This window comes from Pseudomonas sp. Root401 (assembly GCF_001425105.1).
Classification (GTDB): domain Bacteria; phylum Pseudomonadota; class Gammaproteobacteria; order Pseudomonadales; family Pseudomonadaceae; genus Aquipseudomonas; species Aquipseudomonas brassicacearum.
The window spans coordinates 9,610-123,818 of the sequence record NZ_LMDO01000005.1 but is presented as its reverse complement, the minus strand read 5'-3'; the positions used below and the strand labels follow the sequence as shown (position 1 = coordinate 123,818).

The window sequence follows — 114,209 nt, the reverse complement described above, 5'->3', positions numbered from 1 at the left end:
GTTGGCTGGCAGCAAAGGTACCCTGGCGAGCAATGGCACATTGAGCGTCAAGGCCCGCGAGGTGGTGGTCGATGATGGCCTGACCCAAGGCCAACAGATCACGCTCGACACCACGACCCTGTCCAACCAGCGCGGACGCATTCTCCAGACCGGCGCGCAGCCCTTGCAGGTCACCGCCCGTGAACGCTTCGACAATCAGGCCGGGCAAGTCAGCAGTCCCGGCGCGGTGAACGTGAAGGTCGGAACGTTGAACAACCAGGACGGCAAAGTCCTCGCCACCGATAACGGTGCGTTGACCGTCACGGCCGACAAAGAGGTCAATAACGACGGCGGGACGCTGGCCGCCAGCGGGACGACAAAGGTCAGCGGCGAGGCGCTGGATAACACCCAAGGCACCGTGAGTGCCGGCGGTGAGCTGTACGCGACGTTCGACCGCTTGAACAATATCGGCGGCACGCTCGCCGCCACCCAGCGCATGGAAATCATCGCCGGGCAGTTGAACAACACCAACGGCGTGCTGGGCTCGGTGAAGTCCGGCTTGCTGGTCAGTGTCTCGGCCGATGCATTGAACAACAGCGGCGGGCGTCTTGAAGCGCTGGGCGATATCGATCTGTCGGCCCAGGGCCTGAATAACCAGGGCGGGGTGATCAGTGGCCAGGCCCTGGACCTGGACAGCCACGGCCTGCTGATGGACAACAGCCAGGGCACGCTGAATGCCGGTGCGACCCTCGACCTGCGCAGCGGTGAACTGCGCAACGCGGCGGGCCTGATCCAGGCCAAGGGCAAGCTGTTCATCGACACCGACAGCCAGGCGCTGAACAACCTTCAGGCTGGCACCACCCAAGGCATCAGCGGCCAGGGTGCGGTGGAAATCCACAGCGCCCATTTCAACAACAGTGGCGGCTTCCTCGGCGCCAAAGGCGCGCTGGTCCTCAAGGCCACCGACCTTACCAACGGCAGCGGCGGCCAGATCATTGGCGAGAAAACCGTACGGGTCGAAGGTGCCCGGGTGGATAACCGCGGCGGTCAATTGCAAGGCCTCGGCGATGTCCAGTTGGTGCTGGGGGATACGCTCAACAACCAGGGCGGACTGGTGCGCAGCGCGGGAACGCTGGGCGTGATTGCCGGCGTGCTCGACAACAGCGCCACCCAAGGTGCCAACCAGGGCCTTGAAGGGCGTGCCATGAGCCTGGCGCTCGACACCTTCGGCAACCAGGCCGGCGCCGTGCGCGCCGACCAAGGATTGTCCATCGGCGTCAGCCAAACGCTGGATAACCAGGGCGGCCTGATTTCCGCGGGGGCCGGCCTGACCATCACTGATCGCGATCCAGTGCAACGTCGTCAGTCGGTGCACAACCTCGACGGGACCTTGCTCGCTGGCAGCCTGTTGTCCCTTAACGCGGCCTATTACGCAGGCTCCGGTCGCGCCCTGAGCCTGGGCGACCTGACGTTCAGCCTGCAAAGTGGCCTGGACCTGAGTGGACAGATCCAGGCCAATAACAAGCTCGACCTGAGCACCGAGGGCGCTTTCAACAACAGCGGAAAACTGTTGGCAGGCAATCTCCTGCTGGTGCGCTCGCAGACGCTGGACAACACCGCCAGCGGCGAGATCAGCGCCGGCCAGGTGCGCCTGAGCATAAACGACAGCCTGACCAACCGTGGCCTGATCGACGGCCAGCAAGTGCGTGTGCAAGCGCTGTCGCTCAACAACCTGGGCACCGGACGTCTGTACGGTGATCGACTGGCGATCGCCACCTCGGCGCTGAGCAACCGCGATGAGAACAGTGTCGCCGCGACCATCGCCGCCCGCGAGTCGCTGGACATCGGCACCGGCACCCTGGATAACCGCGAACAGGCAATGATCTTCAGTGCCGGGGACCTTGCCATCGGTGGTGCGCTGAGCGCGACTGACAAGGCCCAGGACCGGGCCCAACTGCTGACCAACGCCAGTGCGACCATCGAAGCCCTCGGCAACCTGTCGCTCGATGTGCAAAGCGTGCGCAACACCAACGAACATTTCAGCACCCAGCAAGTGGAAGTCAGCCGCACCGCCTTGCAGGAATTCCAGCTCAGCGGTTCGCCGAACCGCTACCAGGGCGACCAGATCTCCGTGAACAACGACGAGGTCCTTCACCTGACCACCCCAGAGGGTCGCAAAGACAACTGGAACCGCTACGACTACACCCGCGTGGTGCAGGAGACCCAGATCGCCACCTCGGCACCGGCGCAGATCCTGTCTGGTGGGACGATGCAGATCAACGCAGGGGATGTGCTCAACGACAAGAGCCGCATCATTGCCGGTGGGTTGTTGCAGGCCAACATTACCAGCCTGACCAACACTGAACTGACCGGCCAGCGCACCACCACCGACAGCGGCACCGTCAGCAATTTCTATCGCATCCAGCGTAAGGGCCGGGACCGGCAGGGAACGGCCGTCACGGCCTACAGGCCTGCCCCCTTGATCCAGGACATCACCCTGCAGCCGACCGTGTTCGCCCAGAACGCCGCCGGCAATGGTACCGGCACCCAGATCAGCGCCCGCGCCACACAGGGCGTCAGCGAGCAGGTAGCCGCCACGGGCACGGTCAGCGCCCCGGTCGGCAGAACCTATCAAGTGGCGCCTATCGTTCAGGTCGCGGCCCAGACCACCCTCAACAACAAGGGCGTGGCCGAGCAGATTCGCAGTGGCGGGCCATCCCTGGCCTTGCCGAACAACAGCCTGTTCAGCACCAATCCGCAGAACACCAGCAGCTACCTGATCGAAACCGACCCGCGTTTTGCCAGCTATCGCACCTGGCTGTCGTCGGACTACATGTTGCAGCGCTTGCAAGTCGACCCAGCCCTGACGCAACAACGTCTGGGCGACGGCTTCTACGAACAGAAATTGATTCGTGAACAGATCGCGCAACTCACCGGCCGACGTTTCCTCGACGGCTACGCCAATGACGAAGCGCAATATCGTGCCCTGATCGACAACGCCGTGACCGTCGCCAGCCAATGGCAACTGGTGCCCGGCGTGGCCCTGACCTCCGAGCAGATGGCCCAGTTGACCAGTGACATCGTCTGGCTGGTGCAGAAGCAAGTCACCCTCGCCAACGGTGACACCCGCAACGTGCTGGTGCCGCAGGTGTACGTACGGGTCCAGGAAGGCGACCTCAACGGCTCCGGTGCCTTGATTGCCGGGCAGCAGTTGAACCTGAACATCGCCGGCGACCTGGTCAACAGTGGCAGCCTGGCCGGGCGCAGTGTCATGGCGATCACCGCGCAGAACATCGAGAACCTCGGTGGGCGCATCCAGGCCGACAAGGTATCGCTCGCCGCGCGGGAAAACCTCAACAACCTCGGCGGCCTGATCGGCGCCGTGGACAGCCTGTCGGTCAAGGCCGGGCAGGACATCAACGTCATCTCCAGCAGCCGGGGCAGCAGCAGCGCCCAAGGCACCCGCACCAACCTGTCGCGGGTGGCCGGGCTGTTCGTCAGCGGTGCCCAGGGCACGATGGGCGTGAGCGCCGGCAACGACCTCAACCTCACCGGGGCTCAGGTGGTCAATGCCGGCAAGGGCGGCAGTACGTTGCTGGAGGCGGGCAAGAACATCAACCTGGCCACGGTCGGCGAAGCCCACGAGCAAGCGCTGACCTGGAACAGCAGCAACTGGCGCAAGGACGCCAGCCAGACCGAAGTCGGCTCACAGGTCCAAGGGCAGGGCGACGTGCGCTTGAGCGCCGGCCAGGACCTCAACGCCCGCGCCGCCCATGTCACCAGCGAGCAAGGCGCGGTGTTTGCCGAGGCCAGGCGCGACGTCAACCTGACCGCCGGCCAGAACTACCAGTTCGCCGATGAAGCCCACAAGGTCAAGGGCAGCAACGGGATGTTCTCCAGCAAGACCACCACCACCCGCGACACCATCAGCCAGACCTCGGTCGAAGGCTCCACCCTGAGCGGCGAGCAGACCTATGTGCAGGCCGGTCGCGACATCAACCTCAAGGGCAGCAACGTGGTGTCCACGACCCAGACGGTGCTGGTGGCGGACAACAACGTCAACATCGAAGCCGACACCGCCAGCAGCAGCGAACGCCATGACAAGTTCGTGAAGAAAAGCGGCCTGTTCAGCGGCGGTGGCATTGCCGTCACCCTGGGCAGCCAGCAACAGAGCGTCAAGGACCTCACCACCGAGCACACGGCCGTGGCCAGCACCGTCGGCTCGACCGCTGGCGATGTGCTGATCGAAGCCGGCAAGGGCTACCGTCAGGTGGGCAGCCAGGTGTCGGCGCCACAAGGCAACATCGATGTCACGGCGCAGACCATCGATGTCGTCGAGGCGCGCAACACCCGCGAGCGCGAGCGGGAAACCCTGTTCAAGCAGACCGGGTTCACCCTCACCGTGACCAACCCGGTAATCAGTGCGATCCAGACGTCCCAGCAAATGAAACGGGCGTCGGAGAAAACCGACGACGGGCGCATGAAGGCCCTGGCTGCCGCCACTGCCGTGCTGGCGGCCAACAATGCCGCCACTGCCGTGGCGATGGACCCGGGCGCGGTGGGCGGGATCAACATCAGCCTGTCGCTGGGCACCAAGAAGAACGAAAGCACCACCACCTACACCAGCGACAGCGCGGCCGGCTCGACCATGACCGCCGGCAACGACGTTCGCCTGCGCGCCACGGGAGCTGGCGCCGCGAGCGACATCAATGTGCAAGGCAGCGATATCAAGGCCGGCCGCAACGCCAGCCTGCTGGCGGACGGCGATATCAACCTGCTCGCCGCGCGCAATATCGACAAGCAGGAAACCGACAGCAAAGGCAGCAGCGCGAGCATCGGCATCGGTTTTTCCCTCGGTGCACGCAACGGCTTCACCCTGGACCTGGGTGCCTCCGGCAGCCGTGGCCAGGCGGATGGCGATGGCCTCACCCACACCAATACCCATGTCCAGGCGGGCAACCAGTTGTTGCTGTCCTCGGGCGGTGACACCAACCTCAAAGGCGCGGTGGCGAGCGGCAAACAGGTGTTGGCCGATATCGGCGGCGACCTGAACATCGAAAGCCTGCAAGACACCAACACCTACGTGGTCGATGAGAAGAGCCTGGGCGTTGGCATCAGCCTGTGCATTCCGCCGTTCTGCTTAGGCATGAGTTCGGTCAGCGGTGCCAGCGGCAGCTTCGGTGCCACCGATATCGATTCCAACTACGCCAGCGTGACCGAGCAATCGGGCATCAAGGCCGGGGACGACGGGTTCGACATTCGCGTGGGCGGCAACACCGATCTGGTCGGCGCTGTCATCGCCAGCAGCGACAAGGCCGTGCAGGACGGTAAAAATCGTCTGGTCACCGCCAGCCTCACCAGTCGCGACATCAAGAACAAGGCCGAGTACGACGCCAGCACCGTCAGCGTCGGCGGCGGCTATCGCGAAGTCGGCAAGGACCAGCAGGGCAACGCCACCAGCGGCGGCACGCAAACCCCTGGCACCGACCTGCCGAAGAACGACAACGACCTCAGCGCCACGATGCCGATCGCCATCAGTGCCAGCGACGATGCCAGCAGCGTCACCCGCAGTGGCATCAGTGGCGGCACCATCGTCATCAGCAACGACGCCGAGCAACAGAAGCGCACCGGCAAGAACGGCGAGCAAACTATCGCCAGCCTCAACCGCGATGTCTCCAGCGATCGCGACACCACCAACACCCTCAAGCCGATCTTCGATGAAGACGAAATCCGTGCCGGTTTCGAGATCGTCGGGGCGTTCGCCAACGAAGCCAGCACCTTGCTCGCCAACAAGGCCAAGGAAGTCGACCTCAAGCGCAAACAGGCCGAGGCGGCCCAGAACGCGGCCCTGGACCCCAACGCCAAACTCACCGACAGCGAACGCTTGGCCCTGCTCGGCAGCGCTCAGCGCCTGAACGCCGAAGCCAGCGGCATCGCCGACAAGTGGGGCGCGGGCGGTACCTACCGGCAGATCACCACCGCCCTGGTGGGCGCGGCCAGCGGCAACATCAGCGGCGGCAACAGTGCGTTCGTTCAAGGGCTGGTGGTCAATTACGTGCAGCAGCAAGGTGCCGGCTACATCGGCGACCTGGTGGCGGACGGCAAACTCACCGAAGGCTCGCCGCTGCACGCCGCCCTGCACGGCATCGTCGCCTGCGCCGGTGCCGCCGCCAGCAGCCAGAGCTGTGGCAGCGGTGCTGCGGGCGCGGCGGCGTCGAGCCTGCTCACCGGTCTGTTCTCCGAAGCCAGCCCCGATGAAAGCGAAGCCCAGCGCGAGGCCAAGCGCAACCTGATTGTCAGCATCGTCACCGGGCTGGCCGCCACCAGTTCCTCGCTCGACCCGGCCACCGCCACCAGCGCGGCGGGCGCTGCGGTGGACAACAACTGGCTGGCGACTCAGCAACTGGTCCAGGCGGAGAAGGAGTACAGCGAGGCTGACCTGGTGGGCAAAGCTAAGGTGGTTGCCAAGTGGGGGTACATTTACCAAAAACAAGAAGTACTGACCCGATTCGGTATCGGCAAGGGCTTGGCGCAGGCGGGTTGGAGCGACGTCGAAGGGCTGGCGCAATTCCTCCTTAATCCGGTTGAAGGGATCAAAGGCATCAAAGCCTTGATCGAGGATCCCGAGGCACGCCAGAGATTAGGCAACGCCATGGTCGATGACGCCAAAGCCAAAATCGCACGTATCGAAGACGCCCTGGAACACGGCGGCGACGAACGTGCCGTGCAACTGGGCGAGGATATTGGCGAACTGGTCTGGCAAGTCGGCACCATCGCCACGGGCGTGGGCACGGCGGCCAAGGGCGGCGTGGCGCTGGCGAAAACCGGGATCAAGGTGGGTGCCAAAGAGCTTGAAAAAATGGCCGATATGGCCAACATTGCCAAAGCTGAAGCCGCTGCTGGTAAGCCGATGCAGTGGAGCAGCGTGGAGGGGGCGTATAGCAAGAAGCTTGAGGGGGGGTATGGCCCTGGCACGACGACGGTTAATGGGAAGGTTGTCGAGAATGCGGGGGAGTACAATGTCGGTGCCAAAGGGGCAGGTACCACGCTGGAAACAACCAATCCGGTTGCTGTGAGTGGTAGCCGGGCCATCGATAAGGCACAGAGTTACGAAAGTGGTGTGCGTGGGATGTATGGGGATACTGCATTTGCTGAACGTAAATACACGGCAATTGTCGATGGGCAACGTGTCAACGGTGTCGCTGATGAAGTGGCAGTGATCGGCGGGAAACCCACAGCTATTGAAGCAAAATTTGTCGATGACTGGGCTAGTTCTATTCGGAACCCAGAAAGCCTGGCTGGCTCGAAGCCGTGGTCAGTAGCTGAACAGACGAAAATGGTAGATCAGGCGAAGAAATACTCATCTGCTTTCGATGGCGGTGTTATTTATCATACGAACAGCCGAGAGCTAGCTAGTTATTATTCGAAGGTATTTACCGGTGCCGGCGTCACAAACTTTAAATTTGTAATTACCCCGGCAACAAAGTGAGGTGTGAGATGAGTAGTGATCGGGAAACGTTAGAAAAAGTTCTGGGTGGGAAAATTGAGCAGTCGAACGCTCGAAATGTACCTGGTGTTACGGTTGTGGACGGGCAGCAAGTTGTTTATTTTTCGGACGATGGAAAAAACAAACTACGGAAACAATTTAATAACATTACCTGCTTTTCTGAGCCTCCGAATGCTGTTCGTGGAGGGGTAAATGATCGCGGGTGCAGAGTCACACCGCCCGAGGGACCTATTTTTCATGCGATTTCCTATCATGGTGATCTTGACGGTTGGAGAAAAGATATTGAGGCAGGCGCAATTGGCCTTGGTCTATTACTCGCCCAAATCAAAGGTGATCAATTGGTTATTTCCGATGGCCGCTCAATCCCTTTGTCAGATTGCAAAATAGAGTTTTCTTGATCATTGCTGATCCACAATACCGGCCTTGCGCCGGTGTTGTTTTATCGGTGTTAGCTTTTCTTTTCAATAAGGCAGGAGATTTGGTTTGCCGGGGGACAGAGACGGAATACAAAATTCTAGATAATATCGCTGACCAGTTGGGGGGAATACCTCCGTCAGAGGGGCCGTGAATATTTTTACGGAGAAAGCGGCTGGTACAAGCTGTCTAAATGTAGCTGAGCAGTTCAAGGCGAAGTACCCCAGTATCACCGTTAATATTCTGGATAATCAGGGTGTTATGCTGCGCCCACCGAGGAAAACGCCGTAATGGAAGAGAGAGTAATTTATGGTGAGATTCGGGCTTGGTTTCTGGGTAGTTATTATAACTATTGCAGAGTCAAGCTCAGCCACCAATACCCATGGATTGAAGGTGAAAGTGAAGTAGGCTATGCCTATAGTGAGCTTGAAAACTCCTTTGATTTGCCTATTGAAAAATTAATGCTGAAGGTCCTGTCTCTTATTCTTTCGGCAGGCCGATCCTCGGAGAAAGTTCAGAAATATCATCAGGATGCTATCTCTGAATTGCTAAGGAAGATTGATCTTTCTTCTGTTTTGGAGGAGCTGCCTCCTGATGAAGCTGCAGAGCTTGTAGGTGATCTTAGAGTGTTAGGTTTTTATTGATAGGGAAGAACCGCAAAAAAAGGGAGTGGTTTATTTAATTGCTCGGCTCTTAAGTTTATCTGCCCCTTTTCTCCCAGGAGGCGTTAAAGGATCAAGGGTATCCTAACGGCATTCCTTTAAGATTATGGGTTTTTCTCGGGAAAAGTAATGGAAGAAAAAGATATTGTTTCAGTCTTGAGTGAGCAGGGCTGGGTTTGTAGCAAGGATGAAGTTGGTGATTATTTTTGTGTCACTGATGTCGGAGGAGCCCAACTTCAGATTATCCCATCTGTGGGTAAGCGCTCGGACCATTTTCGGGTTTCGCTTATGTCCTCCATTTCGTCCAAAGAGTTTTCGGAGGCTGTTTCTATCATATTGGGTGATGGCGGTGATAATGCTCCGATTATAGTTAGAAATGAAGCTCCGGAGAAACTGTCTAGTTTTTCTAGTGATGATGTTATTAGGCTGTCTGAGAAGGCTATATCTTGGGCTCGCTCTCAGAATATTGACGAGGGGTTGACGGTTTATAGGAAACTGCCAACTGAAGCTAAAGGTGCAATGCCTATCCGACATTTGGCGGCTCTAGCAATAGCAGGTGATATTGGGCGCTTAGAAGAATATAAAAAGAGTTTTGAGAAGGGCGACAGGCTCGGATTTGTGCCTTACATTACTTTCGATATGATTGAGCGAGCACTCATGATAGCTAAAGAAAGTAAATAATCAGAACCCCATGAATGCAGCAGATATAGAGCTATGGTTTTATGCATGTCCTGACAGAACTTTATCTATAAAACAGCGGCATGCTGAAGTGATGGATAGGATGTCTCGGATTGGTGCTCCTTTAGGGTTCGCAGGTCTTGAGCTTCCGGCCGCCCCGAGTTGCGGCGACGGGTTGATTGCTACCTATACAGTTAAACTTCCCCTCAGAGGGCTTCGGTTTGTGGGGGACTATGCGTATCGTGGTGATCGATACCTATATGAGGATATGGCCTCCTATGACGAGCACTTGCGTTTTGGATTTAAAATATCAAACAAGGCTGTTGATTATAAGCTTGTTGTGAATGAGTGTTTGCCAAAAGTGATTGAGGCGTTTAAGGGGTATAAGGCTCATGTGTCCTATGATTTGTATGGTCTGTATTATCAAGGAGGGTTGAATGATGATAACTTGGCTTACAATCGGTTGCGTGAGGATAAAACTATAGATGTTGATGGGCACAACAATATTTATACGCTATTTCCTGCCCAGTTCTGGGATGCAGCCCTTTGTCAGCGTGCTCTAGGCTATGGCCCTGATGAAGTCATTGCACGACTGCAAGGCAAGTGTCGTATGGCGGTTCGGCTGATGGATGGGGTTTATTTGGTTCTCAATGATGACCCGGGCATGTCCTATGAAACCTTTGTGGAAATGAATGAACAGATCAAGCCGATCTTGGGGTTGGTCTAGCGGGCAGATATTGAAGAAAAGTAGAGAGATTATTTGGGGCAGCCGGGGGCAATGTACCGGCATCATTAAGCCATTGTCCAGGGTTAAGCAATGATCATGCGTTTAGAGGAGGTGGAGAAAGGCCTTGTAGAAAAGCTGAAAGTAGCCAGTGAAAAACAGCGACGAAGTGCGGTAAAGGTAGCCTGTGAGCTTGCTTTTCAGGCCTGCCCAGTAGACGGGGCTATTGTTGCCGAGTCCCTTAAACAACTATGTCTTGGTAGTAAGCTCACGGCCGAGCAGGTTTCTGGGCTAGATGATTTGGCTGCGCAGTTAGATGAGCAGTATTTTGACTTGCAAGACAGCCAGAATGAGGGGCAGAACTTAGATGCAGAAGTCCTTCGGTTGTTTAGCCAGGCGCGTGTTGTATCGGCACTGTCGTTAGCCGGCGGAGAGGATTCGCTTATGACAGCAGCCGAAGCAATATATGAGGCATCATCAGCTGTTGATGATAGAATTTATATTTTTAAATCCGTACTCTTGGTTTTGCCAGAGTCTTGATGGGGAAAGGGGGTGTTTAACTATTCGGTGTTTAAATAAAGCTGTCTTCTTTTTATGGAGGGTTTTGTAATGATGTTGAAAATTGATTTCCCCCAAAATTTGATTACGGATGAGCTGCTCCGACAGGAGCGGATTCCTTGTGTATGCAAGATAGCCAAAGAGTTTGAGGTTTTTTTTGCGGAAACTATTCCTGAATCGTCTGGAGTGGTGTTGGAGTGGGATCGGAAAGAGTTGGAGTTGAGAGCTGTCGCTGGGGCGGGCGGTCAGTACACACATCATGCTTCTGGTTTGATTACCCTGAAAGGCGCTGGGAATGGAGTTTATGAAATAATTGATCTTGAGATGTTTTATAGGAGTTTTGGTTGGTGTGCGATCTTGAAAAATAGTGAATATGCACCGCCAGGGGACTTTTGGGATGAAGCGTGAAAGCTATGGCTGCGCAGACTTATTGCTGTCTCTGTCAAAGGATGGAAAAAATTAGGCATGAACTCTTTATTGTCGGAATGGTGTGCCTACTGTGAAGGCAAGGCATTTTTTGATAAGGCTCATTTTCTAGGTTTGTTGAAGGTACACAGTAGCGCGGAGGAGCTTAAGCGTATATTTAGCTACTTTCCTTTTTCGGAAGAATTGGTCGATAGAGCTGGGCGCGTTCTGGCCGCTGGAGAGATGGAAAGCTCTCTTTATCTCTTGCCCAAATGTAGGGTGGAGAAAAGCCAGCTGATTCGGTTGGGTGGGGAGTGGTTGAAGGAGCAAGAAAGGGCATGTGGTGTGCTTGGCAATTTGGAGATTTTCGAGCTTTGCCATAACGCTCAAATATTTTTTGTTGATGCGCAATATATGGAGGGTGTGCTTCAGCAAGATATTCCTCATTACTGGTTGTTTGATGAGGTCGGCGATGCAATCAGGGGAAGTAGGGTTTCTGAGATTGAGCAGGTTTATGCATTGTTTGAGGCGCTTTATGGATTGGCTGCAGACTATTACCTTGCTTGGTATATTGGGCGGTCATTGTTTAAGTTCGATATTGATTTAGAACCCTATTTTAGATTCTGGCGGGCTGGAGGAAGGTGCGCTCTCACTGAGAGTGGGTTCTTAGTGGCTACCCAGGAACAAGGTAGCCGGGTCAGTAAATAAAACTTGGTGTTGAACTACGAGGGGGCACACGGTGCGAGACGAAGATTTTGAGTGCTTCATTGGTGTAATGGGTGAGGCTACATCACATCGACCAGTGCTTGACTCCCAGGTTGCGAAATATTGGGGGCTACTGCCGGACGCGTTGCTCACCTATTGGCAGAAAGAGGGTTGGTGTGGGTATGCCAATGGACTTTTTTGGACAGTGGATCCAGACGATTACAAACACCTGCTCGATATGTGGTTAGCCGGTACTGAGTTTTCGCAGATAGATAATTACCACGTTATTGCCCGGAGTGCCTTTGGAGCGCTGTATGCTTGGGGCGAGAAATACAATCAGAAAATTGTTGTTTCATGTCCGACAGGGTCTATCGTCGCGTTGATGAATAAGCTGAAAGTACCTAATAAAGATCCGGATCTGGCCATTCAGACATTTTTCGCTATGTCTGATAAGGAACGTTATGATCTGGAGGACGCTCAAGGTGAGTTTTTATTTGATCGAGCGCTAGAGAAGTTGGGTGCGCTTGATGAGCGTGAGGTCTACGGCTTTGAGCCGGCATTGTTTGTTGGAGGGACGGCTTCGTTGGAACATTTGGTTAAGTGCGATTTAGATGTTCATTTAACGATCCTTCGACAGATGCGTTCATGAGTGAGGACGGTAAGCGGAAGGTCGTTGTATTGGCGTAAAAGGAGCATGTCGAAATGGATGAAATCAACGTCCGGCTCCATCAGCACCGGCGCTGGCTGTCGCAGTCGGAAGGCCTGACGGCTCAAGAGCTTGACTATATCGATGAGGACCTTGCCAGCGACTCATTAAACGGATTGGACAATGTGGCTGACTCGCTGGGGATGCTGGCGACTTATTACGGTATTCGGGGCGAAGTCGCGATCAGTGACGGAGAGGCTACTGGCTGGGAACAGGTCTCGCGCTCGATGATGTACCGTTATTGGGCGCTGATGCTCAAGGCCAAGGCTTTCTCCAAAACGAGTTTTCTTCAAGGCATCCAAACCGTCCCCAATCTGACTAACCAGTTGAGTATTGCTGGGTGCTTGCTGGCCGGGTTGATAGCGATTGATCGTCGTGATCTGGCTGCATTCGTGGCCGATGTGCTTGCCGGAATGCTGTCCGTCAAAGGCGCCGTCGATTCGAGCTATCTTGAACGGCGTCGATTTGAACCTTTCATGCTCTGGCTTTATTCAGTCTATTCGCAAGGTGCTGCGCTTCCGGAGATCAAGTCGATGGATCTGGGGATTTATCAAAACGTGATAGACGAATGGACAAATGAGCAAGGGCTAGCTGATGCGCTGGAAGCGCTTTGTCGATATCACTTATCCAACGCTGAAGACAACGGTGGGGCCTGGGATCCTGAGTTCAAGCATGCGCCTTTCGATCTGTTGCCTTTAGAGATCCACGCGATTTTCCAGGTCCGACAGCAACTGGGTTTGACTGCTCCAGTGGTGTCGAGTCCGTTGTTGTCCGCAGAGACGGCTGCGCTAGAAAACCTGGTCATCGTTCCTGATCAGCTTGCTATTCGAGTTGAGGCGGCCTACGAGCGTTTCTTCGGGCTTTAGACGCAGGCGCGACCCTTTTTTCAGTTAAGCAATGACATGCGGTGGAACACTGTAACAACTGGCTCTTTATAGATCCCCCTTCTAATACATGGAGCCGTGTACCTACGCCCTTGAGGTACGTGAGGAAGGTGTGAGTCTGGATTTCTCCTTGGCTGGTTATGCCTCTGTGCCGGTCCTGAGCGAAAAAGCCAGGACTGCATTGCATTGATCGTTAGCGAGGAGGTGAAGCTTCGGCTGGAGCGAGCGGGGTTCACAGGGATGCTATTTGAGGGTGTGAATGGCGAGGGTGAAGTTATCTGCTGATCGTGGCGAGGGAGCTTGCTCCCGCTCGGGTGCGCAGCAGCCGCCAAACAAACAGGTCCGCTGCGCGGCCCAGCGGGAGCAAGCTCCCTCGCCACGGGTGTTCAGCCAGTCGTCTGCGCTCGGTTTCTCCCACACCTTCCCCTTAACGGAACGCCATCTCCTGCCGATAACCCGATGAGCCCGGTTGTCTCCTGCGTTTTGGCTCGCAATGTGCGTCACGACCCAGCCAGGCCAAGCGGTTGCTGAAAACCCTTGAACGTTGCTGGCTGGTGGCTATCATCTGCGCGCCTCGGGGGTGTGACACGGCGTTTCGTTGTTATGCCATTGGGTTATTTTCTTACTTGCCTGGACATCCTCGATGCTGGCGTACCACCAAAAAAGTTTTCTGATCGTCGATGATTTCTCGGATTTCCGCAGTTCGATCCGCTCCATGCTGCGTGAGCTGGGCGTCAAGGACGTGGACACCGCCGATACTGGTGAAGTGGCGCTGCGCATGTGCTCGCAGAAGCGCTATGACTTCATCTTGCAGGATTATCACCTGGGCGACGGGCGCAAGAATGGCCAGCAGGTGCTGGAAGACCTGATGGTCGAAAAGCTGATCAGCCATGAAAGTGTTTTCCTCATGGTGACCGCCGAGACCAGCCAGGCGATGGTGCTCAGTGCCCTGGAGCATGAGCCCGATGCGTACCTGACCAAACCGTTCAACCGCTCCGGCCTGGCCCAGCGGCTGGAGCGGCTCGAGCAGCGCAAGACCTTGCTCAAGCCGATCCTGCAAGCCCTCGATCGTGGCAAGCCGATGGAAGTGCTCAATGCCTGCATCGCCCTGTGCAAACAGGATCCGCGCTACGGGCCGTTGTGCCTGCGTTATCGGGCCGATGCGTTGCGTGACCTGAATCAGAACGAGGCTCTTGAACGACTGTACAACTCCATCATCGCGGATCGCCCGTTGCCGTGGGCCTACGCGGGGCTGGGCAAGTTGATGTTCAAGCGCGGCCAGGTGGGGCAGGCCAAGGCCGTTTATGAAAAAGCCCTGAAAGTCTTTCCGATGATGCCGGCCTTGTACGACGGCATGGCCGACGTGCTGGTGGCCGAAGGTGACACCAAGCAGGCGCAGCATGTGCTGGAAGAGGCGGTGCGCCTGTCGCCGCTGGCCGTGCGCCGCCAGTCGTTGTTGGGCAAGCTGGCGATGACCAACGAAGACTTCGACACGGCTTCCCGGGCCTATCGCCAGGCGGTAGGGCAGGGCGCGCAGTCGCGCTTCAAGGACCCGGAAAGCAACCTCGGCCTGGCCCATGCGCTGATCAGCAAGGGCAGCGAAAAAGGCCTCGACACCCGCACCCGGCTGGAGATCAACACGACTCTCAGCGCCGTGGCGAAGGAGAACCTCAACGACCCGGGGCTGCAGGTTCGGGCGCGGCTGATGAAGGCCACCAGCCTGTTGCTCAACGATGCCGAAACCGCCGAAAAGCTCACCGAACAGGCTTTGCAGCGCCTCGATGGCATGGAGCAATTCATGAGCGCCGAAGCCGCGTTGCTGGTGGCCAAGCAGTTGCAAATGCTTGGCCAGACCAGCGCCGGCGAGTCGATGCTCAAGAACTGCGCGGAAATCTACGGCGATGACCCGACGGTGATGCAAGGCATCGCCAAGCTGACCGACGACCCGACCATCCTCAACCAGGGCAATGCCGCCGCCGAGCTGAACCGCGAAGGCGTGCGGGTCTACAAGACCGGCGCGTTGCCGCAGGCGCGGGAGCTGTTCCGCCGCGCCCTGAAGATGCAACCGAAGAACATCAGTATTGCCCTGAACATGGCGCAATCGCTGCTGCATGGCACCGACACCAGCGTGGAGTCGGAACTGCTGCAGGAGTGCCGCGCCTGCCTGAAACTGGTGGGCATGATGCCCGACACCGATGCGCGTTTTGCGCGTTATCAAAAACTGCGAAGCAAGGCATTTGGCGATGAATGACAGCGAACAGGCCCTCGATTTTTCCACGGTGATCGCGTCTACCGTGCACGACATGAAGAACTCCCTGACCTTGCTCATGCAGACGCATACGCAATGGCTCGAGCGCTTGCCCGACGCCGAGCGCCAGACCTCGGAGCAAGGCGTCATCGAGTTCGAGTTCGCCCATCTCAATGGTTTGCTGGTGCAACTGCTGGGGCTGTACAAGCTCGGTGTCAACCAGTTGCCGCTGCACCCGGCCTACCATGAGCTGGATGACTTCATCGAGGCGCAACTGGCCGGCCATCAGGACGTGTTCCGCAGTCGCGGGATCATGGTCACCTATGAAGTCGACCCGCTCAGCCCCTTGGGCTTTTTCGACCGTGAGCTGGTGGCGTCGGTGCTCGACAATTGCATCAACAACGCCATTCGCCATGCGCGCCAGGCATTGCTGATCAGTGTCAGCGACGAGGCCGGGCAACTGGTGCTGACCATCAATGACGACGGCGAAGGTTACCCGCCAGAGATGATCGAGCGTCAGGCCGAGTATGTGCAGGGCATCAACCACAGCAGCGGCAGCACCGGACTGGGCTTGTACTTCGCCGCGCGGATCGCCGGGCTGCACCAGCGCGGCGGCGTGAGCGGGCGTACCGAGATTGCCAATGGCGGTGTGTTGGGTGGTGGGGTGTTCCGGCTTTACCTGCCCTGAGCATGCCCTTCATAAAGATCCCTGGCACCACAAATTCCCTGTGGGAGCGAGCCTGCTCGCGATGGCGTCGGCTCAGCCAATATTGAGTTGACTGATACATCGCCATCGCGAGCAGGCTCGCTCCCACAATGTATTCCAAGGCTTGTAGTTTATTTTTGTGGGTGCTTGATATTCCGAACAGCCGAAGCCTATTTTGTACGGGTTGCCGTTCGCGGCTCGCACATAACAAGGATTGCGTCATGACGACCGATGGCCAGCGTTCACTCGCGCAGCGACTGACGGGCATTGATGAGATTGAATGTGTCACGCCGGATTTGAATGGCGTGCCGCGGGGCAAGGTAATGACCGCTGAGGGGTTCCTCGAAGGCCGGCGGTTGCAGTTGGCGCGGGGCGTGCTGCTGCAATGCATCATGGGCGGTTATCCGCCGTCGCGTTTCTACGGCAGCGACGACGGCGACCTGGCGCTGGTGGCCGATCCGAAACAGATTCATCGCCTGCCCTGGAGCCAACAGCCCCGTGCCCTGGCGATCTGCGATGCCGACGAGTTGACCGGTGAAAGCTCCCAGCTCTCGACGCGCGGCCAGCTCAAGGCCGTTGTCGCTCGCTATGCAGCCCTGGGCCTGGCGCCGGTGGTGGCGACCGAGCTGGAATTCTTCGTGTTCGCTCCCAACCCGGACCCGACCCAGCCGTTCCAGCCGCCGATGGGCCTGGACGGACGTCGCGAAGACGGTCATTCGGCGTTCAGCATCAGTTCCAACAATGGCCTGCGTCCGTTCTTCAGTGAAGTCTATGCGTGCATGGCGGCGCTGGGCCTGCCTCGCGACACCTTCATGCATGAAATGGGCGTGAGCCAGTTCGAGATCAATCTGCTGCACGGCGACCCGCTGTTGCTGGCCGACCAGACTTTCCTGTTCAAGCACCTGCTCAAGGAAGTGGCGCTCAAGCACGGCCTGACCGTGGTCTGTATGGCCAAGCCCCTGGCCCACACGCCGGGCAGTTCGATGCATATCCACCAGAGCGTCGTCGAGGCGGACAGCGGTCGCAACGTTTTCAGCGACGAAGCGGGCGAAGCGACGGCGACTTTCCGGCATTTCATCGGTGGGCAACAGGCGTGCCTGGCGGACTTCACTGCGTTGTTCGCGCCGAACGTGAATTCCTACCAGCGCCTGTGCCACCCGTTCGCCTCGCCGAACAATGCCTGTTGGTCCCATGACAACCGTTCGGCCGGGCTGCGGATTCCTGCCAGTTCGCCGGTGGCCCGGCGGGTCGAGAACCGCTTGCCGGGGGCCGATGCCAACCCCTACCTGGCGATTGCCGCCAGCCTGGCCGCCGGGCTGTATGGGATTGAGCATCGGCTGGAGCCGAGCGCGGCGATCCAGGGCGAATTCGAAGTGCCGGATAATCTGTCGTTGCCATGTACCTTGCATGCCGCCCTGGAGCGTCTGAAGCGTAGTCATCTGGCGAAGGAACTGTTCGGTACGGAGTTCATCGAAGGCTACATCGCCTCCAAGACCCTGGAGCTGACCAGCTTCTTCGATGAAATCACGCCCTGGGAGCGGCGTGTCCTAGCGGCCCAGGCATAACGAACCGTCGCATTCGGGCTATCTTCAACAGGTAGCCCTTACTCACCTCAAGGAGCCGCTCGGAACGCCGATGCGCCAAATCTGGAAACCTTTTCGAGCGCTTTATTTCGCCTCGCTGATGATGTTGATCGGCTCGGGCCTCTTGAGTACTTACCTGGCCTTGCGCCTGGCCGCCGACCATGTGGACAGCCTCTGGGTCGGTGCGCTGATGGCCGCCAACTATTTCGGCCTGGTGCTGGGTGGCAAGATCGGCCACCGGCTGATCGCCCGTGTCGGCCACATCCGCGCCTATTCGGCCTGCGCCGGGATTGTCGGGGCGGCAGTGCTGGGCCATGGCCTGGTGAACTGGCTGCCGGCCTGGATCGTGTTGCGGATGATTGTCGGCCTCGGGATGATGTGCCAGTACATGGTCATCGAGAGCTGGCTCAACGAGCAAGCCGATGCCAAGCAGCGTGGCGTGGTGTTCAGCGGCTACATGATTGCCTCGTACCTGGGGCTGGTGCTGGGCCAGTTGATCCTGGTCATGCACCCGGCCCTGGGGCCTGAGCTGTTGATGCTGGTGGCGCTGTGCTTCGCCTTGTGCCTGGTGCCGGTGACACTGACCCGGCGAATTCACCCGGCGGCGCTGCATCCGGCGCCCATGGAGCCGCGCTTCTTCATCAAGCGTGTGCCGCAGTCATTGAGTACGGTGCTGGGCTCCGGGTTGATCGTCGGCTCGTTCTATGGCCTGGCGCCCCTGTATGCCTCTCAGCAGGGCCTGTCGACCGAGCAGGTCGGTCTGTTCATGGGTAGCTGTATCTTCGCCGGACTGCTGGTGCAGTGGCCGCTGGGGTGGCTGTCTGATCGATATGACCGGGCGCTGCTGATCCGCTGCTTTGCGCTGGTCCTGACGATCTGTGCGCTGCCGTTGGCCATTCTTCCGACGGTGCCGCTGGAGGTGCTGTTCGTCGCGGGGTTCTTCTGTTCGCTGGTGCAGTTCTGCCTGTATCCGCTGGCGGTAGCGTTTTCCAACGACCACGTCGAAGCTGATCGAAGGGTGTCCCTGACCGCGATGCTGCTGGTGACATACGGCGTGGGGGCCAGTATCGGGCCGCTGGTGGCCGGCGTGCTGATGAAGATGTTCGGCAGCCAGATGCTCTACGGCTTTTTCGCTTTCTTCGCCTTGGTGCTGGTGTGGCGGATCCGGCCGAAAGCGGTGACCAACCTGCATCAGGTCGATGACGCACCGCTGCATCACGTGGCGATGCCGGACAGCATGTCGAGTTCGCCTTTGGTGGCGTGTCTTGATCCGCGGGTGGACGAGCAGGTGGTGCAGGAGCAGATGCAGGCGCCGGCCAATCCGGACATGGAGCCTGAGCCGGCCACTGAGACCGAGGCCGAGACTGGGCCTGAGGAGCCTGAGACACCGAGTTTTACCCAGGCCAGGCCTTGAAGCAGGCATAAAAAAACGGGCAGTCGCCGCAAGGGACTGCCCGTTTTTTATGCCTCGAAAATCAGAGGTCGTCTTTATCGAAGCGCCGGGCTTCTCGTTGGAGCTGGTAGACGAACCGCTCGACCTGCCGTTGCACCAGGCCACTGATGTTGTGGAAGCGTACGCCGGCGAACGTGGTGTTGATCCTTTCTTCGAAATGCAGGTAGCGCAGTTCGACTGGCGCGGTCATGTTGCCAAAAGGCAGGGCCGCGATGAAGCGCTCGTACACCTGGCCCAATTGCAGACGCTCCGTGATGTCGCCGTCGAAGCGCAACTTGCAGCCGGTGGCGGAGATGTCCAGCAGCTTGCCGTCCACCGGGGACTTGAGCTTGTCACCGCCCAGTTCAACGCTCACCAGTTGTGCCAGTTTCAGGGCGGCGCGGAAGGCGTTGCGACGTTGGTGGTAGACCACTTCGTCGGGCAGGGCGCCGCGATAGCAGCGACCGTCGCTGGATTCATCGATGGTCAGTGGGCCCTTGCCATCCCATGCGATACGCACGCCGTCATGGAAGCCCTCGACACGAAAAGGCTCGCCCGCCAGCAGGAAACGCTCGCCGTCCCGGGGAATCATTTCATCCAGGGCGATGGAGTTGGTCTCGCGATCGACGTTGACCAGGTAGCTCTGGAAACGCTGGCTACGTTCGTGGAAGGTGATGATCAGTGGGTCGTGGCTCTCTTGCAGCATCCGTAGGTTGCCGGAGATTTCCAGGGGCGTGGTGAGGACCTTGGGTGGCTGCGGAGCATCATCCGCGTTTGAGGCATTGAACACGGTGAGTCAATCTCCAGGCAAAATACGACTACGAATGGCCGGCATTTTGCCAGCATGTATCGCGCGTTGATAGAGCGAAGGCATTGTTCGTTTCATGCCTGGCTGAGCGGGCGATGCTTGACCATTCTGGCCGTTGAACCGCTAGCGTCATACAGCGTAGGGATCTCGCCACCGTTGAGGATGCGCAACTGATTGGCGGTGGCGGCCTGCTGCATCAGAATCGATTGGCCGTTGCGAGTGTTGGTTGCCTGGCATTGGGCGAGCAGGTCGTTGAGTACTTTGCTCTGGGAGCGCAACTGATCGCCGATCGTCGACTGGCTGGCCAGTTGCTCGAGGCCTTCATGGCTGGCGGGCAGGTTGAGGCTGGCGAGGATCTCGCTGCGTTTGCGGCCATGCTGGTCAAGCAAGATGATCAAGGCCTGTTTCTGCGCCAGGATATTCTCCAGCAGAGGCATGTCACGACCGTGCAATGCCACGGATTCGGCCTGCAACAATTCCAGTAGCTGTTGCGCTGGAACAAAGTCGTCGATGATCAATTGCAACAAATGAGTGTCGTGCATGGCTGGCCTTGGGTCTTAGCGTCCAAAAGCCTGGCGCAGGCGGCGGCCTAGCGCTGGGCTTCGAAGTTGAGCAGTTTGCTGGCTACGCGGTTGCTGTCGACTTTGTAGCTGCCATCGGCGATTGCTGCTTTCAACTCGGCCACGCGGGCGTTGTCGACGACAGGTTGATCGCGCAGCTTGTCAGTGACCTTCTGCAACTGCTGAGCCTCATTGCTGAGGTGTACCGACTCCCCGTTGCTGACCTGTTCGGCTGGTGTAGGCAGCGGCGCGGATTTGCCGGCTTCGGCGGTTTCCTTGGTGGCGCTGGTACGCGTAGTGCCTGGCAGCGGTGAAGAGCTGTTTAAACGATTGAAATCGATGACCATGGTAAAAAACCTCTGGGTATTTGGACGCTTGCCATGTTTTCGGCCATCCCCAAAAAAACTTTAGGCTCATTTATGAAATGAACGTGCGCACGTCTGCGCTTGCCTTTGCGTAAGGCACAGTCTAGGGAACACCGGGATCAAGCGCCAGCTTTCTACCTCCTCGACCAGGTCATTACATCGCCACTTCCACTTGGCCTGGGGCCACCACTTGTGCCTTGATGACGCGCTGGGAATTAAGGTTTTTCACCCGTATCTGTTCGCGCATGCCGCCGTTGGACAGGGCTTCGCCGGGCATCCGCACGGCCATGGAGCCGCTGCGGGCGGTGATGACCACCTGGTCGCCCTTGCGGACCACCTCGGCCTGTTCCAGATGCACCAGCGTCACGATCTGATCGGCGACCATTGGTCGGACAAGTTTCTGCCCGATGGCCTGGTCGACGGAGGTCAGGAAGCCCTGGTTGATCTGGCTGATGTCCCGTTCACGCAACATCACGTCTTGGGGCTCGACGATCCCGGCCCGCTTGAGCGGACGAGTGGTGGTGACAATTTCCCGAAACAGGCGCACTTGAGCGGGCACGAACACCGTCCAGGGCGCGGCACTGTCGCAACGAACCTTCACCGTGACGCGGCCCAGGGGCCGGGCAGGGCTCTCCAGCGAAGCAGTCAATTCCTTGTCGCACATCGGCATGCGCAGACGGGGGTCGAGTTGGTTGACTTCGATTTCGTAGCGACCTTCCGTTTGACTGGTAGCCAGATAGTCTTCTACGGTGAATTCAAGAAAGCCCTGAGTGACGCCGATAAGGAGATCAGGCAAGGTAACCGGAACAGCAGCAAGGGCAGGACCGCCCGAAGTGAACAGGCAGACAGCCAGCAGTGCACCGAGCCAGTGGCGGCAGTGAGTGGTCAGGCGTCGAGAAAATGTCGTTTGTGCGTTCATGCCGGTTCAATAGCAAGCCCCGTGCCGTTTAGTGATGAATGCGCGTCGGACACATTAGCGTTAGGTAGGAGTCAGGGCATGGCGGGAGTAATGGATTCGGTAAACCAGCGCACTCAGCTGGTCGGTCAGAATCGCCTGGAGCTGTTGTTGTTCCGTCTCGACGGCCAACAAATGTATGGGATCAACGTATTCAAGGTCCGCGAGGTGCTGCAATGCCCCAAGCTGACCCTGATGCCCAAATCCAGCCCCGTCGTGTGCGGTGTGGCCAATATCCGGGGAGCGACCATCCCGATTCTCGACCTGGCAATGGCGACCGGTTCCGGCCGGCTGCTGGACCAGAGCAATCCGTTTGTGATCATCACCGAGTACAACACCAAGACCCAGGGGTTCCTGGTTCGCTCGGTGGAGCGCATCGTCAACATGAACTGGGAAGAGATCCATCCACCGCCCAAGGGCACCGGCCGCGATCACTACCTCACGGCAGTGACCCGGGTCGATAACCAGTTGGTGGAAATCATCGACGTGGAGAAGATCCTCGCCGAAGTAGCGCCCACGCCGGAAGCGATCTCCGCAGGGGTGGTGGATGCCGAAACCCAGCACAAGGCGATTTCGCTGCGGGTGTTGACCGTCGATGACTCTTCGGTGGCCCGCAAGCAGGTGACCCGTTGCCTGCAAACGGTCGGTGTCGAGGTGGTGGCGTTGAACGACGGGCGACAGGCGCTGGATTACCTGCGCAAGCTGGTCGACGAGGGCAAGAAGCCCGAGGAAGAGTTCCTGATGATGATCTCCGACATTGAAATGCCGGAGATGGATGGGTACACCCTGACGTCGGAAATCCGCAGCGACCCGCGCATGCAAAAGCTGCACATCATCTTGCATACTTCGTTGTCCGGGGTTTTCAACCAGGCGATGGTCAAGAAGGTCGGCGCTGACGATTTCCTCGCGAAATTCCGTCCAGATGACCTGGCTTCCCGGGTCGTCGAGCGGATCAAGGCAGCAGAATAAAAGGTCGGGCGCGTTGTGCGCCCGGCAAGTCAACACGATGAAAGAGGCGGTATCTTGTCTACGGGTAATTTGGATTTCGAACAGTTCCGGGTCTTCCTGGAAAAAGCCTGTGGCATCTTGCTTGGTGAAAACAAGCAATACCTGGTGTCGAGCCGTCTCAATAAATTGATGGAGCAGCAGGGCCTCAAGTCATTGGGCGAACTGGTGCAGCGTATCCAGACCCAACCGCGCAGTGGCTTGCGCGAGATGGTGGTGGACGCGATGACCACCAACGAAACCCTGTGGTTTCGTGACACCTATCCGTTCGAGGTGTTGAAGAACAAAGTGCTGCCGGCGGCCATCAAGGCCAGCCCGGGCCAGCGTCTGCGGATCTGGTCGGCGGCCTGTTCGTCGGGGCAGGAACCCTATTCGCTGTCGATGTCCATCGATGAGTTCGAGCGGTCCAACCTCGGCCAGTTGAAAGGCGGCGTGCAGATTGTCGCCACCGACCTGTCCGGGACCATGCTCAATAACTGCAAGACCGGCGAGTACGACAGCCTGGCCATCGGCCGGGGCCTGTCGCCGGATCGTCTGCAACGTTACTTCGATCCGAAAGGGCCGGGTAAATGGGTGGTCAAGGCGCCGATCAAGAGCCGGGTGGAGTTCCGCTCGTTCAACCTGCTGGACAGCTATGCCAGCCTGGGCAAGTTCGACATCGTGTTCTGCCGCAACGTACTGATCTACTTCTCCGCCGAAGTGAAGAAAGACATCCTGCTGCGCATCCACAGCACGCTCAAGCCGGGCGGCTACCTGTTCCTCGGCGCCTCCGAGGCGTTGAACGGTTTGCCGGATCATTACCAGATGGTCCAGTGCAGCCCGGGGATCATCTACCAGGCGAAGTGATTGGCCTGAGCTGTCAAAAAACGGGAGTCCTCACGGGGCTCCCGTTTTTTTTGCCTGCCGGTTTCTTCCAGTCCACAACTGCTTCCTGTGGGAGCGAGCCTGCTCGCGATGCGGTACTCCTGGCGACATCAATGTGGACTGACACACCGCTATCGCGAGCAGGCTCGCTCCCACAATGAAACGCATTTGTCCTGCAGAAGCGGCAGAAAAGCGGCAGCCTGCGGAAGCCAGTTGCCGCTTTTCTGGCATTGCCGCTTTGCCGATACCCGCAAAGCCCCGGTTTATGGGCTTTTCCAAAGTGGCACGGCGCTTGCTAAGTTCATCGCACGTACATTCTGGTCACCCAAAGGTTTCCGACATGAGCATCAGCTTCGATAAAGCGCTCGGTATCCACGAACAGGCCCTGAGCTTCCGCGCCCAGCGTGCCGAAGTCCTGGCCAACAACATCGCCAACGCCGACACCCCGAACTACAAGGCGCGCGACCTGGACTTCTCCAAAGTGCTCGCCGAGCAGAACGAGAAGACCAAGAACGGCCACTTCGCCTTGAACATGACCAACAGCCGTCATATCGAAGCCGAAGGCCTGGGCAATGGCGACGAATCGCTGATGTATCGCACGCCGATGCAACCATCGATCGACCAGAACACCGTGGACGCTCAACTGGAACAGTCCAACTACGCGGAAAACTCCGTGAACTTCCAGGCCAGCTTCACCCTGCTCAACAGCAAGTTCAAAGGGCTGGTATCGGCCCTGCGCGGAGAGTAAGCCATGTCGATTGCTAGCGTATTCAACATTGCCGGCAGTGCCATGAGTGCCCAGACCACTCGCCTGAACACCGTCGCCAGTAACATTGCCAACGCCGAGACCGTTTCGTCGAGCATCGACCAGACCTACCGCGCTCGCCACCCGGTATTCGCCACCATGTTCCAGGGCGGCCAGTCCGGCGGCAGCGACTCGCTGTTCCAGGAGCAGGACGCGGCCGGGCAGGGCGTGCAGGTGCTTGGCGTGGTCGAAGACCAGAGCAACCTCGAAGCACGTTATGAGCCAAACCATCCGGCGGCAGATGCCAAGGGTTATGTCTATTACCCGAACGTCAACGTCGTCGAAGAAATGGCCGACATGATTTCCGCCAGTCGTTCGTTCCAGACCAACGCCGAAATGATGAACACCGCCAAAACCATGATGCAGAAGGTCCTGACCCTCGGTCAGTGATAAGGGGCGATTCACATGAGCGTTACCAGTACAACAAGTGGTTTGAGCCTTAACGAGATTCTGGCCAACTCCTCGGTCAAGACCAGCACCAAGACCGATGGCCTGGGCGCGGCGACCAGTGCAGCGACCGGCAAGAAGGAATTGGGCAAGGATGCGTTCCTGCAGTTGCTGGTCACCCAGCTGAAAAACCAGAACCCGCTGGAGCCACAGGATAACGGCGAGTTCGTTGCCCAACTGGCACAGTTCAGCAGCCTGGAGGGCATCACCACCCTCAACGAGACCGTGAGCGGCATCGCCGGCAACTACAACTCGTCCCAGGCCCTGCAAGCCTCGTCGCTGGTCGGTCGCTCGGTCATTGCCCCGGGTGACAAGGCCGTGGTCGATACCTCCAAGAGCCTCAACGGCACGGTGGTGGTACCAACATCGGTGCCCTCCGTCGCGGTCAAGATCGTGGACAAGGACGGCAAGACTGTTCGCACCATCGACTTGGGCAGCCAGAGCGCCGGTAATTCCGCCTTCATCTGGGACGGCAAGAACGATGCGGGCACGGTCGTTGAGTCGGGCACTTACACCTTCGCGGCCTCGACCACCATCGACGGCAAGGCCACGTCGCTGATCACCAACCTGCCGGCCACGGTCAGCAGCGTGACGATCAGCCAGACGGGCGGTGAGCTGATGCTCAACCTGGCCGGGCTGGGCAGCATTGCCCTGTCCAAAGTACAAACTATTGGTATGTAGAGCCGACTAACCGGCAAAAGGAGTCAACATGTCTTTCAACATCGGCCTTAGCGGTCTCTATGCAGCCAACAAACAGCTGGACGTGACCGGCAACAACATCGCCAACGTGGCGACCACCGGTTTCAAGTCGTCCCGCGCAGAATTCGAAGACGTCTACTCGGCCACCAAGCTGGGCTCGGGCAGCAAGACCGTCGGTAACGGCGTGCGCCTGGCCAACGTTTCCCAGCAGTTCGGCCAGGGTGACGTGAACAACACCGGCAACGTGCTGGACATGGGCATCCAGGGCCAGGGCTTCTTTGTCCTGAGCAACGACGGTTCGCTGAGCTACACCCGTGCCGGTACCTTCAAGACCGACAAGGAAGGCTATATCACCAACAGCGATGGTACTGCGCGCCTGCAGGGCTATGGCGTGGATGCCAACGGCAAGATCCAGAACGGCATCCTGACCGACCTGCGCATCGACACCTCCAATTTGCCGCCGAATGCCACCACGCTGGTTTCGTCGACGATCAACCTGAACTCGACGGCGACGGCGATCACTGCGGCGTTCAATCCAAGCGACACCGCGACGTTCACCAAGCAATTCACCACGCCGGTCTATGACACCCAGGGCAACCAGCATTCCATGGACCAGTACATGGTCAAGACTGCCGGCAACACCTGGAACGTATACACCTTGATCGATGGTCGTAACCTGAACGGCAGCTTGCCGACCACGACCGGTGCGAACGCTCCTATCCCTTCGACCATGACTTTTGATTCGTCCGGCAAGTTGACTCAGGTCAGTACTCCAGCTACGCCTGTGACTGTTCCGCCGGCGGCGCCGATCATCAGCAACGACCTGAAGCTCACTGGCTGGATTCCTGGCACCGTGACCAATGGCGTATGGACTGCCAACGGCGCAGCCGGCGCGTCGCCTATTACAATTTCCATGTCCAACACCACCCAATTCAACGCCGACACCGCCCGGTCGATTCCGGCCCAGGACGGTTACGCCACCGGCCAGATCACCAACCTGACCATCGACGGCAGCGGTGTATTGCTGGCCAACTTCAGCAACAACCAGACCAAGCCGATCGGCCAGCTCGCGCTCGCCAGCTTCACCAACGAGCAAGGTTTGCAGCCAGTAGGCGGCACCAGCTGGAAAGAAACCTTCGCGTCGGGCATCCCGGGCTACGATGCCCCGGAAACCGGCACTTTGGGTTCGATCGTCTCCAACTCCCTGGAAGAGTCCAACGTCAACCTGACCAACGAACTGGTCGAGCTGATCAAGGCGCAAAGCAACTACCAGGCGAACGCGAAGACTATCTCCACCCAGAGCACCATCATGCAGACCATCATTCAGATGACCTGATAGCGGGCTGCTTCAAAAAAACCGACGTCCTGAGACGTCGGTTTTTTTTGCATGAAATTCTTTGGGTGATTATTACCGTTTGTCGGATGACTGGTGCGGAACTTGCACTTCAGTCCTAATCGCTCAACGAGCGTCAAGTTTCCATACGACTGTCATCGAGTCTGTATTGACTGACGACAGGGATGTCACGAAAACCAAGGGACGGATACCAGTTGAAACCCCATAACGCTATCAGTGCGCCTATCGTCGCGCCTTCATTGAAATCGGTACTGCGTCGGGGGCTGCTGGGCGCTGCGCTGTTCTCCGGTGTGATCAATATTCTGGCGCTGATCGGCCCGGTGTTCATGCTGGAAGTCTACGACCGGGTCATTCCCAGCCAGAGCGTCCCTACCTTGGTCGCCTTGGGGCTATTGGCGCTGGGGGTTTATGCGCTTTCCGGCCTGCTGGATATCATTCGCTCCCGAGTCATGGTGCGAATTGCCTCCTCGCTGGACCTGGCGCTGTCCGCCAAAGTCTTCAATGTCATTGCCGGTGCGTCGCTGAAGACACCCATTACCGGCGATGCCCTGAAACCAGCCCAGGAATTGGACCAGATTCGCGGTTTTATTGGCGGACCGGGCCTGGTGGCTTTTTTCGATTTGCCTTGGATGCCGGTTTACCTCGCGGTCTGCTTTTACATTCATCCGTTGTTCGGTCTTTTGGCCGCCGGCCTGATGATCATCCTCATCGCTCTGACCCTGATCACTGACCGGCAAACCCGCAAACTGATGCAGGCGTCAGCCGAGGCGTTGAACAAGCGCAATCACTTGGGTCAGCAAGCTCACCAGAACGCCGAAGCGCTGATGGCCATGGGCATGTTGGCCAACACATCGAATATCTGGCAGAACAATCACAGCACCTTCATCACCCTGCAGCGACGCTCGATCGACATCGGCGGCTTTTACGGTGGCATTTCCAAAACCCTGCGCCAGGTCGTTCAATCGGCGGCCCTGGCCCTGGGGGCGTGGTTGGTGATCCAGGGCGACTTGAGCGGCGGCACGATGATCGCCGCCTCGATTATTGTGGCGCGGACCCTGGCACCGGCGGAGCAGGTCATTGCCACGTGGCGCAGCCTGTTGGGCGCCCAGATCGCCTGGAAGAAGCTGCTGGAAGTGTTCTCTTTGTTCCCGGATGCCCAGAGCAAGACCGAGCTGCCCACTGCCCATCGCAGTTTGCAGGTCGAAAGTGTGTTTGCCGCGCCGCCCGGCGCGCAGCGCCTGACCTTGCAAAATATCAACTTCATGGTCGCCGCGGGTACTGCTGTAGGTGTGGTGGGACCGAGCGCATCGGGCAAGTCGTCATTGGCGCGGGTGCTGGTCAACGCCTGGGCACCGGCTCGCGGGCATGTCCGGCTCGATGGCGCGCCGCTGGGTCTGCTGACCGAGCAGGCCCGAGGCAAGTTGATCGGTTATCTGCCGCAAAGCGTTGGTTTGTTCACTGGAACCGTCGCCCAGAACATCGCCCGGCTAGACCCTTCGGCACCGGACAGCGCGGTTGTCAGCGCTGCGCAACTGGCCGGGGTTCATGAGCTGATCCTGCAGTTGCCCCAAGGCTATGAAACCCAAGTAGGCGAGGGCGGGGTCAACCTCTCGGCCGGCCAACGGCAGCGGGTGGCCCTGGCCAGGGCATTGTTTGGTGATCCATTCCTGGTGGTGTTGGACGAGCCGAATTCAAACCTCGATGCCGAGGGCGAACAGGCGCTGGCCAAGGCCATCCTGACGCTCAAGGCCCGTGGCGCAATCGTGGTGGTGATTGCCCATCGCACCAATATCTTGTCGGTGATCGATCAGGTACTGATCCTCGAGAACGGCGTGCAAGCGGCTTACGGCCCCAGGGATGTCGTCCTTAAACGACCTCCTGTAGCGCCCCCACGGCCCTCCAATAATGTCGTGGAACTGGGAGCATCCAACTGATGCATAGCGATCAAGAAATCACCCTGACCGATTCCTTGTCTCGTCATCTGCGCTGGGGGGCGATCTCATTGGTGGTGCTGCTCGGTGGAGGGTTGACCTGGGCGGTGTGCACCAACCTGTCCGGCGCGGTCATCGCCACGGGTGTGGTCGCCGTGGAAGGCAGCGTCAAGACCGTCCAGCATCCTACCGGCGGCGTGGTCGCCGAACTCCTGGTCAAGGAAGGGCAGACAGTCGCTGCCGGGGACGTGTTGTTGCGCCTCGATGCCACATTGCCCGCCGCCAGCCAAGCCATCGTCAGTAAATCGTTGAACCAGGCATGGGCGCGTCTGGCTCGCCTGGAGGCCGAACGGGACAATGCCAGCGAAGTGGCGATACCCAAAGAGTTGCTGACCCGCATGAGTCTGCAGGAGGCCAAGTCGGTCATGGCCATCGAGCAGCAGTTGTTTATTGATCGACGCGCTTCCCGCGAAGGCCAGAAGAAACAGCTGCGCGAACGTGTGCAGCAGCTCAACGAAACCATTGCCGGCCACGACATCCAGCAGAAAACCAAGCTGGAAGAAATCGAACTGATCGATAGCGAATACCAGGCCGTCAAGAAGCTGTTCGACAAAGGCATGATGACCCTCGACCGGGTCAATGCCCTGGCTCGGGGTATCGCCCGGTTGCGCGGAGAACGTGGACAACTGATGGCCTCCATTGCCGAGGCCCGGGGCAAGATCGCCGAAACCGAGTTGCAACGACTCCAGGTTGACCAGACTTTCCGCAGTGAAGTGTCCCAGGAGCTGAGGGATTTGCTGGCTCGTCAGGGCGAATTGATCGAGCGGGAAATCACTGCCAGCGATCAGCTCAAACGCATCGACATCACCTCGCCTATTGCCGGACGCGTGCAGCAATTGGCCGTGCACACCATCGGTGGCGTCATCTCACCGGCCGAGGGGCTCATGCAGATCGTACCCGCTGACGATGAACTGCTGGTGGAGGCGAAAATCAGTGCCCAAGACATTGACCAGCTAACGGTCGGGCAATCCGCGACCTTGCGCTTGAGCGCGTTCAACCGCAGCACCACGCCCGAACTGACCGGCACCGTGGTGCGGTTGTCAGCGGATCTGATTCAGGATGAACGTACCGGAATAGGTTTTTATCGGGCAGGTATCAAGATTCCTCAAAGCGAATTGGCAAAGCTGCAAGGGCTTGCCCTGGTGCCGGGGATGCCTGTGGAGTCGATGATCCAGACCGGCTCCAGGAACGTCATGTCTTATTTGCTTAAACCGATCAGTGACCACGCCCAGCGGGCCTTCCGGGAAGGGTGAGGCTCTGCTGATTAATCGACATACAACCGAATCATCAACAGGGCAAGGAAGAAAAAATGGCAGTGATTAATGGGACATCGGGTACGGACACTTTGGTTGGTACCACGGGTGCGGATCAGTTGTATGGGTTGGAAGGGAATGACTCGCTGAGCGCTGGGGACGGCAATGATTGGTTGGAGGGCGGCGCGGGTGCGGACATCCTCAATGGTGGGGCAGGGACTGATACGGCGTCCTACGTGAATTCCACCGCTGGGGTGACAGTCAGTCTGATCACGGGGACCGGCCTGGGAGGGGATGCTCAGGGCGATACATTAACGGCCATCGAAACGGTGGTGGGCTCGTCCTTCAACGACACGCTGACCGCGCAGACCAGTGGGCATTCCCTTCAAGGCGGGGCCGGTGATGATGTGTACATCGTCGGCGGGGCGGGGGTCACGGTCTACGAGGCTGCAGGCGGGGGAAACGATGAAATACGTACCAATCAGGCCAGCGTGACCCTGGCAACAGAGGTCGAGCGCCTGACCTTCACCGGCACGGGTAATTTCCGTGGCGTTGGCAACGCTTCGGACAACATCATTACCGGCGGCGCGGGTAACGATGTCCTGATCGGYGGCAATGGCGCYGACCAATTGATTGGTGGTGCCGGCGTTGATATCGCCAGTTACGAGGACTCGGGTGGCATANCTCGGACAACATCATTACCGGCGGCGCGGGTAACGATGTCCTGATCGGTGGCAATGGCGCCGACCAATTGATTGGTGGTGCCGGCGTTGATATCGCCAGTTACGAGGAYTCGGGTGGCRTRACCYTRAACYTGAAAACCGGCGTACACACCGGGTTTGCAGCGGGCGATACCTTTAGCGGTATCGAAACGTTTCGAGGCTCGACCACCAACGACACGTTTTACGCCAGTGCCGATGCCGACAGCCTGGATGGCTACACCGGTACCGACATGCTCTCCTACTCGCAGTCGGAACAGGGCGTCAATATCACCATGACGTCTGCCACCGCGGGGACGGGGTCGGGCGGTGATGCTCAAGGCGACACCTTCACTGGCTTCGAGAGGATTACCGGCTCGAACCTTGACGATGTCTTCACCACTGCTCTGGGCACCACCGAATTCTATGGYGGTGCGGGTAACGACGTGTAYGTCATCAACGGCACTGCCAGCCAGTTCGTGCGCGAGTTTGCCGGTGGCGGTGACGATGAGGTGCGTACCAATCAGGACTGGCTTCGGAGGTCGAGCGCCTGACCTTCACTGGCACGGGAAACTTCGTCGGTCGCGGTAACGCCTCAGACAACGTCATCATCGGCGGCGCGGGTAACGATACCCTGTTCGGTGGCGCTGGTGCGGACCAACTCATCGGCGGCGCGGGAACCGATACGGTCAGTTACGCTGACAGCGGTGCGAGTGTGACCATCAACACCCAAACGGGCATTCACACAGGCATCGCCGCAGGTGACACCTATAGCAGCATTGAAGCCATTACCGGTTCCAACTTCAGTGACGTCTTTGTCGGTGATGCGGGTGCCAACATCTTCAATGGCGGCGCCGGCCTGGACTTGTTGAGCTTCGCCAGTGAGAGCTCAGGCATCACGCTGGATCTGAGTGCGCCGCTGGTGACGGGTGTCGCGGCCGGTGATAGCTACACCTCCATTGAGATTTTCCAGGGAACTGCCCAGGCCGATACCTTCACCGGTAGTACGGGGGCCGCGGAAAACTTCATCGGTGGTGCAGGTGCCGATACGCTCAATGGCTTGGGCCGTGGTGATGGTGCCTGGTACCTGACCAGCAGCGATGCTGTGCAGGTCGACCTGCTCGCTGGAATTGCGTCGGGTGGTGATGCGCAAGGCGACGTGCTGGCCAATATCGATAATCTGATCGGCTCGCAATTCAACGACACGCTGACGGGCAACGCCTACTCGAACAGGCTGGAAGGTGGGGCGGGTAACGACTTGCTCTATGGCGGCGATGGCGATGACTTTATCTATGGCGGCACCGTCACGGATATCAGCACCCTTGCATTGACGCCTTCCGCGGGCACCCAGGCCGATACGCTGTATGGCGGCAATGGCAATGACACCATGTCCAGCAGCGGCAACGACGCTGGCAGTGTGCTTTACGGCGAGGCCGGCAGTGATACGTTGACTGTCTCCTCCGGTATTGCCTATGGCGGCGATGGCAACGACATCCTGACGGGAACCGGCTACGCCTATGAACTTCATGGCGGCGCAGGTTTTGATACTTTCAATATGAATGCGTCTGGCGATGCCTACGGTGGGGAAGGTGGGGATGCCTACATCGTCAACTCCAAAACCATGGTCGCCATTGAAGACATCGGAACGACAGGTGTCGACACTGTCAGGCTGAAGAATATCCAGAGCGTCAATGACGTGCAGGTTATCAAGACTGATGCAGGTGCCTACATCTTCAATGTTGCCGATTACCAGAGCGGCAATCTGGACTCCGGTGTTTTCCTGAAAGACTGGTATGCGGGCGGTAATACCATCGAGACGTTCTTCACCAACAACGGTGACTCTTTCACCCTTCCGGTCTAAGCGCCATCTGGCCACCGCAGCATCCGTTGCTTTCCAGCGGATGTAGCGTTGAGATAAACGCAAACGGCAAAGCCACAACCCAGGCTTTGCCGTTTTTTTTAGCGAGCTTTTCCCTACACAAAAGAAAACCCCCGATAAACCAGCGGTCTATCGGGGGTTTCTTTCAGCAGGCGCTTTTACGCGCCCACTCGCTCAGCTTATTGGCAAGCTTCGCAATCCGGCTCGTCGATCGCGCAGGCTTTTGGCACTGGCGCAGGACCGGCTGGAGCAGCCAGGACCGAATCGTCACCGTGGTTGCCGCCGCTGGAAACCGCGTTCAGCTTGCCGGTGTTGATGGTCGACTTCTCGGTGCTGGTCGCGGCCAGGGCACGGAGGTAGTAAGTGGTTTTCAGGCCACGGTACCAAGCCATGCGGTAGGTCACGTCCAGCTTCTTGCCCGAAGCGCCGGCGATGTACAGGTTCAGCGACTGAGCCTGGTCGATCCACTTCTGGCGACGGCTGGCGGCGTCGACGATCCACTTGGTGTCCACTTCGAAGGCCGTTGCGTAGAGCTCTTTGAGCTCTTGCGGGATACGTTCGATCTGCTGCACCGAACCATCGTAGTACTTCAGGTCGTTGATCATGACCGAGTCCCACAGGCCGCGGGCCTTGAGGTCGCGAACCAGGTACGGGTTGATCACGGTGAACTCGCCCGACAGGTTCGATTTCACATACAGGTTCTGGTAGGTCGGCTCGATCGACTGCGACACGCCAGTGATGTTGGCGATGGTGGCGGTCGGTGCGATGGCCATGATGTTGGAGTTACGGATGCCTTTCTGCACACGGGCGCGAACCGGTGCCCAGTCCAGGGATTCGTTCAGGTCAACGTCGATGTACTTCTGGCCGCGCTGGGCGATCAGGATCTGTTGCGAGTCCAGCGGCAGGATGCCCTGGGACCACAGCGAACCCTGGAACGTCTCGTAGGCGCCACGCTCGTCGGCCAGGTCGCAGGAAGCCTGGATCGCGTAGTAGCTGACCGCTTCCATGGACTTGTCGGCGAACTCGACCGCGGCATCGGAACCGTACGGGATGTGCTGCAGGTACAAGGCGTCCTGGAAGCCCATGATGCCCAGGCCGACCGGACGGTGCTTGAAGTTGGAGTTCTTCGCCTGTGGCACCGAGTAGTAGTTGATGTCGATCACGTTGTCGAGCATGCGCACGGCGGTGTTCACGGTGCGTTGCAGCTTGGCGGTGTCCAGCTTGCCGTCGACGATGTGGTTCGGCAGGTTGATCGAGCCCAGGTTGCAGACCGCGATCTCATCCTTGTTGGTGTTCAGGGTGATCTCGGTGCACAGGTTCGAGCTGTGGACCACGCCGACGTGCTGCTGCGGGCTGCGCAGGTTGCACGGGTCCTTGAAGGTCAGCCATGGGTGGCCGGTTTCGAACAGCATCGACAGCATCTTGCGCCACAGGTCTTTGGCCTGGACGACTTTGAACAGCTTGATCTTGTTGTACTCGGTCAGGGCTTCGTAGTACTCGTAGCGCTCTTCGAAAGCCTTGCCGGTCAGGTCGTGCAGGTCCGGCACTTCGGATGGCGAGAACAGGGTCCACTTGCCGTCATCGAAGACGCGCTTCATGAACAGGTCAGGGATCCAGTTGGCGGTGTTCATGTCGTGGGTACGACGACGGTCATCGCCGGTGTTCTTGCGCAGCTCGATGAACTCTTCGATGTCCATGTGCCAGGTTTCCAGGTAGGCACAGACCGCGCCCTTGCGCTTGCCGCCCTGGTTGACCGCGACTGCGGTGTCGTTGACCACTTTGAGGAACGGCACGACGCCCTGGGATTTGCCGTTGGTGCCCTTGATGTACGAGCCCAATGCGCGAACCGGGGTCCAGTCGTTGCCCAGGCCGCCAGCGAATTTCGACAGCATGGCGTTGTCGTGGATGGCGCCGTAGATGCCCGACAGGTCATCCGGAACGGTGGTCAGGTAGCAGCTCGACAGCTGTGGACGCAGGGTACCGGCGTTGAACAGGGTCGGGGTCGAGGCCATGTAGTCGAAGGACGACAACAGGTTGTAGAACTCGATCGCACGGTCTTCGCGCTGCTTCTCTTCGATCGCCAGGCCCATGGCCACGCGCATGAAGAAGATCTGCGGCAGTTCGAAACGCACGCCGTCCTTGTGGATGAAGTAACGGTCGTACAGGGTTTGCAGGCCCAGGTAGGTGAACTGCTGGTCGCGCTCGTGGTTGATCGCCTTGCCGAGTTTTTCCAGGTCGAATTCGGCCAGGACCGGGTTCAGCAATTCGAACTCGATACCCTTGGCAACGTAGGCCGGCAACGCCTTGGCGTACAGGTCGACCATTTCGTGGTGGGTCGCGCTCTCGGCGACTTCCAGGAAGCTCAGGCCTTCGGCACGCAGGGTGTCCATCAGCAGGCGGGCGGTCACGAAGGAGTAGTTCGGCTCGCGCTCCACCAGGGTCCGCGCGGTCATCACCAGGGCCGTGTTGACGTCCTTGAGTGCAACGCCGTCATAGAGGTTCTTCAGGGTTTCGCGCTGGATCAGGTCGCCATCGACTTCTTCCAGGCCTTCGCAAGCCTCGGTGACGATGGTGTTCAGGCGGCCCATGTCCAGCGGCGCCAGGCTGCCGTCGGCGCGGGCGATGCGGATCGAAGGGTGGGCCTGGACCGGTGCGTCGGCCGGGGAACGGGTAGCACGTTCCTTGGCGCGGGAGTCACGGTAGATCACGTAGTCGCGGGCCACTTTCTGCTCGCCGGCACGCATCAGGGCCAGTTCGACCTGGTCCTGGATTTCTTCGATGTGGATGGTGCCGCCCGAGGGCATGCGACGCTTGAAGGTCGCGGTGACCTGTTCGGTCAGGCGGGCCACGGTGTCGTGGATTCGCGACGAAGCGGCAGCGGTGCCACCTTCAACTGCGAGAAACGCTTTGGTGATGGCGACGGTGATCTTGTCATCGGTGTAAGGAACGACAGTGCCGTTACGCTTGATCACGCGCAGTTGGCCCGGCGCGGTGGCGGACAGATCCGGGTTCGAATCGGCGGCCAGCGGCGCGGTGCCCTGCGGGTTCTCGCGAGTTGTGTCGGTGTGCATGGGTGTCTCCACGTTCTCTATGTTTGTTTGGGCACCATCACGGTGCCCACCGTTCCGTCCTGAAGCACTACAACCGACTGGCGCCGGGCATAACAACTTCGGGACAGTAGGAAGCAGGCGTTTAATGCCGCTTCCATCCGAAGTTCTCAGGTTGCGAGCGGGGCTCGAAACCGGGTTGCCGGGGTGGCAGCAATTGACTGCAACACCCGTACCGTTTCGGTCGTTTTCGACCTGGAAACAGTTGCCATCCGCAGGGGCGGTCTGGGCTTGGGGAAATACGGTGTTTCAGCTGGACAGAAGCAAGAAAAGCGCTTGAATTCTCTGTCCGACTTGTGTTTGGTTTTTGGCCTGAAACCCTACATGTAGGGTTTTTTACGCGGCGGGCTACAAGATAATGCGTTTTCGGGGGGTATGCAACGTACTACCTGTGGATAAGCCTGTGCGTAATTTGTGTGCGAATCGTGGAACGGCTCTGTAGGCCGCGACCTAGCTGGAGTGGACCTTTTTTCGTCGGTTTCGACGATCCGAAAACCGCCCGGTGATTTTTGCGGGCGCGGACATTACCACATAAAACCCAGCCGATCGAAACGCATTTGTCCGCTTGTTTTCTGCGCAGGTGACGTTTATACAATCGGCCCATGCATGGGTGTGTTTATCCTCCTTTAACATGACAAAAAGACGGGAGTGGCGCAGGACCCAACCTGTGGGAGCGAGCTTGCTCGCGATAGCGTCGGTTCAGCCGTACCAAGGGTGCCTGACACACCGCCATCGCGAGCAAGCTCGCTCCCACAGGGTTCGCCTTGTCAGTGATATTGGCGACACGCCTTTCCTTATTTAGCTAATCAGCCAAAAGGTCCCTCAGTGGAACAAGAAGCCTGGCAGGTATTGATCGTCGAGGATGACCAGCGTCTGGCCGAGCTGACCCGGGAATACCTCGAAAGCAACGGGTTGCGTGTCGCCATCGAAGGCGACGGCGCGGTGGCGGCGGCACGGATCATTGCCGAGCAGCCGGACCTGGTGGTCCTCGACCTGATGCTGCCCGGCGAAGACGGCCTGAGCATCTGTCGCAAGGTGCGCGGGCATTATGACGGGCCGATCCTGATGCTCACTGCCCGCACCGACGACACCGATCAGATCCAGGGCCTGGACCTGGGCGCCGATGATTACGTCTGCAAGCCGGTTCGCCCGCGTTTGCTCTTGGCGCGCATCCAGGCCTTGCTGCGGCGCAGCGAACCGGAGCCGAGCGTCGCGCAGAAGCCGCGACGCCTGCAATTCGGCCCGCTGGTGGTCGACGACGCCCTGCGCGAAGCCTGGTTGCAGGGCAACGGTATCGAGCTGACCAGCGCCGAATTCGACCTGCTGTGGCTGCTGGTGTCCAATGCCGGGCGCATCCTGTCCCGGGAAGAAATCTTCACCGCCCTGCGCGGCATCGGTTATGACGGCCAGGATCGCTCCATCGACGTGCGCATTTCACGCATCCGCCCCAAGATCGGCGACGACCCGGACCATCCACGGCTGATCAAGACCATTCGCAGCAAAGGCTACCTGTTCGTTCCTGAAGCCTGCGTAGACACTGCACCGTGAATTCGATCTTCCTGCGTATTTATGGTGGCATGTGTGCCGCACTGGTGCTGGTGGCGGTCCTCGGCGTACTGGCCCTGCACCTGCTCAACCAGACCCGCAGCGAGCAATACCGCGAGCGCCTGGCCCACGGCACATTTTCGTTGATGGCCGACAACCTGCGGCCGATGAACGACACCGAACGGCGCCGGGCGTTGCTGGTGTGGGAGCGCCTGCTGGGCATTCCCCTGGCGTTGCAGACTTTTCCCCAGACCGACCTCGACCTCGGCCAGCGCACCCGGGTAATGCGCGGCCAGGCATTGGTGGAGCAGACCGGGCCGCACGCGGCAAAAGTCTATCGGCTGATCAATGATGCCGAGCAATTGATGTTGGTGGGGGAAGTCCAGCAGATCAGCGAACAACTGGCCCGCGCGACCATCTATCTGTTGGCCGACGAGCTGGTGCGTTATCCGGTGGCCGAACAACCCAAACGGCTGGCGCAACTGGCGCAGGAAAAAGGTTTTGGTTTCGATCTGCGACTCATGACCACCGAGCAGGCGGACATGGACGACGACCAGCGCCGTCGTGTGTCCGAGGGCGATACGGTGATGGCGTTGGGCAAGGGCGGCGACTCCATCCGGGTCTTCGCCGGCATGGTCGGCACGCCGTGGGTGCTGGAGATCGGCCCGCTGTACCAGATGAACCCTTATCCGCCGCAATGGCTGGTGCTGATCGCGGCACTGGGCTTGAGCCTGATCGGCTTGATCGTCTACCTGCTGGTGCGCCAACTGGAGCGGCGCTTGCGTGGCCTGGAGTCGGCCGCCACCCAGATCGCCCAGGGCAGCCTGGAAACCCGGGTGCCGGCCCGAGGCGCCGACTCGGTCGGGCGATTGGCTGCTGCGTTCAATGGCATGGCCGAGCACCTGCAGCAACTGTTGGCGATCCAGCGAGAGCTGGTGCGTGCGGTGTCCCACGAATTGCGTACCCCGGTGGCGCGCCTGCGCTTCGGCCTGGAAATGCTCGGCAGCGCCACCACGCCCCAGGCCCGGGACAAATACCTGGCGGGCATGGATCACGACATCGAAGACCTGGATCGACTGGTGGACGAAATGCTCACCTACGCGCGGCTGGAGCAGGGTTCACCGGCCCTGAATTTCCAGCGGGTGGACCTGGATGCGCTGGTCAATCAAGTGATCGATGAGCTGGGGCCGTTGCGGGCGGGGATCACGGTCGAGCGCGGTCTATGCCTGTCGGCCGCCGATTGCGACGGCGCCTGGGTCGAGGCCGAGCCACGTTTTCTGCACCGTGCCCTGCAGAACCTGGTGGGTAACGCCATGCGCCACGCCAGCTCCCGGGTCACTGTCAGCTACCAGGTAGGCCAGTTGCGCTGCCGGGTGGATGTGGAAGACGACGGGCCCGGCGTGCCGGAAGCGGCATGGGAGCGGATTTTCAAACCTTTCCTACGCCTGGACGACAGCCGCGCCCGGGCGTCGGGCGGCCATGGGCTGGGGTTGTCGATCGTGCGGCGGATCATCCACTGGCACGACGGCCGGGCGCTGATCGGCAAGAGCAAGAGCCTGGGCGGGGCTTGTTTCAGTTTGAGTTGGCCGAGGCATCAGGACAGGTCGTGATAGGTGGGGTGCCTGATCGACCGCCATCGCGGGCAAGCCTTGCTCCCACAGATCAGTGCTCCCTGATTTAAGTGTGGTTTGCTGTGGGAGCAAGGCTTGCCCGCGATGAGGCCCTGAACAGCAGCACAGCTCTCAGGCCTTGATCCCCACCAGGCTCAATAGCTGCCCGTCCTTCACCCCAAACTGCGCTTGCAGTTCACTGCCATGGCACCACTCGGTCGACAGGTCCGTCAGCAAACGCAGGCGTACCTGTCCATCGTGTGTCCAATCCAGCACCTCGGCATGCTCGAAATAAAAGCGCTGCCTGACGATGGGGTACAGCGCCTTGAACAGGCTTTCCTTCACGGAAAAGGTCAGGGTCACCAGCAAGGCCCGGTCATCGCTGGCGAGTTTGGTCATGCGTTGCAGCTCTGGCGAGGTGAGGATTTCACCGGCCAGGCGTTCGGCGCGCTCGGGGTCGAGCAGGTTTTCCACGTCCATGCCCAGCCCTTGCCAATGATCTTTTTTCGCGACGATGGCCGCTGCCCGACCCGTGCTGTGGGTGATCGAACCGCTGACATGGGCCGGCCACACCGGGGCGCGGTCTTCGCCGATGGCCGGCACGCAGGCCAGGCCGTCGAGCCGTTGCAACGCCGCCCGGGCGCAGATCCGCCCGGCCAGGAATTCTGCCTGGCGCTTGGCCACCGAGCGCTGGATGCTCGCCGGGGGCTCGATGGCACTGTTGGGGAAGTCGGCGCCCACCAGCAACAACGGGTCGAAGCGCGTGCTCAGCAACACCGTATCGGGCAGGGCATCGGGCAAGAGCCAATGTTCATCCAAAGGCGAGCAGCAGGCGGGCAGGGTAGGGAGTGTATTCATGCCGGGCATTTTGCCGGGTTGGCGAGAGGCTGGGTAGTGGGGCAGAAGAGGGATAGGCTCTGTGGCGAGGGAGCTTGCACCCGCTGGGCTCTGTAGGAGCTGTGCAGGCGCTGTGTAGGCGCTGTGTAGGAGCTGTGTAGGTGCTGTGTAGGAGCTGTCGAGTGCAACGAGGCTGCGATCTTTCTCCAGCCACTTGAGTCTCAAGCGAAAGATCAAAAGATCAAAAGATCAAAAGATCAAAAGATCAAAAGATCAAAAGATCAAAAGATCAAAAGATCAAAAGATCGCAGGCTTCGCCAGCTCCTACAGAGCGTTGCGTAGTCGAGCGGGAACAAGCTCCCTGCCATAGGGGTATTTCAGCCAAAGATTTTCTTGAAGAACTTCTGCATATCCGCCCACGACTTCTCATCGGCTTCCTTGTTGTAGCCAATGTCCGGCCCGCCATGTTCACCGTGGCTCAAGCGGTCGGCATCGGGGTTGCTGAAGCCGTGCTTGGCGCCTTTGAGGCTAACGAATTTATAGTCGGCGCCGGCCTTGTCCATCTCGCTCTTGAACGCGGTGACGTTGTCCTGGGTGACCATGCTGTCCAGGGCGCCATGCTCGACCAGCACCTTGGCCTTGACGCTGCCAGGCGTTGCCGGGGTGTTGGTCACCAGCGCACCGTGGAAACTCACCACACCGGCCAGCGGCACACCCTGGCGCGCGGCATCGAGCACCACCTTGCCGCCGAAGCAGTAGCCGATGGCGGCGAGTTTATCCGGATCGGTCTGGGGTTGTTTCCTCAGCAGGTCGAGACCGGCCTGGAAGCGGGCACTGGCCGCCGCGCCGTCCTTGAGCGCCGCCTGCATGAAGGCCATGGCGTCGTTGGGGTGCTCGGTGTTCTTGCCGTCGCCGTACATGTCGATGGCCAGGGCGCTATAACCCAGGCCGGCGAGGTCACGGGCACGGCGCTTGGCGTAGTCGTTCAGCCCCCACCATTCATGCACCACGACCACGCCCGGGCGCGGGCCTTTGACGGCGTCGTCATACGCGTAATAGCCGATCAGCTTGGTGCCGTCGGCAGTGGTGTAGGGGAGCTCCTGGGTCTGGATGGCGGCGTGGCTCACGCCGCTAATGGCCAGAAGTACAACAGCAAGCAGCCTGCGCATGACGGATCTCCTTATAAAAGTGGTCCGCACAGATTAGCCGATTCATTCAGCGCAGGTTCAGAGAACGTTCAAGGGGTGTTCAGGGACCGCTGGTTAAGGTGACCACGACTTCACAAAACATCCACGCTGCAAAGGAACTTGATCATGACTGCTATGAAAAAACTGCTGTTGGCTTTCACTGTGCTGGGCGCCAGTGCCATGGCCCACGCCGATGACAACTTCGCCAGCCTGACCCTCGGCCAGACCAGCGACAAGGTGAAAAAATCCGACGCCTTGGACAGCGCCCTGAACAACCCGAATGCCGACGGCGTCATCGGCAAGGACACCACCTATGGCATCCGACTGGGCAAGCAAAACGACCAGGGCCGCTACTACGCCACCTACGACAACGTCTCGGGCACCCACAACGGCATCAAGTTGCGCCAGGAAAACCTGCTGGGCAGCTACGATGTGTTCTATCCGGTCACCAGCAGCACCAAGCTGTTCGGTGGCGGCACGGCGGGCCTGACCAAGCTGACCCAGGATTCTCCTGGCTTCAGCCGCGACAGCGACATCGGCTACGCCGTGGGCTTGCAAGGGGGCGTGCTGCAACAAATTTCGCAAAACACCTCGGTTGAACTGGGTTACCGTTACCTGCGCAGCAACGCCAGCACCGAGATGAGCCCGCACGGTGGCGACAAGGTTGGCTCGCTGGACCTGACCAGCAGCGCCCAGACGTACCTGTCCGCCAACTACACGTTCTAAGCGGTCGATGGTGAGCGTATCCAGCCGGATCGGTCGAAGACGATCCGGCGCCTTGCGTTGAAGTGCGCCGCACTGGATTGTTTGATTTGCCTGGGGAGAGGCTCCATGAAATTACTGGTCGTCGAAGACGAAGCGCTGTTGCGTCACCACCTGCAAACCCGTCTCACCGACAGCGGCCATGTGGTGCAGGCCGTGGCCAATGCCGAAGAGGCCTTGTACCAGGTCCGGGAATTCAACCATGACCTGGCGGTGATCGACCTGGGCCTGCCGGGCATCAGCGGGCTGGAACTGATCCGCCGACTGCGCTCACAGGACAAGACGTTCCCGATCCTGATCCTCACCGCCCGCGGCAACTGGCAGGACAAGGTCGAAGGCCTGGCCGCCGGTGCCGACGACTACGTGGTCAAGCCGTTCCAGTTCGAAGAGCTGGAGGCCCGGCTGAACGCCCTGTTGCGCCGCTCCAGTGGTTTTACCCAATCGACCATCGTTGCCGGTCCGTTGCTGCTCGACCTCAACCGCAAGCAGGCGTCCCTCGGCGAGGAGCCGCTGGCATTGACTGCCTACGAATACCGCATCCTCGAATACCTCATGCGCCATCATCAGCAGGTGGTGGCCAAGGACCGCTTGATGGAGCAGCTTTATCCCGACGACGACGAGCGTGATCCCAATGTCATCGAGGTGCTGGTCGGGCGCCTGCGCCGTAAGCTGGAAGCCCCGGCCGGCTTCAAGCCCATCGACACCGTGCGTGGCCTGGGCTACCTGTTCAACGAGCGCTGCCAGTGATTCGTTCGCTTCGCCTGCGGTTGATGCTGGCCGCCATGACCCTGGCGGTGCTGTTCATGCTGGCCTTGTTGCCGGCCATGCAAGGCGCGTTCAGCCTGGCGTTGCAGGAATCCATCGAGCAACGCCTGGCCTCGGACGTGACCACGCTGATTTCCGCCGCTCGAGTGGAAAACAACCGCTTGAAGATGCCGGCGCAGTTGCCCGATGAGCGCTTCAATCTCGCCGATGCCCGCCTGCTGGGCTACATCTATGATCGCGAGGGGCGGCTGGTCTGGCGGTCGAAGGCCACCCAGGAAGAGAACATCAATTACACGCCGCGCTATGACGGCCAGGGCAACCAGTTCGCGCGCATTCGCGAGAACGACGGCCAGGAGTTTTTTGTCTATGACGTCGAGATCAAGCTGCTCGGCGGCCAGAGCGCAGCGTTCAGCATCGTTACCCTGCAACCGGTGCGCGATTACGAAGTGACCCTGCAAGGGCTGCGGGACAATCTCTACCTGGGTTTTGGCGCGGCCCTGTTGGTGTTGCTGGCGCTGTTGTGGATCGGCCTGACCTGGGGCCTTCGGGCGCTGCGGCGCCTGAGCCAGGAACTGGACGAAATCGAAAGCGGGGCCCGGGAAAGTCTCAGTACCGAGCATCCCCGGGAACTGTTGCGCCTGACCGGCTCGCTCAACCGCCTGCTATACAGCGAGCGGGAGCAACGCAGCCGTTATCGCGATTCCCTCGATGACCTGGCCCATAGCTTGAAGACCCCTTTGGCGGTGTTGCAGGGCGTCAGCGAAGACATGGCCCGGCGCCCCGAGGACCGTGGGCAGGCTTGGGTGCTGCAATCCCAGATCGAGCGCATGAGCCAGCAGATCGGCTACCAGTTGCAGCGCGCCAGCCTGCGTAAAAGCGGGCTGGTGCGCCATCAGGTGCGCTTGCGCCCGGTGCTGCAAAGCCTGTGTGACACCCTGGACAAGGTCTATCGCGACAAACAGGTCAATGTCAGCTTCGATCTGCCGGAGCACTGCCAGGTGCCGATCGAACAGGGCGCCTTGCTGGAGATGCTCGGCAATCTGCTGGAGAACGCCTATCGGTTGTGTTTGGGCGAGGTGCGCGTCAGCGTCCACCAGACCCTCGGCGGCACGGAGTTGAGTGTCGAGGACGACGGGCCGGGCGTGCCACCGGATCAACGTGCGCGGATCCTCCAGCGGGGCGAGCGACTGGATCGCCAGCATCCGGGGCAGGGTATTGGCCTGGCGGTGGTCAAGGACATCATCGAGAGCTATGGCGCCAAGTTGACCCTGGGGGATTCAGAGCTGGGCGGGGCGGCGTTCCGGATTCATTTTCCGGTGGTTTGACTGGAATGTTTTCGGTGTGTGCGGGCCTCTGTGGCGAGGGAGCCTGCTCCCGCTGGGCCTGTAGGAGCTGTGTAGGAGCTGTCGAGTGCAACGAGGCTGCGATCTTTCCCCAAACACTTGAGTTTCAAGCGAAAGGTCAAAAGATCGCAGGCTTCGCCAACTCCTACAACGCAGTCCAGCGGGGATAAATCCCCTCGCCACAGAAACTGGATGTCATCACTTAGCTTTCCAACTCCCGATAGGCCCCCGGCGTCACCCCCGTCCACTTCTTGAACGCCCGGTGAAACGCCGACGGCTCTGAGAATCCCAGCTGCTCGGCAATCTGCTGCAACGACAAGTCCGCGCGCCCCAAGTGGTAGATGGCGATATCCCGCCGCAGCTGATCCTTGAGTTCCTGGAAGCTGGTGCCTTCCTCACGCAAATGCCGGCGCAAGGTCTGCGGGCTGATGTGCAGATGGCCGGCGACGGTGTCCAGGTCGGGCCAGCGGGCGGTGTCGCGGCTGAGCAGGCGACGCAGTTGGCTGCTCAGGCTGTGGCCATCGTCCGGGCGCGACAGCAGGTCGGCGGGGGAGCGTTCGAGGAAATGCTTGAGGGTGCGCTCGTCCTGCAGCAGCGGCATGTCCAGGTAACGGCTGTGGAACAACAGGCTGCTGCTGCGCGCTTCGAACACCAGCGGACAGGGAAACAATAAGTCGTATTCGGCACCGTGGGCAGGTTTGGCGTAGCCGAAGGTCGCCTGTTCCAGACCGATCCGCTGGCCGATCAGCCAACTGGCAAGGCGATGCCAGACTACCAGCAAGCTTTCAGTCAGGAAGTGATCCGGGTCCCACAGTGTCGAATCGTCCAGCACCAGCCGCACTCGCTCGCCTTCGGCTTCCAGGGTCAGGCTCGGGGCGTCGGGGAACAAACTGTAGAACAGCAAGCCGCGTTGAAGGGCCTTGCCGAGGGTCCGACAGTGGATCAACGCGTGACACATCATGGCAAACGTCCCGGGTTTACTCGCTGCCCTGCCGAATCCCAGGTATTCGTCCCCCAATGCCAGCCACAGCGCCTGCAACAAGCGAGTGAACTGCTCGGGCGCAATCCGCGCGCGCGGCTCATCCAACAACTCTGGGCTGATGCCCAGCTGGTGCAGCAGAGGAAAATAGTCGAAGCCTTGCCGACGCGCGCCGCCCAGGGCTGCGCGGGCGAAGTGGCTGGCGATCGTGCGTTGGCGCATGGCTGAAGTCCGTCCGTTGAGCGGGCGATGGTAGCAGGGCACTGCGGCTCGACAAGGCGGATATCCGCCAAATCCCGGAGTGATAAACGTCCTGTGGGCGGAAATCCGCCACATTCCACGCCCGTGTTTAACCCATGAATAATTCCAGGACCCTTCTGCAATAACGCTTGTAGGGGGTTTCTGAAAAATGGCACGAGCCTTGCGATAGAGCACCCAGGTCTGCCACGTGCAGCCGACAAAAAACAAATCCCTCCAGTGCAGGAGGGTTCGCAATTGAAGTGCCGTGGACGACAGGTGGAAGTCGTCAAACGGGACTCTTGAGGAAGGTTTGCCATGACGACTCGTCAGCCACTGTACAAATCCCTGTATTTCCAGGTGATCGTAGCCATTGCCATCGGTATTTTGCTCGGTCACTTCTACCCGCAGACCGGTGTTGCCCTCAAGCCATTTGGCGACGGGTTCATCAAACTGATCAAGATGGTCATCGCTCCCATCATCTTCTGTACGGTCGTCAGCGGTATCGGCGGCATGCAGAACATGAAGTCGGTGGGCAAAACTGGTGGCTATGCGCTGCTGTACTTCGAAATCGTTTCCACCATCGCCCTGCTGATCGGCCTGGTCGTGGTCAACGTCGTGCAACCGGGCGCCGGCATGCACATCGACGTGACGACCCTGGACACCAGCAAGATCGCCGGTTTCATCAATGCCAGTAAAGACCAGAGCATCATCGCCTTCATCCTCAACGTGATCCCGAACACCATCGTCGGTGCGTTCGCCAACGGCGATATCCTGCAAGTGTTGATGTTCTCGGTGCTCTTCGGTTTTGCCCTGCATCGCCTGGGCGCCTACGGCAAGCCGGTGCTGGACTTCATCGATCGCTTCGCCCACGTGATGTTCATCATCATCAACATGATCATGAAGCTGGCTCCCCTCGGTGCCTTCGGTGCCATGGCGTTCACCATCGGTGCCTATGGCGTCGGTTCGCTGGTGCAACTGGGCCAGCTGATGATCTGCTTCTACATCACCTGCGTGGTGTTCGTGCTGGTAGTACTGGGCGCCATCTGCCGCGCCCACGGCTTCAGCGTCGTCAAGCTGATCCGCTACATCCGTGAAGAACTGCTGATCGTGCTGGGTACTTCCTCGTCGGAATCGGCCCTGCCTCGCATGCTGATCAAGATGGAACGCCTGGGTGCCAAGAAGTCGGTCGTAGGCCTGGTGATCCCGACTGGCTACTCGTTCAACCTCGACGGTACTTCGATCTACCTGACCATGGCTGCGGTGTTCATCGCCCAGGCCACCGACACCCCAATGGACCTGACTCACCAGATCACCCTGTTGCTGGTGCTGCTGCTGTCGTCCAAAGGTGCGGCTGGCGTGACCGGTAGCGGCTTCATCGTGCTGGCGGCTACCCTGTCGGCCGTGGGCACCTTGCCGGTGGCCGGCCTGGCATTGATCCTGGGTATCGACCGCTTCATGTCCGAAGCCCGCGCCCTGACCAACCTGGTGGGTAACGCTGTCGCCACGATCGTGGTTGCCAAGTGGGTCAAGGAACTGGATGAAGACCAACTGCAGACCGAGCTGGCTTCCGGCGGTCGTGGTATCTCCGACGTCCGTGAAGATGACGAGCAGATCGCAGCGGCGCAGATTGCAGCGGCTGAAACCTCTGCTCCAGGCGCTGTGAGGTAATTTCCAGGTTGCAATGAAAAACCCGCTTCGGCGGGTTTTTTCATGGGCCTGAATTATCCAGCTAAGAGCGCTGTCTTGTGGCGAGGGGATTTATCCCACACTTTGTGGGAGCAAGGCTTGCCCGCGATGCAGGCGATGCGGTCTTTCAGGAGTCGAGGCGCCTGTTTCGCGAGCAAGCTTTGCTCCCACAGCCCAGCCTCGCCACAAAGGATCTGTGCCAGCCTTGAGCGCAATCGTCATTCGAAGTGACACCTGCGGTAATTGCCCCATCACCAGCCCCTGCCTAGTCTTTAGCCATCACCCCTCGGAGATCGCCCATGCAAGGCCCACTGGCATCGCTCAAGGTTCTGGACTTCTCGACCCTGCTGCCCGGGCCATTCGCCTCGCTGTTGCTGGCGGACATGGGGGCCGAGGTGTTGCGCATCGAGTCGCCGACCCGCCAGGACCTGCTGCGGGTACTGCCGCCCCATGACCAGGGGGTATCGGCCAGCCACGCCTACCTCAACCGCAACAAGCGCAGCCTGGCCCTGGACCTCAAGCAACCGGAAGCGTTGGCGGTGGTCACGCAATTGCTGAAGGACTACGACATCCTGCTGGAACAGTTCCGCCCCGGCGTGATGGAGCGACTGGGCCTGGGGTACGAGGCCTTGAAGGCGATCAATCCGCGGTTGATCTACGTGTCGATCACCGGCTACGGCCAGACCGGGCCCTACAAGGACCGCGCCGGTCACGACATCAATTACCTGGCCCTGGCGGGACTGGCCAGCCACACCGGTCGTGCCGACAGCGGTCCGTTGCCGCTGGGGATCCAGGCGGCGGACATCGCCGGTGGTTCGTTGCACGGGGTGATCGGACTGTTGGCGGCGGTCATCTCCCGTCAGCAAACCGGGCAGGGTCAGCACCTGGACGTGAGCATGACTGACTGTGTGTTCAGCCTCAACGCCATGGCCGGCGCCGGTTACCTGGCCTGCGGTGTCGAGCCGGGGTGGGAAAAGCAGATGCTCAACGGCGGCAGCTTCTATGACTATTACCGCACCCGCGATGGTCGCTGGATGTCGGTGGGCAGCCTGGAACCGGTGTTCATGCAGGCGTTATGCGGGGCCTTGGGGCGGCCGGAACTGGCGGCCCAGGGGTTGTCGCCCAAGCCTGAACAACAACACGCGCTCAAGCAGGCACTGCAGGCCGAGTTCGAGAAACATGACTTTGCCGAGCTGTGCAGCCTGTTTGCAGAAATCGATGCCTGCGTCGAGCCGGTGCTGAGCCTGGAGGAAGCTGTCCGGCATCCGCAGCTACAGGCTCGGGAGCTGGTGACACAGGTGCCCCGGGGCGATGGTTCGAGCCAGGCGCAGATGGCTTGTCCGTTGAGATTTTCCGAAGGGCTGCCCGAGCCTCGGCATATTGGCGCGGAGTTGGGGGCGCATACGGATCAGGTGTTAGGGGAGTTGGGGTTCAGTGCGCAGCGGATCGAAGCGTTGCGTAAGCGCGGGGTGGTTTTGTAGCGTCTGTCAGGCCGCTATCGCGAGCAAGCTCGCTCCCACACTGGATTTGCGGCGCTCACAAAACCCCTGTGGGAGCGAGCTTGCTCGCGATGAGGCCCGCCCAGACACCACAAAGCCTGATTATTCGACCCGCGTCTCCCCACTGAACACCAAGGTATTGCGGCAGCTACGGCACAAATACCGTCGCCCCTGGCGCACCAGGCTGTGGCGCTGGGCCGAGAACGGGAAGTCGCTGCCGTCGCAGGGGCATTTGTAGATGTAGCGGGTCACGCTGCGGCGTTTGATTGCGTAGGTGTGGCAGCGGTTGGGCGGCAGTTCGTAGACCCCGCGCATGATCAGTTGCCATTCCTCGCCATGGGGCTGGATGCGTTCGCCAAACAGTTGGTGGGCGATCAGGTGCGCGACTTCATGGGCGACGGTCTGCTTGAGGAAGTCTTCGGCGTTTTCCCGGTACAACTGTGGATTGAAGCGCAGCAGATTTTCATGCAGGTGCGCGACACCAGCCTTCTGGCCACGCAATTTGAAGCTGACCACCGGGCGTTTGAAAGGACGTTTGAAAAAGGATTCGGCTTGTTGGTAACACTCTTCGACGCGGGTATTGAGTTGCTCGAGCATGCTTTACGGGTCTCCAGAAGCCCGAGTATGCCGCAAGCGTCGGCCGTTGCGAATCGCTCAGGTGCCCAGTGGTCGTTTCGACAGCTCCAAACGCAGGAAGGCCGCCTTGCGGCGGCCTGTGTCGGCAGATCCTGCTTTTTTATTGGAGGGTACTATCGGGACCGTTTCAATCCTTCAATTGGTATAGACCGGGCCGACGCCCAGCCCCCAGACGATGACCGTGAACGCCATGATGGCCACCAGCACCACCAGGCCGACGGCGAGTACCGAACTGGAAAACAGAAAACCTTCGTCCTGGGGAATGTTCATGAACGTCGGCAGGCCCACATACAGCAGGTAGACCGTGTAGCAGATCGCCGCCGTGCCGACGATCATCCCCAGCCACATGTGCGGGTAGAGCGCCGCCAGGCCGCCGATGAACAAAGGTGTCGCGGTGTAGGTGGCGAACGCAACGCAACGGGCCAGGCTCGGGTTGGCGTCATAGGTACGGGCCATCCAGTGGATGAAGGCGCCCATCACTGCCACCCCGCCCAGCATGGCCAGGTACGACATGACGGTCATCCACAGCGCACTTTCCTGGGTGAGCATGACCGGTGGACGATTGCCGATGACCCATCCCACCTGCGTGGTGCCGATGAATGCCGATACCGCGGGAATGGCCGCCAGGATCAGCGTGTGGGTGAGGTACATGTGGCTGATGCTTTCCTCCTGATCGCCACGGATTTCTTTCCATTCTTGATCAGGGTGGGTAAAGAGCCCCACGACATGATGGATCATAGTCAGTCACTCCTTTGTTATTGCCATCGCCCCCCAACGGAGCGCCTACGGGCCAAATGGCCGGGTAAGTAAAGGTCTGTAAGTGTGTGCGACCTTATGTCGCAGTATAGAAAGGAGTCACCCCGAGGGGGATGGGAGGCTTAGAGCAAATCGCGCTCTAGGTCGTGGTGCTAATCGCCGATGGGTCTGTACACAACCCTGGCAAAGAAATTCACCTTGTGGGAGCAAGGCTTGCCCGCGATGGAAGCGATGCGGTCTTAAACCGAGCCGTCTGTTTTCGCGAGCAAGCTTTGCTCCCACAATGGTCTCGCCACAAAAGTGCCTGTCATCAGCCTTCGCCGACGGCGGATTTTTTGCGTAAAATGCCGGCCTTTCGTCACACCTCACGGATTTCGCGTCATGGGCACTCTTACGGTCAATCAGAACAAACTGCAAAAGCGCCTGCGCCGCCAGGCCGGTGAGGCGGTCGCCGATTTCAACATGATCGAGGACGGCGACAAGGTCATGGTCTGCCTGTCCGGCGGCAAGGACAGCTACACCTTGCTCGATGTGCTGATGCATCTGCAGAAGGTTGCGCCGATCAAGTTCGACATCGTCGCGGTGAACATGGACCAGAAGCAGCCCGGGTTCCCCGAGCATGTGCTGCCGGCCTACCTCGAGTCGCTGGGCGTGGAATATCACATCGTCGAGAAAGACACCTATTCGGTGGTCAAGGAACTGATTCCCGAAGGCAAGACCACCTGTTCGCTGTGCTCACGCCTGCGGCGCGGAACGCTCTACACCTTCGCCGACGAGATCGGTGCGACCAAGATGGCCCTGGGTCACCACCGCGATGACATCGTCGAGACCTTCTTCCTGAACATGTTCTACAACGGCTCGCTCAAGGCCATGCCGCCCAAGCTGCGCGCCGATGATGGGCGCAACGTGGTGATCCGCCCGCTGGCCTATTGCAGCGAAAAAGACATCCAGGCCTATTCGGATTTCAAGCAATTCCCGATCATCCCCTGCAACCTGTGCGGCTCCCAGGAAAACCTGCAGCGCCAGGTGGTCAAGGAGATGCTCCAGGAGTGGGAACGCAAGACCCCGGGTCGTACCGAGAGCATTTTCCGCGGCTTGCAGAACGTCATTCCATCGCAACTGGCGGACCGCAACCTGTTCGACTTCACCAACCTGCGCATCGACGAAAACGCCACGCCGCGGTTCGTCAATGTGGTGAATCTCTGACTCTACCGATAGTTATTACGGCGCTTTCAAGCGCCGTTTTCATTTTCAACCCCCAGGAGAGGGCATGCGCGATTACAAGTGGCTGCACGAGTACTGTCTGAACCGCTTCGGTTCGGCGGCTGAACTGGAAGCCCACCTGCCGGTTCCCAAGACCCCGGCGCAACTGCGCAAGATCAGCGACGACCGCTACCTCTCGACCATGGCGCTGCGGGTGTTCCGCGCCGGGCTCAAGCACAGCCTGGTGGACGCCAAGTGGCCGGCCTTCGAAGAGGTGTTCTTCAAGTTCGACCCGGAGAAAGTCGTGCTGATGAGCGCCGAGCACCTGGAGCGGTTGATGCAGGACGCGCGAATCATCCGCCACCTGGGCAAGCTCAAGAGCGTGCCGCGCAACGCGCAGCTGATATTGGACGTGGCCCATGAAAAGGGCAGCTTCGGCGCGCTGGTCGCCGAGTGGCCGGTGACCGACATCGTCGGCCTGTGGACCTACCTGAAAAAGCACGGCCATCAACTGGGCGGCCTTTCGGCGCCGCGCTTCTTGCGGATGATGGGCAAGGATACGTTTGTGCCCAGCTATGACGTCGTGGCCGCGCTCAATGCCCAGGAGATCATCGACAAGGTCCCCACCAGCCTGCGGGACCTGGCGACGGTGCAAAATGCCTTCAACCAGTGGCATGAAGAGAGTGGGGGGCGGCCGATGTCGCAGATTTCGATGATGCTGGCTTACACCGTCAATCATTGAGACCGAGTTGCACCCATCGCGAGCAAGCTCGCTCCCACACTGGATCTTTGGCGTTCACAAAACCCCTGTGGGAGCGAGCTTGCTCGCGATAGCGGCCTATCAGGCGACGGAAGGCTCGCCTTCGCCCGCCAACCGCCGATTCAACTGAAACCGCCAACGCACATACAACAACGCCGAGCAGAACACCGCCACGCTCGCCGCCATTTCCAGCACGCCGAACAGTTGCCGGTTCGGGTCATAGGCCGCCAGCGCGCCCTTTATGAAATACAAATTCACCACGAAGCACATCCACGAGTGTCCGCGGGCGCTGCCGGTGAGCATGCCGGGCGCGAGTATCAGCAGCGGCACCAGTTCGATCAGCAGAATGACCCAGGGGCGCGCGCCGTGCAGGTCGGCGATCAGCAGGTAGTACGCGCAGAGCAACCCCACCAGGCCGAAAAAGCACAGCAGGCTGATGACGCGGGCGAGGCGTACGCGCGGTTCCAGCCATTGGATCGAAGGCAGTATCTTCGGCTTCTTAGCCACGGCCGTTCTCCAGCAAAAGGGCGGTTTTCGCCAGGCGCAAACCCAAGGCGCGGCACAGGGCGACCTCATGTTCGTTCAAGCCGCTTTTGCCGTCGGCCCCGGCGTGATGGCTCGGGCCGTAGGGCGTGCCGCCGCCCTGGGTGTCGATCAAGGCCGATTCACTGTAGGGCAGGCCGGTGATCAGCATGCCGTGATGCAGCAGCGGCAGCATCATTGACAGCAGGGTGGTTTCCTGGCCGCCGTGCAGGCTCGCGGTGGAGGTGAATACCCCGGCCGGTTTGCCCACCAGCGCACCGGTCAGCCACAGGTTGCTGGTGCCGTCGAGAAAGTACTTGAGCGGCGCGGCCATGTTGCCGAACCGGGTCGGGCTGCCCAAGGCCAGGCCGGCACAGTTTTTCAGGTCATCGAGGCTGGCGTAGAGTGGGCCTTGCTCCGGGATGTCCGGGGAAACCGCTTCGCACTCGGCAGAAATCGCCGGGACCGTACGCAACCTGGCTTCCAGCCCGGCCTGCTCGACACCACGGGCGATCTGCCGGGCCATTTCGTTGGTGGAGCCGCTGCGGCTGTAATACAGCACCAGGATGTACGGCGTGGTCACGGCAGGATCTCCAGGATTTTCTCCGGCGGACGGCCGATCACGGCCTTTTCCCCGGCTTCCAGAATCGGCCGTTCCATGAGCTTCGGGTGGGCGGCGATGGCCGCGATCAACTGGGCCTGGCTCAGGCTTTCGTCGGCCAGGTTCAAGTCTTTGTATTCGTCCTCGCCGGTGCGCAGCAATTGCCGGGCGGTGATGCCGAGCTTGCCCAGCAGGCGTTCCAGGTGCGCGGCGTCGAGCGGGGTTTCCAGGTAGCGGACCACGGTGGGCGTCAGGCCACGGGCCTCCAACAGTTCCAGCGCACCGCGGGATTTCGAGCAGCGCGGGTTGTGATAAAGCGTCAGATCGGTCATGAGCGGGTCGCATCTTGCGTAAGGTGGCGGCTATTCTACTGTGCCGCGAAGCCCCTAGCACCTTAGAGAGGCGACGGGTCGCAGCAGCGTTCACATTCAGACAAGGATTGGCACATGGCAAGGCGATTGACGGCAGCACTGACATTCATCGGCATTTTGTTGCTCGCCGGTTGCGGGAACGACTACGGCGTGGACCAGAACGGCCAGGCCATTGCCTCGCAGCGGCTGGACAAACAATGGGTGGTGCTCAACTACTGGGCCGAATGGTGTGCGCCGTGCCGTACCGAAATCCCGGAGTTCAATGCCTTGGCCGAACAGCTCAAGGGCCGCAACGTCGGTGTGTTCGGGGTCAACTTCGACCAGGTGCAGGGCGAAGAGCTCAAGAGTGCCAGCGACAAGATGGGGATTCGCTTCACGGTGTTGGCCCGGGATCCGGCCGAAATCTTCGACCTGCCTCGCAGCGAAGGGCTACCGGTGACCTACATCATCGATAACCAGGGCAAGGTGCGCGAGCAGTTGCTGGGGGAGCAGACGGCGGCGGGGGTGATGGCCAGGCTTGAGGCGTTGCAGGCGCTCAAGTGATGATCGTTCCCACGCTCCGCGTGGGAATGCAGCCCGGGACGCTCTGCGTCCCAAAAGCGGAACGCGGAGCGTCCCCAGAGGCGTTCCCACGCGGAGCATGGGAACGATCAAGTGGGGCCGGAGCTCAGCCCTCTTCCAGCCACCAACGCAGTGGCTTGCCCTGGGCCGGCCAGAAGCGTATTTGCTCGATGGGCGAGATGTCCCAGCGCTCGACCTTTTCCAGGGCCTGCAAGAAGCGCGTCTCTTGCTCCATCACCGCCGGGGCGCAGAGTTTGCGCGTGCTGCCGATCTTGCCGAAGCTCAAGCGGTGGTCTTCCAGGGTGTAGGGCGCGAACCAGTGGTTGCAGCCGCCGTTGCCATAGGCGCGACCGTCATCCCCAAGGGTGATGGTCAGGTGGCTGTAGTCCATCAATGGCCGCTCACCGATCCACTCCAGGATGTAGCTGCGGTTATGTTGCAGCTGCACAGGTTCAGCGGCACAGCCCATCAGGCTCATGCCGATCAACGCGGACAGGGCCAAACGCTTCATCAGGCGGCTTCCTGGCATTTCGGGCACAGGTGTTTTTCACCCACGGTGGTCCAGCCCAGTTCGGCGATTCGCGCGGTGGCGGCCGGTTTTTCGGCCTTGACGCCGAGCTTGGCATCGACGGCGAATTCGAAGCTCAGTTCCTTGGCGCAGCTGTCGCAGTTGACCTGCCAGGTGTGGATCGCCAGTTCGCCGAACACCGGGCCGGTGGTCATGGCCGTCCATTGGCCCATGGGCTTGAGCAGGTGCCGCACGGTGTCCACGGTCAGGCGCATGGACAAGTCCTTGCTGCCCTTGAGCGTGACGAGCAACACATCGTTGGCCTGGATCGAACCGCCATTGCCCGTGACCTGGTAGCGGCCCGGCGCCAGCGCGCGGACTTCGGTCAAGGTGTGCTGAGGGTTCATCAGGGTGTAGCGGAAATCGTGTTCGGCCATGGGTCCTCCAAATAGGCGCGACATGCTAGCACGGGGCATGGCTTTGGATGGTTCCTATGCTGGTCAGGCGACGAAATCCACTGTGGGAGCGAGCCTGCTCGCGATAGCGGTGTGTCAGTCAACGTCAATGTTGAACGTGCCGGACTCATCGCGAGCAGGCTCGCTCCCACAGGGTTTGTGCCGACTCAAGGTTTAGCTGTCCACCAGGTTTTGCGGCGTGCCGGCCGCCCAGGCGGCGATGTTGTCCAGGGTGGTCATGGCAATCGCCGCCAAGGCTTCATGGGTCAGGAACGCCTGGTGGGCGGTAACGATCACGTTGGGAAAGGTCAACAGCCGTGCCAGCACGTCATCCTGCAAGGGCAGGTCGGAGCGGTCCTTGAAAAACAACTGGGCCTCTTCCTCGTAGACATCCAGGCCCAGGTAGCCCAACTGGCCGCTTTTCAACGCCTCGATCAAGGCCGGTGTGTCCACCAGGCCGCCGCGCCCGGTGTTGATCAGCATGGCGCCGCGTTGCATCGCAGCAAGCGATTGAGCGTTGATCAGGTGTCGGCTTTGTTTATTGAGCGGGCAATGCAGGCTGATGATCTGCGCCTGCGCGAGCAGCTCGGCCAAGGGCAGGTAGCGGGCGCCCAAGGCTTCGACCTGCGGGTTGGGGTAGGGGTCGTAGGCCAGCAACTGGCAGCCGAAGCCGGCCATGATCCGTGCGAACGTCGCGCCGATCTGCCCGGTGCCGATCACCCCGACGGTCTTGCCCACCAGGTCGAACCCGGTCAGCCCATGCAGGCTGAAATTGCCGTCCCGGGTGCGGTTGTAGGCGCGGTGCAGGCAGCGATTGAGGGCCATGATCAATGCCACGGCATGTTCGGCCACGGCGTGGGGCGAGTAGGCCGGCACCCGGACGATGCTCAAGCCCAGACGCTGGGCGGCGAGCAGGTCGACGTGGTTGTAGCCGGCCGAGCGCAGGGCGATCAGCCGCGTGCCGCCTTCGGCCAGCCGCTCCAGCACCGGGGCGCTGAGGTCATCGTTGATGAAGGCGCACACCACTTCATGCCGTTCGGCCAGGGCCACGGTGTCGAGGTTCAGGCGGGCGGGCTGGAACTGCAATTGAAGGCCCGCGGGCGTCGGGGCCTGGGTGAAACTGTCGCGGTCGTAGGTCTGGCTGCTGAAAAAAATCACGCGCATGGCGGCCTCCTGGCAGAAAAAACAAGCCCGTAGGAGCTGTCGAGCGAAGCGAGGCTGCGATCTTTTGATCTTTCGCTTGCGACTCAATTGTCAGCGTAAGGATCGCAGCCTCGTTGCACTCGTCAGCTCCTACAGTCCGTGGTCGGAACGTGGATTTTCAGCGATTCCGGTTCCCTGGATATTGCCCTGGATCAGGCGCTGATACGCGCCTCGCTGGCCAGGCGGTTGATGGCCCGCTCCAATTCTTCCAGGGCGGCGGCGGCCTTGGGATCCTGTTGCTTGAGCAGGGTTTCGCTGCGTTGGCAGGCTGCCCGCAATTGCGGTACGCCGCAGTAGCGGGTGGCGCCGTGCAGGCGGTGGACGCGTTCGATCAGTGCGTTGTGATCGTTGGCCTCGCAGGCCTGGCGGATCGCCTCGCGGTCGGCTTCCAGGGAGGCCAGCAGCATCGCCAGCATGTCCGCTGCCAGGTCGGCCTTGCCGGCGGCCAGGCGCAAACCTTCTTCGTGATCGAGCACCAGCAGTTCGCTGCCGCCCTGGGCATCGCCGCTGCGCTCCGGTGACTGGTTGCGCAGGGCCAGGCCAGTCCATTTGAGCACCACCTGAGCCAGTTGCCGCTCGCTGATGGGTTTGGTCAGGTAGTCGTCCATGCCGCTTTGCAGCAGGGCGCGCTTTTCGTTGGCCATGGCGTGGGCGGTGAGGGCGACGATCGGCAGCGGCGTGCAGTGCCGCTCGCTTTCCCACTGGCGGATCGCCTCGGTGCTCTGGCGACCGTCCATGCCGGGCATCTGCACGTCCATCAAGACCAGGTCGAAGGTTTCCTTCTGCACGGCCTTGACCGCCGCATAGCCGCTTTCCACGGCCAGCACCTTGGCGCCCATGTCTTCGAGCAGGGTCTGCACCAGCAACAGGTTGGCCGGGTTGTCGTCCACGCACAGCACTTTCGGGGCGCGGCTGGAAACCGGCTCGTGGGGTTCGCTGCGGGTCGGGCGCGGGTTGACCAGGTCGGAAAGCGAGCGGCGCAACTTGCGGGTGCAGGCCGGCTTGGCCTGGAGCTGGCTGTGAGGGTTGGGCACCGAGAGGTGGTACAGGGTCTGTTCGGTGGTGGGGCACAGCACGAGTACTTTGCAGCCCAGGTGCTCAAGGTCCCAGATGTGTTGGTTGAGGCGCTCCGGTGGCATGTCGTTGCTGGTGATGCCCAGCACGGCCAGATCGATGGCCTTATCAGTCTGATGAGCGACCGTGATGCCGTTGGTCAGGCTCTCCAGGGTGTTGAACGGTGTCACTTGCAGGCCGCAGTCTTCGAGCTGGTGCTGCAAGGCCTGGCGGGCCAGTTCGTGATTCTCCAGCACCGCCACGCGCCGGCCCAGCAACGGCGGGCCGGGCAGGTCCTCCGCATCGTCGCGGGTCTTGGGCAGGCGCAGGCTGATCCAGAACTCCGAACCTTCGCCCGGTGTACTGTCGACGCCGATCTCACCGCCCATCTGTTCCACCAGGCGCTTGGAAATCACCAGGCCCAACCCGGTACCACCCGGTTGCCGCGACAGCGAGTTGTCAGCCTGGCTGAACGCCTGGAACAGCGCTCGCACATCCTGGTTGGACAGGCCGATGCCGGTGTCCTGGATGCTGATGCGCAATTGCACGCTGTCTTCGTGCTCGTCCTCGAGCATGGCCCGGGCGACGATGGTGCCTTCGCGGGTGAACTTGATGGCGTTGCTCACCAGGTTGGTGAGGATCTGCTTGAGGCGCAGCGGATCGCCCACCAGCGACAGCGGCGTGTCCCGGTAGACCAGGCTCACCAGTTCCAACTGCTTGGCATGGGCGGCGGGGGCGAGGATGGTCAGGGTGTCCTGCAGCAGGTCGCGCAGGTTGAACGGAATGCTGTCGAGCACCAGCTTGCCGGCCTCGATCTTCGAAAAGTCGAGGATCTCGTTGATGATCCCCAGCAGGCTGTCGGCGGATTTCTCGATGGTGCCCAGGTAGTCGAGCTGGCGCGGGGTCAGTTCGCTTTTCTGCAACAGGTGGGTAAAACCGAGGATACCGTTGAGCGGCGTGCGGATTTCATGGCTCATGTTCGCCAGGAATTCGGATTTGATCCGGCTCGCTTCCAGGGCTTCCTTGCGGGCCAGGTCCAGTTCGATGTTCTGGATCTCGATGGTTTCCAGGTTCTGGCGCACGTCTTCGGTGGCCTGGTCGATGCTGTGCTGCAATTCTTCCTGGGCGTTCTGCAAGGTACTGGCCATGCGGTTGATGCCCGAGGCCAGTTCGTCCAGCTCCTGGCTGCCCAGCGGCGGCAGGCGGGTTTCCAGGTGACCGTCCTTGAGTTGCGCCACGGCCTGCTTGATCTGGCTCAGTGGGCGGTTGATCGTGCGGCCCATGCGCAGGGCCAGCAACCCGGTCAGGCACAGGCCGGCGGCGATCAGCAGCAGGCTGGCGAACAGGCTGCGATAGCCACGCAGCAACATACCGCTGTGGGACAACTCCAGCTCGACCCAGCCCAGCAGGCGGTCGGCCTCTTCGGGAATCAGTTCGCCCGCCAGGTTGCGGTGCTTGCCGAATACCGGCAGCAGGTAGCGCGTGGCGTCGTTGCCAGTGCGTTGCAGTAGCTGCGTGCTGTTGCCCTCCGGCGCCCGGTTGAGCATGGTCGGGCCGGCGTGGGCCAGTGGTATGCGGTCGGGGGCGAGGAAGGTTACGGCACGCACATCCGCCTGTTCGAGGGACTGGGTGGCGATGCGCTCCAGCAGATCGGTGTCCTGGCGGCTCATGGCTGGGGCGACCAGCGGCGCAAGTTGCTCGGCGATCATTTCACCACGTTGCAACAACTGGGCGTGCAGGTCCGATTGCTGCATCCAGGTGAAATAGCCGCCCAGGACCAGCGCCATCAGGCTGGTTGGCAACAGGGTCAGCAACAGCACGCGGCCTTTGATTCCCAGTTTCTTGAGCACACTTGTCTCCTGCATCCAGCGTCTGATTGAGCGGTGCGCGCATCCGGCACGCATTACCTGCGCAGTGTAGCGATTTGCAGGCGGGTAATCTTCGTAAAAATCATGTCCGCCGTGCATCCGAACTGCTGGGCATTACCTGCGGTGATAAGCGGCGGTGGCGTCTGTGGTCAATCTTACGATGAGCTGGTAAGCAACCTCCGAGCCTGTGTCGGCTCCGGCCCGCACATTGACCATCGGTCGGACCTGTCAACCTTGACAGGTGTTGTTTTCTTTCTGTTGTTTAAGCTCAGCGTCGTTGAGTTATAAATGCATCAGGAGAACACCATGAGCGAAGAAAAAAAACTAAAAGCTGTAAAGACGGCAACTAAGTTTAATGGGAAAGGCTCAATAACCATTACGCTTAATGGTCACGCTACTAAAACTGAAGACGTTTATATTCTAGATGAGCCTGATAATTCCCTTATGGGGTTTATAGGAGAGGAAAAAGGTATAGTCGTAGTGCAGTTTAGTTCGCTGACAGGGCCTGGAACCTATGGCATTAAGGAATATGGTATTTGGATATATATGGCGTTTAGCGGTTTTGTAGGGGGCGCAGCAACTGGAAGTTTAACTCTTGACACAATCGAGGTTAAAAACAAATACAAAGGTCATTTTGATGTAAAAACTATAGACCACCAGAAAATTGATGGGGTATTTGACGTCTGGAAAATATAGATTTGAGAGTTGCGGATAGGGGGACCGGTTCCCTCTGTGGAGGTCCACCAGTCAAACTTGGTTTGCTGTCCGTGTTCGCAAGCATCGTTTCGGCTTATGTAGAACGGCCAGGAGGGCTTGGACATTGCTTGCCGGTAGGCTTTTGACATTGTGTTGATGGACATCCTGCTGCCTGGGCTGGACGACCTCGCGGTGCTGACTGATTTACGCAAGCGCTAGGCGCGACGGCCGCTTTTGGCACCTGTGGCTGGAAGATGAAGGAGCGGCTGTGGGCGGAGAAGGATGGGGAGGGTTGCGGTTGAATCTGCGTTTAGTGGCCAGTGAGCCGAACGTGGCCCCTTGTGGCGAGGGGATAAATCCCTTCGCCACAAGGGGCGCGCGGCAGGCTTTCGCCTCGCTTATTCCCATAAGCCATAACCCCCTTACTTTGCGTGATATGGCCTCGCCAGGTTTGCCGGTATGATAGGCGCCCCCGCAGCCCGGATTGCGAATACGCCATGACTCTGCAGTACCCAACCATCGCCGATTGCGTCGGCAACACTCCGCTGGTCCGTTTGCAACGCTTGCCCGGCGTGACCACCAATACGCTTTTGCTCAAGCTCGAAGGGAATAACCCGGCGGGTTCGGTCAAGGACCGGCCGGCGCTGTCGATGATCACCCGTGGCGAATTGCGCGGGCAGATCCAGCCCGGCGATACGCTGATCGAGGCGACTTCCGGCAACACCGGTATTGCCCTGGCGATGGCGGCGGCGATCAAGGGCTACAAGATGATCCTGATCATGCCCGACAACTCCAGCGCCGAACGCAAGGCGGCGATGACGGCCTACGGTGCCGAGTTGATCCTGGTGACTCAGGAGGAGGGCATGGAAGGCGCCCGGGATCTGGCCGAGCGCATGCAGGCCGAGGGTCGTGGCAAGGTGCTGGACCAGTTCGCCAACGGCGACAATCCCGAGGCCCACTACACCACTACCGGCCCTGAGATCTGGCGCCAGACCGACGGCACCATCACTCATTTCGTCAGCTCGATGGGCACCACCGGCACCATCATGGGCACCTCGCGCTACCTCAAAGAACAGAACCCGAACGTGCAAATCATCGGCCTGCAACCGATGGAAGGCTCGGCCATCCCGGGCATTCGTCGCTGGCCCGAGGAGTATCTGCCGAAGATCTACCAGGCCGAGCGCGTGGATCGCATCATCGACATGGCCCAGAGCGAAGCCGAGGACGTGACCCGTCGCCTGGCTCGTGAAGAAGGCATCTTCTGCGGCGTGTCTTCGGGCGGTGCCGTGGCGGGGATGCTGCGCCTGTCCAAGGAAGTTGAAAATGCAGTGATCGTCGCGATCATCTGCGACCGTGGCGACCGTTACCTGTCGACCGGCATTTTCGACGCGCCCAACTGATGGCCAAGCAAGAAAGAGGCTTGCGCTTCCAGCCCAGCGGCGGAAGCCGGGCCCCGCAAGTGCCCACCGGTAAAAAGCAGCGTTTGACCATTGAACGCCTGGCCAACGATGGCCGGGGTATCGCCTTTGTCGAGGGGCGCACCTGGTTTGTCATCGGTGCCCTGGCCGGCGAAGAGGTCGAGGCGCGGGTGCTCGGTGCCCATGGCAAAGTGGTCGAGGCACGCACCGAGCGTGTGTTCGTGCCCAGTGAACTGCGTCGTGCGGCGCCGTGCATCCATGCCGGTCGCTGCGGCGGTTGCAGCGTCCAGCATTTGCCCCATGACGAACAACTCGCCCTGAAACAGCGCATGCTCGCCGAGCAATTGTCTCGGGTGGCCGGGGTGGTGCCAGAGGAATGGGCCGCGCCCCTGAGCGGGTCGGAATTCGGTTACCGGCGTCGCGCCCGGGTGGCGGTGCGTTGGGACCAGAAAGCGAAAAAGCTCGAAGTCGGTTTCCGTGCCGTTGGCAGCCAGGACATCGTTGCCATCGGTGAATGCCCGGTGCTGGTACAGCCCTTGCAACCGATCATGAGCCGTCTGCCGGAGATGCTGCGTCGCTTGAGCAAGCCCCAGGCGCTGGGGCATGTGGAGTTGTTCGCCGGTTCGTCCCTCGCGGTATTGCTGCGCCACATGGCGCCGCTGTCGGAGGCCGACCTGACGATCCTCAAGGACTTCTGCGCGTTCCATGAAGCCCAGTTGTGGTTGCACGGTGAAGGTGAGCCGCAACCGGTCGAGCCTGGGCAGGCCCTGGGGTTTCGCCTGGATGCCTGGGACCTTGAGCTGGCGTACCGGCCCGGGGATTTCATCCAGGTGAACGCCGGGGTCAACGAGGCGATGATCGCCCAAGCCTTGCAATGGCTGGCGCCGCAAGCCGAGGAGCGGGTGCTGGATCTGTTCTGTGGCCTGGGCAATTTTGCCTTGCCGCTGGCCAAAAGCGTGCGCCAGGTGGTGGCCGTCGAAGGCGTGCAGACCATGGTGGATCGTGCGGCGGCCAATGCCGTCAGCAACAATTTGAATAACACTGCCTTTTTTCAGGCCGATTTATCCCAGCCTCTGGCTGATGCCGAATGGATCGGCGAAGGCTTTTCTGCGGTACTCTTGGACCCACCCCGTGACGGTGCTTTCGAGGTGGTGCGCAAGCTGTCGTCCCTGGGTGCCAAACGGTTGGTTTATGTTTCGTGCAACCCGGCAACTTTGGCCCGGGATACGGTCGAACTGATCAAGCAGGGCTACCGGTTAAAACGTGCCGGGATTCTCGATATGTTTCCTCAAACGGCGCATGTCGAGGCCATGGCGTTATTTGAAGCGAGCCAGGATGGCTTGTCCGACTGACCCGTTCGTGCCAACCCGCCACAGTCCTGGGCGCAAACACGGGCATGAAGGTCAGCGAAGTTGACGCATTGAATCTGCGTCGTAGGGAAGGTAAGTAAAGATGGTACAGGTGAGAGCACACCAGCCGATCAACACCGACGGCAGTATCAATCTCGAGGCTTGGCTCGATCATGCGGTCAGCGTCGACATGGCTCTGGATCGCGAAGCCTTGAAGGCCGCCTGCGAGTTCGCTCGTGAGGCGGAGCAGCAACACAACGCGGCGAAGAACCTGTGGTCCGAAGGCACCTCGAGTTTCCAGACGGGCCTGGAGATCGCCGAAATTCTTGCTGACCTCAAGCTCGACCAGGATTCGCTGGTGGCGGCGGTGCTGTACCGCGGCGTGCGCGAAGGGCAGATCCAGCTACCGGTGGTCAGCCAGCGCTTCGGCACGGTGGTGGCCAAGCTGATCGACGGCGTGCTGCGCATGGCGGCCATCAGTGCCAGCCTCAGCCCGCGCCAGTCCTTGGTGCTGGGCACCCAGGGCCAAGTGGAAAACCTGCGCAAGATGCTGGTGGCGATGGTCGACGACGTGCGTGTCGCGCTGATCAAGCTGGCCGAACGCACCTGTGCCATCCGCGCCGTGAAGTCCGCCGATGACGAAAAACGCAATCGCGTCGCCCGGGAAGTGTTCGACATCTATGCACCCCTGGCCCATCGTCTCGGCATTGGTCACATCAAGTGGGAGCTGGAGGACCTGTCCTTCCGCTACCTGGAGCCCGATCAATACAAACAGATCGCCAAGCTGTTGCATGAGCGGCGCCTGGATCGCGAGCGCTTCATCACCGATGTGATGACCCAGTTGCGAGAAGAACTGCAGGCCACCGGCGTGGTAGCCGACATCAGTGGTCGGGCCAAGCACATCTACTCGATCTGGCGAAAAATGCAGCGCAAGGGCCTGGAATTCAGCCAGATCTACGACGTTCGCGCCGTTCGCGTCCTGGTCCCGGAAATGCGCGACTGCTACACCGCGCTGGGGATCGTCCATACCTTGTGGCGGCACATTCCGAAGGAGTTCGACGACTACATCGCCAACCCCAAGGAAAACGGCTATCGCTCGCTGCACACCGCCGTGATCGGCCCCGAGGGCAAGGTACTGGAAGTGCAGATCCGCACCCATGCCATGCACGAGGAGGCCGAACTGGGCGTCTGCGCCCACTGGAAATACAAGGGCACCGACGTCAAGTCCGGGTCCAATCACTACGAAGAGAAAATTTCCTGGCTACGCCAGGTGCTCGAGTGGCATGAGGAACTGGGTGACATCGGCGGCCTGGCCGAACAGCTACGCGTCGACATCGAACCGGACCGGGTCTATATCTTCACCCCCGACGGCCACGCCATCGACCTGCCCAAGGGCGCGACGCCGCTGGACTTCGCCTACCGGGTCCACACCGAGATCGGCCACAACTGCCGTGGTGCCAAGATCAACGGGCGGATCGTGCCGCTCAACTACAGCCTGCAGACCGGTGAACAGGTCGAGATCATCACCAGCAAGCACGGTACGCCGAGCCGCGACTGGCTGAACCCGAACCTGGGCTACATCACCACCTCGCGGGCGCGGGCGAAAATCGTCCACTGGTTCAAGTTGCAGGCTCGCGACCAGAACGTCGCCGCCGGCAAGACCCTGCTTGAGCGTGAACTCGGTCGCCTGGGCCTGCCGCAGGTGGATTTCGACAAGCTGGCCGAAAAAGCCAACATGAAAACCGCCGAGGACATGTTCGCCGCCCTCGGTGCCGGCGATCTGCGCCTGGCGCAGTTGGTCAACCTGGCCCAGCAACTGGTGGAGCCGGAGCGGGGCAACGAGCAACTGGAGCTGATTCCGCGCAAGGCTACCGGCTACAAGCCGGGCAAGCGCGGCGATATCCAGATCCAGGGCGTGGGCAACCTGATGACCCAGATGGCCGGCTGCTGCCAGCCATTGCCGGGGGATGCGATCGTCGGCTACATCACCCAGGGCCGTGGCGTGAGCATTCACCGCCAGGACTGTGCCTCGGTGCTGCAACTGGCCGGTCGCGAGCCGGAGCGGATCATCCAGGTCAGCTGGGGCCCGGTGCCGGTGCTCACCTATCCGGTGGACATCGTCATCCGCGCCTACGATCGATCCGGTCTGCTGCGTGACGTGTCCCAGGTGTTGCTGAACGAGCGGATCAACGTGCTGGCGGTCAACACCCGTTCGAACAAGGAAGACAACACCGCGCTGATGTCCCTGACCATCGAGATTCCGGGGCTGGATGCGCTGGGGCGGTTGCTGGGGCGGATTTCCCAGTTGCCGAACATCATCGAGACCCGGCGCAACCGGACGCCAGGTTAAGCGCAGTCCGCAAATGTGGGAGCCTGTGGGAGCAAAGTCTGTGGGAGCAAAGCTTGCTCTCGATAACGGTGGATCAGTCCCCATATAGGCTGGGTCCACCACCGCAATCGCGAGCAAGCTTTGCTCCCACAGGCTCTCTCACCACAGGCTGCTCCTATTGGATTATTTCCCACAGGGTTATTTTGTGACGAGATGGATTGATGTACAGCCTTGAAGACCTGCTCCACCTGATGAACCGCCTGCGGGACCCGCAGTACGGCTGCCCGTGGGACATCCAGCAAACCTACGCGACCATCGTCCCCCATACCCTGGAAGAAGCCTACGAAGTGGCCGATGCCATCGAGCGCGGCGACTTCGATCACTTGCAGGGCGAGTTGGGCGACCTGTTGTTCCAGGTGGTGTATTACAGCCAACTGGCCCGGGAAGAAAACCGCTTCGAATTTGCCGGTGTGGTCGACAGCATCACCCGCAAGCTGATCCGTCGCCATCCCCATGTGTTTCCTACCGGTGACCTGTATGCGCCCGTGGATATCCCGCGCCTGAGCGAAGAACAGGTCAAGCAGCGCTGGGAGGAAATCAAGGCAGAGGAGCGGGCCGAGAAAGCCGCGGCGCCCGAGCAGTTGTCGTTGCTCGACGATGTGCCGGGGGCGTTGCCGGCGTTGTCCCGTTCGGCGAAGCTGCAAAAGCGCGCGGCTCAGGTTGGTTTCGACTGGCCAGGCCCGTTGCCGGTGCTCGACAAGGTGCGGGAGGAACTGGACGAAGTGCTTGAAGCCATGGCCGACAACGATCCGGTGGCCATCAGCGATGAGATCGGCGATCTGCTGTTCAGTGTGGTGAACCTGGCTCGCCACCTCAAGGTCGACCCGGAAACCGCCCTGCGTGACGCCAACGGAAAGTTCGAGCGGCGGTTCCGATTTATCGAACAGGCATTGCGCGACACCCACCGTCCCATGGAAGATTGCACCCTCGAAGAGTTGGACGCCTTGTGGGGCGAAGCCAAACGTCAGGAAAAGAATTTGCCCAGCTGTGGCTGAGGCCGTTGCCTAAGTGAGTAAGCACCATGAGCCTTTCCCTTCGCGACCAGTTGCTCAAAGCAGGGCTGGTCAACCAAAAGCAGGCCAAGCAGGTCGGCAAAGAGAAACAGAAGCAGCAACGCCTGGCCCATAAAGGCCAGATCGAACTGGATGACTCCCAGCAGCGCGCCGCCCAGGAGGCCATGGCCGAGAAGGTCAAGCGCGACCAGGAACTCAACCGTCAGCAGCAGGAAAAGGTCGAGCAGAAGGCTCGGGCCGCGCAGATCAAGCAATTGATCGAAGTCTCGCGCCTGCCGAAGCTGACCACTGAGGACTATTACAACTTCGTCGACGACAAGAAGGTCAAGCGCATCTCGGTCAACACTCTGATGCGCAACAAGCTGAGCAGTGGCTCGCTGGCGATCGTCCACCATGCCGGCGGTTACGAAGTGATCCCGCGCGAGGCGGCCCTGAAGATCCAGGAGCGCGACCCCCAGCGCATCGTCCAGCTCAACACCCAGACCGAAGAAGTGGATGCCGATGATCCGTACGCGGCGTATCAGATTCCTGATGATTTGATGTGGTAAGCCGAGCGCAGCCTTTGAGCTAAACACAAAGCCTGTGGAAGGCCTGAGGGAATATCTGTAGGGATCTATGAGATCTATGAGATCTGTGGGAGCAAAGCTTGCTCGCGCTAGCGGAGTGTCAGCCGGTAAAAATGTTGCCTGATACTCTGCTATCGCGAGCAAGCTTTGCTCCCACAGGCACAAGTCCCATAGGGGTTTGTGTTGTTCAGGATTCTGCGGTCTCACGCGAGCGCTGCCATTCCTCACGCTCCAGCTCGGCCTTGTAGCTATGGGCGTCCGTTTCGGAGTGGAACATCCCCACCAGCAAATCCTGTTGATGCACATCCCAGATCCGGATACCGGCGGCAATGCCTTCGTGGGACATGTGGGCGTCGTCGCGTTCAGTTACTTTCACAGTCATCTTGCAAGCTCCAATCTCTGTTATCTGCAGCAAGGCGTGTGCAGGACTTTGTTATAGATTTTGGTAGCGTGCTAAGTAAATGCTTCGGCGCGTTAAGAAGTTTTCATGGAAAGCGCAGCAGTCCTGCAGGCCAGGCAGTGCGCGGCATTCGGTCGCAGGTGGTTTTTCATGAAGAAGTTTTCATGTTGTAGCGGAAAGTCTTGAGTGAAAGCAAAACCCCTGTGGGAGCGAGCTTGCTCGCTCCCACAGGGATAGGTGGTGGGCTGGAAGCCTCGGGCAACAAAAAGCCCCGCAGGTGCGGGGCTTCTTGTTATCTGCGTCGATCAGCTGCCTTTTACAGCCTTGCCATTGACCGTACCGTCCAGGAGCATGATGTTGTACTCCTTGCCGTCGGTCTCGACCTGTTGCAGGCGCACCAGCAGGTAATCCCAGTCCTTGGCGAACCAGAGCACGGTGATGCGCTTGCTTTGCGTCGGGTCGCGCACGCGCTCGACCTTGATCGCGTCGATCTGGCCGGCCTTGGTGTCGACTTTTTCCGAGCCCAGCACGCGGAAGTCATAGGTATCGACTTCGCCATCATCGACGACCTGATAGCTCATGCTTTTCTTGCCGGCCGCCACATCGTGCTGCAGGGCCAGTTGATAGGTGGATTTATCGACCATTCCACGGTTGAGCGGCAGCTTGACCGCGTCGCCGCGATCGGTGCCGGTGACCATCTTGGTGTTCCAGTCGAAGTCCAGGTCGGCCTTCTTCGCCTTGCCCAGGCCACCACGTTCGAAGTGGTAGGACTGTGGCAGCAGCGTGTCCTTGTCCAGGGTCAGGGTGCTTTCTTCGGTCAGGCTGGCGATCATCATCGAAGCCTTGAAACTCAGCTTCCAGGTGCCGTTGGCTTCCTTGGTCAGGCTGCGCTCGGCGGTGCCGCTCATGGGCAACTGTTTCCAGTCGGCGGTGTAGCTGGCGGAGAACGGTTGTAGTTCTGCGGCCTGTGCCAGGGGCAGGGCAAGCAGAGCGCAAGCGAAGAGCAGGGCGCGACGCATAAAATCTCCTAGTATCGAATCAAATGGCCGCTGGCGGCGAGCAACTGGCCGTCCAGTGAGGCTCCGCGATCGTCGAGGGTCAGCCTTCCTTCGGCAAACCAACGCACGGCCATCGGGTAGATCTGGTGCTCGCGGGCGTGAACCCGTTGCGCCAGGCTTTGCGGCGTGTCGTGCAACTCTACCGGTATTACTGCCTGTACGACCAGTGGTCCGCCATCGAGTTCCTCGGTGACAAAGTGCACAGAGCAGCCGTGCTCCGTGTCTCCGGCCTCCAGCGCCCGCTGGTGAGTGTGTAACCCTTTGTATTTGGGCAGCAGCGAGGGGTGGATATTGAACAGGCGGCCCTGGTAGTGACGCACGAAGCCGGCGCTGAGGATGCGCATGAAGCCAGCGAGGACCACCAGTTGCGGATTGAAGGTGTCGATCTGTTCGATCAGCGCGGCGTCGAAGGCTTCGCGGCCCTCGAACGCCTTGTGATCCAGTACGCGGGTGTCGATACCCGCGTCCTTGGCGCGTTGCAGGCCGTAGGCATCGGCGCGGTTGGAAATCACCGCGCGGATACGGACCGGGCTGTCGCCGGTCCGTGTGCTGTCGATCAAGGCCTGCAAGTTACTGCCGGTGCCGGACAGCAGCACCACCACGTCACAGGTTGCGGACATCAGTGCGCCTTAAGGTTTTTCAGCTCGACCTGTGCAGCGCCTTCGGCCGCGGTAGCGATCTGGCCGATGACCCAAGGCTGCTCGCCGGCTTCACGCAATACGTTCAGGGCGGTCTCGACGTGTTCCTGGGCCACGCAGATGACCATGCCCACGCCGCAGTTCAGCACGCGGTGCATTTCGGTTTCATCGACATTGCCTTTCTCTTGCAGCCAGTCGAACACCGCCGGACGGGTCCAGCTCGCCACGTCGACCACGGCCTGGGCGCCTTTTGGCAGCACGCGCGGGATGTTGTCCAGCAGGCCACCACCGGTGATGTGGGCCATGGCCTTGACGGCGCCGGTGTCCTTGATCAGCTTGAGCAGCGGCTTGACGTAGATGCGGGTCGGGGCCATCAGCAGGTCGGCCAGTGGCTTGCCGTCGAGCTGGGTGTTTTCGATGTCGGCACCCGAGACTTCGATGATCTTGCGGATCAGCGAGTAGCCATTGGAGTGCGGGCCGGAGGACGGCAGGGCGAGCAGGGCATCGCCAGCGGCGACTTTCGAGCCGTCGATGATCTCGGCCTTTTCCACGACGCCGACGCAGAAGCCGGCCAGATCGTAGTCTTCGCCTTCGTACATGCCAGGCATTTCAGCGGTTTCGCCGCCGACCAGGGAGCAGCCGGACAGCTCACAGCCAGCACCGATGCCGGTCACGACCTGGGCGGCGGTGTCGACGTTGAGCTTGCCGGTGGCGTAGTAATCGAGGAAGAACAGCGGCTCGGCGCCGCAGACCACCAGGTCGTTCACGCACATGGCCACCAGGTCGATGCCGATGCTGTCGTGCTTGTTCAGGTTCAGGGCCAGGCGCAGCTTGGTGCCGACGCCGTCGGTGCCCGAGACCAGGACCGGTTGCTTGTAGCCGGCCGGGATCTCGCAGAGGGCGCCGAAACCGCCCAGGCCGCCCATGACTTCCGGACGCGCAGTGCGCTTGGCGACGCTCTTGATGCGTTCGACCAATGCTTCACCGGCGTCGATGTCTACACCGGCGTCCTTGTAGCTCAGGGAGGGTTGCTTGCTCATGATCCAGGCCTTTAGGGGGGATTTCTGGGTAACGACCGACGCCGGGGCCATTGAATAACCGTTGTACGAATTATTCCGGGAGCCCAGCCATTGCCGGTCTGCGAAGGCGCGCGATTTTATCAGGCTTGAGGGGCAGCGGCCATCCTCGCGCCGACGGGCAGGGACATATCCACGGAAAAAAACCGATATTTCTTATATTGGTACTGCGTAGCGCGTCTGTATAAGGTGTAGCGGTAACCGGTTATGGTGATGACCGTGCGAAACTTCCACCGGGTGTGTGAATGTTTTGCCGGGTGCTGTGGTCACAGCCATGCTCAATCTTCTTCACACGGCCTGTTCCAGCCGTTATGTCCGGGAATCTTCCATGCGTTTGTTCAAATTCTTGTCCGTGGGCTGCTTGTCGCTGATCAGCCTGGCGAGCCATGCCGAAACCGTCAATGGCCTTTATCAAGTGCTCGAACCGGTCAGCAACCAGACCCCGGAGGAGCGCAATCAGGCGACGCTGCGCGCTCTGGATACGCTGGTGCTGCGCCTGACCGGCGACGCCAAGGCCGCCCAGAATCCAGGGTTGGCGGCGCTGCGCAAGGACCCGCAACAGATCATTCTTCAATATGGCTACGACGCCGGCCCGCCGGAAAGCCTCAAGGTGGACTTCGACCCGGCGAGCACCGACCGGGCATTGCGCTCGGCAGGCTTGTCGCTGTGGAGCGCGAACCGGCCATCGATCCTGGGCTGGTGGCTGAATGACTCGGTCGAGGGCTCCAGCCTGGTGGGCGATGGCCAGGCCAGCGCCACGCCATTGCGGCGTGCCGCCCAGCATCGGGGGCTGGCATTGCACTTGCCGCTGGCGGACTTGAGCGAGCAGATCGTTGCCACCGCACCGAACCTGGAAGGCAACGACCCGGCGCCTTTGCGCGCTGCCTCGGAGCGCTACGCGACAGACGCCTTGCTGGCGGTCCACGCCAAGGAAGAGGGCGGACAGTGGAACGGCACCTGGCGCCTGTGGCTGGGCGATCAGCGTGAGCAGGGCACTGCCCAGGGCGCTGATCCTGCGGCACTGGCTGACGCGGTGATGTTGGCGGTGAACCAGCGCCTGGCGCCACGCTTCGTCGCCAAGCCGGGCGTGGCCACTGAACAGTTGCTGGAAGTGCAGGGCATGAACCTTGAGCGGTACGCGGCGCTTGGGCGTTTGCTCGAGCCATTTGGTGGGCAGTTGCAGCAGGTTGAGGGTGATCGGATCGTCTATCGAGTCAACGGCAGCGCCGAGCAGTTGAAGGCGCAACTGGGCCTGGCGAAATTGCAGGAGATCCCGCCCGGCGAGGCCGTCGCGCCAGTGCCTGTGGCGCCGCCCGCCGCCGATGGTTCGGCCCCGGTTGCAGCACCTGTGCCAGCGCCGGCAGCCAATCTGCGGTTCCGCTGGTAGGTTTTCTTTCTTTATATAGCTAGGAGTGGTTCATGGGCGATACGCGGCGTTGGTTCTGGTTGGGCGGGGTTGCCCTGCTGATTGCGCTTATCTATTTGCTGCATCCGATCCTGACGCCGTTCCTGGTTGCGCTGCTGCTGGCCTATCTGTTCGACCCGGTGGTGGATCGCCTGGAAAAACTCGGCCTGTCGCGGACCTGGGGCGTGGTGGCGGTGTTTGCGCTGTTCACCTTGATTGTGAGCGCACTGTTGCTGGTGCTGATCCCGATGCTCGCCAAGCAACTGCTGCGCCTGTACGAATTGGCGCCGCAGATGCTCGATTGGTTGCAGCACAGCGCGGTGCCGTGGGTGCAGTCGAAGTTGGGGTTGGCGGACGGTTTCTGGAAGTTCGACAAGGTCAAGGCGGCCATCAGCGAGCACATGGGCCAGACCACCGACATCGTCGGCGTGGTGTTGAGCCAGGCCACGGCCTCGGGCCTGGCGTTGATCGGCTGGCTGGCGAATCTGGTGCTGATTCCGGTCGTGGCCTTCTATCTGCTGCGGGACTGGGACCTGATGATGGCGAAGATTCGCAGCCTGCTGCCGCGTCACCGTGAAGAACGCATCATGACCCTGACCGGCGAATGCCATGAAGTGCTGGGGGCGTTCGTGCGCGGGCAACTGCTGGTGATGGTGGCCCTGGGCTTCATCTATGCGGCAGGTTTGATGCTGGTGGGCCTGGAGCTGGGGTTGTTGATCGGCCTGATCGCCGGCCTGGCCGCCATCGTGCCGTACATGGGGTTTGTGATTGGTATTGGCGCGGCATTGATCGCCGGATTGTTCCAGTTCGGCGGCGACCTGTACCCGATGGTGGGCATCGTCGCGGTGTTCATGGTCGGTCAGGCACTGGAGGGCATGGTGCTGACGCCGCTGCTGGTGGGCGATCGTATTGGCCTGCATCCGGTGGCGGTGATCTTCGCGATCCTGGCGGGGGGCGAGTTGTTCGGCTTCACCGGGATCCTGCTGGCGCTGCCGGTGGCGGCGGTGATCATGGTGCTGGTGCGTCATATGCACGATTTGTACAAGGATTCGGACATCTATAGCGGCGCCGAAGACCCTGATCTTTAGAGCGAATGTCGGGCGCAGCGTCAGGGAAACCGTCGCTCCGCTGTCTTGTCGCTGCAAACCTTTGATTTTGCTCGTGGTCCGGCGCATTGTGCGGTCCGCGCCACGGGTATAAACTTTGCGCACTTTACACAGAGGCCACTAACGGTTCCTTGGGAACTGTTCAGTCAGCATGAAACCGATTCAGCTGCCCCTAGGTGTGCGTCTGCGTGATGACGCCACCTTTATCAATTACTACCCAGGCGCCAATGCCGCAGCACTCGGCTATGTCGAGCGGCTTTGCGAAGCCGACGCCGGCTGGACCGAAAGCCTGATCTATCTGTGGGGCAAGGACGGGGTAGGGCGCACGCATCTGTTGCAGGCCGCGTGCCTGCGGTTCGAGCAATTGGGCGAACCTGCGGTGTACCTGCCGTTGGCCGAGTTGCTCGATCGCGGCGTTGAGATCCTCGACAACCTCGAGCAGTACGAACTGGTCTGCCTGGACGATCTCCAGGCCGTGGCCGGCAAGGCTGACTGGGAAGAAGCGCTGTTTCATCTGTTCAATCGGTTGCGTGACAGCGGTCGGCGCTTGCTGATCGCCGCCTCGACGTCGCCACGGGAGCTGCCGGTGAAGCTGGCGGACCTCAAGTCCCGTCTCACCCTGGCACTGATTTTCCAGATGCGCCCGCTGTCCGACGAAGACAAACTCCGCGCCTTGCAACTGCGCGCTTCCCGGCGTGGCCTGCACCTGACCGACGAAGTCGGGCATTTCATACTCACCCGTGGTACCCGCAGCATGAGCGCGTTGTTCGAACTGCTCGAACGTCTCGACCAGGCCTCACTCCAGGCCCAGCGCAAGCTGACTATTCCTTTTTTGAAAGAAACCCTGGGCTGGTAGAACCGTTGTAGGTAGTGGCTCTTGGCCTGCTCTGGACGCGGCGAAACCCGCGGTCCTGCTGGGTTGCAGGCCACGTGACGTTCAAAATGGGCTTAAGCGCTTAGATGTAAACGTAAAACCGAGAAGTCACATTTGCATCGATTGAATTTGCAAATGAGGTTGATAGAAGGCATAGTCTCGCCATCTTTACTACTTCAGCCACGGTCGTGCCCATGCTAAATCGCTTCGCACCCCTCGTGCCTCTCGCACTCGTTACCCTGTTGTTTGGTTGCGCTGCCCACTCCCCAGTGTCCCAGCAAGAGCAACAACCACAGGTCAAGACCTCCGTTACCGCCCAGTCTTCCTCCGTTGCGTTCCAGGAAGAAATGGCCTCCGACAAAGAACTCGCAGCCTTCGCCGGCAGCAAGCCTTACCAGCTTCCAGTACTGGCTGACAGCATCCTGGAACGCGGCATGTCGTTGATCGGTACCCGCTACCGTTTTGGCGGTACCTCTGAAGCCGGCTTCGATTGCAGCGGTTTCATCGGTTATCTGTTCCGCGAAGAGGCCGGCATGAACCTGCCGCGTTCCACTCGCGAAATGATCAACGTGAATGCCCCACTGGTGGCTCGCAACCAACTGGAACCCGGTGACCTGCTGTTCTTCAGCACCAACGGTCGTCGCGGTCGTGTCAGCCACGCCGGTATCTACCTGGGCGACAACCAGTTCATTCATTCCAGCAGCCGCCGCAGCGGTGGCGTGCGGATCGACAGCCTGGGCGACAGCTACTGGAGCAAGACCTTCATCGAAGCCAAGCGCGCCCTCGCCATGGCACCGACTGTGGTCACTGCTCGCAAGTAAGCACACAGTTTGTAAGGCAAACTTAAAGTCTTACTTGAAGTTTGCCGTATAGCCGCTAGAATCCTGATCATTGTTTGATGGCAATCCGCCTGCGTACTCCGCAGGCGGATTTGTTTTCATGCCCACGGCAGAAAAGCCGCATCCAGATCAGGATTGTTCTGCATATGTCGACGTCGGCCCGCCTCGCCCTCATGTTTCTTGCCGCGCTGCTCAGCGCGTGCGCCAGCCGCACTCCGCCGCCTGCTCCAGTGCGGGCTCCGGTGGTCTTTGCACCCTCGCAACCCTTTTCCCCGGCCGCCGAAGATGTGCTCTTCCGGGCGCTTGGCCTGGTGGGCACGCCTTATCGCTGGGGTGGTAACACGCCGGATTCGGGTTTTGACTGCAGTGGCCTGATTGGCTATGTCTACCGCGACGCCGCCGGCATTTCCCTGCCGCGTTCCACCCGCGAGATGATTGGCATGCGGGCCCCGGATGTCGGCAAGGAAGCCTTGCAGAGCGGCGATTTGATCTTCTTCGCCACCAATGGTGGCTCCCAGGTCAGCCATGCCGGGATCTATGTCGGTGAGGGCCGTTTCGTTCACGCGCCGGCCACGGGTGGCACGGTCAAGCTCGATAGCCTGTCCAAGACCTATTGGCAGAGGGCTTACCTGGGCGCCAAGCGTGTGCTGCAGCCGGAGCATCTGGCGCGCAATCCCTGAGTTGTTGTTTTCCTGATCTGTGGGAGCAAAGCTTGCTCGCGAAACAGGCGCCTCGATCTCTGAGAGACCGCATTGCTTCCATCGCGGGCAAGCCTTGTTCCCACAAATCGGGCGGTGCTCACAAGGGCGCGCCTGCCTTTATTTGCCTGACACGCGCCAGATCTTGTTCCCCACATCATCGGCCACCAACAAGCCACCCTGCTTGTCGATCACCACGCCCACTGGCCGGCCCTGGGCTTTTTCGTCGACGTTCAGGAAGCCGGTCAGCACATCCACCGGTTGCCCCACCGGCTTGCCGCCGCTGAACGGTACGAAAATCACTTTATAACCACTGTGGGGCTTGCGGTTCCAGGAGCCGTGCTGGCCGATGAAAGCCCCTTCGGTAAATGGTGCGGGCAAGGTACTGCCCTCGGCGAAGGTCAGGCCCAATGAGGCGGTGTGGGGGCCGACGGCGTAGTCCGGGGCGATGGCCTTGGCCACCAGGGCCGGGTTCTGCGGTTCGACCCGGACATCGACGTTCTGCCCATAGTAGCTGTAGGGCCAGCCATAGAAGGCCCCGTCCTTGACCGACGTGATGTAGTCCGGCACCAGATCGCTGCCGATCTCATCCCGCTCGTTCACCGCTGTCCAGAGTGCGCCGCTGCGGGGTTCCCAAGCCAGGCCGTTGGGGTTGCGCAAGCCCGAGGCGAAGATGCGGTGATTTCCGCTGGCACGGTCCACTTCCCAGATGGCGGCGCGACCTTCCTCGGCCTCCATGCCGTTTTCCGCGACGTTACTGTTCGAGCCGGTGGTGACGTACAGCTTGCTGCCGTCGCGGCTGGCAATCACGTTCTTGGTCCAGTGATGGTTGAGTGTCCCCCCGGGCAGATCGACGACTTTGGTCGGCTGCGCCTTGATTTGCGTATCACCGTCCTTGTAGGGGAAGCGGATCAATCGGTCGGTATCGGCCACGTAGAGGTCATTGCCGACCAGGGTCATGCCGAACGGTGAGTTGAGGTTTTCCAGGAACACCGTGCGGGTTTCTGCGATGCCGTCGTGATTGGCGTCGCGCAACAGGGTGATGCGATTGGGGCTGGGCACGCTGGCGCCGGCGCGGCCCATGACTTTTTTCATCACCCAGCCCCGGATGCCCTTGGCGTCGTCGGGCTTGGGTGGGGCGTTGGTTTCGGCCACCAGCACATCACCATTGGGTAGCACATAGAGCCAGCGCGGATGGTCCAGTCCTTCAGCGAATGCACCCACTTGCAGGCCCTGGGCCGGGGTTGGCTTGGCGCCTTGCGGCCAGCCGACGGCTTCGGCGATGTTGACGGTGGGGATCAGGGTCTTGTTCGGTTCGGGCAGTTTCGGCGCTGGGCCGGTGCCGTCGGACACTTGCAAGGTGGAAGACTCGCCACAAGCGACAAGTCCGGCGGCAAGGGCGACGATCAGGAGGTGGGGTGGCTTGAGCATGCTGGCTTCCCTATGAATGCATGTAGTTATTCATAGAGGAGCGTAGACGCACGATGGTTCAACCGTGGGTAGGCCTGTCAGCCAGGCAAGATCCCTGTGGTGTATGGGGGGGTGTCTGCTGAAATCCAGTGTGGGAGCGAGCTTGCTCGCGATGGCGGTGTATCAGCCTGCGTTGATGTTGAATGGCACACCGCTATCGCGAGCAAGCTCGCTCCCACAGTTTCTTCCACAGTTCCCAGTGTGCAATGAATCAACCATGGGCCTGTTTGAACAGCACCGCAATGCCAGGATGGTAATGCCCGGCTTCATTGCGCAACTTGCGGTAGGCGTAAGGGAAGTACCAGGCCACGGCGCAGGTATGTTCCTTCTGCAGGTCGTCGATCATGTCCTGCAATTCTTCGGGCGTGGCGCTTTGCTGGGCTTTTTGCGGCGAGACGAACAGGCAGCCCAGCTTCAGGTCGCTGGCATAGCTGATGCGCTTGGCATCGCTGGTGGCTTCCAGTAGCGGCTGGGTCAGATTCAGATTGCTGACCTTGGGCCAGCGCTGGGTGGCCTGGATGAAGGCGCGCTCCTCGGTGCTGGCGATGAACAGGTCGGCGCTGACGTTGCGTTCGCCTTCTTCATTCTGCTTGCGGGTCGGGGCGTTCTGCAGCGTGACCATCTCGGCCATCCAGGCCGCGGCCGAGAGCAAGCCGAGGTTGGCTTTTTCATCGAACCAATAAGGCGTGTCGTTATCGCCACGCACCGCGTTGTAGCGGTCGATACAGTCAAACCAGCGTTCCAGCACCGGGCGCAGGAATTCCAATTTTGGATTGCTGATGATCATGCCTTGCATGCTTTGCCCTCTTGTTCTTGTGATATCGGGTCGTAGTGTCGCTTTGATATCACTTGCCGCAGAATCACACAAGATTGGCGTCATTTTATTGATCGGCGCCAATGATCGCCCCGACAGGCGGCTTTAATTGACGCTCCCCCCCCAACCCTCTAACCTTCGCGGCTTGTTTCAGGTGCTCTGTGGCTGCGGTCGACAGAGTGAAACAGGGAAGCCGGTGAGTGCACACGAACCCGGCGCTGCCCCCGCAACGGTAAATGAGTCAACGCTGCGCTTTGTGGCCACACAGGCCACTCACCACTGTGTCGTATGACATGGGAAGGCGCGCAGCCAGGCACCACGCCGCTCATGAGCCCGGAGACCGGCCTGATTCATCCAACGGCATCACGGTGGGCGATGCCAGGCTTGTTGCCGTCTTTTTTTGTGCCCGCCCGCCGTTATCCAATCCCAAACGGAGGCTTCCCATGACCGACTCCCTCTTCACCGACACGTCTGATCGCAACGAACGCCACCTGGCGCGCATGCTGCGCAAGAAAGCCGTGATCGACGAGCGCATCGCCAACTCGCCGAATGAATGCGGCTTGCTGCTGGTGCTGACGGGCAACGGCAAGGGTAAGAGCAGCTCGGCGTTCGGCATGCTTGCGCGGTCCATGGGCCACGGCATGCAATGCGGCGTGGTGCAGTTCATCAAGGGGCGCAACAGCACCGGTGAAGAGCTGTTCTTCCGTCGTTTCCCGGAGCAGGTGCGCTTTCATGTCATGGGCGAAGGATTTACCTGGGAAACCCAGGATCGCCAGCGCGACATCGCCGCCGCCGAAGCCGCCTGGGCAGTATCGCGTCAGTTGCTCAGCGATCCGTCCATTGGCCTGGTGGTGCTCGATGAGTTGAACATTGCCCTCAAGCACGGTTACCTCGACCTCGATCAGGTGCTGAGCGATCTGCAGGCGCGCCCACCGATGCAGCACGTGGTGGTGACCGGTCGCGGTGCCAAGCCCGAGATGATCGAGCTGGCCGACACCGTGACTGAAATGGGCATGATCAAGCACGCGTTCCAGGCGGGTATCAAGGCGCAGAAAGGCGTCGAACTGTGAGCGATCCCGCCATGACCAGCCGCCACTGTCCGGCGGTGCTGATCGCAGCGCCGGCCTCGGGCCAGGGCAAGACCACCGTCACTGCTGCGCTGGCCCGGTTGCATCGCAACCAGGGACGCAAGGTGCGTGTATTCAAATGCGGCCCGGACTTCCTCGACCCGATGATTCTGGAGCGGGCCAGTGGTGCGCCGGTCTATCAATTGGACATGTGGATGGTCGGCGAGCAGGAAAGTCGCCGACTGTTGTGGGAAGCCGCTGCCGAAGCGGACCTGATCCTGATCGAAGGGGTAATGGGGCTGTTCGACGGCACCCCCTCGAGCGCCGACCTGGCACGGCATTTTGGCGTGCCGGTGCTGGCGGTGATCGATGGCACGGCCATGGCTCAGACTTTCGGCGCCCTGGCCCTGGGCCTGGCGCGTTATCAACCCGATCTGCCGTTCGCCGGTGTCCTGGCCAACCGGGTCGGCACCTTGCGCCACGCGCAATTGCTCGAAGGCAGCCTGACCGAAGGCCTGCGCTGGTACGGTGCGCTGTCCCGGGAAACCGGCATCGAATTGCCCAGTCGTCATCTTGGGTTGGTCCAGGCCAGCGAGTTGAACGACCTCGACGTGCGTCTCGACGCGGCCGCCGAGGCCCTGGCCGGCAGTTGCGAAGTGGCGCTGCCGCCAGCGGTGGAGTTCGCCGCGCCCGAGGTGATTGCCGTTGAGCCGTGGCTCGCCGGGGTACGCATCGCCGTGGCCCGTGACGAAGCGTTTGCCTTTACCTATGGCGCCAGCCTTGATCTGCTGCGGGCCATGGGCGCGCAGTTGAGCTTCTTTTCGCCGATTCATGACAGCGAACTGCCCGAGGCGGACAGCCTTTATTTGCCTGGCGGTTATCCGGAACTGCACCACGTTGCGTTGGCCGAGAACGCGCCGATGCTGGCAGCGATCCGTGCTCACCAGGCAGCCGACAAACCGTTGCTCGCCGAATGCGGCGGCATGTTGTATCTGCTCGATTCATTGACCGATGTCGAAGGCGTGCGCACCGAACTGCTGGGTTTGCTGGCGGGTGATGCGCAGATGCAAAAGCGTCTGGCGGCCCTGGCGCTGCAATCGGTGGACTTGCCGGAAGGCACCTTGCGTGGGCATACCTATCATCATTCGCTGACCAGCACCGAACTTGAACCGATTGCCCGTGGCCATAGCCCTAACGGCGGGCGCGGGGCGGAAGCGGTTTTCCGGCAGGGGCGCATGACGGCTTCCTATGTGCATTTTTATTTTCCGTCCAATCCCAGGGCGATTGCTGCGTTGTTTGCGCCGGATCCTGAGACCGCTATCGCGAGCAAGCTCGCTCCCACAGGGGACCCAGTGATCTCAAGTGCAACGCTAGCCAATGTGGGAGCGAGCTTGCTCGCGAAGAGGCCATGACCGACACCGCTTTCTCCCAGGCCGAACGTGACGCCATCTACCGCGCTATCGCCGAGCGCCGCGACATGCGCCACTTCGCCGGTGGCACGGTTGAGCCGGCCTTGCTGCGCCGTCTACTGGAAGCCGCACACCAGGCCCCCAGCGTCGGGCTGATGCAACCGTGGCGATTCATCCGCATCAGCGACCGCGCCTTGCGTGGGCAGATCCGCGAATTGGTGGAGCAAGAGCGCATTCGCACCGCCGAGGCCCTGGGTGAGCGCAGCGATGAATTCATGAAGCTCAAGGTCGAAGGTATCGACGACTGCGCCGAAGTGCTGGTGGCGGCGTTGATGGAAGATCGCGAGCGGCACATCTTCGGTCGTCGGACCTTGCCGGAAATGGACCTGGCCTCGCTATCCTGCGCAATCCAGAACCTGTGGCTGGCCTCCCGGGCCGAAGGGTTGGGGATGGGCTGGGTGTCGTTGTTCGAGCCCCTGGCCCTGGCCGACCTGCTGGGCCTGCCCGTCGGGGCCAAGCCGCTGGCGATCCTCTGCCTGGGCCCGGTCGAGGGTTTTTACCCGGCGCCGATGCTCGCCCTGGAAGGTTGGGCACAACCGCGCCCGCTCAATGAACTGCTGTATGAAAACCATTGGGGAGTGAGCCCATGAGTGTGGCGTTGCTCAGTGCCGCCGCCGTGGCGCTGGATGCGCTGCTGGGCGAGCCCCGACGCTGGCATCCGCTGGTGGCGTTCGGCGGTTTTGCCGATCGCATCGAACAACGCTTCAATTCCGGCGGACGCGGTTGGCGCAGCCATGGGGTGACGGCGTGGATCATCGCCGTGGTGCCGTTGACCTTGCTCGCCACGGCCCTGTCCTGGGCGCCGATGGTGGGCTGGCTGGTGGAGATCCTCGCCTTGTACTGTGCCCTCGGCCTGCGCAGCCTCGGTGAACATGTCGAGCCGGTGGCGCGGGCGTTGCGCAGCGGTGATCTGGACGAGGCGCGCAAGCGTGTCGGCTATCTGGTCAGCCGCGAAACGGCTGAACTGGATGAAACCGCCGTGGCCCGCGCCGCCACCGAATCGGTGCTGGAAAATGGCAGCGACGCGGTGTTCGCTGCGCTGTTCTGGTTCGCCGTGGCCGGTGCGCCCGGAGTGGTGTTGTACCGCCTGAGCAATACCCTCGACGCCATGTGGGGTTATCGCAATGAACGCTTCGAGCGCTTCGGTTGGGCGGCGGCAAAAATCGATGATGGGCTCAACTACATTCCGGCGCGCCTGGTGGCATTGACCTACGCGCTGCTTGGCAAAACCCGCCTGGCGCTCAAGTGCTGGCGCACCCAGGGCCCGACCTGGGACAGCCCCAACGCCGGACCAGTGATGGCCGCCGGTGCCGGAGCGCTGGGTGTCGAGTTGGGCGGGGCGGCGGTTTATCACGGCGAGCTGCATCAACGTCCAGCGCTGGGCGAAGGCGTGCCGGCGAGTGCCGACGCCATTGATCGCGGCTGGCAATTGGTCCAGCGCGGCGTATGGTTATGGCTGCTGATTCTCTGCCTGGGAGCTGAGTTTTATGCTTGAGCACGGTGGCCGTTTGCGCAACGCAGTCCGGCAATACGGCATTGCCGAAGCGGATTGGCTCGACTTGTCCAGCGGCCTGGCGCCTTGGCCATTCGACGTCCCGGCGATTCCCCTGCGGGCCTGGGCGCGCCTGCCGGAAACCGATGACGGCTTGGAACAGGCCGCCTGCGATTATTATGGCGCGCTGAATGTGCTGCCGGTGGCCGGTTCGCAGATGGCCATCCAGTTGTTGCCGCGCCTGCGCCGGGCCGGCAAGGTCGGTGTCTTGTCGCCCTGTTACGCCGAGCACGCCGAAGCCTGGCGCCGCAGCGGCTACATCGTGCGCGAAGTGCTGGAGTCGGAGGTGGATTTCTTTCTCGACAGCCTCGACGTGCTGGTGGTGGTCAATCCGAACAATCCCACGGGCCTGAGCCTTGCACCCGAGCGCTTGCTGGACTGGCATGCGCGCCTGGCCCAGCGCGGTGGCTGGCTGGTGGTGGATGAAGCCTTCATGGACGTCACGCCGGCGCTGAGCCTGGCGGCGCACACCCATCTGGTCGGGTTGATCGTGCTGCGCTCGTTCGGCAAGTTCTTTGGCCTGGCCGGGGTTCGCCTGGGGTTTGTATTGGCCGAGCGTCGCTTGCTCAAGTTGCTCGCCGAACAGGTCGGGCCGTGGGTCGTCAGTGGGCCGACCCGAGTGCTGGGCCAGGCGTGCCTGATGGACACCGACGCCCACGCCCGCCAGCGCCAACGCTGCGAAGCCACCAGCCAACGTCTGGCGCTGATGCTCGAACGCCACGGCTTCAAGCCACAGGGCGGCTGCGGATTGTTCCAATGGCTGGTCACCGAGCACGCCCTGGGGCTTCACGATTTCATGGCCCATCGCGGCATCCTCCTGCGCTTGTTTACCAACACCAGCAGCCTGCGCTTCGGGCTGCCGGCCGACGACAGCGAATTCCTGCGCCTCGAACAGGCTTTAGAGGCCTACGCCAAGGACACCCGATGACCACAGTGATGGTGCAGGGCACCACGTCCGATGCCGGCAAAAGTACCTTGGTCACGGCTTTGTGCCGCTGGGGCCGGCGCCAAGATGTGAGCGTGGTGCCGTTCAAGCCGCAGAACATGGCCCTCAACAGCGCCGTGACGGCCGACGGCGGCGAAATCGGCCGCGCCCAGGCGGTGCAGGCCCAGGCGGCGGGGCTGGAGCCGCACACCGATATGAATCCGGTGCTGCTCAAGCCCAACAGCGATACTGGCGCCCAGGTGATCATCCATGGCCGTGCCGTGACCACCATGAATGCGGTGGCCTATCACGATTACAAAGCCATCGCGATGCAAGCCGTGCTGGCCTCCCACGCGCGCTTGAGCGCGGCCTATCCGGTGGTGATGGTGGAGGGCGCCGGCTCGCCGGCCGAGATCAACCTGCGTGCTGGCGACATTGCCAACATGGGCTTTGCCGAGGCGGTGGATTGCCCGGTGCTGCTGATCGCCGATATCAATCGTGGCGGGGTGTTCGCCCATCTGGTCGGCACCCTGGAGCTGCTTTCGTCCAGCGAACAGGCACGGGTCAAGGGCTTCATCATCAACCGTTTTCGCGGCGACATCGCCTTGCTGCAACCGGGCCTGGACTGGCTGGAAGCGCGCACCGGCAAACCGGTGATCGGCGTGTTGCCGTACGTGATGGACCTGCACCTGGAAGCCGAGGACGGCCTCGACCAGCGCCAAACCGCCAAGGCTGAGCAGGTGCTCAAGGTGGTGGTACCGGTGTTGCCGCGCATCAGCAACCACACCGATTTCGATCCGTTGCGCCTGCACCCGCAGGTCGACTTGCAATTCATCGGCCCCGGCCAGCCCATCCCGCCGGCCGACTTGATCATCCTGCCCGGTTCGAAAAGCGTGCGCAGCGACCTGGCCTACCTGCGCGCCAACGGTTGGGTAACGGCGATCAATCGCCACCTGCGCTACGGCGGCAAATTGCTGGGCATCTGCGGCGGTTTGCAGATGCTCGGCCAGCAGGTCCACGACCCGTCGGGGCTCGAAGGCGCGGCCGGTTCCAGTGCCGGGCTGGGCTTGTTGGATTTTGAAACGACCCTGGAGCACGAGAAGCAATTGCGCAATGTGCGCGGGCGATTGGCCTTGGAAGAGGCTGAGGTCAGCGGCTACGAGATCCACGCGGGCGTGACCACCGGCCCGGCCCTGGAAAACCCGGCGGTGCATCTGGAGGACGGTCGTTGCGACGGTGCCCAGAGTCTCGACGGGCAGGTGTTCGGCACCTACCTGCATGGGCTCTTCGAATCACCGGCGGCCAGTAGCGCGTTGTTGCGCTGGGCCGGGTTGCAGGATGTGCAGGCGGTGGATTACCACGGGTTGCGCGAGCGGGATATCGAGCGGCTGGCGGATCTGGTGGAACAGCATTTGGATACTCGGTTGTTGCGTGAACTCTGTGGGATTTGAGGTGGCTGTGCCGGCCCCTTCGCGAGCAAGCTCGCTCCCACATTGGATCTCTGATGACCACCGAATTCATGAACACCTGGATCAACTGTGGGAGCGAGCTTGCTCGCGATGAGGCCAGTCGCCACACCGCCAAATAAAAGGTAATGACCCATGCTGCAACTGATCCTCGGCGGCGCTCGCTCCGGCAAGAGTCGCCTGGCGGAAAAACTCGCCACAGACACCCGATTGCCCGTGACCTACATCGCCACCAGCCAACCCCTGGATGGCGAGATGAACGCGCGGGTCGTGCAACACCGCGCGCGGCGCCCGACCGAATGGGCGCTGGTGGAAGAACCCCTGGCCCTGGCGCGGGTGCTGCGGGAAAACGCCGCCCCCGGGCAATGCCTGCTGGTGGATTGCCTGACCCTGTGGCTGACCAACCTGCTGATGCTCGACGACCCCGAGCCACTGAACGCCGAACGTGAAGCATTGCTGGACTGCCTGGCCGCGTTGCCCGGGGAGATCATTTTTGTCAGCAACGAGACCGGCATGGGTGTCGTGCCGCTGGGCGAGCTGACTCGCCGTTACGTCGATGAAGCCGGTTGGCTGCATCAAGCCTTGGCCGAACGTTGTCAGCGCGTCGTGCTGACCGTCGCCGGCCTGCCCCTGACTCTCAAAGGTACTGCGTTATGAATCACTGCTGGTGGCTGGACCCGTGCAAGCCCGTCGATAGCCAGGTCCTGGAGCAGGCTACGGCGCGTCAGCAACAACTGACCAAACCGGCGGGTTCCCTGGGCCGGTTGGAGTCGGTGGCGGTGCAATTGGCGGGCCTGCAAGGGCAGGTCAAACCGAGCCTCGACCGGCTATGGATCGCGATTTTCGCCGGCGACCATGGTGTGGTAGCCGAGGGTGTATCGGCCTACCCCCAGGAGGTCACCGGGCAGATGCTGCTCAACTTCGTCAGCGGCGGCGCGGCCATCAGCGTCCTGGCGCGGCAACTGGGCGCATCGCTGGAAGTGGTGGACCTGGGCACCGTCACACCATCGCTGGACCTGCCCGGTGTACGGCACCTGAATGTCGGGCCGGGCACGGCGAATTTCGCCCAGGGCCCGGCAATGACCGCGAGCCAGGGCGAGCAGGCCTTGCACGCCGGCCGCGACAGCGTGGCGCGTGCGGTCGCGGCCGGGACGCAATTGTTCATCGGCGGCGAGATGGGCATCGGCAACACCACGGCCGCCAGCGCCCTGGCCTGCGCCTTGCTCGAGTGTCCGGTGGCGCATCTGGTCGGGCCGGGTACCGGGTTGGACGCGGCGGGTGTCAGCCGCAAGGCCCAGGTAATCGAACGGGCCTTGGCGCTGCACGCTGCCCAGGTCCACGACCCGTTGCAGACCCTGTTCAACCTCGGCGGTTTTGAAATCGCCGCGTTGGTCGGCGCGTACCTGGCCTGTGCCCAGCAGGGCGTCGCCGTGCTGGTGGATGGTTTCATCTGCAGCGTCGCGGCCCTGATGGCGGTGCGCCTCAATCCCGCGTGCCGGCCATGGTTGCTGTTCGGCCATCGCGGCGCCGAGCCGGGCCATCGTCACGTGCTGGAAACCCTCGGCGCCGAACCGCTGCTGGACCTCGGCCTGCGCCTGGGCGAGGGCAGTGGTGCGGCGTTGGCGGTGCCGCTGTTGCGCCTGGCCTGTGACCTTCATGGGCAAATGGCGACCTTTGCCGAAGCGGCCGTGGCGGATCGCCCGGCATGACCTTGCGCCTGGACCTGCTGCGTCACGGCGAAACCGAGCTGGGTGGTGGCTTGCGCGGCAGCCTCGACGATGCCTTGACCGCCAGGGGCTGGGAGCAGATGCACACGGCTGTCGAGCAAGGCGGGCCCTGGGATCGCCTGGTGAGTTCGCCGTTGCAACGTTGCGCCCGTTTCGCCGAGCAACTGGGTGCCCGACTCGGCGTGCCGGTGCAGCTGGAAAAAGACCTGCAAGAGCTGCATTTCGGCGCCTGGGAAGGCCGTAGCGCAGCAGCGCTGATGGACACCGACGCCGAGGCACTGGGCCAGTTCTGGGCCGATCCCTATGCCTTCACGCCCCCCGAAGGCGAGCCCGTGCTGGCGTTTTCCAGCCGCGTGCTGGCGGCGGTCGAACGTCTGCACGCGGCCTATGCCGGTCAGCGGGTCTTGCTGGTCAGCCATGGTGGCGTGATGCGCCTGCTGCTGGCTCAGGCCAAAGGTCTGCCTCGGGAGCAATTGCTCAATGTCGAAGTCGGCCATGGCGCGCTGTTTTCCCTGACGGTGTCGGCAGGGCTTGTGCTCAAAGAGGCGGATTGACGATGCTGCCCTTCTGGATCGCCTTGCAATTTCTCAGCAGCCTGCCGGTGCGCCTGCCCGGCATGCCCGAGCCTGAACAGCTGGGCCGTTCGCTGTTGTTCTATCCGGTGGTGGGGCTGTTGTTCGGTGCCCTGCTGTGGCTGCTCAATGCACTGCTGATGGGGGCACCGTCGCTGCTGCACGCTGCGCTGTTGCTGAGCGCGTGGGTGTTGCTCAGCGGCGGCCTGCACCTCGATGGCCTGGCCGACAGCGCCGATGCCTGGCTGGGCGGTTTCGGCGACCGCGAGCGCACGCTGCTGATCATGAAAGACCCGCGCAGTGGGCCGATCGCGGTGATCACCCTGGTGCTGGTGCTGCTGCTCAAATTCACCGCGCTGCTGGCGCTGATCGAGCAGGAGCAAACGTTGGCCTTGATCATCGTGCCAGTGCTGGGGCGTGCCGCGCTGCTCGGCCTGTTCCTTACCACGCCTTACGTGCGTGCCGGTGGGTTAGGCCAGGCGCTCGCCGACCACCTGCCGCGACGCTCGGGCTGGCAGGTGTTGGCGGCCTGTGCGTTGGGGAGCCTGCTGCTGTTGGGCTGGGCCGGGCTGTGGACGCTGGTGGTTGCCGCGCTGGTGTTCATCGGGTTGCAACGGATGATGCTGCGCAGGCTGCAAGGATGCACCGGGGATACGGCGGGCGCATTGCTGGAACTGCTGGAAATGGCCGTTCTGGTAGCGTTGGCGTTGAGTTGAATCCGGATCTTGCTGACAGGACAGCGTTCCTTTAAATTTGCATTCGCTTAGTCGCGGGTATATACACGCATCATGCTTCCTTCCCAATGTCTGTGCATCAACCTGCGTCGTGCCGCACGTGGCGTCAGCAGGTATTACGACGGCGCCCTCGACGGCTTCGGGATCAACGTTGCCCAGTATTCTTTGCTGAGCAACCTGGCACGCCTGGACCAGCCGAGCATTTCTTCCCTGGCCGAAGCCATGGGCCTGGACCGCAGCACCCTGGGTCGTAACCTGCGGGTGCTGGAAGGCGAAGGGTTGGTGGCGCTGGCCGAGGGGGACGACCTGCGTAACCGCATCGTCGTGCTTACTGAAACGGGGCAGGCCCGGCTGGCGGCGGCGTTGCCGGCCTGGGAAGCGGCGCAACAGAAACTGATTGATAAGCTGGGCGCCGAAAAGCGTGCGACCTTGCTGGCCTTGCTGGATGAACTGGCGTGAAGCAGGTTCGTTCGATAATAAGTGGGTATATACCCGCGACCGGAGAACAAGAATGACATCGATGTGGCGTACCTGTGGTTGGGTCCTGGTGGGCAGCGCGCTGATCCTGGCGTTGTCCCTGGGCGTGCGGCATGGCTTCGGCCTGTTCCTGGCGCCCATGAGTGCCGAGTTCGGTTGGGGCCGTGAGGTATTCGCCTTCGCCATTGCCTTGCAAAACCTGATCTGGGGCCTGGCGCAGCCGTTCACCGGCGCACTGGCCGACCGCTTCGGTGCGGCGAAAGTGGTGCTGATCGGCGGTGTGCTGTACGCAGTGGGCCTGGTGTTCATGGGCATGGCCGATTCGCCATGGTCCCTGTCGTTGAGCGCGGGCCTTTTGATTGGTATCGGCCTGTCGGGTACGTCGTTCTCGGTGATTCTGGGTGTCGTCGGACGGGCCGTGCCGGCGGAAAAACGCAGCATGGGCATGGGTATCGCCAGTGCCGCCGGATCCTTCGGCCAGTTCGCCATGCTGCCCGGTACGCTGGGGCTGATCGGCTGGCTCGGTTGGTCGGCGGCGTTGCTGGCGCTGGGGTTGCTGGTGGCGTTGATCGTGCCGCTGGTGAGCATGCTCAAGGACGCGCCGTTGCCGGTGGCCGGCCATGAGCAAACCCTGGCCGAGGCCTTGCGCGAGGCGTGCAGTCATTCCGGGTTCTGGCTGCTGGCGATTGGCTTTTTCGTTTGCGGGTTCCAGGTGGTGTTCATTGGCGTGCATTTGCCGGCGTACCTGGTGGACCAACACCTGCCAGCCAGCGTCGGCACGACCGTGCTGGCCTTGGTCGGGTTGTTCAATATCTTCGGCACCTATACCGCCGGCTGGCTGGGCGGACGCATGTCCAAGCCACGCCTGCTGACCGGCTTGTACCTGATGCGGGCGGTGGTGATCGGTTTGTTCCTGTGGCTGCCCGTGACCACCACCACGGCGTACCTGTTTGGCATGGCGATGGGCTTGCTGTGGCTGTCGACGGTGCCGTTGACCAACGGCACGGTGGCGACCCTGTTTGGTGTACGAAATCTCTCGATGTTGGGTGGGATCGTGTTCCTGTTCCACCAGTTGGGCTCGTTCCTCGGTGGCTGGTTGGGCGGGGTGGTGTACGACCGCACCGGTAGCTACGACTTGATCTGGCAGGTGTCGATCCTGCTCAGCCTGTTGGCGGCGGCGTTGAACTGGCCAGTACGTGAACGTCCGGTGGCGCGCCTGCAAGTCCAGGCCGGCGCAGCATGAGTCGCATCGGCCCGTGGTTGATCGCTGCCGGTGCCAGTCTGCTGCTGGCGTTCGCCTGGTGGGGTTGGCATCAGGGCGGGTTGGCCTTGATGCAGCTGGGCATGGGCAACTGCTGAACAATGGACGGCATCGGACGCTGCGAGTAACGTCGTGGTCTGACGTGCTTTTAAGGAAGATCGACATGTTGACGCGCTGGTTTGCTGTTCCCGCCCTGTTGCTGGCTGTGACCGGGCAAGTCTGGGCCGCCGGTTGCCCACCGTTGCTGGAGGGTTCGTTGCCCAAGCTGCGGGCCAAGGAAACCATTGATTTGTGCCAGCGCTTCGCCGGCAAGCCGCTGGTGGTGGTCAACACTGCCAGCTTCTGTGGGTTCGCCCCGCAATTCAAAGGCCTCGAGGCGCTCAACCAGCGCTACAAGGACCAAGGGCTACAAGTGCTGGGTGTGCCGTCCAATGACTTCAAGCAGGAGTCCAAGGACGGTGCTGAAACCGCCAAGGTCTGCTACGTCAATTACGGCGTGACCTTCACCATGACCGAACCACAACCGGTGCGCGGTGCGGATGCGATACCGCTGTTCAAGCACCTGGCTGAACAATCCGGCGCGCCGAAATGGAATTTCTACAAGTACGTGGTGGACCGCCAGGGCAAGGTCGTTGGCAGTTTTTCCAGCCGGATCAAGCCTGACGATCCCGATTTCATCAAGGCGGTAGAGGCGGCCGTTGCCTCCAAACCCTGATCGTCAGCCACGAAAAAGCCCCGCCTCTTTACAGAGTGCGGGGCTTTTTTTCGCTTCGAGTGGCGAGTGGTTCAGGTTCGCCGTGAAACATCAGAAGCGGTAGGTTGCACCAACACCGAAACCGTTGGCGCTGTTTTCATATTCAGCGTTGTAGGATTGGCCGAGCGCATTGCTGCCGCCGACTTTGACTTTTTCTTCCTTGAGGTAGGAATAAGCCACGTCGATGGTCAGGTCTTCTGTCGGGCTCCAGCCGGCACCGAGGCTGAAGATGGTACGGTCGCCAGTCGGGATGCGTGGCGAGCGGTCGGCGTTGTTGGTCGGTGCCTGGTCGAACGACAGGCCGGTACGCAGAACCCACTGTTTGTTCAACTGGTAGGAAGTACCGATGGCGTAGGCCCAGGTGTCGTGCCAGTTTTGCTCTTCGGTGATGTTGCTGAAGAAGTTGGGAGCCAGGGGGCCAGTCACGCCTTCATTGTTCACGGTGATTTCTTTCAGGCGGCTCCAGCGAGTCCAGGTGCTACCGGCGTAGACGGTCCAGGCATCATTGATTTGTTGGGTGACCGAAAAATCCACCGACTCAGGGGTCGTGATATCCAGCGAAGCATCGTAGCGACCGCTGTCAAGCAGGAAGGCAGGTGTACCCGCTCCCGGGCTCACTTCAGTGTGGCCTTCAAGCTTGTACTTGACCTTGGAGTGGTAGGTCAGGCCAACGCGAGTAGTGTCGGTCGCCTGGACCAGCAGGCCGATGTTGTAGCCGTAGCCGATGTCGTCGCCCTTGATCTTCACGCTGCCGTCATTAGGCGACAGCGGCGTGGTCAGGTCCGATTCCAGGGAGCCGGAAATACGGTTGATGGTTGGGCCGAAACCGATCGATACCTTGTCGTTGAAGGCATAGCTGACGGTTGGCTGGAACGTGACGACCTTCACTTCGCTTTTGCTGCCGAAGTTGCCGCCCTGGAAGCCGTTTTCATAATCGGTGATCAAGCCAAACGGTGCGTAGACACCCAGGCCGAACGCCCATTGATCATCGATAGGCTTGACGTAATAACCCATCGGAACGCCGGTCAGCGGGACCATGTCGCCCTTGTTGGTGCCAGACTGGGTGCCACTGGCATCGTCGATATCGGTGGAGGCATCAATGGCGGCGAAGCCACCGGTGACTTGCTGGCGCTTGAGGCGCGACATGCCGGCAGGGTTACCAAACACGGTGCTGGCGTCATCGGCAACGGAAGAACGACCTGCGAAACCAGTGCCCATGCCACTGATGCTTTGTTCGTTCAAGGCAAAGCCACTGGCGAAAAGTTGAGTGGATGCCAAGGTCACGGCAAGGCCAAGGGTGGTTTTGAGCATGATTTTTTTCATTGTTAGAACTCCTGATGATCACCGGGGCGAAAATTACCAACATTTTCGCGCAAGCGCTATAGCCTGTATCGCTTGATTTAGAGGGGTTTTGTAGGACAATCCGACCAGATTCGCGACCATTTCAGGAAGTTTTAAAGTTTCCCCATCAGCAAGCGACCTGATTCATTGGTGAAACACAGCTTCGCCAGGCGCAGGTGAAATCTCGCAGGCGCCCTTGGGGGTGAAAGGTTTGTCGCCAGATGCGGGCCATGCCTAGCAGGTCATCGGCTTCGGGAAGCGGAGTGTTCTGTTCCTCCACCAGCAGCCAGGCGATGGCGGTGGCGTAGCGCAGGTTGACGGTCAATTCCAGGTGCGGGCCGCTGAGAAAGGCGTGCTGGCTGGCCAGGCCGCGTACCAGGCTGGCACGTTCGGGGTCCAGCGCCAGGTAATGATCCCAGAGTGCCTGGTGTCGGGGCTCGGTAATGCGATACAGGCCATGCCCGCGGCGATCATGCAGGGCTGAACCCAGGGCGGACTGGCTGGCGGCAATACCCAGCAACAAGGATTCCGCAGTTGCGCTGTGACGCTCAAGGTAGAGGAGCGTCGGGCGGATCACATATCGACACAGTTCGCTGGCAGCGATACCCATAAAACCCTCGAAGTGTGAAATGGGCGGAGCCTGAAGAGTGTGGGCTTGGCAGCGGTGGATCGGTCCAGGCCCCGCCGGAAGCGGATCATGCCGCTTGACTTGAAGTGTAGTGTCATATTTGCGTTGTAAAGGACTGTTTTTAAAACATCTTCAGCGAACGGTTATAACTGTTATATCCCTTGGCACTTACGCCGTTTCGCTTGATCGAGAAATTCCAGGCAATAAAAAACCCCGCTTTTTGGGCGGGGCCTTTGGGGTTTCAGCCTTTCTGGCGTCTCAGGCAACCAGTGCCTGGCGGGTACGCTCGATCACGGCCTGCAGCGGTTCGGCGCTGGAGTACTGATCGGGGTACAGGCGTTCGCTGTGACGGGCGATGCCGTGTTCGTTGACCAGAGTGAAACTGAAGCAGCCTTTGCGAGCGGCCATGATCAGGCAGTTCATCGGGGCAAAAGCGTTGGTGAGGGTGCGGATAGCATCCTGTGCGTGGATTTGAGTAGACATGTTATGGGTGTTCCTACAAATGACACGGTTAAGAACCGTGCAACGTTAAAACGTTCCAGTAACGTCGACCACCATTGGTCGAACGAAGAACCCGACTGGAACAAAGCAGCCAGTTTGAGCGCTATATAAGTGCGCGCTTGGGCTGGCAGGTAGGTACTTAGGAGGGCAGGCAACACATCGAGGGCAAAGGTTCTGGGCCCGGGGTGAAGATCCTGATCAATTTGCAGGTTGGTTCGGTCAGAGTAATGAGCTTGGCAACACCCTTTGCATTCGATCAAAGGCTGTGTTGGCGCAAGGTTTACCTGGAAACCATCGAGGGGGCCGGTCTCCTTTTTTCGGTGAGGCGTCCTTTGAAGGATGGCTGACCATGGAGGTGTGTTCGACCCGGAATTGACTTTCAGCTTGGTACTAACGCTGCGGATACTAACGGATCGAACTCGTGAAGGGAAGGGCGTTGGTTGAAAAATATTCAAGTAGGGCCATGAACCGATGTCGGGATCGGACGCGTAGCACAGGACCCGAGTGTATTCGGGTGTGTCCATGCCACCCACGCCGCGCGCAAGGCCTGAGGTTTATCCCCAGGTTTTACCGCCAGATGCGCCAAAAAAATGCAGCGTTATAACCAGTTCGGCTGTTACTTGTGCACACTCGCTACACCACTTGTCACCGTACTGTCATGTCGAAACAATCCGGGGTGGGTGCCTGTATCCAAAATTTAAGTCAATGAAAAACATCGCTTTTTTTTACTGGTGAAAAAATCGTCAGTTTAAGCGCAGGCCCCGTTCCACAGGGCTTTGCGCGAGTTCAGGGTGGGTTGTCCACTGAGTTATCCACAGCTTCTGTGGATTGTCCCAAGCGCTTGCTCTAGCACGGGCGTGCTGGTTTTTTTCGGCTTTACCCGTACGAAAAAAGGAGTAGAGTGGCGCGCCTTCCGATCTATCCCACAGTGTTTTATGAAGTTTCGCTCCGTATCAAATCCTGTTACCTCCACACCCCCTGGTGTTACCCCACCCAAGCGTATTTCGATGCGGGTGGCCGAGTGGCTGCTCGACAGCCCGCGACTGGGGGACAGCCCCAGCGTCAAGCACTTGGCCGGCCGTTTACTCAAGCAACCGGCACGTGAAGGCGTGGTGGCCGCACAAAGTCGCCTCGGACAGTTGATGTGCCGTGAATGCGGCAACGCCCGGGATCGCCGCATTGGCCAGGACCTGCTGCGCCAAGCCGCGCGGGCCGGCGATGATCGAGCCCGCCGGGCCCTCGGTGAAATCGAAGGCTGAAAACGAAGACCGAGCTGGGCAACCCCCAGCCGCTTGGTTAACCTTCGGGCTTTATTTGATCGGCAGGAATTGTCATGGCTATGGATTTGACCAGCCTGTTGCTTGGCCTGGCAGGCGCTGCGGTGCCGTTGCTGGCACTGGCCTGGCACCTGCAACGACAGGCCGGTGCCGCGCAGAACGAGCAGGCCCTGCTGGAAGAGCGCCTGGCCACAGCCCACATGGCCCACGATGGCCTCAACGCCCAGCTCGATGCCTGCCGCGACGAGATCAGCGACCTGAGCCAGGCCAACGCCGCCAAGCAAGCCGAGCTCGCCGCAGCCTGTCGTGAAGTCGAGTTGTTGCAGATCGAGCGCGACAATGCCCGGGATGCGGCCCACGCCTGGAACCTGGAGCGCGCCAACAAGGAAGCGGAACTGCGGCGGCTCGATGCCCAGGCGGCGTCGTTGCATGCCGAACTGCGCGAGCAGCAGGAAAGCCATCAGCAACGCCTGGATGATTTGCAAGGTTCGCGCGACGAGTTGCGGGCACAATTCGCCGAGCTCGCCGGAAAAATCTTCGATGAGCGTGAGCAGCGCTTCGCCGAAACCAGCCAGCAACGCCTGGGCCAGTTGCTCGATCCGCTGAAGGAGCGCATCCAGTCCTTCGAAAAACGTGTTGAAGAAAGTTATCAGGCCGAGGCCCGGGAACGTTTCTCCCTGGGCAAGGAGCTGGAGCGCTTGCAACAGCTGAACCTGCGCTTGAGCGACGAGGCCACCAACCTCACCCGCGCGCTCAAGGGGCAGAAGACCCAGGGCAACTGGGGTGAGTTGATTCTGGAGCGGGTGCTCGAACATGCCGGCCTGGAGAAGGGCCGCGAGTATCAGACCCAGGTCAGCCTCAAGGGCCCGGACGGCGAGCGTTTCCAGCCGGACGTGCTGATTTATCTGCCTGGCGACAAGCAAGTGGTGGTCGATTCCAAGGTCAGCCTCACGGCTTATCAGCAGTACGTGGCCGCCGAGGACGACGCCATAGGTCAACACGCCCTCAAGCAACATGTGGCGTCGTTGCGCGCTCATGTCAAAGGCCTGGCCGGCAAGGATTACAAACGCCTGGATGGCCTGCACAGCCTGGATTTCGTGCTGTTGTTCGTGCCGATCGAAGCGGCGTTTTCCGCCGCCCTGCAAGCCGAGCCGAACCTGTTCCAGGAAGCCTTCGACCGCAACATCGTGATCGTCAGCCCGACCACGTTGTTGGCGACGCTACGGGTGATCGACAGCTTGTGGAAGCAGGAACGCCAGAGCCAGAACGCCCGGGAAATCGCCGAGCGGGCTGGGTGGCTGTATGACAAGTTCGTGTTGTTCATCCAGGACCTGGACGAGATTGGCAGTCGCTTGCAGCAGTTGGACAAAGCCTACAGCGCGGCGCGCAACAAGCTGACGGAAGGGCGCGGCAACCTGATCAGCCGCAGCGAACAACTCAAACTACTCGGCGCCCGGGCCAGCAAGAGCCTGCCCAGCGAATTGCTCGAACGGGCGATGACCGATGCGGATGGGCTGCCTGAGTTGCCGGAAGAAGCCAGCGAGAAAACCCAGGGCTGAAACAGACCTCAAGGCTGAAGCCGAACCCTGTGGTGAGGGGAATCTTGTGGGAGCAAAGCTTGCTCGCGATGGCATCCTTGAGACCGCCATCGCGGGCAAGCCTTGCTCCCACAGATTTTCCATCGCCACAGTGGAACAGCGTGCCCCTCTGCCCATTACAACGGCAAATGCCGACTCAACAACGCCCGCAACGCCGCCGGTTTCACCGGCTTGGCCAGGTAATCCAGGCCTGCGGCATGCACCTGGGCTATCATCTCAGGTCGGCCGTCGGCGCTGATCACCACACCGGGGATCGGTTCCCCCATGCGCGTGCGCAACCAGGCCATCAGCTCGGTGCCGGTCTCACCGTCGTCCAGATGAAAATCCACCAGCGCCAGTTGCGGTCGACCGCCCTGGGCCAGCCAACGCTCGCATTCTTCACGGTTGCGCGCCGTCCACACCTGGCAACCCCAGCGTGTCAGCAAGCTGTTCATGCCGATCAGGATGCTGTCTTCGTTATCGACGCACAGCACCTGGGCGCCGCTTGGCAAATGACCGTTGGGTTCAGCCGCGGGGCTCGGTGCGACGACCTGTGCATGGGCCAAGGGCACGCTGACGCTGAACACGCTGCCGCGCCCCGGCCAGGAGCGCACGCGCAAGGTGTGGCCCAGCACGCGGCATAGCCCGTCGGCGATGGCCAGGCCCAGGCCCAGGCCTTTTTCGGCGCGGGTCTGGTGGCTGTCCAGGCGTTTGAACTCCTCGAAAATGACCTGCAGCTTATCCTCGGCGATGCCCGGCCCGCGATCCCAGACTTCCAGGCACAACTCGCCGTTGTGCCGACGTACCCCTAACAGCACCGGGCCCTTGGCGTAGCGGAAGGCGTTGGTGAGGAAGTTCTGCAGAACCCGCCGCAACAATTTCATGTCGCTGTCGACCCGCAGCCGCGAGCCCCGCATTCGGAATTTCAGCCCTTGTTCCTGGGCCAGCGCCGTGAACTCGGCGCCCAAGGTGTCGAACAACTCGTTGAGGACGAACGGCTTGCGATCGGGGTTGATCTTGCCGTTTTCCAGGCGGGAGATGTCCAGCAGGTCGGTGATCAGGTCTTCAGCGGAGCGCAGCGAACTGTCCAGATGCTGCACCAGTTGCCGGGCCTCGCTCGGCAAACTCTCGTGCTGGTGGGACAGCGCGGCAGAGAACAGCCGCGCGGCGTTGAGCGGTTGCATCAGGTCGTGGCTGACCGCCGCCAGGAACCGGGTCTTGGATTGATAGGCCGCTTCGGCGGTGCTCTTGGCTTCGGTCAGGGCCAGGTTCAGCTGCGACAATTCCCGGGTGCGTTCGGCCACCCGTTGTTCCAGCCCCTCGTTGGCTTCGGTCAGTGCTTGTGCGGCCTCACGGAACGCGGTGATGTCGGTGAAACTCATGACGAAACCGCCACCGGGCATCGGGTTGCCGATCAGCTCGATCACCCGGCCGTTGGGGAACAATCGCTCAGAGGTATGGGCGCGGCCCTGGCGCATCCAATGCAGGCGTCGGGCGACATGGACTTCGGCTTCGCCTGGGCCGCAGAGGCCGCGTTCGGCGTTGTAGCGGATGATATCGGCAATGGGCCGGCCGACACTGATCAAACCGTCCGGATACTTGAACAGCTCCAGGTAGCGACGGTTCCAGGCCACCAGCCTGAGAGACTGGTCGACCACGCTGATGCCCTGGCTGATGTTCTCGATGGCGCCTTGCAGCAGGGCACGGTTGAACTGCAGCACTTCCGACGCTTCATCCGCGATCCGGACGACGTCTTCGAGCTGCATCTCCCGACCTTCAATGGCGGCTTTTACCACAGCCCTTGTCGAAGACGCCCCGAGTACACCGGCCAGCAGGCGTTCGGTGTGGGCGATCCATTCGCTGTCGGCGTTCTGGGTCGGATTGAAGCCTTTGCCCTGGCGGTAGGCAAAACGGATGAAACTCTGCCGTGCCCGCTCCTCGCCGACGAAACGGGCGGCCAGTTGCAGCAGGTCTTCGATGTGCACCGCCAACATTGAGCGGGGGTTGGGGCGGGCGCTGATTTCCTGGCCGATGAAGCGTCCGGCCTGCCAGTGTTCCGAGACCCGTGTGCGCGACAGCACGGACACCCAGGCAAACAGCGTGAAGTTGCCGGCCAGGGACAGCACCACCCCTTGGGTCAGGGGGGTAATCGGCAGGTTCAATGGGTTGCCGTGCAGCCAGGCCAGGCCTGGGAAGCTGCTGAGCGACCAGCCCAGGCTGTGAGCGGCGATCGGCAACACCAAGGTGTAGAACCACAGGAAAATCCCCATGGCGAGGCCGGCGAACACACCGCGGCGGTTGGCCTGTTTCCAGTACAGCGCGCCGAGCATGGCCGGAGCCAGTTGGGTCACGGCGGCGAAGGCGATCTGGCCGATGGTCGCCAGGCTCGCCGTCGAACCCAGCAGGCGGTAGCTGACGTAGGCCAGCAAGAGGATCACGACGATGCTCACCCGGCGCACCGACAGCATCCACTGGCGGAACACTTCGAAGGGTCGCTCGGCGTTGTTGCGGCGCAACAGCCACGGCAACAACATGTCATTGGAGACCATGGTGGACAGCGCCACGCTCGCGACGATCACCATGCCGGTGGCCGCCGAGGCACCACCGATGAACGCCAATACCGCCAGGGCTGGATGGGCCTGGGCCAGCGGCAGGCTGATGACGAAGGAGTCCGGCAGTACCGAGCTTGGCAGCATCATTTGCCCGGCGAGGGCGATGGGCACCACGAACAACGCGGCCAGGGCCAGGTAGGCGGGGAATACCCACTTGGCCAGGCGCAGGTCCTGGGGTTCGATGTTCTCCACCACGGTGACGTGGAACTGCCGCGGCAAGCAGATGATTGCCATCATCGCCACCCCGGTCTGCACCACCATGGATGGCCAGTTGATGGTTTCTTTCCAGTATTGCTCCAGCCGTGGGGCGAGCATGGCCTGGTTGAACAGGTCGTCGAAGCCGTCGTACAGGCCGTACGTTACGAACGCACCGACCGCCAGGAAGGCGAACAGCTTGACCAGGGATTCGAAGGCAATCGCCAGCACCATGCCACGGTGGTGTTCGGTGGCGTCGAGGTTGCGGGTACCGAATACGATGGTGAACAAGGCCAGGATCAGCGAGACGATCAGCGCGGTGTCCTGGGCGCGAGTGCCCATGGCATCGGCGCCAGCGCCGATCAACAGGTTCACCCCGAGCACGATGCCCTTGAGTTGCAAGGCGATGTACGGCAGAACCCCGACCAGGCAGATCAGCGCGACCACCACCGCCAGGGATTGGGACTTGCCATAGCGGGCGGCGATGAAGTCGGCGATGGAGGTGATGTTCTCCTGTTTGCTGATCATCACCATTTTCTGCAGGACCCACGGCGCCAGCACCAGCAGCAGGATCGGCCCGAGGTAGATCGGCAGGAATGACCAGAGCTGTTCGGCGGCCTGGCCGACGGCGCCAAAGAACGTCCAGCTGGTGCAATACACCGCCAGCGACAGGCTGTAGACCCAGGCCCGCACCCGTGGCGGCAGCGGTGTGCTGCGCCGGTCGCCGTAGAAGGCGATGGCGAACATGATGGCCATATAGGCCAGGGCGACAACGGCGATCAGCCCGCTGGACAGCGACATGGAAACTCCCGGACAAAGACACCGGGACTTGAGCCCGGCAGGACAGTCTCGCATGCCCGCTCGGGTTCGTCAGTGTCGACCAAGGTCGAGGCGTGGTGGGGTGTCGCAGGTGGGGGGAATTCTTGGGTTATGCAGGGTTTTGCTGGCCTCATCGCGAGCAAGCTCGCTCCCACATTTGATCTGCTGCGAACGCAAAATCTATGTTCGCCCAGGACCCAATGTGGGAGCGAGCTTGCTCGCGATGGCGGCCTTACTGAGCCAACGCAATATCCACCAACCGATACAACTCCCCAACCTCAAGTGGCGCGGTGGCAAAGAGGATACGAAACACCGTCGGCGCCACCACCACATTGATCAGCCGTTCGACGCCTGGATTGGGCTCATCGGGGTAGCGGTCCAGGATGATCTGCAACTGACGGCTGAGGATCCCCACGCAATACCCCGGCGTGGCGCAGGCCTGGATGTCGCGCATCATGTTGCGACCGGGCTCGGAACTCATTTCGTCCAGGTACTGTTCGGCCCAGGCGAGCAGGTCGCCGCGCAGGCTGCCGGTGTTGGCGGGGTCGCTGTCGGGGCGCAAGCGGGCGATGGCGACATCGGCCAGCAGCGCCGGCAGATCACCCCAGCGCCGGTAGATGGTGGACGGCGTCACCCCGGCGCGCGCAGCGATTTGCGGCACGGTCAGTGTCGCGCGGTCCTGCTCTTGCAGCAGGTCGCGGACCGCCGAATGAATCGACTCTTGGACCCGGGCGCTTCGACCGCCGGGGCGTAAACCTTCTTTAATTGCCATGCGTCAGACCTTAACACAAAGAATTTGCTTTAAGCGCACACCGGTAGCACACTCCGCAAAAGCAAAAAATTAGCTTTTGTGAATACTCCTGTGGAGCGTGCCCATGTCCCGTCCAGCTTCGACCCGCGCCAGCCTGATATTCCTGGCGCTCACCTTGCTCGGTTTTCTCGCCGCATCCAGCGCGCCGACGCCGTTGTACCACCTCTACCAGGAACAATTGCAATTTTCCCCGGCCGTCCTGACGCTGATTTTCGGTGTGTACGCCTTCAGTCTGCTGGCGGCCTTGCTGACCGTGGGTTCGCTGTCGGATTACCTGGGCCGCAAACCGGTGATCTTCGTGGCGCTGTTGCTCAACATGCTGGCGATGCTGCTGTTCATCAGCGCCGACAGCGTTGCCTGGTTGATCAGTGCCCGGTTGATCCAGGGATTTGCCACCGGCATGGCCACCAGCGTGCTGGGGGCAGCCTTGCTGGATTTCGACCGTCGCCAAGGCCCGCTGATCACCAGTGTCGCGCCGCTGTTGGGCATGGCATGCGGGGCGCTGGGCTGTGGCCTGCTGGCTGAGTTCGCGCCGTTGCCCTTGCAACTGACGTACTGGCTTCTGTTGGGCTTGTTCCTGGCCCAGGCCGTTTACCTCTGGCGCCTGGCGGAAAGCGTCAGCTCGCAACCCGGTGCCTGGCAGTCCCTGCGGCCAACCCTGCATGTGCCGCCCCAGGCGCGGCAAGCCTTGTGGCGGGTCCTGCCGCTGGACCTGGCGGCCTGGGCTGTGGGCGGTTTCTACCTGTCACTGGCACCGTCCCTGGTGCGAGCGGCAACCGGATCGACCTCCAACCTGATCGGTGGCGCGCTGGTGGCGGTGTTGACTCTCAGCGGCGCGTTATCCATCTACCTGTTGCGCAACCAGGAAGCCGACAAGATGTTGCGCCTCTCCGCGAGCTTGCTGGTGATGGGCCTGGCATTGGTGCTGGCGGCGGTGCATGGCGCTAGCTTGCCATTGTTCTTCATTGGCACGCTGGTCACCGGTGGCGGCTTTGGCGCAGGATTCCTGGGCGCGCTGCGCAGCATCATGCCGCTGGCCTTGCCCCACGAACGGGCCGGCTTGATGTCGGCGTTCTATGTCCTCAGTTACCTGGCCTTCAGCCTGCCGTCGCTGCTGGCGGGGAACCTGACGCGAGTGGTCGGATTGATCCCGACCACCGATGGCTATGGCGCGGTGTTGATTGTGCTGTGTGTCGTCGCGTTGTTGGGGTTACGTCAATCCATGAGACCGGTCAGCGATGGCGCGCGGCCTTGAAACCAAGCATGCAGGGGCTGCTGGGAGTGGGTTAGTCTTGGCGCCTCAGTCTTTTTCCGGACGATCTCTTGAAAATCATTCGCAGCAAGTCCTTCACCGGTGACCGCGCCTGGGCGGCGCTGGATATCGCCAACATGAACGGCATCACCACGCGCCTGCACTGGACCGATCAGCCGTACAAATGGCACGTCAATGATGGGGAGGAAGTCTTCGTGGTGCTCGATGGGCAAGTGCGGATGTGTTATCGGGAAGAGGGTGTCGAAAAGGAGACCTTGCTGGAGGTCGGGGACATTTTCTACGCATCGGTGGGCACAGAGCATGTGGCCAGGCCCTTGGGCGAAGCGAGAATCCTGGTGATCGAGACCGAAGGCAGCGTCTGATGGTTATCTGCTAAATAGATAACATATAGAGAAATTACCCGTTATATAGATATTCGATCCGGCTCTAGCATGGCTTCACCTCATCCGAGGACAGGAGTTCGCCATGACATGCTGCGCTGCAAAAAACCGCTTGCGTCCATTGAGCCATTTGCCCAGGCCGCTGGAGGCCATTCGCCAATTCACACCTAACTGGTTTGCCGTGGTCATGGGCACCGGAGTGCTGGCGCTGGCCTTGGCACAATGGCCTGGGAATGTGCCGGGCCTGCGCCTTTTGGGTGAAGGCTTGTGGTTGTTCAACACGCTGTTGTTCGTGGTGTTCGCCCTCATGTACACGGCCCGTTGGGTGCTGTTCTTCGACGAAGCGCGACGGATTTTCGGTCATTCAACGGTCTCGATGTTCTTCGGCACCATTCCCATGGGGCTGGCGACCATCATCAACGGCTTCTTGGTATTCGGGCTGCCGCGCTGGGGGAGCGGTGTGGTGGCGGTGGCTGAGGCGTTATGGTGGATCGACGTGGCCATGTCGCTGGCCTGTGGTGTGCTGATCCCATTCTTGATGTTCACCCGCCAGGAACACCGCATCGACCAAATGACCGCCGTGTGGCTGTTGCCGGTGGTGGCTGCGGAAGTCGCGGCAGCCAGCGGCGGGCTGTTGGCGCCGCATCTGGCCGACGCTCATGGGCAACTGGTCATGCTGGTGACCAGCTACGTGCTCTGGGCCTTTTCCCTGCCGGTGGCGTTCAGCATCCTGACGATTTTGCTGTTGCGCATGGCCCTGCACAAACTGCCTCACGAAAACATGGCCGCCTCGAGCTGGCTGGCCCTCGGCCCGATCGGCACCGGCGCCTTGGGCATGTTGCTGTTGGGTAACGATGCCCCGCTGATTTTTGCCGCCAATGGCCTGTCCGGCGTGGGCGAAATCGCCGCCGGGTTGGGGCTGGTGGCCGGCATCACGCTGTGGGGGCTGGGGTTGTGGTGGATGTTGATGGCGCTGCTGATTACCGCGCGTTACCTGCGCGCAGGCATTCCCTTCAACCTCGGCTGGTGGGGCTTTACCTTTCCCTTGGGCGTGTACGCACTGACCACGTTGAAGCTTGCGGACCTGCTGGGCCTGGGTTTTTTCAGGGTGTTCGGGGCTGTGCTGGTGGCGATGCTGGTGGTGATGTGGCTGATCGTCGGGCGGCGTACGGTGCAAGGCGCCTGGCACGGTGAGTTGTTTGTGTCGCCCTGTATTGCAGGGCTGGCGAAATAATCGCTAAAGACAGGTAATGTGTGGCCTGGATCGAAAAACGTTCATTCCAATAAGTGTCCACGCCACTCAGGAACATGGAAGATGAGTCACCCTTCGCAGTTCACCTTGCTTCGCACGCGGCGTTTCCTGCCGTTCTTCATCACGCAGTCCCTGGGCGCGTTCAACGACAATATTTTCAAGCAGTCGCTGATCCTCGCCATCCTCTACAAGCTGACCATCGAGGGTGATCGCTCGATCTGGGTCAACCTCTGCGCGCTGCTGTTTATCCTGCCGTTTTTTCTGTTCTCCGCTTTGGCAGGGCAGTTCGGGGAAAAATTCGCCAAGGACGCGTTGATTCGGCTGATCAAGCTCGGTGAAATTGCCATCATGGCGGTCGGCGCAGTGGGGTTTCTGTTCGATCACTTATCGCTGATGCTGGTGGCGCTATTCGCCATGGGCACGCATTCGGCGTTGTTCGGCCCGGTGAAGTACTCGATCCTGCCCCAGGCCTTGCGTGAGGAAGAGTTGGTCGGTGGCAACGGCCTGGTGGAGATGGGCACCTTCCTGGCGATCCTGGCCGGCACCATCGGCGCAGGGATCATGATGTCCTCGGCGCAATACGCACCCGTGGTGTCCACCGCGATCATCGGCGTAGCCGTGCTCGGTTACCTGGCCAGCCGCAGCATTCCGCGCGCGGCGGCGGCCTCGCCGCAAATGCGCCTGAACTGGAACATCTTCAGCCAATCCTGGGCCACCCTGAAACTGGGGTTGGGGCAAACTCCGGCAGTGTCCCGTTCGATTGTCGGCAACTCGTGGTTCTGGTTCGTCGGTGCGATCTACCTGACGCAGATCCCGGCCTATGCCAAGGAGTGGATGCACGGTGACGAAACCGTGGTGACCTTGATCCTGACGGTGTTCTCGGTGGGGATCGCCTTGGGATCGATGCTTTGCGAAAAGCTTTCCGGGCGCAAAGTCGAGATCGGCCTGGTGCCGTTCGGCTCGTTCGGGCTGACGGTGTTCGGCCTGCTGTTGTGGTGGCATTCCGGTGGAATCCCCGACAGCGTCGAGGGGCACGGTTGGCTTGAAGTGCTCGGTTTCGGTCACGCCTGGCTGGTGCTGATCGACATCCTGGGCCTGGGTGTCTTTGGCGGTTTCTATATCGTGCCGCTGTACGCGTTGATCCAGTCGCGCACGGTGGAGAACGAGCGGGCGCGGGTGATTGCTGCCAACAACATTCTCAACGCGTTGTTCATGGTGGTCTCGGCCATCGTCTCCATCGTGTTGCTGAGCCTGGCCAAGCTGTCGATCCCGCAGTTGTTCCTGGTGGTGTCGTTGCTCAACATCGGCGTCAACGCCTACATCTTCAAGATTGTTCCCGAGTTCAGCATGCGTTTCATGATCTGGCTGCTGAGCCATTCCATGTACCGCGTGGAGCACCGCAACCTGGAGGCGATCCCGGATGAAGGGGCTGCGCTGCTGGTCTGCAACCACGTCTCCTTCGTCGATGCCTTGCTGATTGGCGGCGCGGTGCGTCGGCCGATTCGCTTCGTGATGTACTACAAGATCTACAACCTGCCGGTGCTGAATTTCATCTTCCGCACCGCCGGGACGATCCCGATTGCCGGGCGCCAGGAAGACATTCACATCTACGAAAAAGCCTTCAAGCGAATCGCCCAATACCTGAAGGACGGCGAGCTGGTCTGCATCTTCCCTGAAGGAAAATTGACCGGTGACGGTGAGATCAATGAGTTCAAGAGCGGACTGACCCGCATCCTCCAGGAGACCCCGGTGCCGGTGATTCCCCTGGCGTTGCAGGGTTTGTGGGGCAGTTTTTTCAGTCGCGACCCGGCCAAAGGGCTGTTTCGTCGATTCTGGTCGCGGGTGACGCTGGTGGCGGGTTCGGCGGTCGCGGTGGAAGTGGCTGAGCCGGCGAAGTTGCAGGCGTTGGTGGGGGAGTTGCGCGGGACCGTCCGCTAGAACGAAAAACTGTGGGAGCAAAAAGCTTGTGGGAGCAAGCCCTGTGGGATTAAAACCTGTGGGGAGCAGGGTCTGTGGGAGCAAGCTTTGCTCCCACAGGTTTAATCCCACAGACCTTGCTCCCATAGATTTGGCTCTTGCAGGAGGGCTCAGGTGCTGACCTTGAGCCCGATCAACCCTGCAACGATCAACGCCACGCTGGCCAGACGAACCAGCGCCATCGACTCACCAAACAAAATGATCCCGGCGATCACCGTGCCCACGGCACCGACCCCGGTCCAGATCGCGTAGGCCGTACCCAGCGGTAGTTCCTTCATTGCAAGGCCGAGCAGGCCTAGGCTGATCGCCATGGCGGCGATGGTCAGCGCGGTGGGGAGAGGGCGGCTGAAACCGTCGGTGTATTTCAGGCCAACAGCCCAGCCGACTTCGAACAGGCCGGCAAAAAACAGAATGATCCAGGACATCACGCACCTCATCGATGGGTGGGGTCGTCCCCGGATAATGAACGCTATGGTGTTGCGAGGTCGTCCCCGCATTGGGCGCAAGAATGCCCAATGCTGACGACTCGGTCAAGATTCGCCTTCAGTCCGTCGCTTGACGGGCCTGCAGTTCACGGTCCTGTTTTTCGCTCATGCGCCGGAAGTACGTCGAGAGCAGGGCCCCGGAAATGTTGTGCCAGACGCTGAACAGCGCGCTGGGCACCGCCGCCAGTGGCGAAAAGTGTGCACTCGCCAGCGCTGCGCCCAGGCCGGAGTTCTGCATGCCGACTTCCAATGACAGGGTTTTGCGCTGGGCCAACGGCAAGCCGAACAAACGCCCGGTGAAGTACCCCAGCAGATAACCGAAGCTGTTGTGCAGCATCACGATGGCCATGATCAGCAGGCCGGATTCGGCGATTTTCGCCTGACTGGCTGCAACCACCGCCGCGACGATGATCACGATGCTCACTACCGATATCAGTGGCAGCACTTCTACCGCATGACGAACCCGGGCACCCAGCAGGCGTTGGGCAATGATGCCCAGTGCGATCGGCAACAGGACGATTTGCAGGATCGACCAGAACAGCGCCGAGAACGACACCGGCAACCAGGCCGAGGCCAGCAACCAGATCAGCGCAGGGGTCAGCAGAGGGGCAAGCAGGGTCGTGATGGCGGAAATCGCCACGGCCAGGGCCAAGTCACCGCGAGCCAGCCAGGTCATGACATTGGACGATGTGCCGCTGGGGCAGCAGCCCACCAGGATCACGCCGACGGCGATCTCCGGCGGCAGGCTGAACACCTGGCAAAGCAGCCACGCCGTGCCGGGCATGATCACGAATTGGGCAACTACCCCCAAGGCGACGCGTCCCGGATGACGGGCCACTTCGGCGAAGTCTTCCAGCTTGAGTGCCAGGCCCATGCCGAACATCACCAGGCCCAGCAGCGGCACGATGGCGATTTTCAGGCCGACGAACCACTGCGGCTGCAGGAAGGCCAGCACCGCGAAAATCAGTACCCAGTAAGCGAAGGTATTGCCGACAAAGCGGCTCAATGCAGCCAATGCGCGCATGACCTGATCCTTATTATCTTATTATTAAGAACACCGAATACTAATGTGGGAGCGAGCTTGCTCGCGATAGCGGAGTGTCAGTCAACATCTCGGTGGCTGTCATACCGCTATCGCGAGCAAGCTCGCTCCCACAGGGGAGGCGGGGTTTAGATCCCCTGCGGAATCTCTTCCCCACCCAAGGCTTCAACCAGCGCCGGCAGGAACTCGCCGAACGTCAACATCATCAGCGTGAAGCTGGCGTCCAGTTGGCCGAGGGCTTCGTCGCCACCGTCCTGCTCTGCCTGGTCCTGCAGCAGGTCTTCGAATTTCAGGCGCTTGACCACCATCTTGTCGTCGAGCACGAAGGACAGCTTGTCCTGCCAGGCCAGGGACAGTTGCGTGACCACCTTGCCGGTGTTCAGGTGCAGCTGGATTTCGTCGCTGGTCAGGTCCTGGCGCTTGCAGCGCACGATGCCGCCGTCTTCGTGGGTGTCGCGCAGCTCGCATTCATCGAGCACGAAGAAATCGTCCGCGGCTTTCTGGGTCTTGACCCAGTCGGTCATGGTGGCGGTCGGGGCCATCTTGACCGTCAGCGGGCGTACCGGCAGCGAGCCGATGACTTCGCGCAGGGTAGACAGCAGGTCTTCGGCGCGTTTCGGGCTGGCGGAGTTCACCAGGATCAGGCCCTGTTTCGGCGCGATGGCGGCGAAAGTGGACGAACGACGGATGAACGCACGCGGCAGGAACGCCTGGATGATTTCATCCTTGAGCTGGTCCCGTTCCTTTTTATAGACCTTGCGCATTTGCTCGGCTTCGATCTCTTCGACCTTTTCCTTCAGGGCATCGCGCACGACGCTACCCGGCAAGATGCGTTCTTCCTTGCGCGCGGCGATCAGCAGGAAGTCCTGGCTGACGTGCACCAGCGGTGCGTCTTCGCCTTTGCCAAACGGCGCGACGAAACCGTAAGTGGTCAACTCCTGGCTTGCACATGGACGCGCCAGTTTGCTGGCCAGTGCAGTTTCCAACGCCTCGGCATCAAAAGGCAGATCTTGGGTCAGGCGATAGATAAGCAGGTTTTTGAACCACATGGGGTGAGTCTCTCCTTTATACAAAGGGGGGCATTATTCTCTTCGCAGCGCCATAGGCCAACCCTTCGCTAAGCCTTTGGAAGGCCTGAAAAAATTAATTTAAAAAGTGCTTGCCAGCTTAAAGAGTGCTCCGTAGAATGCGCGCCACACCGAAAGCGAAGGGTGATTAGCTCAGCTGGGAGAGCGTCTGCCTTACAAGCAGAATGTCGGCGGTTCGATCCCGTCATCACCCACCATTCGTTCAACGTGTTACGCGCAGCGGTAGTTCAGTCGGTTAGAATACCGGCCTGTCACGCCGGGGGTCGCGGGTTCGAGTCCCGTCCGCTGCGCCATATTCGGTTACCTGGAACACTGAACGCCAGGTCACCACGGAAAGCCCGCTAACGCGGGCTTTTTGCTGTTTGCAGTTCCTGTGGTGTGCGTTTCTCATATTTTTTTGCTGAATTTGCTAATTAAATCAGCACGTTACAAAAAACTGTGAGAGAATGCGCCCCGCATCGAAAGTGAAGGGTGATTAGCTCAGCTGGGAGAGCGTCTGCCTTACAAGCAGAATGTCGGCGGTTCGATCCCGTCATCACCCACCAAACTTTCAGTGTTACGCGCAGCGGTAGTTCAGTCGGTTAGAATACCGGCCTGTCACGCCGGGGGTCGCGGGTTCGAGTCCCGTCCGCTGCGCCATATTCGGTTATCTGGAATGCTGAACGCCAGGTGACTACTAGAAACGACGCTTTTCCTTTACGAGGGGAGAGCGTCGTTTTTTTTGGCTCTCTTTTTTGTGCGTATATCCGTTACCAAAAAAACGGATATACACCCCAATCCAACCTCTACAGCTCAGCATTCCGTCGATGACGATAATCGCTGACCGCCTCATACACCGCCTTACGCAAGCGATTGATCCCACCAATAGGCCGATGCGCCTCAATACCAAACCAAGGATTGAACGACTGATTATCACAAGCCAGATTCAACTTGGGCGTATCAAAATCCTGAGCCGGAACCTTGATCCGTGCCACGGTCTCGAACGGCGCATCACTTTCCTGCCACTCAATACTGGTGTCTTCGATCGGCATGTACTTGCTCGGATCCTGACGCTGGATCTGCAAGACAAAACACGCCGGCACCCGGTCTGTGGATAACTGCTGATTCAATGCGCTACGCAAGAAGTTCGGCAAGTCCTGGTTCTGGGGAGGCAGGGTGTAGCTCGGGCAACTGTCCGGGTCCGGAGCGACGCGAAACTTGGCGTTGGCCTCACCGAACTTGTAGGGCGATACCGAAAAATACGTGGTCTGGGTCGGACTGGCCGGTGGCGGTGAGAGGGTCGCCAGGGCGATGAATAAATGCCGGATCTGCCAGCTGCGCGGGTCCAGGCTTGGAAAGAAAGCCATCGCCTTCTTCCCGTCAGCCTGGGCGGCCACATTCTGACGATATTCGGCGACATCGCTGACGAAGAAGTTCGGATGGTTGAACATCACGAAATCCTGCTCGCCCTGTGATTGCCGGTCAGCGAGCAGTTGCTTGCCCGGTACGTTCATCAGCTTGATCGCCATCCCGCGGGCATCGCGCAGGCTGTCGAACTGCGGATAGGCATTGCCGTTGGACAGGCGAATCGTCGCCTGCCAGACCTTCCCTGGCTCGGCGAATACGCCTTGGCGCAACGGTGCCGGCAGGTCGCTCGGCACCTGGACTTCGGCCATGACACAGCCGTGGGCCTTGGCGTGGGCGTCGCGCAGGTAACGCGTGCTTTCGCGGTGCTGGTCGACGATGCGAATAGCGGTCTGGATGATGTCCTGGGTCATGGCCGATTCGCCGGGCGCAACCTGTTCCTTGTCCGGGACCGGTCCCTTGTGTTGCCAGGCAAACCAGGCCGTGGACAGTGCCCAGCCGAGCAGTCCGATGCCCAGCAGCCACAGGAGCGTCTTGCCCAAAAAGGCACCGAGGCGCAGCCAGAGCGTGATCAACATTGAAACTTCCTTTTACCGGTGGGGTTCATCATTGCAGTTGCGACTCCAGTGGCCCGCCCAGCACCTTTAAATACTCCAGCAAGGCCCAGCGTTCCTGCGGTTGCAGCAAGCGGCCAATGACGCCATTACCTCGCTCGCCCGCGCGGAATTCATGGCCGCTGTTGTGGTTGCCGGTAATGCGGGTATCGAAGAGAAATGCGTTGGTAAAGGCTTCAGTGCGATAGCCCAGGTGGCGTGGGTCGTATTCGAAATTGCCTTTATAGAACGTGGTCGCGCGCTCGTCCTGGGGGGAGAGCAGTTGATAGATCGTCGGCACCGAGCCGTTGTGCAGGAACGGTGGCGTGGCCCAGACGCCCGCCAGCGGCCGGGCCTTGTAGGCGCGCAATTCACGTACGCCAATGGGCAGGCCGAAACCATCCAGCGCCGGGCGCTCGGCGGGGGTGACACCAGCGTCGCGGTAAGCGCGGTTTTCGACGAATGCCGTGACGTAGGCCAGGCCTTTGGCGACCGAGAGTTGGCTCAAGTCCAGCGGCTCCGTCGGGGTCGGGTGCAGTTGCACTTCCAGCTTCGCCAGCTCGGCCGGATCCCATTGCAGGCTGGTCAGGTCGTAGCGGTGGTCGGCGATGTTATTGGCGGTGCCCGGGTCGGTGCCGATCACCTGCACGGGCAGCATGTGCAGTTGTTGGACCGGCCTGTCGGGCCCTTGGACTACCTTGGGTACATGGCAGCCGGCGCAGTTTTCAGTGAACAGGGCCCGGCCCTTGGCCGCCAGCGGTTTGTCGATCGAGCCCAGCAGCGCTTCCGGCCACACGGGCGGCTTGAGCAGTTGCAGGGTCTCTTCGATCTTGTTCAAGTCGCGCACACGCACGCTGGAGGGGTAGCGCGCATCGCCTTGCAGCGGTTTGCCCTGGGCGTCGAAGAAATTCAGCGTGGCGCCGACCCCCAGCGCCTCACCGACGTTGCGAGCCATCGGTTGCTGGGCCGATCCGTTCCATTGCACCCAGTCGAATGTCCACATTTCCCACAACTGCGGGTAATCCACCGGTGCGTTGGCCACCCGGTAGTTCTGCGGCGAAATGGCGTCGCCGAAGCTGGCATTGGCGATGCGACCGAAGGCGTCGGTACGGCCAGGGCCCTCTTCGGTGGGGTAGAGGCCGCGATGGGTGTCGTTCCAGGCCACCCGCAGGAACGTGTCCAGGGAGACTTTGAAGGCCTTGCGCAATTCCTCGTGACGGGCGTCGTAGTCCTTGCCCAGCACCTGGCGGGCAAAGCGCTCGAATTTCCAAGGGTTGTAGTAGGTAGACGCCAGACTGGCGACCAATGCTTGTCCGAAGCTGCCACCGCGCAATGTAGGAACACTGGAAGGCAGCACGTGTTGAGCCGAGCCGCCGTCGATCCGTATCGCCTGGCCCTTGAAGCGCAGTTCGCCGGTATGGCACGCCGCGCAGGTGATATCCAGGAACTGCTCGGTGCTGCCCGGGTTCTGGTGCCGCGCAAACCCTACCGGCAAGTTGCCGGGATTGGCCGGCGAGGCTTTCTGCGCCGGATCGATCAGGAACCCAAAGCGCGCCAGGTACTCAGGCGAAGCGAAGCGTTGTTGCGAAAACGGTAATTCGAGGGCCGTGAACCAGTCGTAGCGCAGGCCTTTGACCTGAGTGCCCTGGGGCGTGAAGTAATACGTCTGGCGCTCGGCGGCGCTCCATTGATCCAGGTAATGCACCTGCTCGACGGGCGTATAGAACGGCAAGCGAGGATTGGCGACGTAATAAAGCACCACGGCCACGACAATGATCAGCAGCGCGAGGAGCAGCAAGAGGATGCGAGAGAGAAGGCGCACGGTAACGTCCTTGTTTTTTTGATAAACCCTTATGCCTCAGTGCCGCGCGGCGGGCAAGTGGCCATTACCTCTGGCCTGTGGAGGGGCGGCAATTTGTCCCTGTACGTAACTGATGACAGATGCTTCATTCGTCCAGGATTAAAAAGCGTTTGCGGACCTGAACTTATCATTACTTTGTGGCTCACATGCCGGTAGCCATTGGTCGTGGCCGCCTGATAAGCTCGCGGCTTTATTCGATTGCCCTTTAGGCGCATGAACAAGGAAATAGCATGAAACAGCATCGGTTGGCAGCGGCGGTGGCCCTGGTTGGCCTGGTACTCGCGGGTTGCGACTCGCAGACCAGCGTAGAGCTGAAGACCCCGGCGCAGAAAGCTTCCTACGGTATTGGCCTGAACATGGGCAAGAGCCTGGCTCAGGAAGGCATGGATGACCTGGACTCCAAAGCGGTCGCCCAGGGCATCGAAGATGCCGTCGGCAAGAAAGAACAGAAGCTGAAAGACGAAGAACTGGTCGAAGCCTTTGCCGCGCTGCAAAAGCGTGCAGAAGAGCGCATGGCCAAGATGAGCGAAGAGTCGGCAGCCGCCGGCAAGAAATTCCTCGAAGAAAACGGCAAGAAAGCCGGTGTCACCACCACCGCTTCCGGCCTGCAGTACGAAGTGGTCAAGAAGGCCGATGGTCCACAGCCTAAGCCGACCGACGTAGTGACTGTTCACTACACAGGCAAGCTGACCAACGGCACTGTGTTCGACAGCTCCGTTGAGCGTGGCAGCCCGATCGACCTGCCGGTCAGCGGCGTGATCCCGGGTTGGGTCGAAGGCCTGCAACTGATGCACGTCGGCGAGAAGTACAAGCTGTACATCCCGAGCGACCTGGCCTACGGCGCCCAGAGCCCGAGCCCGGCCATCCCGGCCAACTCGGTCCTGGTGTTCGACCTGGAACTGCTGGCGATCAAGGATCCGGCAAAAGAAGACGCAGCCAAGTAATCGCGTCTGCTATAACGACAACGCCTCGCTTATGCGGGGCGTTGTCGCATCTGGGCTGCGGCAAAATGGCAAAAAAACCGAACGCACGATGCAGGGTATAGTCATAGGCAATACAGGCGCTGTGCTAGACGCAGTCAGCCGGTCAAGTCAATGAAATATTGGGTTTTTTTATGTGAGTAAAAAACGCCCGATCTAAGCCGGGCCCTTATGAAACGGGGGCTTCAGCGGTGAAATGCAGCTCTGTTCACAAGGTTATCCACAATTTGTGTGGATAACATTTCAGTGGGAGAAAAAATGAAGGCCCCGTGGAATTTTGCGCGATTTCTGCCCTTGGCAGGCCGCCTGCTGGCCCGCGGTCGATTGCCGACATTATTGTTCGCCGTCGCCAGCAAAGGTGCCCGGGAGGGCGGACGGCTGGGCAAGCTCAAGGAGGACCTGCGGCTGTTGCAGGCCTTGTGCCTGGCCTACTGGCGAGGCGAATACCGTGCTGTCAGCGCCAAGTCGATGCTGTCGGTGGTGGCAGGGCTGATGTATTTCCTCAGTCCCCTGGATGCGATTCCAGACATCTTGCCGATGTTTGGCATGTTCGACGACATCGCGGTGCTGGCATGGATCATGAAAACCCTCGACGTTGAACTCGAGGCTTTCCGCGCCTGGCGTTATAGGCAATCGCCCGAGAAGCTTGCCCGGGTCGAAAGGCTTCCCGATACCCCGGAACAACTCCAACTCCAAGGTCAGAAAAAAACCTGATTCGCTAGCACTTGCCCCTAGAATTCATCGCCCCGCGACCTTAGCCGGTATTAGGATTACACTTCTAAGAAAAAAGGCTGACTCGCTAAGTGTTGTTGTCCTACGGGGTAGACATGGATATTCAGATAATCACACGTGACGGAGAGCCCGAGTACGCGGTTTTGCCGTGGGATCAGTACCAATCGTTGTTGAAGGCAGCAGGCATCGATCAAGCTCCGCCGCGCGAAGCGACAGTCTCTAACGCGGCGGCACCGGACCAGGTTCTCCCTGGCCTGGATCAATTACGCAGTTTACGCGAAGGGAAGGGCATCGCCATTGAGGCGCTGGCCCGCACGGTAGGTATCAGCCCGTCTTATCTGGCCTTGATCGAGAGCGGCGAGCGTCAGCCCGATGCCGCGATTCGGCGCAGTCTGGCCTGGGAGTTGACGGTTCCGGGTTGGAGGGAAGAATCGTGAGCGTACGCATCAGTCGGCAGCATTGGGATGGGTTGTTGGGTGAGTTGGACCAGGCGCGCCGCCAGCGCCATTTATTGACCTACCGCGCCTTGTTGGAGCGTCTGCAACTGCCCAGTCCGGCCATGCAGACCTTGACTGCGGCCCTTGAGCACCTGGCGGCGCTGGACGCCCGGGCGGAACAGCCGCTGCGCAGTTCATTGGTGATCAGCCAGGGCGCCAGTCGGTTGCCGCGCACGGGGTTCTTCGAGTGCGTAGAACGCCTGGGGCGCTTTTCCGGGCCTTCCGATGGCGTGGCCGCTGCTTCCTGGCACGCTTCGGAAGTGGTTCGGGTATTTGAATACGAGTACCCCGAGTCGGCGGAGGCCTGAGTGCTCTGGCGACTCAAGGCGCGGGCCGGTTACTGGCTGGCGCGTCGGTTGTTTCATTGGTCCTGGTTCGTCCGTCAGCCACGTGGCTGGGCCTGGCTCGAGGGGCAGTTCTCCCGCATGGCGAACCTGGGCGACGTCGGTGCGCAGAGCTTCTATGGGCACATCCTCACGTTTCGCGGCCAAGGTCTGGGTGCCCGTGAAGAAGGGGTTCGCCTGCTGCGGCTGGCGGCATTGGCCGGTGATGGCAAGGCCGCCTACCAGGTTGGCGTGATCAGCCTGGCCGGCACAGCCAGCAAGGCGCCGGACCCGGTTGAAGCGGCGCGTTGGTGGACCTTGGCGGCGAAAGCCGGGCATCCGCTGGCCGAAATCAAGCTCAAATCACTTGAAGCTCGCGATATCTAGGGTTATCCACAGGCGATTCGTTGTACAGGTCAGACGAATTTAGCGAATCGCCCTACGTACTCTGTCTCCTTCCCCTGACTTAATTCCCCTGTCATTCCCGGCAAAGTCTCGCGCTCCCTGAGTGCTGCGAGACGTCTGCCCATGTTCGACCGTTTTTTCCTGCCGGCCCTTGAGCGAGCCCTGTCCTGATGGATCAGGTGAGCCGAATCGAGCAGGAACTCGACAGCTTCAAAGACACCCTGTCGGTCTACCGCGAGCAGCTCGAGCGCTGGTACAGCAGAGCGGCGGACCAGGCCAGTCATGCGGCGGACCTGCCGTCGCTGATGGGCATGGAGCGGCTGATCCGCTTTGGCGACAGCACCACCGCTGTCAGCATCAGTGACGATGACTTCCTCTCCACGGTCGTCCAGTGCCCCAAGGGCGGGCCGATGACGATCGAGAGCAAGTTCGAGTCGGTGTACGACATCCCGCTGGGCGACATCGTGGTGGATGTGGTGGAGGTGGCCAGCGGCGAGGTCACGCCGGTCACCCTGGATGCCCAGGGCCTGGGGACCTTCACGGGGGAGGCGGGCAAGTCCTATCGGGTTCATGTCCAGGGCGAGGTGTCCGCCAAGCAAATCGCGAATCTGTTTTCTTCCTACGATGGCCTGACCACCGATCTGACGGACTGGTTGCGCGGTGAGTGGCAGGGTTTCAAGCCGCGATGGGCACAACAATCGCTGTCGACTTCGGCGGCGGCGGTGGGGAACGGGCTGCTCGCCGGTAGTTGGGCGGCGATTGAAAGTGTGTGGGACAGCATCAGCTTGCTCTCGGACATCCTCAAGGACCCTGGTCAATTTGTTGATCGGTTGGGCGAAAGCGCCAAGCAGCTGGAGGACCTGGCGGAAAAAACACCGCTGGTGATGGCCAAGCTGCAACTGCTGTCCAGCGACGAAGCGGCGCTGTGCCTGTTGGTGCGCACCGCCAGTCTCTGGTTGGACATGTTGCCGCCCAGTGAGGTTGCCGGTGAAACGGCCGAAGCCTTGTCGAGGGTGGCGGTGCAGTTGTTGATCGACCTGTTGATTGGTGTCGTCCTGACCTTCACCGGGGCGGGGGCCGGTATCGTTTATCTGTCGATGCGCCTGGGGAATGTGGGCGTGCGCCTGCTGGCTGCCATGCAGCGTTTCATCGGGGCGATCTTCGCGGTGGTCAATGGCTTCATGACCTACGTGGACCGCTACAAAACCGTGGCGGCACGCGGTATCGCGGCCGGGGTGAAAAAGGGCCGGATGCAACTGCGCTGGGATGCGCAGCGCAACACCGCGCTGAAAAAACACGAGCATCACGACGACGCCCCCGCCCAATCGAAAAACCCCAACGGCGACAGCGCCGACACCGCGGCCCAGACCCAGACCAGCGGCTGTCCGGTGTCGATGGTCACTGGCGAAGAGCTGCTGACCCTCGACGATGGCACCCTCGATGGCCGCTTGCCGTTCGTCTTCACCCGTTTG

105 protein-coding genes, 4 tRNA genes, 3 pseudogenes and 1 riboswitch (1 of these 113 running past the window's edge) are annotated in these 114,209 nt (G+C 60.7%); of the genes and pseudogenes, 78 read left to right on the top strand and 34 right to left on the bottom strand.

The window, feature by feature from the left end:
- The 15 genes from ASC85_RS06060 to ASC85_RS05995 form a co-directional block, all read left to right on the top strand.
- On the top strand, window positions 1–7,468 hold the 3' portion of the coding sequence (locus tag ASC85_RS06060; protein ID WP_057448638.1) for a two-partner secretion domain-containing protein. Its footprint begins 1,700 nt before the window's first position; only the last 7,468 of its 9,168 coding nucleotides appear in the window; the start codon falls outside the window, past its left edge; it ends in the stop codon at window positions 7,466–7,468.
- A gap of 8 nt (window positions 7,469–7,476) precedes the next feature.
- The gene (locus tag ASC85_RS30870) at window positions 7,477–7,884 is read left to right on the top strand and encodes a hypothetical protein (RefSeq protein ID WP_080570004.1); all 408 of its coding nucleotides are present in this window, start codon (window positions 7,477–7,479) and stop codon (window positions 7,882–7,884) included.
- A gap of 166 nt (window positions 7,885–8,050) precedes the next feature.
- Window positions 8,051–8,191 (top strand): hypothetical protein, encoded by a 141-nt coding sequence (locus tag ASC85_RS33745; RefSeq protein ID WP_177343160.1) that lies wholly within the window; start codon window positions 8,051–8,053, stop codon window positions 8,189–8,191.
- Complete coding sequence (gene imm2, locus ASC85_RS06050) at window positions 8,191–8,544, top strand: Imm2 family immunity protein (protein ID WP_057448637.1); 354 nt, start codon at window positions 8,191–8,193, stop codon at window positions 8,542–8,544. The genes ASC85_RS33745 and imm2 overlap by 1 nt, the downstream gene beginning before the upstream one ends.
- A gap of 147 nt (window positions 8,545–8,691) precedes the next feature.
- Window positions 8,692–9,243, top strand: a complete 552-nt coding sequence (locus tag ASC85_RS06045) for a DUF6990 domain-containing protein (protein ID WP_057448636.1) — start codon at window positions 8,692–8,694, stop codon at window positions 9,241–9,243.
- A 10-nt stretch (window positions 9,244–9,253) separates the two neighbouring features.
- Window positions 9,254–9,967, top strand: coding sequence for a hypothetical protein (locus tag ASC85_RS06040; protein WP_156395616.1), 714 nt, complete (start codon window positions 9,254–9,256; stop codon window positions 9,965–9,967).
- Between the two features lie 90 nt (window positions 9,968–10,057).
- A complete protein-coding gene (locus ASC85_RS06035) occupies window positions 10,058–10,504 on the top strand; it encodes a hypothetical protein (protein ID WP_057448634.1) in 447 nt (148 codons plus the stop codon).
- 69 nt (window positions 10,505–10,573) lie between these two features.
- On the top strand, window positions 10,574–10,930 hold the full coding sequence (locus tag ASC85_RS06030; RefSeq protein ID WP_057448633.1) for a hypothetical protein: 357 nt from the start codon (window positions 10,574–10,576) through the stop codon (window positions 10,928–10,930).
- Between the two features lie 57 nt (window positions 10,931–10,987).
- Entirely contained in the window at window positions 10,988–11,635 is a 648-nt protein-coding gene (locus ASC85_RS06025) for a hypothetical protein (protein ID WP_057448632.1), read from the top strand.
- Window positions 11,636–11,666: 31 nt separating this feature from the next.
- Complete coding sequence (locus ASC85_RS06020; RefSeq protein ID WP_057448631.1) at window positions 11,667–12,281, top strand: GAD-like domain-containing protein; 615 nt, start codon at window positions 11,667–11,669, stop codon at window positions 12,279–12,281.
- A gap of 53 nt (window positions 12,282–12,334) precedes the next feature.
- The gene (locus ASC85_RS06015) at window positions 12,335–13,204 is read left to right on the top strand and encodes a hypothetical protein (protein WP_057448630.1); all 870 of its coding nucleotides are present in this window, start codon (window positions 12,335–12,337) and stop codon (window positions 13,202–13,204) included.
- Window positions 13,205–13,865: 661 nt separating this feature from the next.
- Window positions 13,866–15,473: a tetratricopeptide repeat-containing response regulator gene (locus ASC85_RS06010; RefSeq protein ID WP_057448629.1), complete on the top strand. Its 1,608-nt coding sequence runs from the start codon at window positions 13,866–13,868 to the stop codon at window positions 15,471–15,473.
- Window positions 15,466–16,158 carry a sensor histidine kinase gene (locus ASC85_RS06005; RefSeq protein WP_057448628.1) on the top strand — a complete coding sequence of 231 codons (693 nt, stop codon included), beginning with the start codon at window positions 15,466–15,468 and terminating at the stop codon, window positions 16,156–16,158. Before ASC85_RS06010 ends, ASC85_RS06005 begins: the two co-directional genes overlap by 8 nt.
- A 341-nt stretch (window positions 16,159–16,499) precedes the next feature.
- Window positions 16,500–17,741: a glutamine synthetase family protein gene (locus tag ASC85_RS06000; RefSeq protein WP_177343162.1), complete on the top strand. Its 1,242-nt coding sequence runs from the start codon at window positions 16,500–16,502 to the stop codon at window positions 17,739–17,741.
- A gap of 70 nt (window positions 17,742–17,811) precedes the next feature.
- On the top strand, window positions 17,812–19,173 hold the full coding sequence (locus ASC85_RS05995; RefSeq protein ID WP_057448626.1) for an MFS transporter: 1,362 nt from the start codon (window positions 17,812–17,814) through the stop codon (window positions 19,171–19,173).
- Window positions 19,174–19,234: 61 nt separating this feature from the next.
- Here the strand turns inward: ASC85_RS05995 and ASC85_RS05990 are convergent, their stop codons facing one another.
- The 4 genes from ASC85_RS05990 to flgA all read right to left on the bottom strand — a co-directional run bounded on the left by ASC85_RS05990 (window position 19,235) and on the right by flgA (window position 21,843).
- Window positions 19,235–19,981 (bottom strand): flagellar brake protein, encoded by a 747-nt coding sequence (locus ASC85_RS05990; RefSeq protein WP_003204744.1) that lies wholly within the window; start codon window positions 19,979–19,981, stop codon window positions 19,235–19,237.
- A 92-nt stretch (window positions 19,982–20,073) separates the two neighbouring features.
- Window positions 20,074–20,541 (bottom strand): flagella synthesis protein FlgN, encoded by a 468-nt coding sequence (locus ASC85_RS05985; RefSeq protein WP_057448625.1) that lies wholly within the window; start codon window positions 20,539–20,541, stop codon window positions 20,074–20,076.
- 47 nt (window positions 20,542–20,588) lie between these two features.
- The gene (flgM, locus tag ASC85_RS05980; RefSeq protein ID WP_003204741.1) at window positions 20,589–20,906 is read right to left on the bottom strand and encodes a flagellar biosynthesis anti-sigma factor FlgM; all 318 of its coding nucleotides are present in this window, start codon (window positions 20,904–20,906) and stop codon (window positions 20,589–20,591) included.
- Window positions 20,907–21,078: 172 nt separating this feature from the next.
- Window positions 21,079–21,843, bottom strand: coding sequence for a flagellar basal body P-ring formation chaperone FlgA (gene flgA, locus ASC85_RS05975; RefSeq protein WP_057448624.1), 765 nt, complete (start codon window positions 21,841–21,843; stop codon window positions 21,079–21,081).
- Window positions 21,844–21,921: 78 nt separating this feature from the next.
- On the opposite strand from flgA, the gene ASC85_RS05970 reads away from it, so the two are divergent.
- The 11 genes and pseudogenes from ASC85_RS05970 to ASC85_RS33740 form a co-directional block, all read left to right on the top strand.
- Window positions 21,922–22,848 carry a chemotaxis protein CheV gene (locus ASC85_RS05970; protein ID WP_057448623.1) on the top strand — a complete coding sequence of 309 codons (927 nt, stop codon included), beginning with the start codon at window positions 21,922–21,924 and terminating at the stop codon, window positions 22,846–22,848.
- 54 nt (window positions 22,849–22,902) lie between these two features.
- Entirely contained in the window at window positions 22,903–23,730 is an 828-nt protein-coding gene (gene cheR / locus ASC85_RS05965) for a protein-glutamate O-methyltransferase CheR (RefSeq protein ID WP_003204735.1), read from the top strand.
- Between the two features lie 358 nt (window positions 23,731–24,088).
- A complete protein-coding gene (flgB, locus tag ASC85_RS05960; protein WP_003204732.1) occupies window positions 24,089–24,496 on the top strand; it encodes a flagellar basal body rod protein FlgB in 408 nt (135 codons plus the stop codon).
- Between the two features lie 3 nt (window positions 24,497–24,499).
- Entirely contained in the window at window positions 24,500–24,943 is a 444-nt protein-coding gene (gene flgC, locus ASC85_RS05955; RefSeq protein WP_003204730.1) for a flagellar basal body rod protein FlgC, read from the top strand.
- Window positions 24,944–24,958: 15 nt separating this feature from the next.
- A complete protein-coding gene (gene flgD / locus ASC85_RS05950; protein ID WP_057448622.1) occupies window positions 24,959–25,681 on the top strand; it encodes a flagellar hook assembly protein FlgD in 723 nt (240 codons plus the stop codon).
- Between the two features lie 28 nt (window positions 25,682–25,709).
- Window positions 25,710–27,035 (top strand): flagellar hook protein FlgE, encoded by a 1,326-nt coding sequence (gene flgE / locus ASC85_RS05945; RefSeq protein WP_057448621.1) that lies wholly within the window; start codon window positions 25,710–25,712, stop codon window positions 27,033–27,035.
- A 212-nt stretch (window positions 27,036–27,247) separates the two neighbouring features.
- The gene (locus tag ASC85_RS05940) at window positions 27,248–28,987 is read left to right on the top strand and encodes a type I secretion system permease/ATPase (protein ID WP_057448620.1); all 1,740 of its coding nucleotides are present in this window, start codon (window positions 27,248–27,250) and stop codon (window positions 28,985–28,987) included.
- Entirely contained in the window at window positions 28,987–30,297 is a 1,311-nt protein-coding gene (locus tag ASC85_RS05935) for an HlyD family type I secretion periplasmic adaptor subunit (RefSeq protein ID WP_057448619.1), read from the top strand. The genes ASC85_RS05940 and ASC85_RS05935 overlap by 1 nt, the downstream gene beginning before the upstream one ends.
- 56 nt (window positions 30,298–30,353) lie before the next feature.
- Window positions 30,354–30,980: pseudogene (locus ASC85_RS33505) on the top strand (calcium-binding protein); the annotation flags it as partial.
- 11 nt (window positions 30,981–30,991) lie between these two features.
- Window positions 30,992–31,549 carry a hypothetical protein gene (locus ASC85_RS32970; protein ID WP_330219805.1) on the top strand — a complete coding sequence of 186 codons (558 nt, stop codon included), beginning with the start codon at window positions 30,992–30,994 and terminating at the stop codon, window positions 31,547–31,549.
- Window positions 31,525–31,638, top strand: a pseudogene (locus ASC85_RS33740) (hypothetical protein); the annotation flags it as partial. The gene ASC85_RS32970 and the pseudogene ASC85_RS33740, both read left to right, overlap by 25 nt.
- Here ASC85_RS33740 and ASC85_RS32965 read toward each other — a convergent pair.
- A complete protein-coding gene (locus ASC85_RS32965) occupies window positions 31,591–31,740 on the bottom strand; it encodes a hypothetical protein (protein WP_236712329.1) in 150 nt (49 codons plus the stop codon). The pseudogene ASC85_RS33740 and the gene ASC85_RS32965 sit on opposite strands and share 48 nt — an antisense overlap.
- On the opposite strand from ASC85_RS32965, the gene ASC85_RS32960 reads away from it, so the two are divergent.
- Window positions 31,711–32,856 carry a calcium-binding protein gene (locus ASC85_RS32960; RefSeq protein WP_236712328.1) on the top strand — a complete coding sequence of 382 codons (1,146 nt, stop codon included), beginning with the start codon at window positions 31,711–31,713 and terminating at the stop codon, window positions 32,854–32,856. The two genes, ASC85_RS32965 and ASC85_RS32960, sit on opposite strands and share 30 nt — an antisense overlap.
- 197 nt (window positions 32,857–33,053) lie before the next feature.
- Here the strand turns inward: ASC85_RS32960 and ASC85_RS05925 are convergent, their stop codons facing one another.
- Window positions 33,054–35,945 carry a ribonucleoside-diphosphate reductase subunit alpha gene (locus ASC85_RS05925; RefSeq protein WP_003204723.1) on the bottom strand — a complete coding sequence of 964 codons (2,892 nt, stop codon included), beginning with the start codon at window positions 35,943–35,945 and terminating at the stop codon, window positions 33,054–33,056.
- 861 nt (window positions 35,946–36,806) lie between these two features.
- Here ASC85_RS05925 and ASC85_RS05920 point away from each other — a divergent pair.
- Window positions 36,807–37,529, top strand: coding sequence for a response regulator (locus tag ASC85_RS05920; RefSeq protein WP_057448618.1), 723 nt, complete (start codon window positions 36,807–36,809; stop codon window positions 37,527–37,529).
- Entirely contained in the window at window positions 37,526–39,136 is a 1,611-nt protein-coding gene (locus ASC85_RS05915) for an ATP-binding protein (RefSeq protein ID WP_003204720.1), read from the top strand. Before ASC85_RS05920 ends, ASC85_RS05915 begins: the two co-directional genes overlap by 4 nt.
- Window positions 39,137–39,268: 132 nt before the next feature.
- On the opposite strand, the gene ASC85_RS05910 is transcribed toward ASC85_RS05915, so the two are convergent.
- Complete coding sequence (locus tag ASC85_RS05910; protein ID WP_201785290.1) at window positions 39,269–39,994, bottom strand: 4'-phosphopantetheinyl transferase family protein; 726 nt, start codon at window positions 39,992–39,994, stop codon at window positions 39,269–39,271.
- 356 nt (window positions 39,995–40,350) lie between these two features.
- Window positions 40,351–41,142: a dienelactone hydrolase family protein gene (locus ASC85_RS05905; protein WP_057448616.1), complete on the bottom strand. Its 792-nt coding sequence runs from the start codon at window positions 41,140–41,142 to the stop codon at window positions 40,351–40,353.
- Window positions 41,143–41,286: 144 nt separating this feature from the next.
- On the opposite strand from ASC85_RS05905, the gene ASC85_RS05900 reads away from it, so the two are divergent.
- From ASC85_RS05900 to ASC85_RS05890, 3 genes are all read left to right on the top strand, one after another.
- Window positions 41,287–41,886 carry an outer membrane beta-barrel protein gene (locus ASC85_RS05900; protein ID WP_057448615.1) on the top strand — a complete coding sequence of 200 codons (600 nt, stop codon included), beginning with the start codon at window positions 41,287–41,289 and terminating at the stop codon, window positions 41,884–41,886.
- Window positions 41,887–41,991: 105 nt separating this feature from the next.
- Window positions 41,992–42,669, top strand: a complete 678-nt coding sequence (locus tag ASC85_RS05895; protein WP_013694070.1) for a response regulator — start codon at window positions 41,992–41,994, stop codon at window positions 42,667–42,669.
- Window positions 42,666–44,012 (top strand): ATP-binding protein, encoded by a 1,347-nt coding sequence (locus tag ASC85_RS05890; protein WP_057448614.1) that lies wholly within the window; start codon window positions 42,666–42,668, stop codon window positions 44,010–44,012. Before ASC85_RS05895 ends, ASC85_RS05890 begins: the two co-directional genes overlap by 4 nt.
- Window positions 44,013–44,232: 220 nt before the next feature.
- On the opposite strand, the gene ASC85_RS05885 is transcribed toward ASC85_RS05890, so the two are convergent.
- Window positions 44,233–45,231, bottom strand: a complete 999-nt coding sequence (locus ASC85_RS05885; RefSeq protein WP_057448613.1) for an AraC family transcriptional regulator — start codon at window positions 45,229–45,231, stop codon at window positions 44,233–44,235.
- A gap of 333 nt (window positions 45,232–45,564) precedes the next feature.
- Here ASC85_RS05885 and ASC85_RS05880 point away from each other — a divergent pair, with 333 nt between their 5' ends.
- Both ASC85_RS05880 and ASC85_RS05875 read left to right on the top strand, forming a co-directional pair.
- Window positions 45,565–46,917: a dicarboxylate/amino acid:cation symporter gene (locus ASC85_RS05880; protein WP_057448612.1), complete on the top strand. Its 1,353-nt coding sequence runs from the start codon at window positions 45,565–45,567 to the stop codon at window positions 46,915–46,917.
- A gap of 317 nt (window positions 46,918–47,234) precedes the next feature.
- Entirely contained in the window at window positions 47,235–48,416 is a 1,182-nt protein-coding gene (locus ASC85_RS05875; protein WP_057448611.1) for a CaiB/BaiF CoA transferase family protein, read from the top strand.
- Between the two features lie 120 nt (window positions 48,417–48,536).
- Here the strand turns inward: ASC85_RS05875 and ASC85_RS05870 are convergent, their stop codons facing one another.
- Both ASC85_RS05870 and ASC85_RS05865 read right to left on the bottom strand, forming a co-directional pair.
- Window positions 48,537–49,031, bottom strand: coding sequence for a SprT family zinc-dependent metalloprotease (locus ASC85_RS05870; protein ID WP_014339767.1), 495 nt, complete (start codon window positions 49,029–49,031; stop codon window positions 48,537–48,539).
- Window positions 49,032–49,205: 174 nt separating this feature from the next.
- Complete coding sequence (locus ASC85_RS05865) at window positions 49,206–49,808, bottom strand: Yip1 family protein (protein WP_014339766.1); 603 nt, start codon at window positions 49,806–49,808, stop codon at window positions 49,206–49,208.
- 399 nt (window positions 49,809–50,207) lie between these two features.
- Here ASC85_RS05865 and ttcA point away from each other — a divergent pair, with 399 nt between their 5' ends.
- Together ttcA and ASC85_RS05855 are read left to right on the top strand one after the other, a co-directional pair.
- Entirely contained in the window at window positions 50,208–51,032 is an 825-nt protein-coding gene (gene ttcA / locus ASC85_RS05860; protein WP_003204698.1) for a tRNA 2-thiocytidine(32) synthetase TtcA, read from the top strand.
- Window positions 51,033–51,096: 64 nt separating this feature from the next.
- Window positions 51,097–51,771 (top strand): DNA-3-methyladenine glycosylase I, encoded by a 675-nt coding sequence (locus ASC85_RS05855; protein WP_046062526.1) that lies wholly within the window; start codon window positions 51,097–51,099, stop codon window positions 51,769–51,771.
- Window positions 51,772–51,870: 99 nt separating this feature from the next.
- Here the strand turns inward: ASC85_RS05855 and ASC85_RS05850 are convergent, their stop codons facing one another.
- From ASC85_RS05850 to arsC, 3 genes are read right to left on the bottom strand one after another with little or no spacing between them, the layout of a single operon-like run.
- A complete protein-coding gene (locus ASC85_RS05850; RefSeq protein ID WP_046062525.1) occupies window positions 51,871–52,296 on the bottom strand; it encodes a DUF2069 domain-containing protein in 426 nt (141 codons plus the stop codon).
- Entirely contained in the window at window positions 52,289–52,894 is a 606-nt protein-coding gene (gene wrbA, locus ASC85_RS05845; RefSeq protein WP_003204695.1) for an NAD(P)H:quinone oxidoreductase, read from the bottom strand. Before wrbA ends, ASC85_RS05850 begins: the two co-directional genes overlap by 8 nt.
- Entirely contained in the window at window positions 52,891–53,244 is a 354-nt protein-coding gene (gene arsC, locus ASC85_RS05840) for an arsenate reductase (glutaredoxin) (RefSeq protein WP_057448610.1), read from the bottom strand. Before arsC ends, wrbA begins: the two co-directional genes overlap by 4 nt.
- Window positions 53,245–53,358: 114 nt before the next feature.
- On the opposite strand from arsC, the gene ASC85_RS05835 reads away from it, so the two are divergent.
- Window positions 53,359–53,826, top strand: a complete 468-nt coding sequence (locus ASC85_RS05835) for a TlpA disulfide reductase family protein (protein ID WP_057448609.1) — start codon at window positions 53,359–53,361, stop codon at window positions 53,824–53,826.
- A gap of 124 nt (window positions 53,827–53,950) precedes the next feature.
- Here the strand turns inward: ASC85_RS05835 and ASC85_RS05830 are convergent, their stop codons facing one another.
- From ASC85_RS05830 to ASC85_RS05815, 4 genes are all read right to left on the bottom strand, one after another.
- Complete coding sequence (locus ASC85_RS05830; RefSeq protein ID WP_057448608.1) at window positions 53,951–54,355, bottom strand: META domain-containing protein; 405 nt, start codon at window positions 54,353–54,355, stop codon at window positions 53,951–53,953.
- The gene (locus tag ASC85_RS05825; RefSeq protein ID WP_003204688.1) at window positions 54,355–54,789 is read right to left on the bottom strand and encodes a hypothetical protein; all 435 of its coding nucleotides are present in this window, start codon (window positions 54,787–54,789) and stop codon (window positions 54,355–54,357) included. Before ASC85_RS05825 ends, ASC85_RS05830 begins: the two co-directional genes overlap by 1 nt.
- 192 nt (window positions 54,790–54,981) lie before the next feature.
- A complete protein-coding gene (locus tag ASC85_RS05820; RefSeq protein WP_057448607.1) occupies window positions 54,982–55,971 on the bottom strand; it encodes a 2-hydroxyacid dehydrogenase in 990 nt (329 codons plus the stop codon).
- Between the two features lie 191 nt (window positions 55,972–56,162).
- Window positions 56,163–58,913 carry a response regulator gene (locus ASC85_RS05815; protein ID WP_057448606.1) on the bottom strand — a complete coding sequence of 917 codons (2,751 nt, stop codon included), beginning with the start codon at window positions 58,911–58,913 and terminating at the stop codon, window positions 56,163–56,165.
- Window positions 58,914–59,237: 324 nt separating this feature from the next.
- On the opposite strand from ASC85_RS05815, the gene ASC85_RS05810 reads away from it, so the two are divergent.
- The 7 genes and pseudogenes from ASC85_RS05810 to ASC85_RS05785 all read left to right on the top strand — a co-directional run bounded on the left by ASC85_RS05810 (window position 59,238) and on the right by ASC85_RS05785 (window position 66,344).
- Window positions 59,238–59,627, top strand: a complete 390-nt coding sequence (locus tag ASC85_RS05810) for a hypothetical protein (protein WP_057448605.1) — start codon at window positions 59,238–59,240, stop codon at window positions 59,625–59,627.
- A 102-nt stretch (window positions 59,628–59,729) separates the two neighbouring features.
- Window positions 59,730–59,840 (top strand): annotated as a pseudogene (locus tag ASC85_RS32955) (DNA-binding response regulator); the annotation flags it as partial.
- Between the two features lie 284 nt (window positions 59,841–60,124).
- Entirely contained in the window at window positions 60,125–61,027 is a 903-nt protein-coding gene (cysM, locus tag ASC85_RS05805) for a cysteine synthase CysM (protein WP_003204682.1), read from the top strand.
- Window positions 61,027–62,397, top strand: coding sequence for a 23S rRNA (uracil(1939)-C(5))-methyltransferase RlmD (gene rlmD, locus ASC85_RS05800; protein WP_057448604.1), 1,371 nt, complete (start codon window positions 61,027–61,029; stop codon window positions 62,395–62,397). Before cysM ends, rlmD begins: the two co-directional genes overlap by 1 nt.
- 100 nt (window positions 62,398–62,497) lie before the next feature.
- The gene (gene relA / locus ASC85_RS05795) at window positions 62,498–64,744 is read left to right on the top strand and encodes a GTP diphosphokinase (RefSeq protein ID WP_057448603.1); all 2,247 of its coding nucleotides are present in this window, start codon (window positions 62,498–62,500) and stop codon (window positions 64,742–64,744) included.
- Between the two features lie 200 nt (window positions 64,745–64,944).
- Complete coding sequence (gene mazG, locus ASC85_RS05790; RefSeq protein WP_014339753.1) at window positions 64,945–65,778, top strand: nucleoside triphosphate pyrophosphohydrolase; 834 nt, start codon at window positions 64,945–64,947, stop codon at window positions 65,776–65,778.
- Between the two features lie 26 nt (window positions 65,779–65,804).
- Entirely contained in the window at window positions 65,805–66,344 is a 540-nt protein-coding gene (locus ASC85_RS05785; protein WP_003204668.1) for a DUF2058 domain-containing protein, read from the top strand.
- 205 nt (window positions 66,345–66,549) lie between these two features.
- On the opposite strand, the gene ASC85_RS05780 is transcribed toward ASC85_RS05785, so the two are convergent.
- The 4 genes from ASC85_RS05780 to purM all read right to left on the bottom strand — a co-directional run bounded on the left by ASC85_RS05780 (window position 66,550) and on the right by purM (window position 69,498).
- Window positions 66,550–66,744, bottom strand: coding sequence for a hypothetical protein (locus tag ASC85_RS05780; RefSeq protein WP_003204666.1), 195 nt, complete (start codon window positions 66,742–66,744; stop codon window positions 66,550–66,552).
- A 323-nt stretch (window positions 66,745–67,067) separates the two neighbouring features.
- Window positions 67,068–67,781, bottom strand: coding sequence for a DUF3108 domain-containing protein (locus tag ASC85_RS05775; protein WP_014339751.1), 714 nt, complete (start codon window positions 67,779–67,781; stop codon window positions 67,068–67,070).
- Between the two features lie 8 nt (window positions 67,782–67,789).
- Complete coding sequence (purN, locus tag ASC85_RS05770; protein WP_003204660.1) at window positions 67,790–68,440, bottom strand: phosphoribosylglycinamide formyltransferase; 651 nt, start codon at window positions 68,438–68,440, stop codon at window positions 67,790–67,792.
- Window positions 68,440–69,498 (bottom strand): phosphoribosylformylglycinamidine cyclo-ligase, encoded by a 1,059-nt coding sequence (gene purM / locus ASC85_RS05765; protein WP_003204658.1) that lies wholly within the window; start codon window positions 69,496–69,498, stop codon window positions 68,440–68,442. The genes purN and purM overlap by 1 nt, the downstream gene beginning before the upstream one ends.
- A gap of 364 nt (window positions 69,499–69,862) precedes the next feature.
- On the opposite strand from purM, the gene ASC85_RS05760 reads away from it, so the two are divergent.
- The 5 genes from ASC85_RS05760 to ASC85_RS05740 all read left to right on the top strand — a co-directional run bounded on the left by ASC85_RS05760 (window position 69,863) and on the right by ASC85_RS05740 (window position 74,438).
- Entirely contained in the window at window positions 69,863–70,921 is a 1,059-nt protein-coding gene (locus tag ASC85_RS05760; RefSeq protein WP_057448602.1) for a DUF2066 domain-containing protein, read from the top strand.
- 32 nt (window positions 70,922–70,953) lie between these two features.
- A complete protein-coding gene (locus ASC85_RS05755) occupies window positions 70,954–72,027 on the top strand; it encodes an AI-2E family transporter (protein WP_057448601.1) in 1,074 nt (357 codons plus the stop codon).
- Between the two features lie 169 nt (window positions 72,028–72,196).
- On the top strand, window positions 72,197–72,901 hold the full coding sequence (hda, locus tag ASC85_RS05750; RefSeq protein ID WP_003178999.1) for a DnaA regulatory inactivator Hda: 705 nt from the start codon (window positions 72,197–72,199) through the stop codon (window positions 72,899–72,901).
- A gap of 212 nt (window positions 72,902–73,113) precedes the next feature.
- The gene (locus tag ASC85_RS05745; protein WP_057448600.1) at window positions 73,114–73,740 is read left to right on the top strand and encodes a C40 family peptidase; all 627 of its coding nucleotides are present in this window, start codon (window positions 73,114–73,116) and stop codon (window positions 73,738–73,740) included.
- 164 nt (window positions 73,741–73,904) lie between these two features.
- Window positions 73,905–74,438, top strand: a complete 534-nt coding sequence (locus ASC85_RS05740) for a C40 family peptidase (RefSeq protein WP_057448599.1) — start codon at window positions 73,905–73,907, stop codon at window positions 74,436–74,438.
- Window positions 74,439–74,576: 138 nt separating this feature from the next.
- Here the strand turns inward: ASC85_RS05740 and ASC85_RS05735 are convergent, their stop codons facing one another.
- Together ASC85_RS05735 and ASC85_RS05730 are read right to left on the bottom strand one after the other, a co-directional pair.
- Window positions 74,577–75,887: a PQQ-dependent sugar dehydrogenase gene (locus ASC85_RS05735; protein ID WP_057448598.1), complete on the bottom strand. Its 1,311-nt coding sequence runs from the start codon at window positions 75,885–75,887 to the stop codon at window positions 74,577–74,579.
- A gap of 250 nt (window positions 75,888–76,137) precedes the next feature.
- Window positions 76,138–76,722 (bottom strand): hypothetical protein, encoded by a 585-nt coding sequence (locus tag ASC85_RS05730; RefSeq protein WP_057448597.1) that lies wholly within the window; start codon window positions 76,720–76,722, stop codon window positions 76,138–76,140.
- A 153-nt stretch (window positions 76,723–76,875) separates the two neighbouring features.
- Window positions 76,876–77,103, top strand: a riboswitch (cobalamin riboswitch).
- Between the two features lie 80 nt (window positions 77,104–77,183).
- On the opposite strand from ASC85_RS05730, the gene cobO reads away from it, so the two are divergent.
- The 13 genes from cobO to ASC85_RS05665 all read left to right on the top strand — a co-directional run bounded on the left by cobO (window position 77,184) and on the right by ASC85_RS05665 (window position 88,705).
- On the top strand, window positions 77,184–77,810 hold the full coding sequence (gene cobO / locus ASC85_RS05725) for a cob(I)yrinic acid a,c-diamide adenosyltransferase (protein WP_003204642.1): 627 nt from the start codon (window positions 77,184–77,186) through the stop codon (window positions 77,808–77,810).
- Between the two features lie 11 nt (window positions 77,811–77,821).
- Window positions 77,822–79,219: a cobyrinate a,c-diamide synthase gene (locus ASC85_RS05720; protein ID WP_057448670.1), complete on the top strand. Its 1,398-nt coding sequence runs from the start codon at window positions 77,822–77,824 to the stop codon at window positions 79,217–79,219.
- Window positions 79,216–79,866: a 5,6-dimethylbenzimidazole synthase gene (bluB, locus tag ASC85_RS05715; protein ID WP_057448596.1), complete on the top strand. Its 651-nt coding sequence runs from the start codon at window positions 79,216–79,218 to the stop codon at window positions 79,864–79,866. Before ASC85_RS05720 ends, bluB begins: the two co-directional genes overlap by 4 nt.
- Complete coding sequence (gene cbiB / locus ASC85_RS05710) at window positions 79,863–80,771, top strand: adenosylcobinamide-phosphate synthase CbiB (protein ID WP_057448595.1); 909 nt, start codon at window positions 79,863–79,865, stop codon at window positions 80,769–80,771. The genes bluB and cbiB overlap by 4 nt, the downstream gene beginning before the upstream one ends.
- Window positions 80,764–81,756 carry a threonine-phosphate decarboxylase CobD gene (cobD, locus tag ASC85_RS05705; protein ID WP_057448594.1) on the top strand — a complete coding sequence of 331 codons (993 nt, stop codon included), beginning with the start codon at window positions 80,764–80,766 and terminating at the stop codon, window positions 81,754–81,756. Before cbiB ends, cobD begins: the two co-directional genes overlap by 8 nt.
- Window positions 81,753–83,204, top strand: coding sequence for a cobyric acid synthase (locus ASC85_RS05700; protein WP_057448593.1), 1,452 nt, complete (start codon window positions 81,753–81,755; stop codon window positions 83,202–83,204). Before cobD ends, ASC85_RS05700 begins: the two co-directional genes overlap by 4 nt.
- 150 nt (window positions 83,205–83,354) lie before the next feature.
- On the top strand, window positions 83,355–83,876 hold the full coding sequence (gene cobU, locus ASC85_RS05695; RefSeq protein WP_057448592.1) for a bifunctional adenosylcobinamide kinase/adenosylcobinamide-phosphate guanylyltransferase: 522 nt from the start codon (window positions 83,355–83,357) through the stop codon (window positions 83,874–83,876).
- Window positions 83,873–84,928 carry a nicotinate-nucleotide--dimethylbenzimidazole phosphoribosyltransferase gene (cobT, locus tag ASC85_RS05690; RefSeq protein ID WP_057448591.1) on the top strand — a complete coding sequence of 352 codons (1,056 nt, stop codon included), beginning with the start codon at window positions 83,873–83,875 and terminating at the stop codon, window positions 84,926–84,928. Before cobU ends, cobT begins: the two co-directional genes overlap by 4 nt.
- Window positions 84,925–85,500 (top strand): alpha-ribazole phosphatase family protein, encoded by a 576-nt coding sequence (gene cobC, locus ASC85_RS05685; protein WP_057448590.1) that lies wholly within the window; start codon window positions 84,925–84,927, stop codon window positions 85,498–85,500. The genes cobT and cobC overlap by 4 nt, the downstream gene beginning before the upstream one ends.
- 2 nt (window positions 85,501–85,502) lie before the next feature.
- Window positions 85,503–86,234, top strand: coding sequence for an adenosylcobinamide-GDP ribazoletransferase (locus ASC85_RS05680; RefSeq protein ID WP_057448589.1), 732 nt, complete (start codon window positions 85,503–85,505; stop codon window positions 86,232–86,234).
- Window positions 86,235–86,306: 72 nt separating this feature from the next.
- Entirely contained in the window at window positions 86,307–86,711 is a 405-nt protein-coding gene (locus ASC85_RS05675; protein ID WP_003204618.1) for a MarR family winged helix-turn-helix transcriptional regulator, read from the top strand.
- A gap of 52 nt (window positions 86,712–86,763) precedes the next feature.
- Entirely contained in the window at window positions 86,764–87,972 is a 1,209-nt protein-coding gene (locus ASC85_RS05670) for an MFS transporter (RefSeq protein ID WP_057448588.1), read from the top strand.
- Between the two features lie 181 nt (window positions 87,973–88,153).
- Window positions 88,154–88,705, top strand: a complete 552-nt coding sequence (locus ASC85_RS05665; RefSeq protein ID WP_057448587.1) for a glutathione peroxidase — start codon at window positions 88,154–88,156, stop codon at window positions 88,703–88,705.
- 90 nt (window positions 88,706–88,795) lie between these two features.
- Here ASC85_RS05665 and ASC85_RS05660 read toward each other — a convergent pair whose 3' ends face one another.
- The 3 genes from ASC85_RS05660 to ASC85_RS05650 form a co-directional block, all read right to left on the bottom strand.
- Window positions 88,796–90,067, bottom strand: a complete 1,272-nt coding sequence (locus ASC85_RS05660) for an OmpP1/FadL family transporter (protein ID WP_057448586.1) — start codon at window positions 90,065–90,067, stop codon at window positions 88,796–88,798.
- Window positions 90,068–90,212: 145 nt separating this feature from the next.
- Window positions 90,213–90,695, bottom strand: coding sequence for a hypothetical protein (locus ASC85_RS05655; protein ID WP_013694058.1), 483 nt, complete (start codon window positions 90,693–90,695; stop codon window positions 90,213–90,215).
- 276 nt (window positions 90,696–90,971) lie between these two features.
- Window positions 90,972–91,196, bottom strand: a complete 225-nt coding sequence (locus ASC85_RS05650) for a hypothetical protein (RefSeq protein ID WP_003204606.1) — start codon at window positions 91,194–91,196, stop codon at window positions 90,972–90,974.
- A gap of 953 nt (window positions 91,197–92,149) precedes the next feature.
- On the opposite strand from ASC85_RS05650, the gene ASC85_RS05645 reads away from it, so the two are divergent.
- The gene (locus tag ASC85_RS05645; protein WP_072348674.1) at window positions 92,150–92,473 is read left to right on the top strand and encodes a sel1 repeat family protein; all 324 of its coding nucleotides are present in this window, start codon (window positions 92,150–92,152) and stop codon (window positions 92,471–92,473) included.
- Window positions 92,474–92,661: 188 nt separating this feature from the next.
- Window positions 92,662–94,050, top strand: a complete 1,389-nt coding sequence (gene rmuC, locus ASC85_RS05640; protein WP_162254868.1) for a DNA recombination protein RmuC — start codon at window positions 92,662–92,664, stop codon at window positions 94,048–94,050.
- A 155-nt stretch (window positions 94,051–94,205) separates the two neighbouring features.
- On the opposite strand, the gene ASC85_RS05635 is transcribed toward rmuC, so the two are convergent.
- Complete coding sequence (locus tag ASC85_RS05635) at window positions 94,206–97,676, bottom strand: hybrid sensor histidine kinase/response regulator (protein ID WP_057448584.1); 3,471 nt, start codon at window positions 97,674–97,676, stop codon at window positions 94,206–94,208.
- Between the two features lie 250 nt (window positions 97,677–97,926).
- Window positions 97,927–98,466 carry a TetR/AcrR family transcriptional regulator gene (locus ASC85_RS05630; protein WP_057448583.1) on the bottom strand — a complete coding sequence of 180 codons (540 nt, stop codon included), beginning with the start codon at window positions 98,464–98,466 and terminating at the stop codon, window positions 97,927–97,929.
- Window positions 98,467–98,569: 103 nt separating this feature from the next.
- Between ASC85_RS05630 and ASC85_RS05625 the strand changes: the two genes are divergently transcribed.
- From ASC85_RS05625 to ASC85_RS05610, 4 genes are all read left to right on the top strand, one after another.
- The gene (locus ASC85_RS05625) at window positions 98,570–99,760 is read left to right on the top strand and encodes an MFS transporter (RefSeq protein ID WP_057448582.1); all 1,191 of its coding nucleotides are present in this window, start codon (window positions 98,570–98,572) and stop codon (window positions 99,758–99,760) included.
- 68 nt (window positions 99,761–99,828) lie between these two features.
- Window positions 99,829–100,140: a cupin domain-containing protein gene (locus ASC85_RS05620; protein ID WP_057448581.1), complete on the top strand. Its 312-nt coding sequence runs from the start codon at window positions 99,829–99,831 to the stop codon at window positions 100,138–100,140.
- A 103-nt stretch (window positions 100,141–100,243) separates the two neighbouring features.
- A complete protein-coding gene (locus tag ASC85_RS05615; RefSeq protein ID WP_057448580.1) occupies window positions 100,244–101,392 on the top strand; it encodes a TDT family transporter in 1,149 nt (382 codons plus the stop codon).
- A gap of 81 nt (window positions 101,393–101,473) precedes the next feature.
- Window positions 101,474–103,348 (top strand): MFS transporter, encoded by a 1,875-nt coding sequence (locus ASC85_RS05610; protein ID WP_057448579.1) that lies wholly within the window; start codon window positions 101,474–101,476, stop codon window positions 103,346–103,348.
- Window positions 103,349–103,497: 149 nt separating this feature from the next.
- Here the strand turns inward: ASC85_RS05610 and sugE are convergent, their stop codons facing one another.
- The 3 genes from sugE to rdgC all read right to left on the bottom strand — a co-directional run bounded on the left by sugE (window position 103,498) and on the right by rdgC (window position 105,963).
- Complete coding sequence (sugE, locus tag ASC85_RS05605) at window positions 103,498–103,812, bottom strand: quaternary ammonium compound efflux SMR transporter SugE (protein WP_014339708.1); 315 nt, start codon at window positions 103,810–103,812, stop codon at window positions 103,498–103,500.
- 118 nt (window positions 103,813–103,930) lie between these two features.
- On the bottom strand, window positions 103,931–104,896 hold the full coding sequence (locus ASC85_RS05600) for a bile acid:sodium symporter family protein (protein WP_057448578.1): 966 nt from the start codon (window positions 104,894–104,896) through the stop codon (window positions 103,931–103,933).
- Between the two features lie 146 nt (window positions 104,897–105,042).
- Window positions 105,043–105,963 carry a recombination-associated protein RdgC gene (rdgC, locus tag ASC85_RS05595; protein ID WP_014339706.1) on the bottom strand — a complete coding sequence of 307 codons (921 nt, stop codon included), beginning with the start codon at window positions 105,961–105,963 and terminating at the stop codon, window positions 105,043–105,045.
- Between the two features lie 160 nt (window positions 105,964–106,123).
- Here rdgC and ASC85_RS05590 point away from each other — a divergent pair.
- The 4 genes from ASC85_RS05590 to ASC85_RS05575 all read left to right on the top strand — a co-directional run bounded on the left by ASC85_RS05590 (window position 106,124) and on the right by ASC85_RS05575 (window position 106,641).
- Window positions 106,124–106,199, top strand: a tRNA-Val gene (locus ASC85_RS05590).
- Between the two features lie 19 nt (window positions 106,200–106,218).
- Window positions 106,219–106,295: transfer RNA gene (locus tag ASC85_RS05585), tRNA-Asp, on the top strand.
- A 176-nt stretch (window positions 106,296–106,471) separates the two neighbouring features.
- Window positions 106,472–106,547: transfer RNA gene (locus ASC85_RS05580), tRNA-Val, on the top strand.
- A gap of 17 nt (window positions 106,548–106,564) precedes the next feature.
- Window positions 106,565–106,641 (top strand) — tRNA-Asp (locus ASC85_RS05575).
- 146 nt (window positions 106,642–106,787) lie between these two features.
- On the opposite strand, the gene ASC85_RS05570 is transcribed toward ASC85_RS05575, so the two are convergent.
- Window positions 106,788–107,924 carry a catalase family protein gene (locus tag ASC85_RS05570; protein WP_057448577.1) on the bottom strand — a complete coding sequence of 379 codons (1,137 nt, stop codon included), beginning with the start codon at window positions 107,922–107,924 and terminating at the stop codon, window positions 106,788–106,790.
- 28 nt (window positions 107,925–107,952) lie between these two features.
- On the bottom strand, window positions 107,953–109,761 hold the full coding sequence (locus tag ASC85_RS05565; RefSeq protein ID WP_057448576.1) for a di-heme-cytochrome C peroxidase: 1,809 nt from the start codon (window positions 109,759–109,761) through the stop codon (window positions 107,953–107,955).
- 269 nt (window positions 109,762–110,030) lie between these two features.
- Between ASC85_RS05565 and ASC85_RS05560 the strand changes: the two genes are divergently transcribed.
- The 6 genes from ASC85_RS05560 to ASC85_RS32575 all read left to right on the top strand — a co-directional run.
- A complete protein-coding gene (locus ASC85_RS05560; protein ID WP_003204577.1) occupies window positions 110,031–110,744 on the top strand; it encodes an FKBP-type peptidyl-prolyl cis-trans isomerase in 714 nt (237 codons plus the stop codon).
- A gap of 294 nt (window positions 110,745–111,038) precedes the next feature.
- Window positions 111,039–111,494 (top strand): YkvA family protein, encoded by a 456-nt coding sequence (locus ASC85_RS05555; RefSeq protein ID WP_057448575.1) that lies wholly within the window; start codon window positions 111,039–111,041, stop codon window positions 111,492–111,494.
- Window positions 111,495–111,607: 113 nt separating this feature from the next.
- The gene (locus ASC85_RS05550; RefSeq protein ID WP_057448669.1) at window positions 111,608–111,949 is read left to right on the top strand and encodes a helix-turn-helix domain-containing protein; all 342 of its coding nucleotides are present in this window, start codon (window positions 111,608–111,610) and stop codon (window positions 111,947–111,949) included.
- A complete protein-coding gene (locus ASC85_RS05545) occupies window positions 111,946–112,317 on the top strand; it encodes a hypothetical protein (protein ID WP_003179080.1) in 372 nt (123 codons plus the stop codon). Before ASC85_RS05550 ends, ASC85_RS05545 begins: the two co-directional genes overlap by 4 nt.
- Window positions 112,318–112,719, top strand: a complete 402-nt coding sequence (locus tag ASC85_RS05540; protein WP_057448574.1) for a sel1 repeat family protein — start codon at window positions 112,318–112,320, stop codon at window positions 112,717–112,719.
- A gap of 188 nt (window positions 112,720–112,907) precedes the next feature.
- Window positions 112,908–114,209, top strand: a 1,302-nt coding sequence (locus ASC85_RS32575; protein ID WP_236712327.1) for a calycin-like domain-containing protein, incomplete at its 3' end; no start/stop codon positions are given.

Bases quoted from the DNA above. Each gene is read 5' to 3' on its own strand.
- ASC85_RS05635 (WP_057448584.1), bottom strand. From the start codon at position 97,676: ATGTCGCTGTCCAGCGGGCTGATCGCCGTTGTCGCCCTGGCCTATATG.
- ASC85_RS05680 (WP_057448589.1), top strand. From the start codon at position 85,503: ATGCTGCCCTTCTGGATCGCCTTGCAATTTCTCAGCAGCCTGCCGGTG.
- ASC85_RS05830 (WP_057448608.1), bottom strand. From the start codon at position 54,355: ATGAAGCGTTTGGCCCTGTCCGCGTTGATCGGCATGAGCCTGATGGGC.
- ASC85_RS05655 (WP_013694058.1), bottom strand. From the start codon at position 90,695: ATGGGTATCGCTGCCAGCGAACTGTGTCGATATGTGATCCGCCCGACG.
- ASC85_RS05730 (WP_057448597.1), bottom strand. From the start codon at position 76,722: ATGCAAGGCATGATCATCAGCAATCCAAAATTGGAATTCCTGCGCCCG.
- cobO (WP_003204642.1), top strand. From the start codon at position 77,184: ATGACCGACTCCCTCTTCACCGACACGTCTGATCGCAACGAACGCCAC.
- ASC85_RS05610 (WP_057448579.1), top strand. From the start codon at position 101,474: ATGAGTCACCCTTCGCAGTTCACCTTGCTTCGCACGCGGCGTTTCCTG.
- ASC85_RS05910 (WP_201785290.1), bottom strand. From the start codon at position 39,994: ATGAATACACTCCCTACCCTGCCCGCCTGCTGCTCGCCTTTGGATGAA.
- ttcA (WP_003204698.1), top strand. From the start codon at position 50,208: ATGGGCACTCTTACGGTCAATCAGAACAAACTGCAAAAGCGCCTGCGC.
- imm2 (WP_057448637.1), top strand. From the start codon at position 8,191: ATGGAAGAGAGAGTAATTTATGGTGAGATTCGGGCTTGGTTTCTGGGT.
- ASC85_RS05995 (WP_057448626.1), top strand. From the start codon at position 17,812: ATGCGCCAAATCTGGAAACCTTTTCGAGCGCTTTATTTCGCCTCGCTG.
- cobC (WP_057448590.1), top strand. From the start codon at position 84,925: ATGACCTTGCGCCTGGACCTGCTGCGTCACGGCGAAACCGAGCTGGGT.
- flgD (WP_057448622.1), top strand. From the start codon at position 24,959: ATGAGCGTTACCAGTACAACAAGTGGTTTGAGCCTTAACGAGATTCTG.
- ASC85_RS05875 (WP_057448611.1), top strand. From the start codon at position 47,235: ATGCAAGGCCCACTGGCATCGCTCAAGGTTCTGGACTTCTCGACCCTG.
- flgM (WP_003204741.1), bottom strand. From the start codon at position 20,906: ATGGTCATCGATTTCAATCGTTTAAACAGCTCTTCACCGCTGCCAGGC.
- ASC85_RS05550 (WP_057448669.1), top strand. From the start codon at position 111,608: ATGGATATTCAGATAATCACACGTGACGGAGAGCCCGAGTACGCGGTT.
- ASC85_RS05740 (WP_057448599.1), top strand. From the start codon at position 73,905: ATGTCGACGTCGGCCCGCCTCGCCCTCATGTTTCTTGCCGCGCTGCTC.
- relA (WP_057448603.1), top strand. From the start codon at position 62,498: ATGGTACAGGTGAGAGCACACCAGCCGATCAACACCGACGGCAGTATC.
- sugE (WP_014339708.1), bottom strand. From the start codon at position 103,812: ATGTCCTGGATCATTCTGTTTTTTGCCGGCCTGTTCGAAGTCGGCTGG.
- ASC85_RS05855 (WP_046062526.1), top strand. From the start codon at position 51,097: ATGCGCGATTACAAGTGGCTGCACGAGTACTGTCTGAACCGCTTCGGT.
- cobT (WP_057448591.1), top strand. From the start codon at position 83,873: ATGAATCACTGCTGGTGGCTGGACCCGTGCAAGCCCGTCGATAGCCAG.
- ASC85_RS06045 (WP_057448636.1), top strand. From the start codon at position 8,692: ATGGAAGAAAAAGATATTGTTTCAGTCTTGAGTGAGCAGGGCTGGGTT.
- ASC85_RS06025 (WP_057448632.1), top strand. From the start codon at position 10,988: ATGAACTCTTTATTGTCGGAATGGTGTGCCTACTGTGAAGGCAAGGCA.
- ASC85_RS05560 (WP_003204577.1), top strand. From the start codon at position 110,031: ATGAAACAGCATCGGTTGGCAGCGGCGGTGGCCCTGGTTGGCCTGGTA.
- ASC85_RS05625 (WP_057448582.1), top strand. From the start codon at position 98,570: ATGTCCCGTCCAGCTTCGACCCGCGCCAGCCTGATATTCCTGGCGCTC.
- ASC85_RS05905 (WP_057448616.1), bottom strand. From the start codon at position 41,142: ATGCGCAGGCTGCTTGCTGTTGTACTTCTGGCCATTAGCGGCGTGAGC.
- ASC85_RS05600 (WP_057448578.1), bottom strand. From the start codon at position 104,896: ATGCGCGCATTGGCTGCATTGAGCCGCTTTGTCGGCAATACCTTCGCT.
- ASC85_RS05785 (WP_003204668.1), top strand. From the start codon at position 65,805: ATGAGCCTTTCCCTTCGCGACCAGTTGCTCAAAGCAGGGCTGGTCAAC.
- ASC85_RS05985 (WP_057448625.1), bottom strand. From the start codon at position 20,541: ATGCACGACACTCATTTGTTGCAATTGATCATCGACGACTTTGTTCCA.
- ASC85_RS05865 (WP_014339766.1), bottom strand. From the start codon at position 49,808: ATGATCCATCATGTCGTGGGGCTCTTTACCCACCCTGATCAAGAATGG.
- ASC85_RS05665 (WP_057448587.1), top strand. From the start codon at position 88,154: ATGTTGACGCGCTGGTTTGCTGTTCCCGCCCTGTTGCTGGCTGTGACC.
- ASC85_RS06005 (WP_057448628.1), top strand. From the start codon at position 15,466: ATGAATGACAGCGAACAGGCCCTCGATTTTTCCACGGTGATCGCGTCT.
- cysM (WP_003204682.1), top strand. From the start codon at position 60,125: ATGACTCTGCAGTACCCAACCATCGCCGATTGCGTCGGCAACACTCCG.
- ASC85_RS06030 (WP_057448633.1), top strand. From the start codon at position 10,574: ATGATGTTGAAAATTGATTTCCCCCAAAATTTGATTACGGATGAGCTG.
- ASC85_RS05880 (WP_057448612.1), top strand. From the start codon at position 45,565: ATGACGACTCGTCAGCCACTGTACAAATCCCTGTATTTCCAGGTGATC.
- ASC85_RS05935 (WP_057448619.1), top strand. From the start codon at position 28,987: ATGCATAGCGATCAAGAAATCACCCTGACCGATTCCTTGTCTCGTCAT.
- cbiB (WP_057448595.1), top strand. From the start codon at position 79,863: ATGAGTGTGGCGTTGCTCAGTGCCGCCGCCGTGGCGCTGGATGCGCTG.
- purN (WP_003204660.1), bottom strand. From the start codon at position 68,440: ATGTCCGCAACCTGTGACGTGGTGGTGCTGCTGTCCGGCACCGGCAGT.
- ASC85_RS05900 (WP_057448615.1), top strand. From the start codon at position 41,287: ATGACTGCTATGAAAAAACTGCTGTTGGCTTTCACTGTGCTGGGCGCC.
- cobD (WP_057448594.1), top strand. From the start codon at position 80,764: ATGCTTGAGCACGGTGGCCGTTTGCGCAACGCAGTCCGGCAATACGGC.
- arsC (WP_057448610.1), bottom strand. From the start codon at position 53,244: ATGACCGATCTGACGCTTTATCACAACCCGCGCTGCTCGAAATCCCGC.
- ASC85_RS06010 (WP_057448629.1), top strand. From the start codon at position 13,866: ATGCTGGCGTACCACCAAAAAAGTTTTCTGATCGTCGATGATTTCTCG.
- flgB (WP_003204732.1), top strand. From the start codon at position 24,089: ATGAGCATCAGCTTCGATAAAGCGCTCGGTATCCACGAACAGGCCCTG.
- cobU (WP_057448592.1), top strand. From the start codon at position 83,355: ATGCTGCAACTGATCCTCGGCGGCGCTCGCTCCGGCAAGAGTCGCCTG.
- mazG (WP_014339753.1), top strand. From the start codon at position 64,945: ATGTACAGCCTTGAAGACCTGCTCCACCTGATGAACCGCCTGCGGGAC.
- ASC85_RS05760 (WP_057448602.1), top strand. From the start codon at position 69,863: ATGCGTTTGTTCAAATTCTTGTCCGTGGGCTGCTTGTCGCTGATCAGC.
- ASC85_RS05895 (WP_013694070.1), top strand. From the start codon at position 41,992: ATGAAATTACTGGTCGTCGAAGACGAAGCGCTGTTGCGTCACCACCTG.
- ASC85_RS05700 (WP_057448593.1), top strand. From the start codon at position 81,753: ATGACCACAGTGATGGTGCAGGGCACCACGTCCGATGCCGGCAAAAGT.
- ASC85_RS05570 (WP_057448577.1), bottom strand. From the start codon at position 107,924: ATGTTGATCACGCTCTGGCTGCGCCTCGGTGCCTTTTTGGGCAAGACG.
- ASC85_RS05925 (WP_003204723.1), bottom strand. From the start codon at position 35,945: ATGCACACCGACACAACTCGCGAGAACCCGCAGGGCACCGCGCCGCTG.
- ASC85_RS06040 (WP_156395616.1), top strand. From the start codon at position 9,254: ATGAATGCAGCAGATATAGAGCTATGGTTTTATGCATGTCCTGACAGA.
- ASC85_RS05825 (WP_003204688.1), bottom strand. From the start codon at position 54,789: ATGGCCGAACACGATTTCCGCTACACCCTGATGAACCCTCAGCACACC.
- ASC85_RS05720 (WP_057448670.1), top strand. From the start codon at position 77,822: ATGACCAGCCGCCACTGTCCGGCGGTGCTGATCGCAGCGCCGGCCTCG.
- flgE (WP_057448621.1), top strand. From the start codon at position 25,710: ATGTCTTTCAACATCGGCCTTAGCGGTCTCTATGCAGCCAACAAACAG.
- purM (WP_003204658.1), bottom strand. From the start codon at position 69,498: ATGAGCAAGCAACCCTCCCTGAGCTACAAGGACGCCGGTGTAGACATC.
- ASC85_RS05645 (WP_072348674.1), top strand. From the start codon at position 92,150: ATGAAGTTTCGCTCCGTATCAAATCCTGTTACCTCCACACCCCCTGGT.
- ASC85_RS05630 (WP_057448583.1), bottom strand. From the start codon at position 98,466: ATGGCAATTAAAGAAGGTTTACGCCCCGGCGGTCGAAGCGCCCGGGTC.
- ASC85_RS05555 (WP_057448575.1), top strand. From the start codon at position 111,039: ATGAAGGCCCCGTGGAATTTTGCGCGATTTCTGCCCTTGGCAGGCCGC.
- ASC85_RS05970 (WP_057448623.1), top strand. From the start codon at position 21,922: ATGGCGGGAGTAATGGATTCGGTAAACCAGCGCACTCAGCTGGTCGGT.
- hda (WP_003178999.1), top strand. From the start codon at position 72,197: ATGAAACCGATTCAGCTGCCCCTAGGTGTGCGTCTGCGTGATGACGCC.
- ASC85_RS05820 (WP_057448607.1), bottom strand. From the start codon at position 55,971: ATGCGCGTGATTTTTTTCAGCAGCCAGACCTACGACCGCGACAGTTTC.
- ASC85_RS05650 (WP_003204606.1), bottom strand. From the start codon at position 91,196: ATGTCTACTCAAATCCACGCACAGGATGCTATCCGCACCCTCACCAAC.
- ASC85_RS30870 (WP_080570004.1), top strand. From the start codon at position 7,477: ATGAGTAGTGATCGGGAAACGTTAGAAAAAGTTCTGGGTGGGAAAATT.
- ASC85_RS06015 (WP_057448630.1), top strand. From the start codon at position 12,335: ATGGATGAAATCAACGTCCGGCTCCATCAGCACCGGCGCTGGCTGTCG.
- ASC85_RS05870 (WP_014339767.1), bottom strand. From the start codon at position 49,031: ATGCTCGAGCAACTCAATACCCGCGTCGAAGAGTGTTACCAACAAGCC.
- rdgC (WP_014339706.1), bottom strand. From the start codon at position 105,963: ATGTGGTTCAAAAACCTGCTTATCTATCGCCTGACCCAAGATCTGCCT.
- ASC85_RS05615 (WP_057448580.1), top strand. From the start codon at position 100,244: ATGACATGCTGCGCTGCAAAAAACCGCTTGCGTCCATTGAGCCATTTG.
- ASC85_RS05755 (WP_057448601.1), top strand. From the start codon at position 70,954: ATGGGCGATACGCGGCGTTGGTTCTGGTTGGGCGGGGTTGCCCTGCTG.
- flgA (WP_057448624.1), bottom strand. From the start codon at position 21,843: ATGAACGCACAAACGACATTTTCTCGACGCCTGACCACTCACTGCCGC.
- ASC85_RS06035 (WP_057448634.1), top strand. From the start codon at position 10,058: ATGATCATGCGTTTAGAGGAGGTGGAGAAAGGCCTTGTAGAAAAGCTG.
- ASC85_RS05775 (WP_014339751.1), bottom strand. From the start codon at position 67,781: ATGCGTCGCGCCCTGCTCTTCGCTTGCGCTCTGCTTGCCCTGCCCCTG.
- ASC85_RS05745 (WP_057448600.1), top strand. From the start codon at position 73,114: ATGCTAAATCGCTTCGCACCCCTCGTGCCTCTCGCACTCGTTACCCTG.
- flgC (WP_003204730.1), top strand. From the start codon at position 24,500: ATGTCGATTGCTAGCGTATTCAACATTGCCGGCAGTGCCATGAGTGCC.
- bluB (WP_057448596.1), top strand. From the start codon at position 79,216: ATGACCGACACCGCTTTCTCCCAGGCCGAACGTGACGCCATCTACCGC.
- ASC85_RS05670 (WP_057448588.1), top strand. From the start codon at position 86,764: ATGACATCGATGTGGCGTACCTGTGGTTGGGTCCTGGTGGGCAGCGCG.
- ASC85_RS05660 (WP_057448586.1), bottom strand. From the start codon at position 90,067: ATGAAAAAAATCATGCTCAAAACCACCCTTGGCCTTGCCGTGACCTTG.
- rlmD (WP_057448604.1), top strand. From the start codon at position 61,027: ATGGCCAAGCAAGAAAGAGGCTTGCGCTTCCAGCCCAGCGGCGGAAGC.
- ASC85_RS06000 (WP_177343162.1), top strand. From the start codon at position 16,500: ATGACCGCTGAGGGGTTCCTCGAAGGCCGGCGGTTGCAGTTGGCGCGG.
- ASC85_RS05780 (WP_003204666.1), bottom strand. From the start codon at position 66,744: ATGACTGTGAAAGTAACTGAACGCGACGACGCCCACATGTCCCACGAA.
- ASC85_RS05810 (WP_057448605.1), top strand. From the start codon at position 59,238: ATGAGCGAAGAAAAAAAACTAAAAGCTGTAAAGACGGCAACTAAGTTT.
- ASC85_RS05675 (WP_003204618.1), top strand. From the start codon at position 86,307: ATGCTTCCTTCCCAATGTCTGTGCATCAACCTGCGTCGTGCCGCACGT.
- ASC85_RS05885 (WP_057448613.1), bottom strand. From the start codon at position 45,231: ATGCGCCAACGCACGATCGCCAGCCACTTCGCCCGCGCAGCCCTGGGC.
- ASC85_RS05735 (WP_057448598.1), bottom strand. From the start codon at position 75,887: ATGCTCAAGCCACCCCACCTCCTGATCGTCGCCCTTGCCGCCGGACTT.
- ASC85_RS05835 (WP_057448609.1), top strand. From the start codon at position 53,359: ATGGCAAGGCGATTGACGGCAGCACTGACATTCATCGGCATTTTGTTG.